The organism is Micromonospora sp. DT31 (genome assembly GCF_049841795.1).
Taxonomy (GTDB): Bacteria; Actinomycetota; Actinomycetes; order Mycobacteriales; family Micromonosporaceae; genus Micromonospora.
Genome location: NZ_JBNCKZ010000002.1, coordinates 449656 through 536128, shown reverse-complemented (window position 1 = coordinate 536128; position 86473 = coordinate 449656). Strand labels below are relative to the sequence as shown.

General features: G+C 72.3%; 88 protein-coding genes, 2 tRNA genes and 3 pseudogenes (1 of these 93 cut by a window edge). 53 read left to right on the top strand and 40 right to left on the bottom strand.

Translation table 11 applies throughout. From position 1 onward, the window contains the following. Positions 1-630: 630 nt before the first annotated feature. From ACLQ2X_RS06440 to ACLQ2X_RS06425, 4 genes are all read right to left on the bottom strand, one after another. Positions 631-1893, bottom strand: coding sequence for an ATP-binding protein (locus ACLQ2X_RS06440; protein WP_425680030.1), 1263 nt, complete (start codon positions 1891-1893; stop codon positions 631-633). Between the two features lie 140 nt (positions 1894-2033). Beyond that, the gene (locus tag ACLQ2X_RS06435) at positions 2034-2600 is read right to left on the bottom strand and encodes a hypothetical protein (RefSeq protein WP_425679995.1); all 567 of its coding nucleotides are present in this window, start codon (positions 2598-2600) and stop codon (positions 2034-2036) included. A gap of 63 nt (positions 2601-2663) precedes the next feature. Continuing rightward, on the bottom strand, positions 2664-3332 hold the full coding sequence (locus ACLQ2X_RS06430; protein WP_425679994.1) for a response regulator: 669 nt from the start codon (positions 3330-3332) through the stop codon (positions 2664-2666). Continuing rightward, positions 3329-4489, bottom strand: coding sequence for a sensor histidine kinase (locus ACLQ2X_RS06425; protein WP_425679993.1), 1161 nt, complete (start codon positions 4487-4489; stop codon positions 3329-3331). The genes ACLQ2X_RS06430 and ACLQ2X_RS06425 overlap by 4 nt, the downstream gene beginning before the upstream one ends. Before the next feature lie 169 nt (positions 4490-4658). Between ACLQ2X_RS06425 and ACLQ2X_RS06420 the strand changes: the two genes are divergently transcribed. The 5 genes and pseudogenes from ACLQ2X_RS06420 to ACLQ2X_RS06400 form a co-directional block, all read left to right on the top strand. Continuing rightward, positions 4659-5423 carry an ABC transporter ATP-binding protein gene (locus tag ACLQ2X_RS06420; RefSeq protein WP_425679992.1) on the top strand — a complete coding sequence of 255 codons (765 nt, stop codon included), beginning with the start codon at positions 4659-4661 and terminating at the stop codon, positions 5421-5423. Then, positions 5417-7846 (top strand): FtsX-like permease family protein, encoded by a 2430-nt coding sequence (locus tag ACLQ2X_RS06415; RefSeq protein WP_425679991.1) that lies wholly within the window; start codon positions 5417-5419, stop codon positions 7844-7846. Before ACLQ2X_RS06420 ends, ACLQ2X_RS06415 begins: the two co-directional genes overlap by 7 nt. A gap of 332 nt (positions 7847-8178) precedes the next feature. Next, a complete protein-coding gene (locus tag ACLQ2X_RS06410; protein WP_425679990.1) occupies positions 8179-9315 on the top strand; it encodes an IS110 family transposase in 1137 nt (378 codons plus the stop codon). A 194-nt stretch (positions 9316-9509) separates the two neighbouring features. After that, a tRNA-Arg gene (locus ACLQ2X_RS06405) sits at positions 9510-9585 on the top strand. A gap of 1072 nt (positions 9586-10657) precedes the next feature. Continuing rightward, positions 10658-10945: pseudogene (locus tag ACLQ2X_RS06400) on the top strand (transposase family protein); the annotation flags it as partial. Positions 10946-11143: 198 nt separating this feature from the next. On the opposite strand, the gene ACLQ2X_RS06395 reads toward ACLQ2X_RS06400, so the two are convergent. The 4 genes from ACLQ2X_RS06395 to ACLQ2X_RS06380 form a co-directional block, all read right to left on the bottom strand. Next, positions 11144-11488, bottom strand: a complete 345-nt coding sequence (locus tag ACLQ2X_RS06395) for an STAS domain-containing protein (RefSeq protein ID WP_425679989.1) — start codon at positions 11486-11488, stop codon at positions 11144-11146. Positions 11489-12084: 596 nt separating this feature from the next. Then, positions 12085-12420 (bottom strand): transcriptional regulator, encoded by a 336-nt coding sequence (locus ACLQ2X_RS06390; protein ID WP_425679988.1) that lies wholly within the window; start codon positions 12418-12420, stop codon positions 12085-12087. Further along, entirely contained in the window at positions 12417-12896 is a 480-nt protein-coding gene (locus ACLQ2X_RS06385) for a hypothetical protein (protein ID WP_425679987.1), read from the bottom strand. Before ACLQ2X_RS06385 ends, ACLQ2X_RS06390 begins: the two co-directional genes overlap by 4 nt. A 69-nt stretch (positions 12897-12965) precedes the next feature. Then, positions 12966-13652, bottom strand: coding sequence for a transposase (locus ACLQ2X_RS06380; RefSeq protein WP_425679986.1), 687 nt, complete (start codon positions 13650-13652; stop codon positions 12966-12968). A gap of 879 nt (positions 13653-14531) precedes the next feature. On the opposite strand from ACLQ2X_RS06380, the gene ACLQ2X_RS06375 reads away from it, so the two are divergent. The 4 genes from ACLQ2X_RS06375 (at position 14532) to ACLQ2X_RS06360 (ending at position 21390) form a co-directional block, all read left to right on the top strand. Further along, a complete protein-coding gene (locus ACLQ2X_RS06375) occupies positions 14532-16181 on the top strand; it encodes an AMP-binding protein (RefSeq protein ID WP_425679985.1) in 1650 nt (549 codons plus the stop codon). Further along, entirely contained in the window at positions 16178-17065 is an 888-nt protein-coding gene (locus ACLQ2X_RS06370) for a GNAT family N-acetyltransferase (protein WP_425679984.1), read from the top strand. Before ACLQ2X_RS06375 ends, ACLQ2X_RS06370 begins: the two co-directional genes overlap by 4 nt. A 46-nt stretch (positions 17066-17111) precedes the next feature. Then, complete coding sequence (locus ACLQ2X_RS06365; protein WP_425679983.1) at positions 17112-20069, top strand: AfsR/SARP family transcriptional regulator; 2958 nt, start codon at positions 17112-17114, stop codon at positions 20067-20069. Between the two features lie 133 nt (positions 20070-20202). Next, positions 20203-21390 carry a hypothetical protein gene (locus ACLQ2X_RS06360; RefSeq protein WP_425679982.1) on the top strand — a complete coding sequence of 396 codons (1188 nt, stop codon included), beginning with the start codon at positions 20203-20205 and terminating at the stop codon, positions 21388-21390. A 66-nt stretch (positions 21391-21456) separates the two neighbouring features. Here ACLQ2X_RS06360 and ACLQ2X_RS06355 read toward each other — a convergent pair. Then, positions 21457-21690, bottom strand: a pseudogene (locus ACLQ2X_RS06355) (transposase); the annotation flags it as partial. A gap of 11 nt (positions 21691-21701) precedes the next feature. Between ACLQ2X_RS06355 and ACLQ2X_RS06350 the strand changes: the two are divergent. Both ACLQ2X_RS06350 and ACLQ2X_RS06345 read left to right on the top strand, forming a co-directional pair. Further along, entirely contained in the window at positions 21702-21956 is a 255-nt protein-coding gene (locus tag ACLQ2X_RS06350; protein WP_425679981.1) for a histidine kinase, read from the top strand. Positions 21957-22168: 212 nt separating this feature from the next. Beyond that, positions 22169-22810 (top strand): hypothetical protein, encoded by a 642-nt coding sequence (locus ACLQ2X_RS06345; protein WP_425679980.1) that lies wholly within the window; start codon positions 22169-22171, stop codon positions 22808-22810. A 159-nt stretch (positions 22811-22969) separates the two neighbouring features. On the opposite strand, the gene ACLQ2X_RS06340 is transcribed toward ACLQ2X_RS06345, so the two are convergent. Then, positions 22970-23146, bottom strand: a complete 177-nt coding sequence (locus tag ACLQ2X_RS06340) for a hypothetical protein (protein ID WP_425679979.1) — start codon at positions 23144-23146, stop codon at positions 22970-22972. Between the two features lie 512 nt (positions 23147-23658). On the opposite strand from ACLQ2X_RS06340, the gene ACLQ2X_RS06335 reads away from it, so the two are divergent. Then, complete coding sequence (locus tag ACLQ2X_RS06335; protein WP_425679978.1) at positions 23659-24435, top strand: HAD-IIB family hydrolase; 777 nt, start codon at positions 23659-23661, stop codon at positions 24433-24435. A gap of 117 nt (positions 24436-24552) precedes the next feature. Continuing rightward, positions 24553-26355 carry an adenylyl cyclase gene (locus tag ACLQ2X_RS06330; protein WP_425679977.1) on the top strand — a complete coding sequence of 601 codons (1803 nt, stop codon included), beginning with the start codon at positions 24553-24555 and terminating at the stop codon, positions 26353-26355. A gap of 49 nt (positions 26356-26404) precedes the next feature. Here ACLQ2X_RS06330 and ACLQ2X_RS06325 read toward each other — a convergent pair whose 3' ends face one another. Both ACLQ2X_RS06325 and ACLQ2X_RS06320 read right to left on the bottom strand, forming a co-directional pair. Next, positions 26405-26995, bottom strand: coding sequence for a ClpP family protease (locus ACLQ2X_RS06325; RefSeq protein ID WP_425679976.1), 591 nt, complete (start codon positions 26993-26995; stop codon positions 26405-26407). 127 nt (positions 26996-27122) lie between these two features. Continuing rightward, positions 27123-27764 carry a helix-turn-helix domain-containing protein gene (locus tag ACLQ2X_RS06320; RefSeq protein WP_425680029.1) on the bottom strand — a complete coding sequence of 214 codons (642 nt, stop codon included), beginning with the start codon at positions 27762-27764 and terminating at the stop codon, positions 27123-27125. 162 nt (positions 27765-27926) lie between these two features. Between ACLQ2X_RS06320 and ACLQ2X_RS06315 the strand changes: the two genes are divergently transcribed. Next, positions 27927-28940, top strand: a complete 1014-nt coding sequence (locus tag ACLQ2X_RS06315) for a potassium channel family protein (RefSeq protein ID WP_425679975.1) — start codon at positions 27927-27929, stop codon at positions 28938-28940. Positions 28941-28972: 32 nt separating this feature from the next. On the opposite strand, the gene ACLQ2X_RS06310 is transcribed toward ACLQ2X_RS06315, so the two are convergent. Beyond that, complete coding sequence (locus tag ACLQ2X_RS06310; protein ID WP_425679974.1) at positions 28973-29452, bottom strand: MarR family winged helix-turn-helix transcriptional regulator; 480 nt, start codon at positions 29450-29452, stop codon at positions 28973-28975. Between the two features lie 87 nt (positions 29453-29539). Here ACLQ2X_RS06310 and ACLQ2X_RS06305 point away from each other — a divergent pair, with 87 nt between their 5' ends. Next, positions 29540-30187, top strand: coding sequence for an FMN-dependent NADH-azoreductase (locus tag ACLQ2X_RS06305; RefSeq protein WP_425679973.1), 648 nt, complete (start codon positions 29540-29542; stop codon positions 30185-30187). Between the two features lie 75 nt (positions 30188-30262). On the opposite strand, the gene ACLQ2X_RS06300 is transcribed toward ACLQ2X_RS06305, so the two are convergent. The 3 genes from ACLQ2X_RS06300 to ACLQ2X_RS06290 form a co-directional block, all read right to left on the bottom strand. Next, the gene (locus tag ACLQ2X_RS06300) at positions 30263-31297 is read right to left on the bottom strand and encodes a 2-oxoacid:ferredoxin oxidoreductase subunit beta (RefSeq protein ID WP_425679972.1); all 1035 of its coding nucleotides are present in this window, start codon (positions 31295-31297) and stop codon (positions 30263-30265) included. Then, the gene (locus ACLQ2X_RS06295; RefSeq protein ID WP_425679971.1) at positions 31290-33137 is read right to left on the bottom strand and encodes a 2-oxoacid:acceptor oxidoreductase subunit alpha; all 1848 of its coding nucleotides are present in this window, start codon (positions 33135-33137) and stop codon (positions 31290-31292) included. Before ACLQ2X_RS06295 ends, ACLQ2X_RS06300 begins: the two co-directional genes overlap by 8 nt. A 196-nt stretch (positions 33138-33333) precedes the next feature. After that, complete coding sequence (locus tag ACLQ2X_RS06290; RefSeq protein WP_425679970.1) at positions 33334-34734, bottom strand: hypothetical protein; 1401 nt, start codon at positions 34732-34734, stop codon at positions 33334-33336. Positions 34735-34860: 126 nt separating this feature from the next. Here ACLQ2X_RS06290 and ACLQ2X_RS06285 point away from each other — a divergent pair, with 126 nt between their 5' ends. Beyond that, entirely contained in the window at positions 34861-35238 is a 378-nt protein-coding gene (locus ACLQ2X_RS06285; protein WP_425679969.1) for an NADH-quinone oxidoreductase subunit A, read from the top strand. A gap of 74 nt (positions 35239-35312) precedes the next feature. Here ACLQ2X_RS06285 and folP read toward each other — a convergent pair whose 3' ends face one another. Further along, positions 35313-36182 carry a dihydropteroate synthase gene (folP, locus tag ACLQ2X_RS06280; protein WP_425679968.1) on the bottom strand — a complete coding sequence of 290 codons (870 nt, stop codon included), beginning with the start codon at positions 36180-36182 and terminating at the stop codon, positions 35313-35315. A 165-nt stretch (positions 36183-36347) separates the two neighbouring features. Between folP and ACLQ2X_RS06275 the strand changes: the two genes are divergently transcribed. The 4 genes from ACLQ2X_RS06275 to ACLQ2X_RS06260 are packed head-to-tail and all read left to right on the top strand — an operon-like array spanning position 36348 to position 38753. Continuing rightward, positions 36348-36971: a DivIVA domain-containing protein gene (locus ACLQ2X_RS06275; protein ID WP_425679967.1), complete on the top strand. Its 624-nt coding sequence runs from the start codon at positions 36348-36350 to the stop codon at positions 36969-36971. Further along, complete coding sequence (locus ACLQ2X_RS06270; RefSeq protein WP_425679966.1) at positions 36968-37465, top strand: SRPBCC family protein; 498 nt, start codon at positions 36968-36970, stop codon at positions 37463-37465. Before ACLQ2X_RS06275 ends, ACLQ2X_RS06270 begins: the two co-directional genes overlap by 4 nt. Before the next feature lie 44 nt (positions 37466-37509). Continuing rightward, positions 37510-38094 (top strand): DNA-3-methyladenine glycosylase I, encoded by a 585-nt coding sequence (locus ACLQ2X_RS06265; protein WP_425679965.1) that lies wholly within the window; start codon positions 37510-37512, stop codon positions 38092-38094. Between the two features lie 35 nt (positions 38095-38129). Further along, positions 38130-38753 carry a hypothetical protein gene (locus ACLQ2X_RS06260; protein ID WP_425679964.1) on the top strand — a complete coding sequence of 208 codons (624 nt, stop codon included), beginning with the start codon at positions 38130-38132 and terminating at the stop codon, positions 38751-38753. A gap of 18 nt (positions 38754-38771) precedes the next feature. On the opposite strand, the gene ACLQ2X_RS06255 is transcribed toward ACLQ2X_RS06260, so the two are convergent. Together ACLQ2X_RS06255 and ACLQ2X_RS06250 are read right to left on the bottom strand one after the other, a co-directional pair. Continuing rightward, positions 38772-39563 carry an enoyl-CoA hydratase-related protein gene (locus tag ACLQ2X_RS06255; protein WP_425679963.1) on the bottom strand — a complete coding sequence of 264 codons (792 nt, stop codon included), beginning with the start codon at positions 39561-39563 and terminating at the stop codon, positions 38772-38774. 3 nt (positions 39564-39566) lie between these two features. Next, the gene (locus ACLQ2X_RS06250; protein WP_425679962.1) at positions 39567-40385 is read right to left on the bottom strand and encodes a PaaX family transcriptional regulator C-terminal domain-containing protein; all 819 of its coding nucleotides are present in this window, start codon (positions 40383-40385) and stop codon (positions 39567-39569) included. Positions 40386-40572: 187 nt separating this feature from the next. On the opposite strand from ACLQ2X_RS06250, the gene ACLQ2X_RS06245 reads away from it, so the two are divergent. Continuing rightward, positions 40573-40740 carry a DUF3117 domain-containing protein gene (locus ACLQ2X_RS06245; protein WP_013283866.1) on the top strand — a complete coding sequence of 56 codons (168 nt, stop codon included), beginning with the start codon at positions 40573-40575 and terminating at the stop codon, positions 40738-40740. Positions 40741-40885: 145 nt separating this feature from the next. Continuing rightward, positions 40886-42346 carry a leucyl aminopeptidase family protein gene (locus ACLQ2X_RS06240; RefSeq protein ID WP_425679961.1) on the top strand — a complete coding sequence of 487 codons (1461 nt, stop codon included), beginning with the start codon at positions 40886-40888 and terminating at the stop codon, positions 42344-42346. 5 nt (positions 42347-42351) lie between these two features. Here the strand turns inward: ACLQ2X_RS06240 and ACLQ2X_RS06235 are convergent, their stop codons facing one another. Further along, on the bottom strand, positions 42352-42924 hold the full coding sequence (locus ACLQ2X_RS06235; protein WP_425679960.1) for an O-methyltransferase: 573 nt from the start codon (positions 42922-42924) through the stop codon (positions 42352-42354). 305 nt (positions 42925-43229) lie between these two features. Here ACLQ2X_RS06235 and ACLQ2X_RS06230 point away from each other — a divergent pair, with 305 nt between their 5' ends. Together ACLQ2X_RS06230 and ACLQ2X_RS06225 are read left to right on the top strand one after the other, a co-directional pair. Next, complete coding sequence (locus ACLQ2X_RS06230) at positions 43230-44522, top strand: S1C family serine protease (protein ID WP_425679959.1); 1293 nt, start codon at positions 43230-43232, stop codon at positions 44520-44522. 71 nt (positions 44523-44593) lie between these two features. Further along, positions 44594-45019 (top strand): preprotein translocase subunit TatB, encoded by a 426-nt coding sequence (locus tag ACLQ2X_RS06225; RefSeq protein ID WP_425679958.1) that lies wholly within the window; start codon positions 44594-44596, stop codon positions 45017-45019. Between the two features lie 145 nt (positions 45020-45164). Here ACLQ2X_RS06225 and ACLQ2X_RS06220 read toward each other — a convergent pair whose 3' ends face one another. The 3 genes from ACLQ2X_RS06220 to ACLQ2X_RS06210 all read right to left on the bottom strand — a co-directional run bounded on the left by ACLQ2X_RS06220 (position 45165) and on the right by ACLQ2X_RS06210 (position 48279). After that, entirely contained in the window at positions 45165-46310 is a 1146-nt protein-coding gene (locus ACLQ2X_RS06220) for an Mrp/NBP35 family ATP-binding protein (RefSeq protein WP_425679957.1), read from the bottom strand. A gap of 84 nt (positions 46311-46394) precedes the next feature. After that, positions 46395-47003, bottom strand: coding sequence for a DUF1003 domain-containing protein (locus tag ACLQ2X_RS06215; RefSeq protein ID WP_425679956.1), 609 nt, complete (start codon positions 47001-47003; stop codon positions 46395-46397). Then, a complete protein-coding gene (locus tag ACLQ2X_RS06210) occupies positions 46996-48279 on the bottom strand; it encodes a magnesium transporter MgtE N-terminal domain-containing protein (protein ID WP_425679955.1) in 1284 nt (427 codons plus the stop codon). The genes ACLQ2X_RS06215 and ACLQ2X_RS06210 overlap by 8 nt, the downstream gene beginning before the upstream one ends. A 33-nt stretch (positions 48280-48312) precedes the next feature. On the opposite strand from ACLQ2X_RS06210, the gene ACLQ2X_RS06205 reads away from it, so the two are divergent. The 4 genes from ACLQ2X_RS06205 to ACLQ2X_RS06190 all read left to right on the top strand — a co-directional run bounded on the left by ACLQ2X_RS06205 (position 48313) and on the right by ACLQ2X_RS06190 (position 53040). Continuing rightward, a complete protein-coding gene (locus ACLQ2X_RS06205) occupies positions 48313-49182 on the top strand; it encodes a PhzF family phenazine biosynthesis protein (protein ID WP_425679954.1) in 870 nt (289 codons plus the stop codon). 47 nt (positions 49183-49229) lie between these two features. After that, positions 49230-49763 (top strand): hypothetical protein, encoded by a 534-nt coding sequence (locus tag ACLQ2X_RS06200; RefSeq protein ID WP_425679953.1) that lies wholly within the window; start codon positions 49230-49232, stop codon positions 49761-49763. An 85-nt stretch (positions 49764-49848) separates the two neighbouring features. Then, positions 49849-50805 (top strand): DMT family transporter, encoded by a 957-nt coding sequence (locus tag ACLQ2X_RS06195; RefSeq protein ID WP_425679952.1) that lies wholly within the window; start codon positions 49849-49851, stop codon positions 50803-50805. 99 nt (positions 50806-50904) lie between these two features. Then, positions 50905-53040: an APC family permease gene (locus ACLQ2X_RS06190; protein WP_425679951.1), complete on the top strand. Its 2136-nt coding sequence runs from the start codon at positions 50905-50907 to the stop codon at positions 53038-53040. Between the two features lie 3 nt (positions 53041-53043). Here ACLQ2X_RS06190 and ACLQ2X_RS06185 read toward each other — a convergent pair whose 3' ends face one another. The 3 genes from ACLQ2X_RS06185 to ACLQ2X_RS06175 form a co-directional block, all read right to left on the bottom strand. Next, positions 53044-53688, bottom strand: coding sequence for a hypothetical protein (locus ACLQ2X_RS06185; protein WP_425679950.1), 645 nt, complete (start codon positions 53686-53688; stop codon positions 53044-53046). Between the two features lie 84 nt (positions 53689-53772). Further along, the gene (locus tag ACLQ2X_RS06180; RefSeq protein ID WP_425679949.1) at positions 53773-54060 is read right to left on the bottom strand and encodes a hypothetical protein; all 288 of its coding nucleotides are present in this window, start codon (positions 54058-54060) and stop codon (positions 53773-53775) included. 31 nt (positions 54061-54091) lie between these two features. Then, on the bottom strand, positions 54092-54916 hold the full coding sequence (locus ACLQ2X_RS06175) for an SDR family NAD(P)-dependent oxidoreductase (protein WP_425679948.1): 825 nt from the start codon (positions 54914-54916) through the stop codon (positions 54092-54094). A gap of 124 nt (positions 54917-55040) precedes the next feature. Between ACLQ2X_RS06175 and ACLQ2X_RS06170 the strand changes: the two genes are divergently transcribed. Next, positions 55041-55997 (top strand): HpcH/HpaI aldolase/citrate lyase family protein, encoded by a 957-nt coding sequence (locus tag ACLQ2X_RS06170; protein ID WP_425679947.1) that lies wholly within the window; start codon positions 55041-55043, stop codon positions 55995-55997. A gap of 54 nt (positions 55998-56051) precedes the next feature. Here the strand turns inward: ACLQ2X_RS06170 and ACLQ2X_RS06165 are convergent, their stop codons facing one another. Continuing rightward, positions 56052-56618, bottom strand: coding sequence for a DUF4190 domain-containing protein (locus ACLQ2X_RS06165; protein ID WP_425679946.1), 567 nt, complete (start codon positions 56616-56618; stop codon positions 56052-56054). A gap of 114 nt (positions 56619-56732) precedes the next feature. Here ACLQ2X_RS06165 and ACLQ2X_RS06160 point away from each other — a divergent pair, with 114 nt between their 5' ends. Beyond that, positions 56733-57626 carry an SDR family NAD(P)-dependent oxidoreductase gene (locus tag ACLQ2X_RS06160; RefSeq protein ID WP_425679945.1) on the top strand — a complete coding sequence of 298 codons (894 nt, stop codon included), beginning with the start codon at positions 56733-56735 and terminating at the stop codon, positions 57624-57626. On the opposite strand, the gene ACLQ2X_RS06155 is transcribed toward ACLQ2X_RS06160, so the two are convergent. Continuing rightward, positions 57620-58009 (bottom strand): DUF4190 domain-containing protein, encoded by a 390-nt coding sequence (locus tag ACLQ2X_RS06155; RefSeq protein ID WP_425679944.1) that lies wholly within the window; start codon positions 58007-58009, stop codon positions 57620-57622. The two genes, ACLQ2X_RS06160 and ACLQ2X_RS06155, sit on opposite strands and share 7 nt — an antisense overlap. 173 nt (positions 58010-58182) lie before the next feature. Here ACLQ2X_RS06155 and ACLQ2X_RS06150 point away from each other — a divergent pair, with 173 nt between their 5' ends. Then, complete coding sequence (locus ACLQ2X_RS06150) at positions 58183-59379, top strand: acyl-CoA dehydrogenase family protein (RefSeq protein ID WP_425679943.1); 1197 nt, start codon at positions 58183-58185, stop codon at positions 59377-59379. A 10-nt stretch (positions 59380-59389) separates the two neighbouring features. Here ACLQ2X_RS06150 and ACLQ2X_RS06145 read toward each other — a convergent pair whose 3' ends face one another. Genes ACLQ2X_RS06145 through ACLQ2X_RS06135 form a run of 3 tightly spaced genes read right to left on the bottom strand, consistent with a single transcriptional unit; the run spans position 59390 to position 62741 of the window. Then, a complete protein-coding gene (locus ACLQ2X_RS06145; protein WP_425679942.1) occupies positions 59390-59797 on the bottom strand; it encodes a CoA-binding protein in 408 nt (135 codons plus the stop codon). A 22-nt stretch (positions 59798-59819) separates the two neighbouring features. Beyond that, positions 59820-60554 carry a hypothetical protein gene (locus ACLQ2X_RS06140; protein ID WP_425679941.1) on the bottom strand — a complete coding sequence of 245 codons (735 nt, stop codon included), beginning with the start codon at positions 60552-60554 and terminating at the stop codon, positions 59820-59822. 24 nt (positions 60555-60578) lie between these two features. Continuing rightward, a complete protein-coding gene (locus tag ACLQ2X_RS06135; protein WP_425679940.1) occupies positions 60579-62741 on the bottom strand; it encodes an intein-containing Rv2578c family radical SAM protein in 2163 nt (720 codons plus the stop codon). 91 nt (positions 62742-62832) lie between these two features. On the opposite strand from ACLQ2X_RS06135, the gene ACLQ2X_RS06130 reads away from it, so the two are divergent. Next, a complete protein-coding gene (locus ACLQ2X_RS06130) occupies positions 62833-63252 on the top strand; it encodes a thiol-disulfide oxidoreductase DCC family protein (RefSeq protein WP_425679939.1) in 420 nt (139 codons plus the stop codon). A 68-nt stretch (positions 63253-63320) separates the two neighbouring features. Here the strand turns inward: ACLQ2X_RS06130 and ACLQ2X_RS06125 are convergent, their stop codons facing one another. From ACLQ2X_RS06125 to trxA, 3 genes are all read right to left on the bottom strand, one after another. Beyond that, a complete protein-coding gene (locus tag ACLQ2X_RS06125; RefSeq protein WP_425679938.1) occupies positions 63321-64304 on the bottom strand; it encodes an MFS transporter permease in 984 nt (327 codons plus the stop codon). Then, positions 64301-64741, bottom strand: a complete 441-nt coding sequence (locus ACLQ2X_RS06120; RefSeq protein ID WP_425679937.1) for a hypothetical protein — start codon at positions 64739-64741, stop codon at positions 64301-64303. The genes ACLQ2X_RS06125 and ACLQ2X_RS06120 overlap by 4 nt, the downstream gene beginning before the upstream one ends. A 151-nt stretch (positions 64742-64892) precedes the next feature. Next, positions 64893-65255 (bottom strand): thioredoxin, encoded by a 363-nt coding sequence (gene trxA, locus ACLQ2X_RS06115; RefSeq protein ID WP_425679936.1) that lies wholly within the window; start codon positions 65253-65255, stop codon positions 64893-64895. Between the two features lie 547 nt (positions 65256-65802). On the opposite strand from trxA, the gene ACLQ2X_RS06110 reads away from it, so the two are divergent. From ACLQ2X_RS06110 to ACLQ2X_RS06060, 11 genes are all read left to right on the top strand, one after another. Beyond that, complete coding sequence (locus tag ACLQ2X_RS06110; RefSeq protein WP_425679935.1) at positions 65803-66318, top strand: MaoC family dehydratase; 516 nt, start codon at positions 65803-65805, stop codon at positions 66316-66318. A 92-nt stretch (positions 66319-66410) separates the two neighbouring features. After that, entirely contained in the window at positions 66411-66902 is a 492-nt protein-coding gene (locus tag ACLQ2X_RS06105; protein ID WP_425679934.1) for a hypothetical protein, read from the top strand. A 35-nt stretch (positions 66903-66937) separates the two neighbouring features. Beyond that, positions 66938-67561 carry a TrmH family RNA methyltransferase gene (locus ACLQ2X_RS06100; protein WP_425679933.1) on the top strand — a complete coding sequence of 208 codons (624 nt, stop codon included), beginning with the start codon at positions 66938-66940 and terminating at the stop codon, positions 67559-67561. 25 nt (positions 67562-67586) lie between these two features. Beyond that, positions 67587-68342, top strand: coding sequence for a DUF6758 family protein (locus ACLQ2X_RS06095; RefSeq protein WP_425679932.1), 756 nt, complete (start codon positions 67587-67589; stop codon positions 68340-68342). Positions 68343-68459: 117 nt separating this feature from the next. Continuing rightward, on the top strand, positions 68460-68618 hold the full coding sequence (locus ACLQ2X_RS06090) for a hypothetical protein (RefSeq protein ID WP_007455302.1): 159 nt from the start codon (positions 68460-68462) through the stop codon (positions 68616-68618). A gap of 6 nt (positions 68619-68624) precedes the next feature. Continuing rightward, positions 68625-69464: a PH domain-containing protein gene (locus tag ACLQ2X_RS06085; protein WP_425679931.1), complete on the top strand. Its 840-nt coding sequence runs from the start codon at positions 68625-68627 to the stop codon at positions 69462-69464. 97 nt (positions 69465-69561) lie between these two features. Further along, positions 69562-70281 (top strand): SigE family RNA polymerase sigma factor, encoded by a 720-nt coding sequence (locus ACLQ2X_RS06080; RefSeq protein ID WP_425679930.1) that lies wholly within the window; start codon positions 69562-69564, stop codon positions 70279-70281. After that, positions 70278-71552, top strand: coding sequence for a hypothetical protein (locus ACLQ2X_RS06075; RefSeq protein WP_425679929.1), 1275 nt, complete (start codon positions 70278-70280; stop codon positions 71550-71552). Before ACLQ2X_RS06080 ends, ACLQ2X_RS06075 begins: the two co-directional genes overlap by 4 nt. A gap of 10 nt (positions 71553-71562) precedes the next feature. Further along, a complete protein-coding gene (locus ACLQ2X_RS06070) occupies positions 71563-72429 on the top strand; it encodes a PHP domain-containing protein (RefSeq protein WP_425679928.1) in 867 nt (288 codons plus the stop codon). Positions 72430-72460: 31 nt separating this feature from the next. Next, complete coding sequence (locus ACLQ2X_RS06065; protein ID WP_425679927.1) at positions 72461-73075, top strand: MarC family protein; 615 nt, start codon at positions 72461-72463, stop codon at positions 73073-73075. Positions 73076-73117: 42 nt separating this feature from the next. Next, complete coding sequence (locus tag ACLQ2X_RS06060; protein WP_425679926.1) at positions 73118-74050, top strand: RecB family exonuclease; 933 nt, start codon at positions 73118-73120, stop codon at positions 74048-74050. Between the two features lie 17 nt (positions 74051-74067). Here ACLQ2X_RS06060 and ACLQ2X_RS06055 read toward each other — a convergent pair whose 3' ends face one another. After that, positions 74068-74919 (bottom strand): oxygenase MpaB family protein, encoded by an 852-nt coding sequence (locus tag ACLQ2X_RS06055; RefSeq protein WP_425679925.1) that lies wholly within the window; start codon positions 74917-74919, stop codon positions 74068-74070. 163 nt (positions 74920-75082) lie between these two features. Here ACLQ2X_RS06055 and ACLQ2X_RS06050 point away from each other — a divergent pair, with 163 nt between their 5' ends. Next, positions 75083-75565 carry a DUF2231 domain-containing protein gene (locus ACLQ2X_RS06050; RefSeq protein ID WP_425679924.1) on the top strand — a complete coding sequence of 161 codons (483 nt, stop codon included), beginning with the start codon at positions 75083-75085 and terminating at the stop codon, positions 75563-75565. Between the two features lie 18 nt (positions 75566-75583). On the opposite strand, the gene ACLQ2X_RS06045 is transcribed toward ACLQ2X_RS06050, so the two are convergent. After that, entirely contained in the window at positions 75584-76210 is a 627-nt protein-coding gene (locus tag ACLQ2X_RS06045; protein WP_425679923.1) for a hypothetical protein, read from the bottom strand. 152 nt (positions 76211-76362) lie between these two features. Here ACLQ2X_RS06045 and ACLQ2X_RS06040 point away from each other — a divergent pair, with 152 nt between their 5' ends. After that, on the top strand, positions 76363-76539 hold the full coding sequence (locus tag ACLQ2X_RS06040; protein WP_425679922.1) for a hypothetical protein: 177 nt from the start codon (positions 76363-76365) through the stop codon (positions 76537-76539). Positions 76540-76547: 8 nt separating this feature from the next. Here ACLQ2X_RS06040 and ACLQ2X_RS06035 read toward each other — a convergent pair whose 3' ends face one another. The 3 genes from ACLQ2X_RS06035 to ACLQ2X_RS06025 form a co-directional block, all read right to left on the bottom strand. Continuing rightward, the gene (locus ACLQ2X_RS06035) at positions 76548-77027 is read right to left on the bottom strand and encodes a flagellar biosynthesis protein FlgA (protein WP_425679921.1); all 480 of its coding nucleotides are present in this window, start codon (positions 77025-77027) and stop codon (positions 76548-76550) included. Between the two features lie 102 nt (positions 77028-77129). Further along, positions 77130-77519, bottom strand: coding sequence for an FmdB family zinc ribbon protein (locus ACLQ2X_RS06030; RefSeq protein ID WP_425679920.1), 390 nt, complete (start codon positions 77517-77519; stop codon positions 77130-77132). A gap of 41 nt (positions 77520-77560) precedes the next feature. After that, positions 77561-78208 (bottom strand): 5-formyltetrahydrofolate cyclo-ligase, encoded by a 648-nt coding sequence (locus ACLQ2X_RS06025; RefSeq protein WP_425679919.1) that lies wholly within the window; start codon positions 78206-78208, stop codon positions 77561-77563. Positions 78209-78290: 82 nt separating this feature from the next. On the opposite strand from ACLQ2X_RS06025, the gene ACLQ2X_RS06020 reads away from it, so the two are divergent. The 7 genes from ACLQ2X_RS06020 to ACLQ2X_RS05990 all read left to right on the top strand — a co-directional run bounded on the left by ACLQ2X_RS06020 (position 78291) and on the right by ACLQ2X_RS05990 (position 85602). Beyond that, complete coding sequence (locus ACLQ2X_RS06020; RefSeq protein WP_425679918.1) at positions 78291-80483, top strand: diguanylate cyclase; 2193 nt, start codon at positions 78291-78293, stop codon at positions 80481-80483. A 9-nt stretch (positions 80484-80492) separates the two neighbouring features. Next, positions 80493-81482 (top strand): UTP--glucose-1-phosphate uridylyltransferase, encoded by a 990-nt coding sequence (locus ACLQ2X_RS06015; protein WP_425679917.1) that lies wholly within the window; start codon positions 80493-80495, stop codon positions 81480-81482. Beyond that, positions 81479-82792 (top strand): gephyrin-like molybdotransferase Glp, encoded by a 1314-nt coding sequence (gene glp / locus ACLQ2X_RS06010; protein WP_425679916.1) that lies wholly within the window; start codon positions 81479-81481, stop codon positions 82790-82792. Before ACLQ2X_RS06015 ends, glp begins: the two co-directional genes overlap by 4 nt. 111 nt (positions 82793-82903) lie before the next feature. After that, complete coding sequence (locus tag ACLQ2X_RS06005; protein WP_425680028.1) at positions 82904-83542, top strand: GNAT family N-acetyltransferase; 639 nt, start codon at positions 82904-82906, stop codon at positions 83540-83542. 168 nt (positions 83543-83710) lie between these two features. Continuing rightward, the gene (locus tag ACLQ2X_RS06000; RefSeq protein WP_425679915.1) at positions 83711-84493 is read left to right on the top strand and encodes a hypothetical protein; all 783 of its coding nucleotides are present in this window, start codon (positions 83711-83713) and stop codon (positions 84491-84493) included. A 131-nt stretch (positions 84494-84624) separates the two neighbouring features. After that, positions 84625-84698 (top strand) — tRNA-Ala (locus ACLQ2X_RS05995). 589 nt (positions 84699-85287) lie between these two features. Continuing rightward, on the top strand, positions 85288-85602 hold the full coding sequence (locus ACLQ2X_RS05990) for a hypothetical protein (RefSeq protein ID WP_425679914.1): 315 nt from the start codon (positions 85288-85290) through the stop codon (positions 85600-85602). 211 nt (positions 85603-85813) lie between these two features. Here ACLQ2X_RS05990 and ACLQ2X_RS05985 read toward each other — a convergent pair whose 3' ends face one another. Then, positions 85814-86182, bottom strand: a complete 369-nt coding sequence (locus ACLQ2X_RS05985) for a hypothetical protein (RefSeq protein ID WP_425679913.1) — start codon at positions 86180-86182, stop codon at positions 85814-85816. A gap of 216 nt (positions 86183-86398) precedes the next feature. On the opposite strand from ACLQ2X_RS05985, the pseudogene ACLQ2X_RS05980 reads away from it, so the two are divergent. Beyond that, positions 86399-86473: pseudogene (locus ACLQ2X_RS05980) on the top strand (DUF2625 family protein); it runs 731 nt beyond the window's last position.

Below are 86473 nucleotides of genomic sequence, written 5' to 3'. Positions count from 1 at the left end.
GGGGGGGGGGGGGGGGTGGGGGGGGGGGGGGGGGGGGGGGGGGGGGGGGGTGGGGGTGGGGGGGGGCGGCGACGCGCGGGGGGGTGCCCCCCCCCCCCCGTCGGTGTCGGCCGCAGCCGATGGTGGAGCCACTACGGCATAGCCGAATCGGGATCCCCCGTGGGAGGCGGTGCCCAGCCGGGGGAATCGATAGCCCCACATGATCTTCGATGGTGTGCGCGGTGTGTGGTCTCCAGCGGATGCCAACCGGGGTGAATCGGTGCCAACGCGGGTCACCGTGGCCGGCCGCCGGTCGCCAACCGGGGTTCGTGTGCCCGGTATGTGCTCCTGGGCTGCGACAACGGCGGTCCGGGGAACGCGGGTGGACGTGGGCCACTCCCTGCCACCCCAAGTGAACCCGCAGGTCGCTAGACTAGGCGCTCGCGCCCCCGTAGCTCAGGGGATAGAGCATCGGTTTCCTAACCGGACGCTCCGCCCGTATTCATAGGCCGACGACCTGCGGTTTTCCATTTTCTGTCTGCGCGTGCCGGTCGCTTCGCGGCCTTGCTGCGATCGCCTGCTGAAGATCAACACACCACCCCTTCGGCCCTCGGCGGCCCTGACCGGCTGGGGAGCGACCTGCGGGCGAGGTCAGTCTGCTGTTGGGGCGGGAGCCTGCCACAGGGTGCTGACCGGCATGGCGCGGAGTCTGTCGCCGAACGGCAGCGTGGAGGTTCCGGTATAGAGGACGATGCCGGCGACGAAGTCATTACCGAGGCGCTCGGCGAGCCGGCGTAGCCCGCGGAAGTCGTCGGGTCCGACGGTGGTGGCTGCTTTGACTTCGATCCCGACCACCTGACCGGTTCTGTTCTCCAGCACCGCGTCGACTTCGTACCTGCTCTGGTCGCGGTAGTGGGACAGGTCGACGAACTGCTCGGACCAGGTGAGTTGCCGGGACAGCTCGGACAGGACAAATGATTCGAGCAGCGGGCCGAACGGTGCGCCCGGCCGGAGCAGTGCCCGGGCGTCGGTCGCGATCTCGTTGGCGGCGATGCCCGAGTCGACGAAGATCAGTTTCGACGCGGCGGTGGTGCGGGTGCCCAGGTTGCGGGACCAGCCGGGGATCCGTTTGATCAGGAAGATCTCTTCCAGGGCTTGGAGGTAGCGGGCGATAGTCGGCCGGCTGAGCCCGAGTGCGGATTCGAGGGAGTTGGCGGCGATGATGGTCGCGGATCGGGCCGCGAGCAGGCGTACCAGTTTGCGTAGCTCGCCCTTGTGCTGGATGTCGGACAGTTGGCGGACGTCGCGGTCGATGAGCGCCTGGACGTAGGCGTCGAGGAATCGTTGGCGGCGGCGTGGGTCGGTGCGGGTGGTGGCCTCGGGTAGGCCGCCGCGTACGATTCGGGCCGCGTAGTCGGCGCGGGTCACGTCCGACTCGTGTCGCAGGTTCGGGCCGAGTGCGAAGACGGCGTCGATGAATCCGTCCGGCGCTGCGTCGAGTTCGCCTTGGGAGAACGGCCAGAGTTCGATGGTTTCCATCCGGCCTGGCAGCGCGTCCGGGGCAGCCACCATGCCGAAGAGGCGAGACGAGCCGGTGAGCAGGTACCGGCCGGGACGGGGATCCTCGTCGACGGCAGCCTTGATGGCCAGCAGAAGTTCCGGGGCGCGCTGGATCTCGTCGATGACCAGGAGTTGGGAGGAGTCCACGAACCCGACGGGATCGGTGACCGCCGCCGCCCGGTCCTGAGCCCGATCAAGATCGCGGCGTTCGGCTAGACGATCGCCGGCAACGAGGCGGACCAGGGTGCTCTTGCCTGATTGGCGTGCTCCGTTGATCAAGACGACGCGGGTGTCCGCCAGGGCAGCATTGACCTGCACGGCGGCGCGGCGGGGGATTAGGTGCGGTGTGGGCACGGCGTCATCATAACGGCCGCATTTTCGATCTGCGAGCACCTCGGCTTTCGATTTGCGGCCCAAGGTGCGTTCGGTACGCGGTCACTTGATGTTCGATCTGCGGGCCACGCGAGCGAGGCGTTCGTGGAAGGGGTCCACCGCTACGCCGCGTCGCTGCGGGTCGCGGCGAGTTCGGGAAAGGCCTCTTCCCAGCGTTGCCTGAGCTGGGGTGGCAGCCAGAGGGTGGGCCAGAGTCGCCGGAGGACATCGGCATCGAGCCAGGTGTGCAGATCCTCGACCGTGCTGGCTTCGGTGAGTACCACCTTGTACAGGCTGGCCAGGCGCGCAGGCCGGTCAAGGTCGTAGCCGGCGTGCCCGGACCAGTCGAGGTGACGCGGAAGCGTCACCCAACCTTCGGTCGGGCCCTGCAGTTGCGCAAGGGTTTCGGCCACCACGTAGGGCTTCCGGTCACCGTAGGGCCGGTAGTCAGCCGGCGGCTGGGGTGGTGTCCGGCGCCGGCTGAGGTTGGTCGCCCGCCGGACTTCCGGTCGTAGCGCCTGACGGATCGTCTCCCGGCTGTATCCGGTGACCCGCTGCAGATCCACCGGCCGCCACCCGGCGGCGTGGAACGCCCGCAGCTGCTCGTCCCGCTCGGTCAACGCCTGCGCCCGCGTCGCCTCGTACCGGGAGACAACCGCATGTAGCTCATCCTCGGAGAACCGGCCCATGCCAGCGAGCCTACTGCGCTAGGCCAAGCACGCTTGGTGTTTCCCCGTGGAGGGTCGATGCTCTCAGCGTGGGCCGCCCGGCCCGACCAAGCCCGTTTCGTAGGCGACGATGACAAGTTGTGCCCGATCACGTACAGCCAGCTTGGTCAGCAACCGCCCGACGTGCGTCTTCACGGTGGCCGGGCTGAGATGGAGATGCTCGGCCAACTCCGCGTTGGACAGGCCCCGGCCGATCAGTGTGAGTACTTCCCGTTCCCGTTCGGTGACCCCCGTCAGCCGTCGTGGCAGTGGCCGGGCCGGCTCGGGCCGACGCGCGAACTCGTCGATCAGCCGGCGGGTCACCGTCGGCGCGAGCAGGCCTTCGCCGGCGGCCACCACCCGGATGCCGGCCAGCAGTTCCGCGGGTGGGGTGTCCTTGAGTAGGAACCCGCTGGCTCCGGCGCGCAGTGCTCCGTAGACGTACTCGTCCAGGTCGAATGTGGTCAGGATGACGACGCGGGTGCCGGCGGTGGCGGGGTCTCCGCAGATGCGTCGGGTCGCCTCGATGCCGTCCATTTCTGGCATCCGCACGTCCATCAGCACCACGTCCGGGCGGTGCTCGGCGGCCAGCGTAACGGCTTCCACGCCGGTGCCCGCCTCACCGACTGTGGTGAAGTCCGGGGTCGAGTCGACCAGCAGCCGGAAGCTGCCGCGCAGCAGTGCCTGGTCGTCGACGATCAGCACCCGAATCACGTGGTCACCCGGTAGGGCAGGCTGGCGGTCACCGTGTAGCCGCCGCCGCCGGCGTGCGGCCCGGCGCGGAACTCGCCCCCGTGCAACGTCACCCGTTCCCGCATGCCGATCAGCCCGTGTCCCTCCCCGCCGATCAGGACCGGACGGCGGCCGTCGTCGGTCACCTCGATCCTGACCTCGCGATGCGTGACGGTCACCGTTGCTCTGCAGGTGGCGGGTGCCGCGTGCTTCACCACGTTGGTCACCGCCTCTTGCATGATCCGGTAGACCGCCAGGCCCACCGACTCCGGCACCGCTGCGGCTGGTTCCTCCTGCCGTACGTCGAGCCGTACGTCGACACCGGCGATCGCCGCCTGTTGGGCCAGCGCGGGCAGCTCGTCCAGCCCGGGCGTCGGGGCGTAGGGGGTGTCCTCGCGCAGTGCGCCGAGCACCCGGCGTACGTCGGTCAGTGCGTTGCGGCCGGTCTCCTCGATCACCCGCAGGGCGGCCTCCGCCTCGCCGGGATCGGTCCCGGCGACGTGATTGGCGACGGCCGCCTTCACGACGATGAGGCTCAGCGTGTGCGCGACGACATCGTGCAGCTCCCGGGCCACCCGTAACCGCTCCTCGGCGGCGGTCCGGCGGACCAGGTGCTCGCCCTCACGGGCGGCGACGGCACGCCGCTCGCGGACCAGCCAACCGATCAACCAGGCGGGCGCGATCATGACGGTGGCGTAGACGACCCCGCCGGTTCGCGACCAGAGGTCGCTCTCGGTCAGCACCAGGGCGACGCTCACCAGAGCGAGACAACCGGCGGCACATAGCAGTGACCGACGCGTTTGCGTCGACACGGCCACCGTGTAGAAGGACAGGCCGATGGCGAGCCCGGGCGCGGCGGCGGCATAGTTGGGAATCACGCCGGTGATCAGGGCGACGGTGGCCACGGAGCTGATCACGACGGCGACGATGATCGGCCAACGTCGCCGTACGGCCAACGGCAGCCCGAGGGCGAACCCGACGAGCACCGACACCCAGAGCGGTTCGCGCACACCACCGTGCAGCGGCGATTCCAGTGCTGCGTACGGGCCGAGCAGACCGCCGACCGCCACGGCGAGCACGGCGTCCACGGTGGCCAGTTCCGCCGGCCGCAGCTGCCGGGTCAGCAGGAGGGCGGTCACCTGGCGAAGCGTATCGGGGGGCTGGTCCGGCCGCGTCCACCTGCGGGTGGTCATCCTCGGGTACGACGTCCAGGCTCGTCCCGGACCCGGGCTCCGCCCGGGGGAGGGCCAGAAGGTGCCCGCGCCGGCACGACGCGCAGTACCTGCCGGAGCCGGCACCCTGACGGTCATGACCACACAGACGGTGACCATGACAGGGCTGCGCGCGGTGTACGGCACCGGAGCCCGCCGGGTGACGGCGCTCGACGGCGTGACGACCAGCTTCGCCAGCGGCACATTCACGGCGGTGATGGGCCCGTCGGGCTCGGGGAAGTCCACCCTGCTGCACTGCGCGGCCGGGTTGGACAGGCCGGCCGAGGGGACCGTCACGATCGACGGCAGGCGCCTCGACGACCTGGGCGAGGACGAGCTGACCCGGTTGCGCCGCGATCGGATCGGCTTCGTGTTCCAGGCGCTCAACCTGGTGTCCACGCTGACCGCGGCGCAGAACGTCGAGTTGCCGTTGCGCCTGGCCGGGCGCCGTCCCCCGGCCCGGGACGTCACTGCCGCGCTCGACGCCGTGGGACTGGCCGACCGGGCCGGGCACCGGCCGAGCGAACTGTCCGGTGGCGAACAGCAACGCGTCGCCGTGGCCCGAGCGTTGATCACCCGTCCCGCGGTCGTCTTCGCCGACGAACCGACCGGGGCACTGGACAGTGCGGCGTCCCAGCAGATCCTCCGGCTGCTGCGCGCACTCGTCGACGACCACCGACAGACCGTCGTGATGGTGACCCACGATCCCACCGCCGCCGCGTACGCCGATCGGGTCCTCCTGCTCGCCGACGGCCGCATCGTGGACGAGTTGGCCGGCGGGATCACTGCCGCGGTCGTCGCCGCGCGGATCGCCGAGCGGGAGACCGCCCCGGCGGAGAGCGCCGTGGAGTCGTCGTGGTGAGCATCCGGCGGTCGGCCGGTGCCTTCGTGGCCGTTGCCGTCGGCGTCACACTGGTCGCGGTGACCACCCTGCTGCTGGCCTCCGGCCGCCCACAGGTGCCCGACCGGCTGGCGTACGCGGCAGTCGTGGTGCAGAGCCCTGAGGCCGGCGCGCCGGCCGACGCGTTCGCGCCGACCCGGCCCTGGTCCGCCGCCAGGACGGCGGACCTCACCGGCCGGCTGGCCGAGGTGCCGGGCGTCACGGCGGCGGTGCCGGACCGGACCTTCTACGCCCAGGCGCTCGTCGACGGCCGGCCCCCGGCCACCGATGCGCAGCGGGAGGAGACTCACCAGGGCCACGGCTGGTCCAGCACCCGGCTGGGAGGACTCCGTCTCACGGCGGGCGCGCCGCCCCGGCGCACCGGTGAGGTAGTCGTCGACCGAACACTCGGGCTGCCTCCCGGCGGGCCGGTCACCCTGCTCACGGCGGCGGGCCCGCAGCCGTACACCGTCACCGGTCTGGTCGATGCGCCCGGCGTCTACGTCGCGGACGAGGTTGCCGCCGCGCTCGCGCCCGGCGTCCGGGCCATCGGCCTCCTGGTCGCTCCGGGTGCCGATCCCGGGGAGGTCGCCGAGGCGGCGCGGAGTGTCGTCGGCGGCGACGGACGGGCACTGACCGGCGACGGACGTAGTGCGTTGGAGCCTCGAAATGACGCCCGCACCCGCTGGATCGGCATGCAGGTGCTCACCGCCACGGCGGCTCTCGCGGGTTTCGTCACGGTCTTCGTGGTCGCCTCCACCTTCGCGTTCACCGTCGCGCAGCGCCGCCGTGAGCTGGGCCTTCTACGCGCCGTCGGGGCCACCCCCCGTCAGGTCCGCCGCATGGTCCACGCCGAGGCGCTCGTCGTCGGCGCCACGGCCGGACTCACCGGCCTCCTGGCCGGCGCCGCGCTCGCCCCGGTGTTGGGCGCGCTGCTCGTCGACGTCGGCTTCGAGCCGGCGACCTTCCAGCTCCGGTACGAACCCTGGCCGGTCGCGGTGTCGATCGTCGCCGGTCCGATGATCGCGCTGCTGGCCGTCTGGTCGGCGTCGCGCCGAGCGGCACGCGTACGCCCGCTGGAGGCGTTGCGCGAGGCGGCGGTGGAACAGCGGCCGATCGGGCGGCTGCGGATCGCCACCGGGGTGCTCCTCGTCGCGGCGGGGCTCGCCCTCAGCCTTGGCACGGCGACCGCCGACCAGGCCCGCGACGCTGCCACGTTCGCCCTCTACGCGGTGATGGCCCTGGTGGCCGGCGCCACCGTGCTGGCCCCGGCGGCCGTCGGCCCAGTGGTGCGGCTGCTGCGGTCGCCGGTGCGTCGACCGGGTGGTGCGATCGGGATGCTGGTCCGAGCCGGGGCGTTGACCGCGACCCGGCGGACGGCGTCGATCGCCGCCCCGGTGCTGCTCACGGTCGCGTTCGCGGTGCTGGTCTCCGGGATGGTGCGCACCACCACGGCCGCCTACGCGGCGAGCCGGGCCGACAACGTGAACGCCGGCTGGGTCGTCGTGCCCGACCGCGCACCGGGCCTGTCGGACCAGGTCGTCGCGGCGGTCGGGGGGACCGCCCTGCTGCCGACGACGGTCTTCGAGAGCGACCCGGACTTGTCGTCGGCGAACCAGCCGTTGACCGCGCTCGGCGTGGACCCTGCGGGCTTCGCCGCCGCGAACAGGGCGCTCGCCGTGGTTGCCGGCTCACTGGACGACCTGAGCGGGAGTGACACGGTGGTCCTTCCCGCCTCGGCGAACCGGCAGCCGTCCGAGCCGTACGCGTTGGCCTTCGCCGATGGGGAGGTGGTGTCGCTGCGCGTCGTCGCGGTCGTCACCGACGACTCGATCCCCGGCGACCTGCTACTGCCCCGGTCCGTGGTGCGGGCGCACGACCCCTCGGCGCTCACCTCCGCGGTGTACGTCCAGAACCGGGTCGACCCTCCGGCCGGAGCGCGGATCGTCGACGTGGCCGGGTGGGCGGCCGAGGCGGACCGCGCTGAGGACCGCCTCGTCTGGCTGTTCACGCTGCTGCTGATAGGTGTCTCGGCAGGCTACGGGGCGGTCGCGGTGGCAAACACGCTGCTGATGGCCGCCGCCGGCAGGGTGGCCGACCTGCGGCTGATCCGGCTGGCCGGAGCGACCCGCAGGCAGGTCATCTGGCTGGTCACGGCCGAGTCCGCCCTGGTGGTGCTGATCGGCGCTCTGCTCGGCGGGGCTGTCGCGATCGTCGGTCTGCTGAGCGTCCGTGCCGGCCTCGCCGCGCAGGCCGGCGTACCGGTCGACCTGGTGGTGCCGTGGTCGGTGGTCGGCTCGGTGGTGGGGCTCTGCCTGCTGCTGGCGGTGCTGGCGAGCGCGTTGCCGACCTGGCGGTCACTGCGTCACCGTCCCGCGCGGTCCCCCGTCGGCATCATGGGGTGAACCCGTGCCACCGCCCTCCCATCTGGGCGGTCGCGCCGCCACCGCTCACCGACGCGATCCATGCACCGAAATTCGCTCTCTCAGTCACCGTGCTCCTTCCCCCGCTCGACGGGGGTCTGATGCCCGCGGGCCGCACACCAAGTCCGAGATGCCGGCGGCAGGTGCGGCAGACTGGCGCCGCCGCGTCCGCAGGGCGAAGAGTGGGTATGGCTGCGTGTGTTTCGCCGTGATCGCTTGGCTCACGGTAGGAGATGCCACCCGCCGCTTCACCGTCTGCGAGATTCGGTAGACCGCTGATGGAGACCCGCGACCTGCGTTCGCATCGTTAGAAGATGCCGGCAAACCCGACCCCAGACGAGGCACATTCGAGCAAACCGACCGACGAGACCGCCCTCCTCACCGTCATGGCCGAGGTGTCGACACACGGCCGTCCGGTCTGCTGGGCGGTCGACGTCACCACCGGCCTGTCCGCCCTATTGCTGACCCTGCTGTGGCGGCGCCAGGTCCAGGTCCGCTACGTCTCCGGCACCGTCGCGTTCCACATGGCCGCTGCGTTCGCCGGGGAGAACAAGACCGACGCCCGCGACGCGGTCGTGATCGCACAGACCATCCGCATGCGCCCCGACATCCCCATCCTGGAACCCTCCGACCGGCTCATTGCCGAGCTGACCGTGCTGACCGGGTACCGCGCCGACCTCGTCGGGCAGCGTGTCGCCACCCTGTTCCGGTTGCAGGAACTACTCACCGGGATCAGCCCTGCCCTGGAGCGAGCGGTGGACCTCAACCGCAAAGCCCCGATGATGGTGCTGGCCTGCTGGCAGACCCCGGCCGCGATCCGCCACGCCGGCGTCGACCGGATCACCGCCCTACTCCGGCGCGGGCACGTCAAGAACGCCGTCCAGGTCGCCGAGGCGATGGTCGCTGCCGCCCGGCAGCAGACCGTCACCCTGCCCGGCCAGCGTGCCGCCGCCGTGGTCGTCGGGCAGATGGCCACCGAGATCCTCGCCCTCGAACAACGCATCGCCGCCGTCGACGACCTCATCGCCGACCACCTCGACCAGCACCCCCTCGCACCGATCATCGAAAGCATGCCCGGCATGGGGCCCCTGCTCACCGCGGAACTACTGGTGCACACCGCCGGCATGACCGAGTACGACAGCCCCGCCAAACTCGCCGCCCGCGCCGGCCTGGCACCTGTCTCTCGCGACTCCGGAACGGTTTCCGGCAACCATCGGCAGCCTCGCCGCTACCACCGCAGGTTGCGGCACATTCTGTGGATGGCCGCGTTCACCGCCGCCCGCGAATGCCCCACCTCCCGCGCCTACTACGAGAAGAAGCGCGCCGAAGGCAAGAACCACCGGCAAGCCATCCTCGCCCTCGCCCGGCGACGCGTCGACGTTCTCTGGGCACTCATCCGCGACCGTAAGGCATTCGCTCGACCGGCACCGGTGATCCGCGCGGCAGCTTGAAACAGACGGCTCCCCGCCGGCGCGAGCCCATCGCGCCGGCCGATCCACCCTGCCCGTCAAGATCAACCGGAGTCACATGGAGACTCCGGGTGTGCTCCTGGGCTGCGACAACAGCGGTCCGGGGATCATGGGTGAACGCGGGCCACTCCCTGCCACCCCAGGTGAACCCCCAGGTCGCTAGACTAGGCCCTCGCGCCCCCGTAGCTCAGGGGATAGAGCATCGGTTTCCTAAACCGTGTGTCGCAGGTTCGAATCCTGCCGGGGGCACCAGGTCAGAGCCTTGACCGGCAAGAAGTTGCCGCAACATGGATGTGCATCTATGTATATTTCCACTGTCCCCCGACCTCCCCCGGATAACACGTGTGGGCGATCGGGTTTCGGCGAACCCTGTTCGGGTGTCGGCGGGCGGCGCGGGTAATGGTGGCGAAACTCAGGCTCGCTTCGTTCAGCGGAGTCGCCGACAGCCGGCCGGCGGTTTGGGGCCTTCGGTCGGCGCGGGCAGTCGGCCGCGCATGCGCCTACCGCCTCGACCGAGCCGATGTGCGTGGTGATGGCGTGGATGGCCTCGTGGGTGACGGCGTCGACCGCTGACCGGTGTCGTGATCGGCTGGGACGGGATGCCGAGTAGGGGGTTCCGCCGTCACCCTACGAGGGCGCTGGGATTCGACCGATCGATGATGCGTCGACGAGCCGGATGGCCGCCCAACCTGCCTTGGTGCCCTTCGCCTTCGGGGCTCGGTAGGCTGTGCCTCTTTCCGAAGTGGTGCGTTGGAGGTGCGGTGCAACCCTCAAACGAGTCGGACCGTGCTCGCGCTCCCCACCTTCGGACCGGAGTGAAAGTTCGTCGCACGCGGGCTGGGATGCACTTTCTTGATGTGGCCAGTGGGTTCAACGGATGCCGGGCCAAACCCACAATGGACGAAAGCTACCGAACCTCCCTCTGACAGCAACGGCGCCAGACGGGTCGAGACCACGGAGGACCGGCGAGCACGTAGAACCAGGGCTACCAGTCGACGCCGGACCGCACTGGACAGCCTCGCCGAGGCTACGGATCAGAAGGTCGTCAACTCTAGTCAGTGTTGTGCAAGGCTTGTAGAGGGCTATGAGCTGGGCATCGGCTGGCCACGTCGGATTCGGTTGACTCGTAAGGTTGGCTTCGGCGGGGGCCATTTCCGGGTCGCGGTGACGTCGTTCGGTGGGCAGGGCCCCGGCAAAGTCGTGACGGTGTCCGACTTGAGAGGTCTGCAGTAGAAGCGCCGCGCTTCGTAGCAACAAGACGGGCATGACCGGTTCAGAAGATCATCAAGGTTCCTACGCCACGATGATCTATCCGAAGTGAGTCATGCCCGCACTGCCATCATCGCTGATCACGTCTCTGTCTCACGCACCGGCTCTGACCGTGCCCGAGACTGCCGGTGGGCTGCCCGCGGCGCTGGCCGGGCTGCCGGATCCTCGGGCCCGGCGAGGTGTTCGGCATCGACTACCGGTCGTGGTCGCCGCCGCGGTGTGTGCCGTGGTGGCCGGCTACCGCTCGTACGCCGCGATCGCGGAATGGGTTGCCGACGTCCCGGACGAGACGGCGCAGGCGTTGGGTATCGCTGCGGATCGGCGACCGTCCGAAGCGATGATCCGCCGACTGCTGCAGGCCCTGGATCCCCAGCTGTTGACCGCGGCCATCGGCGTCTGGCTCGAAGGGCGGGTCACGGCCGGCGTCCCGACCGGTCGGCGGGCAGGCACGGCCCGTCCACGGCATGTCGTGCAAGGACAGGGCCTGGCTGCCGGTGCAGCAGCCAGGGGGCGGCAACCCGACGTCCGCCGGTCCTGTCGATCATGCCGGAGGCCGCGGGTCGGTGAGCGTGGGAAGGACTCCGGTGATGTCCAGGACCTCGCGCACCATGTGCCGGGGGTTGACGATCCGGTAGGTGACGCCTCGCTGGGTGGCGGTGTTGTGTCCGGCCACCAGCGCGGCGATGCCGGTGGAGTCTAGGAACTGCACCGCGTCGAGGTAAACGATCAACTCCCGCAGACCTTCGGCGGCCAGGGCGTTGGCGATCAGTTCGCGGAGCCCGTCGCTGGTGGACATCTCCACCTCCCCGGTAACCGCCAGGCGGGTGATTCCGGGCCCTGCGGGTGGGTGGTGACCGTGAACGGTGTCCTCATGGCGGCCTCTCATCGGCCGCGTCGGCGGCTGCGGTCGCGGCAGTGCCGGGTGCGGTTGCCGAACTCCGGTGGTGGACGGGACGGGCCGAGCAGCGCGGTGAGCGTAACTAATACTGGATACCCCGGCATGCTTAAGCACTCAGTCGTGGCGTTACGGGCAGGGGCTCCGCGCACGGTCGAGAGCCAGTGCCACGGTTGCGGGTACTCGCCGTGCTCGCTGTACCGACCTTCTGATCTCGTGTGGCCTCTGCCGGTGGAACTGGCCGAGAAGTGGAGCTCCTCGACGCTGTCGTGCTTCGGGTTATGCGTGGAAGGCTGCAAGCCGAGCTTGAGGAGCGCTACGCGCTCCAGAACAACTACTGGTGGTGAGTTCCACCGGCGCCGGGGTGGTGCCAGGCCGCTGGGCGAGGAAGCCGTAGGCGAGGGTGGGCCGGTACTGCATACGCTTGAGCCGGTTCTTCGCGACGCGGAGTAGGTCTTTGACGACAGGTCAGAACCTCCCGCTCCGGCTCCAACCGACGAGACCAAGCACATTCAGCACGGCGAACGACGTCAGGTCCGGAGCGGCGAAGCCGACTCCGTCGGACGGCCCATCAGGCACCTCGCCCTCTACTGCGGTTCCACCGGCCGGACAGAGCCCGAGGCACGAGGTGCCACGTCTTCGGCGAGCATGGCGTAGAGGGCGGCACGGTGCGCCCGGTAGGCGCGACCACCCTGGCGGGTCATCGTGTACGTCGTGGCCGAGCCCGGCCCACGCCCGCGCTTGTGGGCCTTGACGTAGCCGGCCGACTCCAATACCGACATCTGCCTGGACAGGTCCGAGTCGGTCAGGCCGAGCTGCTCTTTGAGGAACTGGAACGTGGCGTACTCGGTGTTCGCCAGCACGGCCATCGCAATCAGCCGCTTGGGTGCGTGGATGACCGGGTCGAGGTCGCCCAGGTTCATGCCAACCGCTCCCGCACGACAGCCGCCGCGCGCTCGTAGCGGGCCTGGTACAGCGACAGCCCCGCAGTCACCAGCGCGAACGCGGCGGCAGAAGCTGCCATGAGCCCGGCCCACCACCACACGCACGCCACCAGGCCAGCGACCACCACGGCGCCGACGGCGTAGCGCTGGAACTCCCGTCGGATCTCCGGCGGAGGTGTGCCGCGACCGGGCATCGGCAGAGCGCCGTACCGCCGGGTCAGCCACCCCAGGAAGGCGCCCATGCCGGCAGAAAGCGCCATCATCGTGACGACGAAGGCGAGCCCGTTCTCGCGCCAGAACGCGAACGCCCCCACGTAAGCGGCGAACCACGCGCCGAAGAACGGCGGCACCCACCACGGCGACGGTGGCATCCCGATGTAGGGCGCGGCCTCGGCGCGCTGCATCTCGCGGATGCGCTCGGACAGGCCAAAAGAACTTTCCATGACGACAAGCATAGGAGTAGTTTCCACTTTCGCAAGTTTTAAGCCCAGGCCGTACGCCCGGAGGTCAGCTTTGGGGTGAGGTCAGGGTGGTGCCAGGCCGCTGGTGGCGAGGAAGCCGATGGCGAGGGTGGACCGGTACTGCATCCGCTTGAGTCGGTTCTTCGCGACCCGGAGCAGGTCGTCGATGTCGCCGAGGGCGAGGTTGGCCATGCTGCGCTTGAGGCTGGACCACATGTTCTCGACGGGGTTGAGCTCGGGCGCGTAGCCCGGGAGTTGGTAGACGTGCAGCCACGGCCGGCCGGCGATCAGGGCACGCATCTTGGCCGACTTGTGCGCGGGCAGGCCATCCCATACCAGCGCGATCGGCGCGCCGAGGTGCTGGTGGACGGCGTCGAGCAGGTCGGCGAAGTGGTCCTCGCCGAAGCCTTTCCGGCCGATCAGGGTCCGGACCCGAGCGAGGGTCCAGCGCTGGTCGTCGTCCCAGCCAGCAGCGGCCGGGCCTTGTTCCAGCCTGTCAATCAGTTTCTGCACCTGCGCCTCGGACAGCAGTGGGTCGGGTCCGGGCGCTCCACGAGAGGCCAGGGCCTGCTCACCACCGGCCTTCCAGGCCCGCCGCCAGGCGTACGCCGACTTCGGTGAAATCTCCAGTTCGGCGGCTACCTGCGGTACGCTCACTCCGGCGTCGAACATCCGGGCCGCGTGCAGGCGTACCAATTCGCGGCGGGCGCGTTGCTGCGGGCCGACCCCGCCGCCGTCCCCGTATCGCATGCCCAAACTAGACAGCACACCCGAACGCGCAGGAATCACCCAGAACGGCGATGGGGGCATCAGAGTGACCTCGACTCCAGAAGGTCAGTAGGCCTGGCGTTCGAGCCGACTGCGACGCCGGAGAGGACGGCCGCCGCTTGGACCGCTGAAGCGCCTACGTCGTGTGCGCCGGCGTGATGGCGAAGCCGGCTAGCCAGATCGGTGACCTCCCAGACGCGCAGCGTTGCGGGCGACTGGTGCCCGGAAGGGGCACCTGCTGGGGGCCGTAGGACATGCTGGCGGGGTCAAGGTGCCCCCGTTTACCCCCCGAAAACTCCTGCGGAGCGGTGACTATCGACGACAAACGTTGATCGCTGCGGGGCGGCGTTTGGGCAGCTCAGCGCCAAGATTTGCCAACCGATGACAAGCTACCGATCGTGACGGTCGGTAACAGAAGGTTAGGGGTTCGAGTCCCTTCGGGCACATGAAATCAAAAGGGATCTGAACTGCCAAAATGTCAGTCAGGCCCCCTCGCTTATCCGCCCTCTGTGGTCAGGTGGGCGCAGTCATGAAGGCCGCCTCGGGTTGGGGTCTCGCGTTCGGCTTCGCCCCCGAGCATGCGCAGGGCGATTACCTGGGGCTTCGACCTGCACGTGATCACCCAGAAACATCATCGGCCCGGCCGCGCTCTCCGGCCTGGTCATAGCCTTCGACTTCCGGGCTGGGCATCGCCGTCGCCGCGCTGGTCGCGTCGGCCCTCATCATCGCGGCCGCACACCGCAGTCAGGTCACCTCACCCGCGAGACGGCCCCGGCGACCACGCCGTAGGGGACCCGACCGTGGTTTCTGATGACCCGTCGGATGCCGTTCGGGTGACCTCTCCCTGCGACGCTGCCAGGCATGCGAACAGTCGTCGATGCGATTACGGATCAGGCCGACGGCAGCGGCACGTTGACCTTGCTGAACAGCGCCGCCGACGTGGTCGACGGGCTGCCCTGGCCGGCGGTACACGATCGGGCCCGCCGGATGTCGACGGTTCTGGCGGAGCGCGGCCTCGGACCCGGCTGCCGGGTGGGGTTGATCGGCGACACCAGCGTCGACCTGGTGGCCGCGTTGCAGGCCATCTGGCTGACCGGTGGCGCTGTCAACCTGATGCCGCCGTACGCGCGGGGCGGGCCGTCGGCGTACGCCGAATACCTGCTCGCGGTGCTCGCCGACGCTCAGCTCGACCTGGTCGTCGTCGACGGGCTCGTCACCGCGGCATCGGTGATGTCGGCTGTGACCGACGTGGTCACGTTGGCCGAGTTGGCGGACAGGGCGGGGAACTCGGCGCCGGCCACGCCGCACCGGCCGGAGCAATCGGACCTGGCGCTGCTGCAGTACACCAGCGGCTCGACCCGGATACCGCGCGGTGTGCCGGTGACCCACGGCCACCTCGTCGCGAACATCGAGGCGATCAAGGTCGCGATCGACCACGACGCCGGGCACCCGGACCCGATGTTCAGCTGGTTGCCGCTGTACCACGACATGGGGCTGATCGCGTTCCTGGCGATGCCGATGTCGTGCGGGTGCCCCCTCGTGCTGCAGCCGCCGACGGCGTTTGCGCAGAGGCCCGGCAGTTGGCTCGACGCGCTGTCCCGCTACCGGGTCACCATGTCCGGGGGGCCCAATTTCGCGTATGCGCTGATGACCCGGCTGTTGCGGGCGGGCGGCGGCGACCTGGATCTGAGCGGCGTGCGGTGCCTGGTCAGCGGTGGTGAACCGATCGACGCGGCGATGATGGTCCGTTTCGCCGCTGCGGCTGCACCGTTCGGCCTGGACCCGTCGGTGCTGACCCCCGCGTACGGGCTGGCAGAGGCGACGCTGGCCGCTACGGTCTCCCCGGTGCGGCGCGGCGTCCTGGTGGATCTGGTCGACCAGACGGTGCTGGAGACCGCGGGACGCGCGGAGCCGGGTAACCGGCCGCTGGTCCGGGTCGGGCGGCCGGTTCGGGACACGGCTGTGCGCGTCGTCGACCAGGCCACCGGCGACCTTGTCGCCGAACGGATCGTCGGCCAGGTCCAGGTACGCGGCCCGTCGGTCGTCGGGCACTACTGGGGCGAGACCCGGCCTCCGGCCGGCAGTTGGCTGCCGACCGGCGACCTGGGCTACCTCACCGGCGGCGAACTGGTGATCTGCGGCCGGGAGAAGGACGTGCTGTTCGCCGCCGGCCGCAATGTGTTCCCGCAGGACATAGAGGTGGTCGCGGCCGAGGTCGCCGGTGTGCGTCCAGGCGGCGCGGTCGCGTTCGGCCTACCGGACCCGCGCGGCGACCGGCTCGTCGTGGCGATCGAGGCACGTGCCGGTGACGCCGATCGGCTGCGCCGCGAGGTGGCCGCCGCCGTTCTTGACGAGGTGGGTCTCGCGCCCACCCACGTGGCCGTCGTCCCCTACGGGGGGCTGCCGAAAACCTCGTCCGGCAAGCTGCGCCGCGCCGAGGCGCGCCGCCGCTACGTGGCCGGTGACCTGACCCAGGAAGCCATTCGCACCCAGGAGATGGAGAACCAATGACCGTCGTCGACGAGCACACCCGTCCGCATGAGGCACCCGACGGGTCACGTCGCGAGCGCGGCCGTCGCGAGCTTGCGCAGGTGCTGGAGTACGAGCCCACCGACCTGCCCGACGCCGCGCATCTGCGCGACGACCTGAACCTGGACAGCCTGGCGATGATGACGTTGCTGACTTGGCTGGAGAGTCGCGGCGTGGTGGCTACCGGCCAACGCGCCCGGCCGGCGACGGTCGGCGACGTGCTCAACCTGCTCAACCGCAGCGCGCCGGACCTGTCGGTCCGGGTCACCGACGGTGTGTTCGGCTCGCTCCGCGCGACCGACATCAGTGTCGTGCCGGTCGCGGACGGTCCCGCAACCGAGGCCGCTTCGCCACTCGCGCCCGTCCTGGGCAACGCCGAGTTGCGGCTGACCCCGGTCGAGCCGGACGACACTCGTTTCCTGTACACCCTCGCGTCCCATCCGGACACCTGCTACCGGTGGCGGTACCGGGGTGCACCGCCGTCGATCGACCGTTTCATGGCGGACCTGTGGTCACAGGTGCTTGTCCAGTTCGTCGTCCGGCGGGCCGAGGATGGCGAGCCCGTCGGCCACCTCGTCGCGTACGGGGCGGACCTTGGGCAGGGCTACGCGTACCTCGGTGCGGTGTTCCGCCCGCCGTACTCGGGGACGGGACTCGGTGCGCAGGCCACCATGATGTTCGTCCGGTACATGTTCCACACCCATGCGCTGCGCAAGCTGTATGTGGAAGTGCCCGGTTTCAACTGGCCGCAGGTGTGCAGCGGCGAGGGCCGGCTGTTCGAGGTCGAGGGCATCATGCGTGACCATGAGTTCTACGCCGGTCGGCACTGGGACCGGTATCTCTGCGCCATCTACCCGAAGAACTGAGGTCGTCTTAACACTCGCCCAGTCCGGCGGGCGTAAGCTTTCGTCGATGAACGTGGATATCGACGGATGCACATTCCGGGTGCTCGGGCCGGTCCAGGTGACCGCGCCCGGGCACCCGGTGGTGTTTTCGCGTCGCCAACAGCTGGAGCTGCTCGCGTTCCTGCTGCTGCATGTCGAGCACGTGGTCACCGTCGCGCAACTCGTCGACGCGATGTGGGGCGAGGCTGTGCCCCGCACCGCGAACAGCCAGATCAAGAACATGCTCTCCGCGCTCCGCGGCGCACTGGCCGGCGGCACCGGGGACGGCAGGGCCGCCACACTGGCCGCAGTGGAGCGTCAACCGGCAGGGTACCGACTACGGATCACGTCCGGTCACCTGGATCTTGCCGTGTTCAACGCACTCGTCACCGAGGCGCGGGCGGCCCAGTCGCCCGAGGTGACGGCCGGGCTCCTGCGTCGGGCGATGGGCGTGTGGCAGGGCACGCACGCGCTGGCCGGCGTGCGCGCCGCATTCGCCGACGCCGCACGCGTGCGCCTGGAAGAGCAGCGCACCACCGCCCGTGAGGCCCTCTTCCATGCGGAACTGCGCGTGGGCAACCACGCGGCGATCATCGCCGAACTGACCCACGCGGTCGCCGACAACCCCGACCGGGAGAAGCTCGTCGCCCAGCTCATGCTGGCCCTGTACCGCAACGGCCGCGCTGGCGACGCACTGGCCGTGTACCGGCGCGCCCGACACACGCTCGTCGAGGAGCACGGGCTCGAACCGAGCGCCTCGTTGCGTGAGTTGGAACGGCTGATCCTGGTCAGCGACCCGACCCTCGATCCGCCAGCCGCTACTCCGATCGACGTGATTCGGGCACCAGAGGCACACCCCCGACCGCAGGACGAGCCGGTCGACGGCGGGACCTCAGATCCGACCGACGACGCGCAGACCGGGAGGGGCTGGCTGCCCGCCGGCAGGCCGCCACATCGACAAGGCCCGCCCGCACAGCTCCCGGTGCCGGCCCAGTTGCCGGTGGACGTGCGCGGGTTCGCCGGCCGCGACGTCCAACTGGCCCAGCTCAACCGCGCGCTGGAAGGCGTCGAGGGAAGGCCGACCACAGCGGTGATCTGCCTGTTGATGGGGTCGGCCGGGGTCGGCAAGACCGCGCTCGCTGTCCACTGGGCCCACCGGATCCGTGAGCGTTTCCCCGACGGCCAGCTGTATCTGAACCTGCGCGGTTTCGACCCGAGCCGACCGCCGATGCGGCCGGAGGAAGCGTTGCGCGGATTCCTCGACGCGTTCGGCGTGGCGCCGGAGCGCGTCCCGCCCGGTGTCGACGGGCAGGCGGCGCTGTACCGCAGCCTCGTGGCCGGCCGGCGGCTGCTCGTCGTTCTCGACAACGCGGTCGACGCCGATCAGGTTCGCCCTCTGCTGCCTGGCACGCTCGGTTGCCTGGCGATCGTGACAAGCCGCAACCGGCTGAGCGGTCTCGTCGCCACCGAGGGGGCCCACCCCGTGACCTTCGGCGTTCTCTCTGCCACCGAGGCGCGGGAACTGCTGGTCGGCCGGCTGGGGCCGGACCGGGTATCGGCGGAGGCCGCCGCGGCCGAACGAATCGGGCGTCAGTGCGCCCGCCTGCCGCTGGCGCTGGCACTGGTCGCCGCGCGAGCCGCTATCCACCCGACCTTCCCGCTGGCAACGCTGTCCGAAGAGCTGTCGGAGGCCCGCGGCGTCCTCGACGGGCGGCTCGACGTTGCCGGCGGCGAGGAGGTGCGCACGGCGTTCTCGTGGTCCTATCGGCGACTCAGCGCATCGGCCGCCCGCATGTTCCGGCTCCTCGGCCTGCATCCGGGGCCCGAGATCGCGCCACCATCGGCGGCCAGCCTCGCGGGCTGTCCCGTCACCGACGCCCGCGCCGCGCTGGCCGAACTCGCCGGTGCTCACCTGATCGACGAGGTGGCCCCGGTCCGGTACGGGCTGCACGACCTTCTCCGGGCGTACGCCGGGGAACTCGCCCACACGGTCGACTCCGACGACGAGCGGCGGGACGCCACCCGGCGCGTGCTCGACCACTACCTGCACTCCGGGTACGCAGCGGCGCTGCTGCTCTACCCGCACCGGTATCCGCTGTCGCTCGACCCGCCGGCACCGGCAGTGACCCTGGTCGCCCTGACCGGGCACCAGGCGGCCAGGTTGTGGTTCGAAACCGAACTGGCTGTGCTCGTCGCCGCGGTCCACCACGCCACCGACGCCGCGCTCGGCACGCACACGTGGCAGCTGGCGTCCACAATCGCGACATATCTCGATCGCTGCGGACAGTGGCACGAGTGGGTCGCCACCCAGCGCACCGCACTGACCGTCACCGAACGCTTCGCCGACCGGGTCGGGCAGGCGCACGCCCACGGCAGCCTCGGCCTAGCCCTCATCCGGCTCGGCCGCGTGGACGAGGCCGAGCATCACCTGCGACGGGCCTTCGCGCTCCTCGGCGAGCTGAACGACCGTACCGGCCAGGCGTACGCGCACCTGCGGATGGCGGTTCTGCGCGGTATGCAGAACCGCCCGGAGGACTCCGCGCACCACGCCGAGCAGGCGCTCGCGCTGTACCGCGAGGTGCACCACAAGGCGGGGCAGGCGCAGGCGTTGAACAGTCTCGGCTGGTACCAGTCGCAGCTCGGCCGCCACTGGGACGCGATCGCCACCTGCCAGCAGGCGGTGGCGCTGCACCGTGAACTCGGCGACCGGCAGGGCGTGGCGCACACGTTGGACAGCCTCGGGTACGCCCATCACCACGTGGGTCACTATCCCCAGGCCGTCGCCTATTACCGTCAGTCGATCGATGTGCTGCGTGAGGTCAACGACCGGTACTACGAGGCGACCGCGCTGATCCACCTCGGCGACGCCGAGCGCGCCGCCGGCGACGAGGACCGCGCCCGCGAGGCATGGGCGCAGGCGCTGGTGATCCTCGACGACCTCGACCACCCCGACGCCGCCGCCCTCCGGATGACGCTCGACACCTGACACCAGCTGTATGACATCGGCGTATATCACCGTTTTATGACACCCACGCGTGTTCGCCGCATGTCCTCGCGCGTGCGTTCTGGTTGTTCGTCGACGCCATCGTGATGGCAATTCCTTCGACGAAAGGACGACGATGAAACGTAGAACCACCACCGGGCGGCCGAAGAACCGGTCGCGGCTGCGGACCGCCGTCGCCGTAGCCGTCATCAGCGGCGTCGGCGGCGCTGCCGGTTTCGCTCCGTTGGCCGCCGCGGCGCCACCCACCCCGACTTTCGGACCTGGTATCGACGGCTATCAGCCGTACGTCGGTCAGGGCAGTTGCAACCCCACACCCAAGCCGGGCGTCGTGGAGTTCCACGACATGGTCCTCGCCGCGTACCCGGGCACGGGCGACTCCGGCATCAGCCGTGACTGCGGCACCGGCGGACAGAGCGAGCACAAGGAAGGGCGGGCCTGGGACTGGGGGGTGTCGGCGGCGACGCAGCGGCCCGTCGCCGACGACCTGTTGAACTGGCTCCTCGCCACGGACCGCCACGGCAACGCCCACGCGCTGGCTCGCCGGCTCGGGATCATGTACATCATCTGGGACGCCCGGATCTGGAAGGCGTACGAAGCGGGCGCCGGCTGGCAGCCGTACAGTTGCTCTGATGTGACCTCCTGCCACCAGGATCACGTCCACTTCAGCTTCGGCTGGCCGGGCGCCAACAAGCAGACGTCGTGGTGGACCGGCCAGCAGCCGCCGGCGCCGGTGTATGGGAGGTCGACGGTCGGTTGGTACCGGTCGTCGGATGCGTCGTTCCATCTGACGAACGCGCACAGCGGGGGAGCGTCGGCGTACGCGTATGTTCTGGGTTCGTCGGGCATGATTCCGTTGACCGGGGACTGGGACGGTAACGGCACCACCACCAGCGGCTGGTACCGGCCGTCCGATGGGTCGTTCCATCTCCGCAACAGCCATGGCAATGGCCCGTCGGACTACGCCTTCGTCTACGGTCCGCCCAACATGGTGCCGATCACCGGTGACTGGAACGGCGATGGAAAGACCACCGTGGGCTGGTATCGGGGTAGTGACGCTTCGTATCACCTCACCAACGGTTCGAACGGCGGGGAGACCCACTACGCCTTTGTCTTCGGTCCGCCCAACATGACCCCGATCACCGGTGACTGGAACGCCGATGGAAAGACCACCGTGGGCTGGTACCGCGGTAGTGACGCCTCGTATCACCTCACCAACGGTTCGAACGGCGGGGAGACCCACCACGCCTTCGTCTTCGGCCCGCCCAACATGACCCCCGTCACCGGCGACTGGAACAACGCGTAGAACACCCAGCGGCGCTTTGTGGTGCCATCGTGCAGCGCCACAAAGCGTCCGGGGTCTGTCTCGCTAATAGATCTCGTCCAGGGGCCGGTGCGACCAGTCGGTCATCTCCTCGATCACCGTGTCGGTGATCCGAGAGATCGTCTCCTTCGACACCGAAGCCCCATAGATCTCGGCGAAGTGCGCGCTGATCTCCCCGGTCGTCAAGCCCTTGGCATACAGCGACAACACGACCTCGTCGGCCCCCGACAACCGACGCTGCCGCTTACGGACGATCTGCGGGGCGAACGTGCCCGCCCGACGCCCGCACCGGAGTGCGGGAACGGCGTGCGGGGCGGCGGGAGCGGGCGCGGCTGCGCGTCGAGGCACGACGCCGGGAAACGGATCGGCGGTTGGCCGAGCAGCGCCTTCGGATAGCCCGGCACCTGCACGACAGTGTGGCTCACGCGATGGCGACGACAAACGTGCAGGCGGGGATGGCGGGCCAGGTGATCGACAGCCGGCCGGAGTTGGCGCGGGAGGCGTTGGAGGTGGTCCGGGCGTCAGCGCGACAGTGCTCGACGAGCTGAACGCGATGGTCGGGTGCTGCGTTCCGGCTACGAGGACGCGCCGTTCCGGCCGGCGCCGGGTCTGTCGGATCTGCCCGAGCTGGTGTGGTCCGCCCGGCAGTCCGGCACTGCGGTGCGGTTGGTTGGACCTCACCGTGCCACCCGGGCGGGTGTCAGGGCCGGCGCTGTTCCGCCGGGGAAGGAGGTGAGGGCACTGGTTAGGCTTACTGATCATGGTTGCACCTCCTGCCGCACCTGCCCCGAACGCGACGGTGATATCCACGGGCCGGCGCCGCGCCCGTACCGGGTTGCCCCTCGCCCTGCTTTCCGTCCTGGCCGGGATCGGCGGTCTCGTCGCGGCGGTGGCGACCGTGAACGGGAGCCACCGGCCGGGGTCATTCGCGGCGGGGCTCTTCGGGGCCGGCGTTCTTACCGCACTCGGCCTGCTGGGGGTCGTGCTCCTCGTGGTGTTCTGGCGGCAGCGCCGGACGACGGTCCTCATCGACGGCACGGGGGTGTGGGTGGACAACAGAGCCGGGCGGAATGTCGTCCCGTGGCGCACCCTCGCCGGTGTCGGACTGTTCCGCAGCCATGGAAACAAGATCGCTTTCTCCTCCCTGGAGCTGTACCCGACAGGCCCCATCGACCGGGACGACCCGGTGCTGTGGTCGCTGGTGCGCGAGGAGGAGCCGTTCCGCCCAGGGCTGCCCCATCTGCGTTACCGGCTCCGGATCGAGACCGCCGACGTGGCCGTGGCGGTGGGCGCGGTCCGCCACTACGCGCCGCACCTCTGGCTGGGGGAGGCCTGGCGTCCGGGCCGCCACATCGGACGGCCCGACCGCGTCGGGCACCGCGAGCGCACCCGGGGTCGGTAGCCGGCGTACGTGGAGCGTCACGGTGGCGGACGGTCGTCCGTGGGTGGGCCGGTCGGTGGGGGGGCGTGGAACATCTCCGGCTCGAGCCGCGCCGGGCCGCGCTACTGGTCGCCGGGGTGGTCCCGCGTCCGGTCGGAGTCCGGACGCGGGACCGTCGTGTCAGCGGATCAGTGCCCCTACCAGGGTTCCGACGCAGGCGACGATCGCGGCGATGATCGGACTGAGCGTCTTGATGTACGCCAGGATGATCTGGTGCCGCTCGGTCGGGTCGGCGTCGGCTCCGTGCTCGTCCTCTGGTGGTGTCTCGAAGTCTGACCCGTGAGGGATTACAGTCAACGTGACTCCTTCCGTTACGGCGGTCGAGTCGAATGCGGCGTCCGGTGGCAGCCGGGCGCCGCACCCTTGTGGGGCGACGCTGTGCCGTTCGACCGTTCGAGCATCCCCCCGGCGAGCTGGTAGCACAAGAGTCGGCTTTTCACTGTCGGGTAGCTGACAAGAAGATGCATCACATTAAGAAAATTTCGGCCGCACCTCTTGCTAAATGCAATTTTCCGTGAAGCAGCTCAACGGAAGGTAACTACCCCGCAACAGGCAGTAGGGGTAGCTCGGTCTTCAGTGGTGATGGCTCAGCGGCCGGTCGTCTACGAGACGCGGGAGCCGGTGGGGCGGTCACCATCATGGCGGTGAGCCCGCCACGCGTTCGAAAGTAATTGTCATCCGGCGGGCATCGACGGGCGGCGATCCTGTCAACGAACCCGCTCGGGTGGTGTTCGCGGCCTCTCGGGTCGGCGCCAGGGCGCGTCGGTACGCTGCTAGCTTTGGCCGGCCCGCGACGACATGAGGTATTCGTGAACGATCTTCGAGTGGTGGCGTTCGATCTCGACGACACCCTGGCGATTTCCAAGTCCCAGATCGATCGTCGGATGGCGGAGTTGCTCGGCCACCTGCTCACCGAGGTGGACGTGCTGATCATTTCCGGTGGCCGGTTCGAGCAGTTCCAGTCGCAGGTGCTCGCCCACCTGGAGTTGACCCAGGAGCAGCGCGAGCGGCTGCACCTGATGCCGACCTGCGGCACCCGCTACTACCGCTGGTCCGACGGCGACTGGCGGCAGGTCTACGCGGAGGACCTGAGCGAGGCCGACAAGGCTCGGGTCGTCGCGGCGCTCACCGAGTCGGCGCAGGCGCTGGGCCTGTGGGAGGCGAAGACCTGGGGCGACATCATCGAGGACCGGGGTAGCCAGATCACGTTCTCCGCGCTGGGGCAGTCGGCGCCGCCGGCCGAGAAGTACGGCTGGGACCCGGACGGCGACAAGAAGAAGCGGCTGCGTGACGCGGTCGCGGCGAAGGTGCCCGACCTGGAGGTGCGGGGCGGCGGCTCGACCTCCATCGACGTCACCCGCAAGGGTGTGGACAAGGCGTACGGCATGCGCAAGCTGCTGGAACACCTGGACCTGAAGATCGACAACGTGCTCTTCGTGGGTGACCGCCTCGACGTGGGCGGCAACGACTACCCGGTCAAGGCGATGGGCATCCGTTGCGTCGCGGTCACCCGGTGGGAGGAGACCGCCGACTACGTGCAGAACCTGGTCGACGACCTGGTGGAGCAGCGCGCCGAGCGCGCCTGACCGGGCAAGGCCCGCCGGTTGCGATGCCGGCGGGCTCTGGCGGGATCGACGGTGATGAGGTAGGAACAGCCGGGAGAGCGCTCTCCCGTCCCGCCCCACCACCGAACAGGCAGGCAGATGCGATCACCCGACCCCTCCCGCCGCCGTTTCCTCACCCTGACCGCCTCCGCGGCCTCGCTCACCGCCCTCGGCCTCCCCGCCGCCGCCGTCGCGTCGCCGGCCGCCACCGCGTCCCCGGCGAACCGACCCGACCGCGAGCCGGACTTCGGTCCGAACGTCTTCGTGTACGACCCGAGCACGCCGGTCGACGAGATCCAGTCCACGCTGGACCGCCTCTTCGCCGCCCAGGAACGCAACGAGATGGGCTTCGACAGGTACGCGGTGCTGTTCAAGCCCGGCCGCTACCAGGTCGACGCCCGGCTCGGCTACTACACGACGGTGGCCGGCCTCGGCGCGCACCCGGACGACGTGGAGATCCGCGGTGCGGTCCGGGTGATCGGGCAACCCGACCCGAACTCCCCGGCCGGCATCTCCGCGCTCACCAACTTCTGGCGTTCCGCCGAGAACCTGGCGATCACCCCGACCGACTGGTCGAACCAGTGGGCCGTCTCCCAGGCGTCCCCGATGCGCCGGGTGCACGTCAAGGGCGTGCTGTGGCTGGAGCCCGGCAACGGCGGCTACTCCAGCGGCGGCTACATCGCCGACTCCAGGGTGGACGGCATCACCATCAACGGCTCTCAGCAGCAGTGGCTCACCCGGGACAGCGAACTCGGTGGCGACTGGACCAACGGGGTGTGGAACCAGGTCTTCTCCGGTGTGGTCGGGGCACCCGCGCAGGGCTTCCCCGACCCGCCGTACACCACGCTGCCGACCAGCCCGGTGACCCGGGAGAAGCCGTACCTGTTCGTGGACGACCGGGGCGGCTGGCGGGTCGCCGTACCCCGTCTGCGCCGCGACACCGCCGGCACCACCTGGGCCACCGGCGGCGTGCCGGTGCCCTCCCTGCCGCTGTCCGCGTTCTTCCTGGCCCGGCCCACCGACTCGGCGAAGCGGATCAACGCCGAACTCGCCCGCGGCCGGCACCTGCTGCTCACCCCCGGCGTCTACCACCTGGACCGGGCCCTGCGGGTACGCCGCCCGGGCACCGTCGTGCTCGGCCTCGGCATGCCCAGCCTGGTGCCGGACCGCGGCGACGCGGCTCTGCGGATCGAGGACGTCGACGGGGTCCGGATCGCCGGGGTGTTGGTGGACGCCGGGCCGGTCGAGTCGCCGGTGCTCGTCGAGGTCGGCGCGCGGCACTGCCACCGCTCGCACGCGAGCAACCCGATCTCGCTCCAGGACGTCTTCTTCCGCATCGGCGGCCCGTACGCCGGGCGGGCGGCGACCAGCCTGGTGGTGAACAGCCGGCACACGCTCATCGACAACATCTGGGCCTGGCGGGGCGACCACGGCCGGCCGGGCACGATCGGCTGGACGGTGAACACCGCGGCCACCGGCGTGGTGGTCAACGGCGACGACGTGACCGCGTACGGGCTGTTCGTCGAGCACTACCAGCGCTGGCAGACGATCTGGAACGGCGAGCGGGGCCGGACCGTGTTCTACCAGAGCGAGTTGCCCTACGACCCGCCGAGTCAGGCGGCGTGGCGCAGCCCCACCGGCGACGGCTGGGCGTCCTACAAGGTCGCCGCGCACGTCCGCACGCACGAGGCGTGGGGGCTCGGCGTGTACTCGTACTTCAACCAGGGCGTGGACATCCGCTGCGACCGGGCGATCGAGGCGCCGCGCCGGGCCGGGGTGCGGTTCCACGACGCGATAACGGTGTTCCTGGACGGCAGTGGCGGGATCGAGCGCACCGTCAACGAGGTCGGCACCCCGGTCGTCGGCTCGTACGGCACCAGCCCGGTGGTCAGCTACCCGTGACCCCGGGGGCGGGCGGCCCGGCCGGCGCAGACCGGTCGGGCCGCGCCGCTCAGGCGGCGAGCTGATCGACCCGGGAGAGCACCTGGTCGATCAGGCCGTACTCGCGGGCCTCCTCGGCGGTGAACCACCGGTCCCGGTCCCAGTCGCGTTGGATCTCCTCCAGCGTGCGCCCGCTGTGCCGGGCGATCAGTTCCTGCATCGTCCGCTTCACGTGCAGCATGTTCTCGGCCTGGATGGTGATGTCGGCGGCCGTGCCGCCCATCCCGCCGGAGGGCTGGTGCATCAGGATCCGCGTGTGCGGCAGCGCGAACCGCTTGCCGGCCGCCCCGGCGCAGAGCAGGAACTGGCCCATCGAGCCGGCCATCCCGAGCGCCAGCGTCGCCACGTCGTTCTTGACGTAGCGCATGGTGTCGTAGACGGCCATGCCGGCGCTGACCGAGCCGCCCGGCGAGTTGATGTAGAGGAAGATGTCCCGCTCCGGGTCCTCGGCCGCGAGGAGCAGGATCTGCGCGCAGATCTGGTTCGCCGACGCCTCGGTGACCTCGGTGCCGAGGAAGACGATCCGTTCCCGGAGCAGCCGCTCGAAGACCCGGTCGTCGAAGGCCGGCTGCCTGTCGTCGAGCATCCAGATGGCACCCATCGCCGCCCACCTCCGTAATGCCGGTGGGCGGGGGGACCCGCCCGGTCGCCCGGCGATCTCCAGCGTCCGCCGGGCGCACGGTGCGGGCCAGGCTTTCTGCCCGGGGCAGATCCGCCCTGGGCAGAAGCTATGCGGCGACCGGGCGCCGCCGGCCGGCGCGGGCACGCCGCCGAGCCACCGTGACGGAGGTACGCGGGCGGGGGCGGACGGCCGGCGCGGGGGGAGTCAGCCAGATCCGGATGCCGCCACCGAACCCGACGGGCGTGGCGGCGTCGAGGGGCGGCCCCACCGGTGCCGGCCCGGGGCGCTCGGGGCGCAGCGCGCCGCCGAGCAGCGGCGTGCCGGTGCCCGGCCGGCGGGTGACGTGCCGCCGCAGCGGGCCGGCGGGGTGGCCGGACACCTGCGGCCGGAACGGGCCGGCCGGCCGGCGGGTGACGTGCAGCCGGGGCGGACCGAGGTGCAGGTGCGGGCCGGTGCGCGCGGCCGGGACCCGGTCGAGCCGGGCCAGCGACACCCCGGGGGCGACAGGCGTGGGCCGCTCCCGACGCAGCTCGTCGCGCGCCTCCTCGAGCAGGTCGGCGAGGTGGATGCCGAGGGCCCGGCAGATCGCGGCGAGCACCTCGGAGGACGCCTCCTTGCGGCCGCGTTCGACCTCGGAGAGGTAGGGCAGGGAGACGCCGGCCGCCAGGGCCACCTCACGCAGGGTGCGGCCCTGGCGCTGGCGGATCCGCCGGAGCACCCCGCCGATCACCCGTCGCAGCAACGACATGCCGGCCTCCTCGCGGTCGCCGTCGGGGAACCTCACCATCATGCCCCGTCCGGCCCCCGGAAGCGGCCCTCGAGCGGGTTCGATCGCCACCCGGCGGGCCGGCGCCCCGCGTACCGGCTATCTTGTGGGCGTGCAGGCGACGGCGGCGGAGCGGGACCGACGGTGATCCATTTTCCCGCGCAACGGCGAGGGCCGCTGAGCGCGCTGAGTCTGCGGCTGCTCGCCGCGCTCGGCCTGGTCCTGGCCACGGTCGCCGTGGTGTGGCTGGACCGCGACGGCTACCGGGACGTCAACGAGGACGGGCTCACCCTCCTCGACTGCTTCTACTACGTGGTGGTGTCGCTGTCCACCACCGGGTACGGCGACATCACCCCGGCCAGCCCCTCCGCCCGGCTGATCAACGTCCTGCTCATCACCCCCGCCCGGGTGATCTTCCTGATCATCCTGGTCGGCACCACCCTGGAAGTCCTGACCGAGCAGTACCGCACCGGCCGTCGCCTGTCGCGGTGGAGGAGAAGCGTGAAGGACCACGTCATCATCTGCGGCTACGGCACCAAGGGCCGCAGCGCGGTCTCCGCGCTGCTGGAGAACGGGACGGACAAGTCGAAGATCGTGGTGGTGGAGCGGAGCGGACCGGCGCTGCGCCAGGCCACCTCGAACGGCCTGGTGACGATCGAGGGTTCGGCGACCCGTTCCTCGGTGCTGGAGGAGGCGCACGTCCGTACCGCCAAGTCGGTGATCATCGCGACCGACAGCGACGACGCGTCGGTGCTTGTGGCGTTGACCGTCCGGCAGCTCACCGCCGGTCAGGTGCGGATCATCGCGGCGGTGCGGGAGGCGGAGAACGCGCCGCTGCTCAAGCAGAGCGGCGCGCACCACGTGATCGTCTCGTCGGCGACCGCCGGCCGGTTGCTCGGCCTCTCCACCTCGGCCCCGCCGCTGATCGACGTGGTCGAGGATCTGCTCACACCCGGTCAGGGCATGGCGCTGGCCATGCGGTCGGCCGAGCGCGCCGAGGTGGGCCGTTCGCCCCGCGAGCTGGAGTCGCTCGTCATCGCGCTGGTCCGCCGGGGCAAGGTGGTCACGTTGAACGACCGTGCCGCCGCGACGATCGAGACCGGTGACATGCTCGTGCACGTCCGCGACGACCGGCCGCAGGCCACCAGCGCGGTCTGAGCCTCGCGGGCCGGGCCGGGCCGCGGCGCAGGTCAGCAGGCGTCCGGCAGGTCCGTGGCGGCCTCGGTGCAGGTCGACGGCTGGCCCTGGCTGGCCCGGCGCAGCAGGTCGTAGAGCAGGTCCCGTTCGTCGGGCGCCAACGCGCCGAGCACCTCGTCCTCCGCCTCGGCGAGCGCGCACTCGGCCTCGCGCAGCCGGTTCGCGCCGGCGTCGGTGAGGCTGACCACGTGCCGGCGGCGGTCCCGCGGGGAGCGGCGGCGTTCCACCAGACCATCCGCCTCCAGGTCGTTGAGCAGTCCGACCACGTTGGTGCCGTCGAGCTGCAGCGTGCCGGCCAGCCCTTGCTGGCTGATGCCGTCCGCGTCGCGGAGCACGGTCAGCGCCACCAGGTGCCGGGGGCGAAGCCCCAGCGGGGCGAGCACCGTCTCCGAGCGCAGCCGCATAAGCCGGGCCAGGTGTTGCAGCAGTGGCCCGGAGCGACGCTCCGACTCCTCGACGGGGGTGGCGGACATGTGACCCAGTTTACGCGGACCGCCGGAGCATTAATCTGATATAAATAGTTGGTCCTACACGAATGATCTGCGAAGGAGTGATGGTCCATGGCTCATCTGCTGCATGTCGACTCCAGCATCACCGGGGAGCGGTCGATCAGCCGACGGCTCACCGCGCGCGCGGCCGCCGCCTGGCGGGCCGCCCACCCCGACGGCACCGTCACCTACCGCGACCTGGGGCAGAGCCCGCTGCCGCACCTGGACACCGCGACCGGGCTCGCGCGCGCCGTGCCGCCGGATCAGCACACCCCCGAGCAGCAGGCGTCCTGGCGACTGACCCAGGAGGTGGTGGCCGAGGTGAAGCGGGCCGACACGGTCCTGCTCGGCCTGCCGCTCTACAACTACGGTCCGCCCAGCAGCGTGAAGTCCTGGGTCGACCACCTGATCGCCCCCGGCATCGCGTACGACCCGGCGACCGGCGCCGGGCAGCTCGGCGGACGCCAGTTCGTCGTCCTGGTCAGCCGCGGCGGCGGGTACGGCGTGGGCACCCCGAAGCAGGGCTGGGACCACGCCGAGCCGTGGCTGCCGCACGGCCTGTCCCTGACCGGGCTCGAACCGCGGTTCATCTGCGCCGAGCTGACCCTGGCGCCGGTCAACCCGGCGATGGCCGAGCTGATCCCGCTGTTCGAGCAGAGCCTCGCCGCGGCCGAACGCGCCGTCGACGAGCTGTGGGTGCCGGCACCGGTGGCCGCCTGACCGGCGCATAGAACGAGGCGGGCCGCTCCGGTCAGGGAGCGGCCCGCCTCTCGCGTACGGCTGATCAGCGGCGGCTCAGAGGATCGTCCAGGTGTCGCCGCTGCCGAGCAGCGCGGCGAGCTGCTGGTCCGGGGTCTGGTCCACGCCGGCCCGGGCCGTGGCGACCTGCTCCTGCACCACGCTGTCGTAGGACGGGCGACCCACCGACCGGAACACCCCGATCGGCGTGTTGCGCAGATCCAGGCCGGGCAGCCGGGACAGCGCGAAGGCGTACGCCGGATCGGCCACCGTCGCGTCGTGCACCACGATGTCCCCGGCCGGGGTCGCCCCGGTCTCCCGCACCTCCAGCCCGAACCCGCCCGGCGGGTGGACGACGCAGAACTGCCCGTCCTTGCCGAACGTGATCGGCTGCCCGTGCTCCAACCGGATCAGGAAGTCGTCCCGGGTCGTCGGCTCCTTCAACGGTTCGAACGCGCCGTCGTTGAAGATGTTGCAGTTCTGGTAGATCTCCACGAACGCGGAGCCCTGGTGCTCGGCGGCGGCCCGCAGCACCGACTGCAGGTGCTTACGGTCCGAGTCGATGGTCCGGGCCACGAACGTGGCCTCCGCGCCGAGCGCCAGCGACAGCGGGTTGAACGGGGCGTCCGCCGAGCCGGCCGGGGTCGACTTGGTGATCTTGCCGACCTCCGAGGTCGGCGAGTACTGCCCCTTGGTCAGCCCGTAGATCCGGTTGTTGAACAGCAGGATCTTCAGGTTCACGTTGCGTCGCAGCGCGTGGATCAGGTGGTTGCCGCCGATGGAGAGCGCGTCGCCGTCACCGGTGACCACCCACACCGACAGGTCCGGCCGGGACACCGACAGGCCGGTGGCGATCGCCGGGGCGCGACCGTGGATCGAGTGCATCCCGTACGTGTTCATGTAGTACGGGAAGCGCGACGAGCAGCCGATGCCCGAGACGAAGACGATGTTCTCCCGGGGGATGTTCAGCTCCGGCATGAACCCCTGCACGGCGGCCAGGATGGCGTAGTCGCCGCAACCGGGGCACCAGCGCACCTCCTGGTCGGACTTGAAGTCCTTGGCGGTGAGCTTGAGGGTGACGGGCTCAGACATTCTTCAGGACCTCTTCCAGCATCGTCTCCAGCTCGGCGGCCGTGAACGGCAGGCCGCGGACCTGGTTGTAGCCGATCGCGTCGACCAGGTACCGCGCCCGGATCACGTGTGCGAGCTGACCGAGGTTCATCTCCGGTACGACCACCCGGTCGTAGCGGCCCAGCACCTCGCCGAGGTTGGCCGGCATCGGCGCCAGGTGCCGCAGGTGCGCCTGGGCCACCGCGAGCCCGCGCTGGCGCAGCCCACGGCAGGCGGCGCCGATCGGCCCGTACGTCGAGCCCCAACCCAGCACCAGCACCCGGGCGTCACCGCCCGGATCCTCCACCTCGACGTCCGGCACCGGGATCGTCTCGATCCGGGCCGCCCGCGTCCGCACCATGAAGTCGTGGTTGGCCGGGTCGTAGGAGATGTCGCCGGTCTTGTCGGCCTTCTCCAGGCCGCCGATCCGGTGCTCCAGGCCGGGCGTGCCCGGCACCGCCCACGGGCGGGCCAGCGTCTGCGGGTCACGCAGGTACGGCAGGAACGTGGTGCCGTCGTCCCCGTTGGGCCGGGTGGCGAACTCGACCCGCAGGTCGGGCAGCGACTCGACGTCCGGCAGCAGCCACGGCTCGGAGCCGTTGGCCACGTAGTTGTCGGAGAGCAGGATCACCGGGGTGCGGTAGGTCAGCGCGATCCGGGCCGCCTCCAGTGCGGCGTGGAAGCAGTCCGCCGGGGACTTCGGCGCGATCACCGCGACCGGGGCCTCGCCGTGCCGGCCGTACAGGGCCATGTTCAGGTCGGCCTGCTCGGTCTTGGTGGGCATGCCGGTGGACGGCCCGGCCCGCTGCACGTCGACGATGACCAGCGGCAGCTCCAGCGCCACCGCGAGGGAGATCGTCTCGCTCTTCAGCGCCACGCCCGGCCCACTCGTGGTGGTGACACCGAGCGAACCGCCGTACGAGGCGCCCAGCGCCGCGCCGACCGCGGCGATCTCGTCCTCGGCCTGCATGGTGACCACGCCGAACTTCTTGTGCTTGCTCAGCTCGTGCAGGATGTCCGACGCCGGGGTGATCGGGTATGCCCCCAGGAACACCGGCAGCCCGGAACGCACCCCGGCGGCCACCAGACCCAGCGACAGCGCCGCGTTGCCGGTGATGTTGCGGTAGGTGCCGGGCAGCATCCTGGCCGGCTTCACCTCGTAGCGCACCGAGAAGTCCTCGGTGGTCTCGCCGAAGTTCCAGCCCGCCCGGAACGCCGCCACGTTCGCCGCGACCAGCTCGGGGCGCTTGGCGAACTTGCGCTCCAGGAACCGCAGGGTCGACTCGTACGGGCGGGAGTACATCCAGCTCAGCAGCCCGAGCGCGAACATGTTCTTGGCCCGCTCGGCGTCCTTCTTGGACACGGCGTGCTCGGCCAGCGCGCCGACCGTCATCGAGGTGAGCGCCACCGGGTGCACCGCGTAGCCGGCCAGGGTGTCGTCGTCGAGCGGGCTCGTCGCGTAGCCGACCTTGGCCAGGTTGCGCCGGGTGAACTCGTCGGTGTTGACGATGATGTCCGCCCCGCGCGGCAGGTCGGCCAGGTTGGCCTTCAGCGCGGCCGGGTTCATCGCCACCAGCACGTTGGGCGCGTCACCCGGGGTGAGGATGTCGTAGTCGGCGAAGTGCACCTGGAAGCTCGACACGCCCGGCAGGGTGCCGGCAGGGGCGCGGATCTCGGCGGGAAAGTTGGGCAGCGTGGAGATGTCGTTGCCCAGTTGCGCCGTCTCCGAGGTGAACCGGTCGCCGGTGAGTTGCATGCCGTCGCCGGAGTCCCCGGCGAACCGGATGACCACCCGTTCCAGTTGACGGATCTGCTTGGTCACACCCGCACCTCGATTCGCTGAGCGCCGTCACCCCTCGCCGGTCCGGCCCGCTCCGTTTCTCACATCAGAGCCTACGTCGCCCGCTTAGGGCGACCTTGGTCGAGGTCCGCCGTGTGGGACCGGATCGAGCAGTCGTATGCCCCGATTTGCAGGGTTTAGTACCTCGACCGTAACCCAGATCACTATATATTCATGATCACCTGTCGGTGGCCGGACGGTCCGGCAGCGTGATGTCGCTGCGGCGGCGCAGCGAGCGGGTCGCCAACGCCAGCGCGAGCACGACCAGGAGCCCGGACACGGCGATCAGCGCGATCGCGAACCCCCGGGTCGAGGTGTCGTCCTTCGGCGTGCCGCCCGCGGCCAGCACCCCCTGCGAGCCGGTCGGCATCGGCGCCCCCTGCGGCGGCGTGGCGTCCGCCGCCGCCGCGCTGATCCGGAAACTCATCTGGACCTGCCGGTCCCGCCCGCTGCGCGGGTCCAGCCGGCCGATCACCGCGCCGGACAGTGGTGCCCGCCGCTGCGCCTCCGCCGAGGCGACAAGCGTCAGCCGCAGGGTGGCGACCCGGCCGGCCGGCAGGACACCCAGCTCGCACCGGGTCCGGTCGGGGGAGACGGCGGCGCAGCCGCCCGTGGGGCCGCCGGCGGTCACCCCGGCCGGCAGCAGCACCTCCACCCGGCCGGTGGCGTCCACCTCGCCGGTGTTGCCCAGCCGCACGGTAAGCGTGCTGGGCGCGCCGCTGATGTCGAAGAGCACCTCGTCGGCGCGCAGCGAGATGCCGGGCACCGGCGGTCCGGCGGGGAAGAGCACCGCGAACCCCTCGTCGTCGTACGCCTCACCGGGGATCCCGGGTGCGACCGCGCTGACCCGTACCGAACCGGCCAACGGCATGGTCCGCCACGCGTCCCCGGCGACCCGGAGCTGCAGGACCGCACTGAACCGAGCCCCCGGCGGGGCGTCCCACCCGGCGCAGCGGTGGTCCACCCCGCCGGCCGCGACGCAGCCCGGCGTGCCCGCGTCGGTCAGCCCGGGCGGCAACGTGTAGCCGAGGCTGATCCGCTCCGCCCGTTCGCCGGTGTTCGTCACGGTCACCCGCAGCGTGGTCACCGTGCTGTCCGCGTTCCAGTAGGACGGGGTGAGCACCACGTCGTCGGTCTGCACCCGTACCCCCAGCTGCCCGCTGCCCGGTGGCCGTGAGGGCTGGGCCGGCGGTGCGGCCGGCGGCGGAGGCGGCGGCGGGGCGGGCGCGGTGGTGGCCGGCGCGGTGGTGATCGGCGCGGGGTCGGCCGGCGCGGTGGTGGCCGGCGGTGGGGGCGGCGTGGTCGCCGCGGGTTCGGTCGGCGGGGGTGGGGCCTCGGTGGGCGGTGGGTCCGAGGGAGTGACCGTCGGCTCCTCGGTGGGCGGCGGCTCGGTCGGGTCGCCCTCGATGCCTCCGCCCGGGTCGACCGGCTCGACGGCCCGCACCACACCGTTCGGCGCGGCGCCGGCCCACGTCGGCGGCGTCACCGCACCCACCGCCGCGACCATCACCGCCGCGAACCCGACGAGGGTACGGCGGACCGTGGCGCGCCGGACGGGACGAACGCGAGGGCGAGGCATTTGTCCTCCGGGACGTTTCATGAGGGTCTCATTATTCGGTCTTGCTTGCCGCCCAGCACTAGTCCGGCCAGGAAACGAATCCGTAACGTGTTCGGGACGGCCGGGCGGGACCGGTACGCTCCGGGCGTGAGCGGATACCTGGGGTCGTACGCCACGCTCGGTCTGCTGCTGCTCGCCGCCGTGCTCTTCTTCGTGACGGCGTTCTCGGCCAATCGGGTGTTACGTCCCGCCCGGCCGGCCGAGCCCTGGGGCAAGCGGACCAGCTACGAGTGCGGTCTCGACCCGGTCGGCGGCGACTGGGCCCAGATGCAGATCCGCTACTACGTCTACGCCTACCTCTACGTGCTCTTCGCGGTCGAGGCGGTGTTCCTGTTCCCCTGGGCGCTGGTCTTCGACCGCCCCGGCTTCGGCGCCACCACGGTGGCCGAGATGGGGGTGTTCGTGGCGATCGTCGCGCTCGGCATCCTCTACGCCTGGCGGCGCGGCGTGCTGCGCTGGACCTGACCTGACCTGACCTGACCTGACCTGACCTGACCTGACCTGACCTGACCTGACCTGACCTGACCTGACCTGACCTGTCAGGCCAGGCCGCGCCGGCCCACCGCCGGCGGCCGGTCCCCCCGGATCGACGCGACCATGTCCAGCACCCGGCGGGTCTGACGGACCTGGTGGGCGCGGAACACCCGGGCGCCGAGCCACGCCGACACCGCGGTGGCGGCCAGCGTCCCCTCCAGCCGCTCGGGCACCGGCAGGTCGAGCGTCTCGCCGATGAAGTCCTTGTTCGACAGCGCCACCAGCAGCGGCCAACCGGTGCCGGTCAGCTCGGCCAACCGCCGGGTGATCTCCAGCGAGTGCCGGGTGTTCTTGCCGAAGTCGTGCGCTGGGTCGATCAGGATGCCGTCCCGGCGTACGCCCAGCCCGACCGCGCGTTCGGCGAGCCCGGTGACGGTGGTGAGCACGTCGGCCACCACGTCGTCGAAGGCCGCCCGGTGCGGGCGGGTACGCGGGGCGAGCCCGCCGGCGTGCGAGCACACCAGCCCGGCACCTGTGGTCGCGGCGACCCGGGCCAGTGCCGGGTCCGCCCCCGACCAGGTGTCGTTGAGCAGGTCGGCGCCGGCGCCGATGGCCTCCACCGCCACCTCGGCCCGCCAGGTGTCGATGGAGATGACCACGTCGGGAAACGCGGCCCGGACCGCGGCGATGGTGTCCACCGTGCGCCGGATCTCCTCGGCCACGTCCACCTCGTCGCCCGGGCCCGCCTTCACCCCGCCGATGTCGATGATCTCCGCGCCCTCGGTGACCGCGCGTTCCACCGCTCGCAGCGCGCTGTCCTGGGCGAAGGTGGAGCCGCGGTCGAAGAACGAGTCGGGGGTGCGGTTGACGATCGCCATCACCACCAGCTCACCGGGGGCGAAGGTCCGCCCGCCCAGCCGCAACGCCCCGGTCATGCCGCCTCCTCGTCGCCCGGCCCACGCCGGCCGGTTCGACGCTATCCGGTCATCCCCGTGCCGCCGCCCGGGGGCGGTGGCACACGGCCGGGGAGGATGCCGCGAATCCCGACCGGACCCGTCGGAGGGCTCGCCCGATCCGGGCGGGCATGCCACGATCTCTGCATGGGTGAGGTCTTGCTCCTCTTGGTCGTCGCGCTGACCGTCGCGGCTGTGGTGTTCGGGGTGACGGTGCTGGTTTCCGGAAAGGACCCGGGCCTCGCGCCGGTCGAGCCGGACGGGCAGGCCGTGCCTCTGCCGGGCGGCCGCCCGCTCGACGAGTCGGACGTGGCCCGCACCCGTTTCGACACGGCGCTGCGCGGCTACCGGATGGCCCAGGTCGACGCCGCGCTGCGCCGGGCGGCCTACGACATCGGCTACAAGTCGGAGCTGATCGGCGTGCTGGAGGCGGAGAACGCGGCCCTGCGCGAGGGGCGGATCGAGGACGCCGACGCGCTGCGCCAGGCCCGCGCGGAGGCCGCCGCCGCGGTGCGGCCGGAGACCGACACGCCGTCGGCGAACGAACCGGTCGTAATCGACCTGTCGGCGGAGACCGACCGGGTGGAGACCGACCGGGTGGAGGCGGACCGGGCGGAGGCGGACCGGGCGGAGGCGGGCGTGGCAGAGGCGGGCGTGGCAGAGGCCCCCGCGGCCGCCGCCACCGAGGACACCACCGCCCCGGCGAACGACCTCGCCGGCGGGGGTGACGACCGGGAGCGCGGGTCGGTGGTCCGCTCGGAGTCGGCGTGACCGGCCCGGACCGGCCCGGGGACTTCGCCGAGGCGGCGCGACGCGGTGCCGCCGAGGTCACCGCCACCGTGCTGGTGAACGCGCCGGCCGACCGGGTGTTCGCCGCGCTGACCGCGTGGGAGCGGCAGTCGGACTGGATCCCGTTGACGACGGTGCGGGTGGTCGAGGGCGACGGCGGCGAGGGCAGCCTCGTCGAGGCCGTCACCACGCTCGGGCCGGCGGTGCTCCGGGACGAGATGCGGGTGGTCCGGGTCGACGCCCCGTACGAGGTCGGGGTGGTGCACTGCGGCAAGCTGCTGCGCGGTCCCGGCGTGCTGCGCTGCACCCCGATGGGCCCCGACCGCACCCAGGTGGTCTGGCACGAGTGGTTCCACCTGCCGGGCGGGCCGGCCGGCCGGGTGGCCTGGCCGGTGCTCTGGCCCGGCTCGAAGTTCAGCCTGACCCAGGCGTTGAAGAAGTTCGCCCGACTGGTCGAGCAGGGCCGCCTGCCCTGAGCGGAGCGGTCCGGCTGTCGGTGGGCTGACCTACCGTGTACGTCGTGACTGACCTGGTGACCGGCGCCGACGGGCTGTCCCGTTGCGCCTGGGGGGCGAGCACCCCGGACTACGCCGTCTACCACGACCGCGAGTGGGGCCGGCCGCTGCGCGGCGACGACGCGCTCTACGAACGGCTCACCCTGGAGGCGTTCCAGTCCGGCCTGTCCTGGCTGACCATCCTGCGCAAGCGGCAGGCGTTCCGGCTGGCCTTCGACGGCTTCCGGATCGACGCGGTGGCCCGCTACGGCGAGGCCGACGTGGCCCGGCTGATGGCCGACGCCGGGATCGTCCGCAACCGGGCCAAGATCGAGGCGGCCGTCGCCAACGCCCGGGCCGCGCTGGACCTGCCCGACGGCCTCTCCGCGCTGCTCTGGTCCTACGCGCCCGCACCCCGGGCGGCGCGCCCCCGGTCCTTCGCCGAGGTGCCGGCGACCACCCCGGAGTCGACCGCGATGGCCAAGGCGCTCAAGAAGCGGGGTTTCCGGTTCGTCGGCCCCACCACCGCCTACGCCCTGATGCAGGCCACCGGCATGGTCGACGACCACCTCGCCGACTGCCACGTGAGCGGTGACCGGGCCGGGGTGTGACCGACCGCCCCGGCCCGGCGTGATGGGATTGGGACATGACCGACATCGAGCCGCGTACGAGCGGGACGACCGACGGTGACACCGCGACCGGCGCGTGGGCGGTGCTGCTGCCCGCCGAGCGTTTCGAGGCCGAGCGACTGGTGCACCACGACGTGCTGGAGCTGACCGGGCTGCCGCGGGCGTCCCGCCCCCAGCCGGGTGACCGGGTGGCGGTGCTTGTCGACGAGCCGCTGCGGCTGGTCGCCCTCGGGCGGGTCGCGTCGGCTGACGCCGGGGCCCGGGAGGACCCGGACGACCCGCTGTCCGACCCGGCCGTCGGGGCGCTCGTGGTGACGTACACCCGGCGGGTGCTCGACGAGCCGGTGCCGGTGGACGGCCCGGTCCTCGACGGGCCGGTCGTGGCGCTGGACGCCGCCCGCTGGCGGTCCCTGGCCGACCGGCTGGGCCCGCCGCCGACCCGCAGCACCTGGCTGGTCAGCCTGGATCTGCCGATCGAGGCGACCTCACGGGCCGAGGCGGTGCGGATCTTCTGGTCCTACGTGCAGGAGCTGGGGCCGCGGGAGTTGCCGGCGTTCGTCTCACCCTACGGCGACGAGCTGGCCATGCAGGCGTTCGTGCTCGGGGTCGAGGCCAACCAGGACCCGGAGGAGGACGACTGACGGCCGGGCAGCGCCCGGTCAGCGGCCCTCGAAGACCGGCTTCTGCTTGTTGACGAACGCCCGGGTGGCGGCCCGGTGGTCAGCGGTGGCCCCACAGATCGTCTGCGCCTGCGCCTCGGCGGCGAGCGCGTCGGCGAGCGTGCCGGCGTCGGCGATGGAGAGCTGCCGCTTGATCGCCCCGTACGCGACGGTCGGTCCGGCGGCGAGCCGGGCGGCCAGTTCCTGCGCCGCCGGGAGGACCTGCTCGTCGTCGTCCACCAGCCGGGTGAGCAGACCCAGCCGGCAGGCGTCGTCGGCGCCGACCGGCTCGGCGAGCATCAGCAGCTCGACCGCCTTGGCGTGGCCGACCAGGCGGGGCAGCGTCCAGGAGGCGCCGGTGTCGGCGGCGAGCCCCACCCCGGCGAACGCCATCAGGAACCGGGTCTTCGGGCCGCCGATGCGGAAGTCGGCCAGGAACGCCAGCGAGGCGCCGGCCCCGGCGGCCATCCCGCGTACGGCGGCGACCACCGGCTTGGGCAGGTTCGCCAGCCGGGCGGCGATCGGGTTGTAGTGGGCCCGGACAGTGCCCAGCGGGTCGGCGCCCACCGAGTCCAGCGTCTGCACGTGCTCACGCAGGTCCTGCCCGGCGCTGAACGCGCCACCGGCACCGGCCAGCACGACCGCCCGGCAGGACCGGTCGGTCTCCAGCTCGGCCAGGACGTCCCGGAGCGCCTCCTTGAGCGCCACGTCGAGCGCGTTCATCGCCGTCGGGCGGTTCAGGGTCAGGGTGACGACGGCGTCGGTGCGGTCGACGAGCAGCGGCTCGGTCACGTTCTAACGACCCTTCTGTCGGGCGAGGCGGTGGCTGGCGTCGAGGCACTGCTCGACGTACCGGTCGGCGGCCGGCCGGAGCCGGGTCGCGTGCCGGTCGAAGAAACTGGCCGCGCTGGTGCCCGGCCAGCGCTCGGGCAGCAGCGCCGGCGGCAACTGCGGGTCCCGGAACAGGAAGGTACGCCACGCGTGCACCAGCCGGAACCGGGCCGCGTACGCCTCCTCGTCGCTGCTGCGCACGGTGACCCCGGACAGCAGCGGCTTCTGCTCGGCGACGAAGCGCTCGTACGCCCGGCCGATCTCGGTCAGGTCCCAGGCCCGGCGTACCACGCCCATGGCGCCGGGTGTGCCGGCGGCGTGCGCGGCGGTGAACCGCTCGAAGCGCACGCCCGCCTCGTCGAGCAGCAGGTCGACGTCCTCGCCGGGGCGGGTCGCGACCCAGGTGCAGTCGTCGAGCGTGCCGTAGCCGAGGAAGCTGAGATTGGCGGCGAGCCGCTGCCGGTCCCGCCGGGAGGCGGGCGCGGTGAGCACCAGGAGATCGAACCTTCCGTCCCAACTGTGCCGTCCGGTCCGGTAGATCCGGGACGCTGCCTCGTCGAGTCGACGGCCCGCCTTCGGCGTGATCGAATATCCCGGCCCGGAGGAGAGACGCAGCGGTTCCAGCCAGCCCTGGCGGACCATGCGGGAGACCGCGGTGCGTACCGCCGGTGGCGCGATCCCGAGCGGGGCGAGCAGCTTGACCAGGGCGGCCACCGGTGCGCGGCCACCTCGGGCGCGGAGGTGGTCGCCGTACAGGTCGAAGAGTGCCGACCGTGCCTGCATGACCGCACATTGTGACAGGCCTACCCAAGATAAGCTAGATGCTGTTACATCAATGCTGCCTCGGTTTGGGTCCGGCGGTGTTCATCAGGGAAAATCGTTGCCGAGCCTCCGCGATAATTGCGGCAGGCGTGGCGAAGTGGCTGTGGGGCAACCCACCGACCCTGGCGTAGGTCTGAGGGGAGACAACATGGCGGCGATGAAGCCGCGGACGGGCGACGGTCCGCTGGAAGTCACCAAGGAGGGCCGGGGCATCGTCATGCGGGTCCCGCTGGAGGGTGGTGGCCGGCTCGTCGTCGAGATGACTCCCGACGAGGCCACCGCGCTTGGTGACGCGCTCAAGGCGGCCGCCGGCTGATTCGAGGAGTCCGCCCGCGCGACATCCGTCGTGCGGGCGGTTCGTCCTACCCTGAGCCACCGGCATGGCCGGTGGCTCAGGGCCTTTCTCGACCGCTGAGCGGCGAAAAGTCCCGCTCGATGCAGTTTCGGAGGTACTGTCCAGCGTGCTGGCCATTCGTCTGGTGCGTGGGTCCTCGGAGCCCGCGGCCCTTGTCCTGCCCGTTCGTCCCGGAGGGCCGGATGCCCCGGCCGAACTGGCCCCGACCGCGGTCGCGCCGGACGACGACGTCCGGGCCGAGGCGACCGCCGTGCTGGCCGCGTCCCGGCTCACCGGTACCGCTGGGGAACTGCGCGAACACCTCCGCCCCGGCGGCCGCCCGGCCCGGCTCTGGTTGCTCGGCGTCGGGGACGGCGGCGAGCGCGACTGGCGTACCGCAGGTGGGGCGCTGGCCCGTGCCGGGCGAGATGAGACACAGATCACAATCGCGTTGTCCGGGGAGGCGACCGCGGCGCTACGCGGACTGGCCGAAGGGCTGCTGCTCGGCGCGTACCGCTTCCGCCTCACCGAGGCCGGCGAACGACCCGCCCTGGCCGAGGCGCAGATCCTGACCGCCGACCCGGACGCGCTCGCCGGCACGCTCGCCACCGCCCGGACCACCGCCGAGATGACCATGCTGGCCCGGGACCTGACGAACATGCCGGCGTCGACCAAGAACCCGCGGTGGCTCGCCGACCAGGTGGCGCAGGCCGCGTCCGGCCGGGCCGACCTGCACCTGCGGGTCCGGGAGCCGCAGGAGCTGGCCGCCGAGGGCTTCGGCGGTCTCCTGGCCGTCGGCGGCGGCTCGGCCCAGGGGCCGCGCCTGGTCGAGCTGGACTGGCGGCCGGCCGGCGCGCGCACCCACGTGGTGCTGGTCGGCAAGGGCATCACCTTCGACACCGGCGGCATCTCGATCAAGCCGGTGCCGGCCATGAAGCTCATGCGCAAGGACATGGGTGGGGCCGCCGCCGTCCTCGCCGCTACGCTCGGCGCCGCCGAGTTGCGCCTGCCGGTACGGGTCACCACGCTGGCCCCGCTTGCCGAGAACGCGGTCAGCGGCTCGGCCTTCCGCCCCGGCGACATCATCCGGCACTACGGCGGGCTGACCAGCGAGAGCACCAACACCGACGCCGAGGGGCGGCTGGTGCTCGCCGACGCGCTGGCGTACGCCGTCCGCGAACTGAAGCCGGACCTGCTCGTCGACCTGGCGACCCTGACCGGCGCCAACGCGGTTGCCCTGGGCAAGCGGCACGCCGCGCTCTACAGCGAGAACGACACGCTGGCCGACGACCTGCTCGACGCGATCAGCGCGGCCGGTGAACGGGCCTGGCGGCTGCCGCTGGCCGACGACTACCTGGAATATCTGGGCAGCGACATCGCCGACCTGCACAGCTCCCCGGCTCGGGGCGCCGGGTCGGTGGTGGCCGCGCTGTTCCTGCGGGAGTTCACCGGCGACCTGCGGGACCGGTGGGCGCACCTGGACATGTCCGCCCCGTCCTGGTCCGACGACACGAACGGCGAACTGGTCAAGGGCGCCACCGGCTGGGGCGTACGCGGGTTGCTGCGGTGGCTGGCGACGCTCGGCTGAGCGGGTCAGCTCTTCACGGCGGCGAGCAGCCCGTGGCCGACCGGCAGCAGCGCGGGCACCCAGTTCTCCGACTCGCGGATCGCCTTTATCGTCTCCCGGACCGTGACCGTCTCGACGTCCCGTGCCGCCGGGTCACCGATCCGGCCGGCGGCCAGGGCGCCGTTGAGCGCGAGCACACCGCCGGGCCGCAGCAGCCGCAGCGCCGCGTCCACGTACGCGGCGTAGCCGGTCGCCGCCGCGTCCACGAAGACCAGGTCGTAGACGCCGTCCGCGAGCCGGGGCAGCACGTCGAGGGCCCGCCCGGTGATGATCCGGGTACGCCCCGACGGGAAACCCGCCTCCTGGAACAGGCGCCGGGCGATGCGCTGGTATTCGACCTCCACGTCGATCGTGGTAAGCACGCCGTCCGGGCGCATCCCGCGCAGCAGCCAGACGCCGCTGACCCCGGTGCCGGTGCCGATCTCCACCACCGCACGGGCGTTGCCGGCGGCGGCGAGCAGCCGCAGCGCGGAACCCGAGCCGGGCGTCACCGCTTCCACGCCCACCTCGTGGGCGAGGGCGCGGGCCGTGCGCAGCACGAGATCCTCGGTGACGTACGACTCGGCGAACTGCAGCGCCTGGGCCGTCGAGCTGCCGTGACCGGCGACCGTGGCGATGGGACACCTCCGGGGGGCGGGGTGGTGCGAGGGGCGGTGTGCACTGTGAGCGTAGATGCGGGCCGGTACCGGCGCAGCCGCGAGCCCGCCGTCGGGCGATCACGGACGACAACCCCTGACTCCATTCGCGGCATCCGTGTAATCCTGGATGTGTCCCGCGCGTCACCCTCGTCCGGCTCCGCCGGTCTTCGGCGCGGGGCCAGCGGCACGGAGTGGGAGGCACCGACGTGACGGACGGCTGGGACTGGCGCCGGCCCGGCGGCTCGCCGGCAGCGGCAGGCGGGCCAGGGCCCGAGGGGCCGCTGCGGGGCACCCCGGATCAGACGGCCTCGCCGTGGTGGTCCGACGCGCTCGCCGACCCGTGGCGGGACCCGTACGCCCCCACGGCGGTGGTGGTCCCGGCCGCCCCGCAGGCCGGGACGAGTGAGCCGGAACCGGTGACGGACCCGGATGCGCCGACCCGGCCGGGGATGCGACAGGTGGTGCTGATCTCACTGGTCACCGCGCTGTTGGCCGGCTCGCTGGGCAGCGCCCTGACGTACGCGCTGCTGCGTGGCGGGGACGTGCCGACGCTGGGTGCGCAGGCCGGGCAGGCCCCGGCGCTGACCCAGCGCAAGCCCGAGTCGCTTGCCGGGGTCGCCGAGCGGGTCCTGCCCAGCGTGGTCACCATCCGGGTGGCCAGCCTCGGCGGCACAAGCGAGGGCTCCGGGTTCGTGGTCAGTACCGAGGGGCACATCGTCACCAACGACCACGTGGTCGCCGACGGCCCCGGCAAGGCCACCGTCGTGTTCAACGACGGCAGCACCGCCGCGGCCACCGTCGTCGGGCAGGACCCGGAGTCGGACCTTGCGGTGATCAAGGTCTCCCGCACCGGACTGACCCCGGTGCAGTTCGGCGACTCCGACACACTGGCCGTCGGCGACCCGGTGCTCGCCGTCGGCTCGCCGTTGTCGCTGGCCAACACCGTGACCGCCGGCATCGTCAGCGCGCTGGACCGGACGATGCGGGCCGGTGAGCCGGGCGGCCCGATCCGCTACTACGCGGCGATCCAGACCGACGCGGCGGTCAACCACGGCAACTCCGGCGGCCCGCTCGTGGACGGGGCCGGTCGGGTGGTCGGGGTGAACTCGACGATCAAGTCGCTGGTGGCCGACGGGCAGGAGGCCGGCAACATCGGTCTGGCCTTCGCCATCCCGATCAACCAGGCGAAGCGGATCGCCGAGGAGATCATCGGCACCGGCAAGGCCCGGCGTACGGTGATCGGCGCCCAGGTGGGCGGCACGGGCGCGACCGGCGGCGGGGTCCGTCTCAACGCGGTCGAGCCGGCCGGTCCGGCGGCGGCCGCCGGGTTGCGCACCGGCGACGTGGTGCTGCGGCTGGACCGCCATCCGATGACCGACCCGACCGATCTGGTGGCCCTGGTGCGCAAGTACGCGCCCGGCTCGGTGGTGACGGTGGAGTATCGGCGTGGGTCGGCCCGGCAGAACGCGTCGGTGACACTGGCCGCGGATGCGAAGTGAGGGCCCCGTACCCCTCCCGGAGGGTCACCTCACGTGCGTAGTCTTGCCCTGTCACGGATGAGGAGGCCGCGGTGTTCGAGAACCTGAACTGGTGGGAGATCGGCGCCCTGCTGCTCCTCGCCCTGTTGATCTTCGGGGACCGGCTCCCCAACGTGATCAACGACGGCCTTCGGATGGTCCGCAACCTGCGCAACATGGCGCGGAACGCGACCGGCGACCTGAGCCGCGAGCTGGGCACCGACATCCAGCTGGAGGACCTGCACCCCAAGGCGTTCATCCGTAAGCACCTGCTCAGCGAGGAGGACGAGCAGGCGCTCCGCAAGCCGCTGCAGAGCATGTACGACAACCTGCGCTCGGACGTCACAGGCGTGCACGACGAGCTGAAGGACGTCGCCAAGGCCGCCGATCTGCGTACCCCCGCGTCCCGCCCCGCCGTGGCCACCCCCGCCGCCCCGACCGCGCCGTCCCCGCGCCCGTCCTACGACGACGCCACCTGACGCCCGCCGCGGGTCTCCGGGATCTCGCCGTCGATGCTGACTGAATCTGACGGCACGGCACGCCGTTTCCGGCGGCCGTCAACCTCATGATCGACCCTGGAACAGGGACCGCCCCCGCCCGCGGGGCGGGCAGGGGCGGTGGGGGTCAGCGGCCGGCGGGCTTCAGGCCGAGGGGCTTGCCGAGCAGGGACTCGCGGCGCACGGCGAGGCGGTCGGCGACCTGGAACAGCGCCTTCGCGGCCGGGGCGTCCGGGTCGGTCAGCACGATCGGCTGACCGGCGTCGCCGCCCTCGCGGACCCGGGTGTCGAGCGGGATCTGCCCCAGCACCGGCACCTGCGCGCCGATGGTGCGGGTCAACGACTCGGCCACCGCCGCGCCGCCGCCGGCCCCGAAGACCTCCATCCGGGAGCCGTCCGGCATCTCCAGCCAGGACATGTTCTCGATCACACCGACCACCCGCTGGTGGGTCTGCAGGGCGATGGCGCCGGCCCGCTCGGCCACCTCGGAGGCGGCCGCCTGCGGCGTGGTGACCACCAGGATCTCCGCGTTCGGCAGCAACTGGGCCACCGAGATCGCGATGTCCCCGGTGCCCGGCGGCAGGTCGAGCAGGAGGACGTCCAGGTCACCCCAGTAGACGTCGGCGAGGAACTGTTGCAGCGCCCGGTGCAGCATCGGGCCGCGCCACACCACCGCCGCGTTGCCGGGGGTGAACATGCCGATCGAGATCACCTTCACGCCGTGCGACTGCGGCGGCATGATCATGTCTTCGACGCGGGTCGGCGCGCCGTCCGCGCCGAGCATCCGGGGCACCGAGTGGCCGTAGATGTCGGCGTCGACCACACCGACGGACATGCCCCGGGCGGCCAGCGCGGCGGCCAGGTTGACCGTGACGCTGGACTTGCCGACGCCGCCCTTGCCGCTGGCGACCGCGTAGACGCGGGTCCGGGAGCCGGGCTGGGCGAACGGGATCACCGGCTCGGCGGTGCCGCCGCCGCGCAGCTTCGACTGCAACTCCTGGCGCTGCTCCGGGCTCATCACCCCGAAGATGATCTCGACTCGGCTCACCCCGGGCACCGCGCCGACGGCGGCGGTGATGTCGTTGCGCAGCTTGTCCTTCAGCGGGCAGCCGGCCACGGTGAGCAGCAGCTCCACCCGGACCACGCCGTCGTCGTCGCGCTCGGCGGAGCGGACCATGCCGAGTTCGGTGATCGGCCGGCGGATCTCCGGGTCGTTGACGGTGGCCAGGGCGGCCTGGATCGCGTCGGAGACGGTGCTGACGGGTGCTGACATGCCCGCAATGCTACGTCGCGGGTGATCGGCCACCGCCGTTGGCGGGGGCGGTGTGAGCGAATCGATGAGGTGGATCGCCGACGGTCACCTGTCGTGGTGGCCGTCGCGGGCGTAGTCCCCGTCGAGGTCGTCCCGCGGCTCGTCCAGCGGCTCACCGCGGGCCGGGTGCCGCGTAGCGCGCTCCTGGTGCCGCCGCTCGCGTCTGCGCCGCCGCTCGGCCGCCTCGTCCAGCTCCTCGCCCAGCCGGGTCAGTTCCGACCGGAGGAAGTCCCGGGTCGCCACCTCACCCATCGCGATCCGCAGCGCCGCGATCTCCCGGGCCAGGTATTCCGTGTCGGCCTTCTGCATGGTCGCCCGGCGCCGGTCCTCCTCCATCCCGATCCGGTCGCGGTCGGCCTGTCGGTTCTGCGCGAGCAGGATCAGCGGCGCCGCGTACGACGCCTGCAGGGAGAGGATCAGGGTCAGGAACGTGAACGTGTACGGGTCGAAGCGCATGGTCACCGGGGCGAGCGTGTTCCACAGGAACCAGGCGATCAGGAGCAGGGTCATGTAGACGAGGAATGCCGCCGTGCCCATGCCCCGGGCGATGCCCTCGGCCCAGCGGCCGAACGTCTCCGCGTCGATCTTGGGTAGGCGCAGTCCTCGGGGGGCGCGCGGCTGGTCCAGCCGGTCGCCGCGTCGCTGGTCACTCATCGTCGCCGTCCAGGGTCCCGTCGTCGGTGGCGGGCGGGGAGGCGGCGTCCCGGTCCCGCCAGTCCCGCGGCAGGGAATGATCAAGCACGTCGTCCACGGTCACCGCGCCGACAAGTCGGTTGTTCCGGTCCACCACCGGCATGCTGACCATGTCGTACGTGGCCATCCGGCGGGTGATCTCCGGCAGCGGGGTCGACGTGTGCAGCGGGTCGATGTCGTTGACCACGATGCCGCCGAGCAGGTCGGCCGGCGGTTCGCGGAGCAGCCGCTGGAAGTGGGCCATGCCCAGGTAGCGGCCGGTCGGCGTGGTCAGCGGCGCCCGGGCCACGAAGACCTGGGCGGCCACCGCGGGGGAGATCTGCTCCTCCCGGATGCGGGCCAGCGCCTCGGCCACCGTGGCGTCCGGTGGCAGGATCACCGGCTCCGAGGTCATCACGCTGCCGGCGGTTCCGGAGGCGTAGCGCAACAACTGGCGTACCGGGTCGGCCTCGTCCGGCTCCATCAGGTCGAGCAGCACGTCCTGCTCGGGCGGGGGCAACTCGTTGAGCAGGTCGGCGGCGTCGTCCGGCTCCATCTCCTCCAGCACGTCGGCGGCCCGCTGCCGGTCCAACGCGGCCAGGATCTCCACCTGGTCGCGCTCGGGCAGCTCGCTGAGCACGTCGGCCAGGCGTTCGTCGTCGAGCGCCGCGGCCATCTCGTTGCGTCGAGTGTCCGGCAGGTCCTGCAACGCGTTGGCCAGGTCGGCCGGGCGCATGTCCTCCAGCACGGCGAGCAGGTTCGCGGTCCCCCGGTTGTCGCCGACGACGCCGAGCCCGCGGACCCGGTCCCAGTCCACCTGGTGCAGGTGACCGCGGCGGGTGAGCCGGCCGGTCTGCTCGCGGACGGCGACCCGGGACAGCGACCACTCGCCGCTGCGGCTGGACTCCATGGCCACGTCCACCACCGAGCCGGACTGGCCGGTGTCGAGCTGGACCCGGCGGTCGAGCAGCTCCTGGAGCACCAGCAACTCGTTCGGCCGTTTCTCGAAGCGGCGCAGGTTGAGGGTGCCGCTTCCGAGGACGACGGCGTCCGGGTCGATGGAGGTGATCCGGTTGATGGACAGGAAGATGCGCCGGCGCATCGGCATCTCGGCGACCAGCCCCACGACCTCCGGCGGTCGCTGGGTCGGACGCATCCGGGCCACCGCGTCGCGGACCCGGCCGACCTGGTCGCCGTTCGGGTCGAAGACGGCGACTCCGGCGAGTCGAGCGATGTAGACCCGGTTCGACGTGCTCACGGGCACCAGCCTAAGGGCCTAGTCTCTAACAACATGTCGACCTTGGGCTACGAGATCGTGGACGTCTTCACGGACCGCCCGTTCGCCGGCAACCCGCTGGCCGTGGTGTTCGGCGCCGAAGGGCTCGCCACCGAGCAGATGCAGGCGCTCGCGCGGGAGTTCAACCTGTCCGAGACGGTCTTCGTGCTGCCGCCCACGCAGGTGGGGGCGACCTACCGGGCCCGGATCTTCACCCCGGTCGAGGAACTGCCGTTCGCCGGGCACCCGAGTGTCGGCGCCGCGGTGACGGCGAGCGGTCGTGGCGTCTTCGGCGTGGGCCGGGTCACCCAGGAGTGTGGCGTCGGGGTGCTGCCGATCGAGGTGAGCGCCACCGGCGCGACGCTCACCGGGGGCTCGCCGACGCTCGGGCCGGAACTGGATCCGGAGCCGCTGCTGGCGATGGTCGGCCTGACCGCGCCCGACCACGCCGGTCCGCCGCCGCGGGTCGCCGGCTGTGGTCTGGAGTTCCCATTCCTTCCGGTACGCCCGGACGCGGTGGCCCGGGCACGGTTGAACACGGCGGCGGCGCAGCGGTACGGCGTGGAGCACGTCAGCCTCTTCTCCTGGGAGCCCGACTCGCAAACCGCACACGCCCGGGTCTTCGTGCCGGGGCACGGTGTGCCGGAGGACCCGGCGACCGGGTCGGCCGCCCTCGGGCTGGGTGTCTGGTTGGTCGCCAGCGGCCTGCTGCCCGGCGAGGGATGCGCGGCGTACACGGTCCGGCAGGGCATCGAGATCAGCCGCCCCTCGACGCTGGCCTGCACGGTGACCGCCGGCGGTGGCCTGGCCGTCGGCGCGACCGTGTCCGGCCAGGTGATGCCGGTGGCCCGGGGCGAGATCGCCGTGCCGCCCTTCATCGGCTGACCCGCCCCGCCGCCCAACCCGGGCGGTGTGGTGGGCAGCCGGGCGCGATGGGGGAGGATGGCGGGGTGAGCGACGAGGTGGACGAACGGGTGACCCCGCCACTCGTGGACGAGGCGGTGAAGAAGGCCGCGGTCTGCTGGGTGCGCATCGGCGACGGCCCGGCGTACGCGCTGTGGTGCCTGCCGCTGGACGGCGCGCTGCTGGTGGTGACCGGCCCCGGCGAGCAGGCCGCGCCCGGGCTGGCCGACAGCGACACGGCCGAGGTGACGCTGCGCGGCGACCACGGCGGGCGGATCGTCACCTGGTCGGCGCGGGTGACCCGGTTGCGTCCGGGCACCGAGGAGTGGGACACCGTCGCGCCGCTGGTCGCGACGAAGCGGCTGAACGCCTCCGGCACCGCGGCCGATCTGGTGGCGCGCTGGGCGGCCGAGGGGTGCGTGCTCAGCCGGCTCGCCCCGGCGGGCGCAACGGTCACCGGCGCCGACCTGCCCGCCGACTCGTTGGCCGAGCAGCCCCGGCCGTCCCCGGCGGTCCGGGCCGTCCGCAGGCCGTTCCGGCTGCACCGGGTACGCCGCCGCTGATCCGGCTCACCATCGGGCTCAGCCGGCGCCGCCGGCTCACCATCGGGCTCAGCCGGCGCGGGTGATCGTGTGAGGATTGCTTCCCGTGCCGACCGCCGCGTACCGCCCGCCCCCCGACACGTTGACGCTCGGCGCGCTCGCCCTCGCCGTCGCCGCCGTGTCGTCCTCGGCGCCGCTGGTGGCGTTCGCCGCCGCCCCGGCACTGGCGATCGCGCTCTGGCGCAACGTGCTGTCGGTCGCGGTGCTCGGCCCGGTCGCGGTGACCCGTCGGCGGGCCGAACTGCGTGCGCTCACCGTCGGGTCGGGCCGGCGGGAAGGGCTGTACTGCGTACTGTCTGGGGTGGCCCTGGCCGCCCACTTCGCCACCTGGATGCCGAGCGCGCAGCTCACCTCGGTCGCGGCGGCGACCGCGCTGGGCGCGACGCAGCCGGTGTGGCAGGGGCTGATCGCCCGCGGACAGGGGCGGCGGCTGCCGGGGGTGATGTGGGCCGGCATCGCGGTGGCGGTGCTCGGCGCGGCGCTGGCCACCGGCGCCGACGTCGCGGTCTCCGGGCGCGCGTTCGCCGGTGACCTGCTGGCCGTGGTCGGCGGCATGTTCGCGGCCGTCTACACCGCGTTCGGCGAGCGGGCCCGGGCCAGCATCAGCACCACCACCTACACCACCGTCTGCTACGGCGTCTGCGCGGTGATCCTGCTGGCGGTCTGCCTGCTCGGCGGGGTGCGCCTGCACGGCTACGACGGCGGGACCTGGCTGGCCATCCTCGGCCTGGTGGCCGGGGCCCAACTGCTCGGTCACTCGATGTTCAACTACGCCCTGCACCGGATTTCCGCGACCACGGTCAGCGTGCTGATCCTGCTGGAGGCGCCCGGCGCGGCCCTGATCGGCTGGGTGTGGCTCGGTCAACTGCCCCGGCCACTGGCGCTGCCCGGCCTGGCACTGCTGCTTGTCGGTGTCGCCGTGGTGGTCCTCGGCGGCGCGCGGGCCGGTCGCCGCACCGCGCCGGCCGCCACGCCCGCCGACCCGACCCCGCTCGGTGACTGAGCCTCGGGTGGGCGCGCCCGGTCGGGCCGGCTGATCCGGTCGACCGAAGTCCCACCGTTCCGGCCACCGGGCGGTCCGGGTTGCGCGAAAGTGCTGAGGGTGGAGGCGGACGGGGACGACGCGGCGCCGCCCGGCGCCGCCGTCACACCCTCGGCCGAGTTCCCAACGCTCGGCGACGCGGACCGGGCGGCCCTCGGCCGCATCGGCGACCACTGGCGCGCCCCCCGCCACCCGGGGGACCTGCCGGTCGACCCGACGCTCGGGCGGCGCGACAACCAGCCGCGGCCCACCCAGCTCGGCCGGCTGGCGCCGATCGACATGTTCACCGTCGCCGAGGCGGACGAACTGGTCGCCGGTGGGGCGGCGGCCCAGCCGGACAGCCGGGCCGGCCGGGCGGTCGCCCGGGCCCGGCGGGCGCTTGTCGGCCCGCCCCTGACCAGCAGCTCCGTGGCCGACGAGCGGATGCGCAAGTTGGTCGCCCTGCCGGTGCTCTCCTCGGACCTGCTCAGTTCCGTGGCGTACGGGCCGGAGGCGATGCTCGCGGTGCTCGTGCTGGCCGGCAGTGCCGCGCTCGGCCTGGCGCTGCCCCTGGCCGCCCTGCTGGCGGTGCTGATGGTCGCGGTCGGGGTGTCCTACCGGCAGACCATCCCGGCCTACCCGCACGGCGCCGGCTCCTACATCGTCGCCGGGGACAACCTGGGGCGTACGGCGGGACTGGCCGCCGCGGCCGGACTGATCCTCGACTACGTGCTGACCGTGTCGGTGTCGGTGGCCGCCGGCGTGCACGCGGTCACCTCGGCGCTGCCCGCGCTCACCCGGTGGGCGGTACCGCTCGGCGTGCTGGTGATCGTCGTGCTGCTCGCCGGCAACCTGCGCGGCGTACGCGCCGCCGGAAACCTCTTCGTGCTGCCCACGTACGCGTTCCTGGTGGCGCTGTCCGTGGTGCTCGCGGTCGGTTACGCGAAGGCCGCGGCGCGGGGTTTCGCGCCGGTGCCGCCGCCGGCGGTGCCGGCCGCCGAAGGGCTGGGTCTGTTGCTCGTGCTGCGCGCGTTCTCCTCCGGCGCGGTGTCGATGACCGGCATCGAGGCGGTGTCCAACGCGGTGCCCGCGTTCCGTCCGACCGAGTGGCGCAACGCCCGGACCACGCTCGGCTGGATGGTCGCCATGCTCGTCACGCTCTTCGCCGGTCTGGTCGGGCTGATCCACCTCGACGGCCTGGCTCCCCGGGCGGACCAGACGTTGCTGTCGCAGCTCGGCCGGGTGACCTTCCCCACCGGGCCGGGGTACGCGATCCTGCAGGCCACCACCGCGCTGATCCTGCTGCTGGCCGCGAACACCGCGTTCAACGGCTTCCCCCGCCTGTTGTTCTTCATGGCCCGCGACGGCCACGCGCCGCGTCGCTTCCTGCACATGGGCGACCGGCTGGCGTTCAGCAACGGGCTGGTCGCGCTCGCGGTCGTCGCCGCGGTGGTCCTCGTCGCCTTCGGCGGGCACACCGAGAGCCTGATCCCGCTGTACGCGGTAGGCGTGTTCCTCGCGTTCACGCTGTCCCAGAGCGGGATGGTGGCGCACTGGTGGCGGCGGCGGGGAGGTGGTTGGCGTCGCCGGCTCGCGGTCAACGCGGTCGGTGCGACGCTGTCCGGGCTGGTGCTGGTGACCGCGGCGGTCGCCAAGTTCACCGAGGGGGCCTGGGTGGTGGTGCTCGCGGTGCCGCTGCTGGTGCTGCTGTTCCGCCGGATCCACCGGCACTACGCCACGCTTGCCCGCGCGCTCGCGCTGCACCCGCCGCCGCCCGCACCGCCCGTCGAGGGCGAGGAACTGCCCCAGCAGGTACGTCACCTGGTGGTGGTGCCGGTGGCCCGGCTGAACCGGGCCTCGCTGCGTGCCCTGGCGTACGCGACGTCACTCGGGCAGCCGACGCTGGCCGTGCACATCGCCCCGGAGGAGGCGGAGGCGGACCGGTTCCGGGACCAGTGGCGGGCGTGGGGCGACCACCTGCGACTGGAGACGATCGTGTCGCCGTACCGCGCGGTGATCGGGCCGCTCGCGCACTACCTGGCGGCGTTGCGCGCCGCGAGCCCGGACCTGACGCTCACCGTGATCGTGCCGGAGGTGGTGTTGCGCCGACGCCGGTACCGGCTGCTGCACAGCCGCGCCGAGCAGCGGCTGCGGGCCGCGTTGCGGGCCCTGCCCGGCGTCGTGGTCACAAGCGTCCCGGTGCACGTGCCACGGTGACGTTCACAGGTAGCCGGCGAAGTGGTCGGCGACGAGCGCGGCGGTCGCCTCGGCGTCCAGGCCGCCGTCCACCTCGATCACGCGTATCCCCAGTGCCCGCGCGGCGGTGACCGCGTCGGCGGCGACCAGTTCGTCGCGCGCGATGCGATTGCGCCAGGCCCGCTCCGGGTCGCTCACCCCGCGATGCCGGGCCGTCGCCCGAGGCAGGCGTGCCAGCTGGTACGCGCGGAACTGCGGCGTCGGCACCAGCACCACCATCTGCCGGGTCGACTCGACGACCGGGGCGACGAGTTCGGGACGCAGCCCCCAGCCTTCGGCGATCACCCGACGGCCGCTGACCAGGGCGCTCAGGTCGTCCAGCACCCATTCGAAGCGGCGCGCGAACCCGGCGAGGGTCTCGGCCGCCATCCCGCCCGGGTCGGTCCTGACCCAGGTCGCCTCCGCATCGGGGCCCTCGGGTGGGTCACCCCGGCGGACCCGGTCGGCGATCCGCCGGTCGTCGTGTCCGCGTGCGTCGTGGCGGTCGTAGAGATAGGCGGTCAGCTCGTACCGCAGCGCCAACGTGACCGCGAGCGTGGTCTTGCCGGCCCACTGCGCGCCGCCGATCCAGAGGGCCCGGCGGGCGGTTGCCAGGGCATCGAAGTCCATGCCCCGACCCTGCGCCCCGCCACCTCCAAGATCAAGTCTTGTTCTTCGTAGCCCCTCGTGATGAAGTGAGGGAGGAGGGACGCATCACACGTCGTGGACCTCCAGCACCCGGGTGGTGGGGGCGGTGTCGCCCAGCCCGGTCCGCAGCGCGGCCCGCTCCGGGTCGGCCAGGAACGCGTCGAGCCCGGCGCGGGCGGCGAAGCGGATGACGTGCACCTCGGTCTCGCCGTCCCCGGTGCGCAGCCGCCGTTCCAGCCGCCCGCCGTGCCGGTCGAGCAGCGCCAGCACGGCATCCTCGTAGCGCCGCCCGGCCGGCGCGTCGGCGCTCAGATCGACAAGCGCGACCAGCAGAACCTCGTTACCCGTCGTCATGGTGACGAGTATCCAGGCCCGGACCGACGACTCAGGCGTCCAGCCCGACCGCCTTCGCGCTCGCCGTCCAGAGGTGGGCGGCGAGCCCCGGGTGGGCCGCCTTGGGGCGGGGCCGGTGCGGCTTGCGGTCGGCGTAGTAACCACCGTTCGTCAGCCGGGACGGGTCCTGGCAGGCGAGCCAGACAAGCGTCTCGGCGCCCTTCTCCGGGCTGCGGAACGGCAGCAGCCGCATGCCGAGGGCCACGATGCGGCTCTCGTTGCCGAACCGGGTGCGCACCACACCCGGGTGGAACGCGTGCGCGGGCATCTCCGGCCAGCGCCGGGCCGCCTCGGCGGTGAACAGGATGTTCGCCTGTTTGCTGGTGCCGTACGCCTGGAACGGCCGATAGCGGCGCAGCGTCGCGTTGAGATCGTCCGGGTCCAGCACGCCGCTGCGGTGGGCGTCGGAGCCGGTGACCACCATCCGGCCGACCCGGTCCCGCAGCAGGTTGCTGAGCAGGAACGGGGACAGGTGGTTGGCCTGCATGCTCAGCTCGAAGCCGTCGACCGTGGTGATCGGTTCGAGCACGATCGCGCCGGCGTTGTTGGCCAGCACGTCGATCCGGTCGTAGCGTTCGCGCAGCCGTTCGGCGAGCCCGCGTACGTCGTCGAGCACCGCGAAGTCGGCCCGGAACAACTCCGGCTGTTCGCCGCAGGTCTCCCGGACCCGCTCGCCGGCGGCGCGCAGGCGGGCCGGGTCGCGGCCGACCAGCACCACCTGGTCGCCGCGGCGCGCCAACTCCTCGGCAGCGGCCAGGCCGATGCCGGAGCTCGCCCCGGTCAGCACCACGATCCGACGCTCAGTGAGATCTTCCACAGGTCCATTCACCCCGGTCACGGCACGAGGTTACCGTGGCGTCACCACGCCCTTGGGATCGTTAAGTTCTCGACATTCACCGCTGCGCCGGCACCCGCGCCGGACGCATGGAAGGAGCGCATCCATGACCGCTGTCGGTCGCCCCCGTCGGTCCTGCCTGGCGGTGCCCGGCTCCAGCGTCAAGATGCTCGGCAAGGCCCAGGGCCTCCCGGCGGACCAGGTCTTCCTCGACCTGGAGGACGCGGTCGCCCCGCTGGCCAAGCCGGACGCGCGCAAGAACATCGTGGCCACCCTCAACGAGGGGGACTGGACCGGCAAGACCCGGGTGGTCCGGGTGAACGACCTGACCACGCCGTGGACCTACCGGGACGTCATCGAGGTGGTCGAGGGCGCCGGGGCGAACCTGGACTGCATCATGCTGCCGAAGGTGCAGAACGCCGAGCAGGTGCACTGGCTGGACCTGCTGCTCACCCAGATCGAGAAGACGCTCGGCCTGGAGGTGGGCCGGATCGGCATCGAGGCGCAGATCGAGAACGCGGCCGGCCTGGTGAACGTGGACGCCATCGCGGGCGCGTCACCCCGGGTGGAGACGATCATCTTCGGCCCGGCCGACTTCATGGCCTCGATCAACATGAAGTCGTTGGTGGTCGGCGCGCTGATCCCGGACTACCCGGGCGACCCCTACCACTACATCCTGATGCGCATCCTGATGGCCGCCCGGATGCACGACAAGCAGGCCATCGACGGCCCGTTCCTGCAGATCCGCGACGTCGACGGGTTCCGCGACGTGGCGAAGCGCTCGGCGGCGCTGGGCTTCGACGGCAAGTGGGTGCTGCACCCGGGTCAGATCGACGCGGCCAACGAGGTCTACTCGCCGGCGCAGGCTGACTACGACCACGCCGAGTTGATCCTCGACGCGTACGACTACTACACCTCGGAGGCGGGCGGGAAGCTCGGCGCGGTGATGCTCGGCGACGAGATGATCGACGAGGCGTCCCGCAAGATGGCGCTGGTGATCGCCGCGAAGGGACGGGCCGCCGGCATGTCGCGTACGTCCTCGTTCACCCCGCCGCAGCGGTGACCGCCGCACGCTGACGGCACCGGGTCGCCCCTGGACAGGGGCGGCCCGGTCGCGTCAGTAGGTGCTGCTGTCGCCGGAGTTGAGCGCGATGATGATGACCACGGCGTAGAGGATGATCCCGGCGACCATCAGGGCGGTCAGGATCCAGCCCACGACGATGGCGGCCGTCGTCATCCCCTCACCCTGCTCGCCGCTCTCCCGAATCTGCTTGCGGGCGACGTGGCCCATGATCGCGCCGATCGGCGCGGTGATGCAGGAGACGATCCCCATCAGCGACAGCACCAGCGCCACGATGGCGAGGGTGTTGGTGCGGTTCGCCGGCGGCGCGTAGCCCGGATAGCCCGAGTAGCCGGCCGGGCCCGGGTATCCGCCGGGGGCCGGGTATCCGCCCGGAGCCGGGTAGCCCGACGTCGCGTACGGGTCGCCGTCCGGCGAGGCGTACGGCGACTTCAGCCCCGCGCCCGTGTCGACCGGCTGATAGGGGTCGGCCGGCCGGTAGGGGTCGACCGGCCCCGGCTGGGCCGGCACGGGAGGGCTGCTCATCGGTGTCGTGGGGTCCGCCGGCGGGAGTCCGGCCACGGAGGGGTCCTGCCAGCCACCGGATGGTGGGGGATAGGTCATCTGATCATCTCCAGGTACGTGTTCCGGTCAGGGTAGCCATCCGTGGGCAAGAAGGGGGGTCCCGTACCGGGTGCCGCGTTGCCCGGGAGGTCCACAACCGGCAGGATCCTCGGCATGGCACTTGACGCGCGTGGGAGTCGGTCGCGACGGGACACCAGCCGGCCGGGGGCGGTGCGCCGCCCGCGCGGCGTCGACCCGACCGGCGACGCCGACCAGGAACGTGCGGCCGCGCTGCCGGAGCCGGCCACCATGCGGCTGGACGGCCGGGTCGCGTTGGTCACCGGCGCGGGCAGCGCCGACGGCATCGGGTACGCGACCGCGCGCCGGCTGTCCGACCTGGGCGCCCGGGTGGCGATCGTGTCGACCACCCGGCGGATCCACGACCGGGCGGGGGAGCTGGGAGTCACCGGATTCGTCGCGGACCTCACCGACGAGTCCGAGGTCGGTGCGCTCGCGGACGCGGTGTCCGAGCAACTCGGCGACGTCGAGGTGCTTGTCAACAATGCCGGCCTGGCGAGCCGGGCCAGCCCGGAGGTGCTGCGGCCGGTGGCGCAGCTGACCTACGACGAGTGGCGTGGCGAGATCGACCGCAACCTGAACACCGCGTTCCTGTGCAGCCGCGCGTTCATCGGCGGCATGGCCGAGCGGGGTTGGGGGCGGATCGTCAACCTGGCCGCCACGGCCGGGCCGGTCAACGCGCTGCCCACCGAGGCCGGTTACGCGGCGGCCAAGGCCGGTGTGGTCGGGCTGACCCGGGCGCTGGCCATGGAGATGATCGCCGACGGGGTGACGGTGAACGCGGTGGCGCCGGGCATCATCCACACCGCGGCCTCCACCCTGGCCGAGATCAAGCAGGGGCTGGGCACCCCCGTCGGGCGACCCGGCATGCCGGACGAGGTGGCCGCGGCGATCGCGTTCCTCTGCTCGCCGGCCGCCTCGTACATCACCGGGCAGATGCTTGTGGTCGACGGTGGCAACAGCGTGCGGGAGTCGCAGTTCCGTCAGTAGGTGCCGTTGTCCGAGTTCGCCCAGATGGACAGCCCGATCCAGCCGCAGCAGACGAGCAGGCCCAGCGCGGTGAAGACGTAGCTGAGCACCAGCCCCCAGGTGGCGAGCTGGGTACCCTCCTCGCCGGTCTGCCGGATCTGCCGCTTCGCCAGGTGGCCGCAGACGATGCCGGCGGGCGAGAAGACGAACGCGAACACCAGCGACAGGACGGCGAGCACGTTGGTGCCGCCTCGGGGCTGGGGACCCCCACCGGGCGGGCCGTACTGGCCGTAGGGCGGCTGCGGGGCGTACGGGGGCTGCTGGCCCCACTGTGGCTGTGGCTGTCCGTACGGCTGGCCGTAGGGTGGCGGCTCGTACGGCGACGGTGGTTGCTCGTCGGTCACGTCGGGCCTCCCGTTCCAGGTCAACGGCCCTTTCTCTTGCGGACGCTACCCGCAGCGGTGAACCTTTTCACAGCGGTTGTGTGGACCGGTCACCTTGGCGGGGCCGGCCCGGGGGCCGATACTGACCGAACGTTCAGTTACCCATGAGTAATGCGCCGACCCCGGAGGCTGAGATGGCTCGACTCGCCCAGACGCCCGGCCTGACCGACGTGCAGCGGTCGATCCTGGAAACCGTCCGGGAGTTCGCCGACAAGGAGATCATCCCGCACGCCCAGCGGCTGGAACACGCCGACGAGTACCCGACCCACATCCTCGACGGCATGCGCGAGATGGGGCTGTTCGGCCTCACCATCGACGAGGAGTTCGGCGGTCTCGGGGAGTCGCTGCTGACCTACGCGCTGGTGGTCGAGGAACTGTCCCGGGGCTGGATGTCGATCTCCGGCATCGTCAACACGCACTTCATCGTGGCGTACCTGATCTCCCAGCACGGCTCGGCCGACCAGAAGGCCCGCCTGCTGCCCCGGATGGCCACCGGCGAGGTGCGCGGCGCGTTCTCGATGTCGGAACCGGAGTGCGGCTCGGACGTCTCGGCGATCAAGTCGAAGGCGGTCCGCGACGGCGACAACTACGTGCTCAACGGCCAGAAGATGTGGCTGACCAACGGCGCGTACTCGTCGGTGGTGGCGACCCTGGTCAAGACCGACACCGGGGCCGACTCGGTCTACGGCAACATGAGCACCTTCCTGCTGGAGAAGGAGCCCGGCTTCGGCGAGACCGCGCCCGGCCTCACCATCCCCGGCAAGATCGACAAGATGGGTTACAAGGGCGTCGAGACCACCGAGATGGTGCTCGACGGCGTCACCGTGCCCGCCTCCGCCGTACTCGGCGGCGAGGAGAAGGTCGGCCGTGGCTTCTACCAGATGATGGACGGCATCGAGGTCGGCCGGGTCAACGTGGCCGCCCGCGCATGCGGCATCTCGATCCGCGCGTTCGAACTGGCCGTCGCCTACGCCCAGCAGCGTCACACCTTCGGTCAGCCGCTGGCCCGGCACCAGGCCATCGCGTTCAAGCTCGCCGAGATGGGCACCAAGATCGAGGCCGCGCACGCGCTCATGGTCAACGCCGCCCGGCTCAAGGACGCCGGCCAGCGCAACGACGTCGAGGCCGGCATGGCCAAGCTGCTCGCGTCCGAGTACTGCGCCGAGGTGGTCCAGGAGGCGTTCCGCATCCACGGCGGCTACGGCTACTCCAAGGAGTACGAGATCGAGCGCCTGATGCGCGAGGCGCCGTTCCTGCTGATCGGCGAGGGCACCTCGGAGATCCAGAAGACGATCATCTCCCGCGGCCTGCTCAAGGAGTACAAGCAGTAGGCGGGGACGGTCAGGCGCGCCGGGTCAGGCCGGCGGCGGCCCGCTCGACGATGAGGCACCGGTCCTCGACGTAGTCGATGCCGGCCTCCTCGGCGATCCGGCGCGCCTCGTCCGAGAAGATCCCGAGTTGCAACCACACCGCCGGGGCGCCGATCGCCACCGCCTGCCGCACCACGTCGACCGCGTCGGCCGCCGGGCGGAACACGTCGACCAGGTCGACCGGGTGTGGGATGTCGGCGAGCGTCGGGTATGCCTTCTCACCGAACAACTCGTCCACGGTCGGGTTGACCGGGATGATCCGCCAGCCGTGGCGCTGCATCTCCAGCGGCACCCGGTGGGCGGCCTTGCCCGGGTCGCGGGAGGCGCCCACGACGGCGATCACGGCGGAGTCGGCGAGGATCTGCTGGGCGGAGCGCATCGGCCGACTCTAGCGCCGCCGCTCAGTCCTCGCCGGTGAGCACGCCACGCAGCCGGGCATACTCCTCCCGGGTGCCGATCGCCGCCCGGTGTTCGGGGTGGGTCAGATAGTGCCGGATCGCCCCGACGATCACCCCGGGCGCGGCGTCCACCTCGCGTACCGCCACGGTCGTGCTGCCACGCCCCACGCCGCGACCGGCGCGGACCAGATCCGGTCGGGCGACGGGCAGTGAGATCGTCCGGTTGCCTGACCGCCAGCCGACCGGCCGTTGCGGGTCGAGGGCCGCCCAGGGGACGAACCACCGCTGTTCATGGCGGCCATGGGTGATCCCCTCCGAGGTCAGCGCGACCACCGGCACGCGGAACCAGCCGAGGGCGGTGAAGACGACCGCGAACGCGAGGAAGAACGCGGCGAGTCCCCAGTCCCAGCCGTTCCTCCCCGAGCCGGCGACGGTGACGATCGCGCGGTAGAGCACGAAGCCCGTCAGGATCGTCAGGAAGTTGACCGTCGCCCGTGGCGGGGCGAAGAAGGCCCGCTCGTGCTCGTCCACCCGCAGTTCGGCCGTGCTGGGCCGGCGGCGGAGGTCCCGCACCGCCGCCACCAGGAGGACGGCGAGCGGCACCAGGGTGACCAGCACCAGTGGCCCACCGGCCTCCTCCGCGCGCATGTCGACCACGGCGGCCAACCACCCGACGACGATCGCGACCGCCACCCCGATCCGCTGCCGATCCAGCGTTGCGCCGAGGGTCTCCCGCATGGCGGGCACGTTAGTCGATGCGCGCTACAGGAGCGAAAGTTGCTCGCTCGCCGGCGGGGCCGGGTGAGCGGCCGGCCGATGGTTGTCCCCCGCCTCGCCCCGGTGCAGCCCGTGTCGGCGCGCCGCCATCCGCACCCGCGCGGTGACCTCCCGCTGGTAGGCCTGCGGCGCGTACGCCCCGGCCTGGTAGAGCTGCCGGTAGCGGGGCACCAGGTGCGGGAACTCACGGCCCAGCCAGCGGGCATACCACTCCCGTGCGCCGGGCCGCAGGTGCAGCGGCAGCGGGGTGACGCTGGCCGCGCCGGAGGCGGCGATGGCCGCGACTGTGGCGTCGATCGACTCCTCGTCGTCGCTCAACCCGGGCAGGACCGGCGCCATCAGCACCCCCACCTCGAAGCCTGCGTCGGTGAGCCGGCGCACCGCGTCGAGGCGGCGGTGCGGGCTCGGCGTACCCGGTTCGGCCGTCCGCCAGAGCGCCTCGTCGACGAACCCCACCGAGTACGACAGGGCGACCCGGGTCACCTCGGCGGCCTGGCGGAGCAGCGGCAGGTCACGCAGCAACAGCGTGCCCTTGGTCAGGATGGAGAACGGGTTGGCGAAGTCGCGCAGTGCCTCGATGATCGGCGGCATCAGCCGGTAGCGCCCCTCGGCCCGCTGGTAGCAGTCCACGTTGGTGCCCATGGCGACGGGCTGGCCGCGCCAGCGCGGTGCGGCCAACTCCCGGCGTACCAGCTCGCCGGCATTGACCTTGACGACCACCTGGCGGTCGAAGTCGGCCCCCGCATCCAGGTCGAGGTAGGTGTGGGTGTTGCGGGCGAAGCAGTTGTGGCTGACCACGCCGTTGGCGATGAAGTCGCCGGTGCCGGTGGTGATGTCCCACAGCGGCAGTTCCAGGCCCAGATCCTCGATGCCTGTCACCTGGAGTCGAGCGCCGCACTTGAGCGCCATGCCCTCGATCGAGCGCCGGTCGGTGACGGCCGGGTCGGTGAGGTGGAAGAAGCGCAGACGCTCCGGCAGCCCGCCGGTCAGCCGGAGCTGCCGTGCCGGGCCGCCGGTGGCCGGGACGTCGAGCGCCCACCGGAAGTCGAAGCGGTCCAGGGCGGCCGACGCGCGGGCCCGGCCCTCGTCGTCCTGGACACTGATCCGGAACACGCCTCGATGGCAGGTGCCGGCGGCGTCGAACAACCCGGCGAGGTAGCCGAGCCGCCAGTCGTCCGTCGGCTCGTCCGGCAGCCGGGTCAACCCGACGACGGTCTCGGCGAGATCGTCCGGTGCGGCGGCGCTCTCCGCCCGTGTCGACCGGCCGGCGACGCCGACCGGCAGCGACCGGCCTCGGGCGGGGGACGATGTGGTCGCGCACAACGCGATCGGCGTCGACCGGCGCCCGGTCCGGCCGCCCGGCATCCGCTCGACGCCGACACCGGCGTCGGCCAGGAAGCGTTCGGCCCGGTCCAGGGACTGCGTCTCGGTGGTGGCCAGCCGGAACCGGACACCGGGTTGGTCGTCGGCGCGCTGGTCGCGGCGCCGGCCCGTGGCGTCCCGCCCGGCGGCGTCGTCGCGGACCACGGCGTGGAGGTAGCCCCGGCGGTAGTCGGCCGAGCGCTTCGGGGCGACCGCGAACCGCCCGGTGCCCAGCAGCCGGTTACGGGTGGTCAGGTGGGGACGCCGGCCACCGCCGCGCATGCCGCCGGTGACGTGCTTCCACCCGCGCTCGGTCAGGAGCCGGTGATCCGCGCTGGCGACCAGCGTGGTGCCGTCGGCCAGGGTGACCCGGTAGGCCCGCTTCACCGTGGACCACTTGTCGAGCACAGTGGTGACCACGTAGTGCCGGTAGGCACCGCGCCGGCGGGTGCCGTAGATCCGGTCGCCCGGCGCCAGCTCGCTGATCGGCCTGGTCCGGCCGTCCGCCATCAGGATCGGCGTGTCGCCGCCCAGGCAGTACACACACGCGTGGGAACAACCGCGGTAGGGGTTGACGGTCCACTCGAACGGCACCCGGGACTGGCCGGGCACCCGGTTGATGATCGACTTGGCCTGCACCTCGTAGAACGTCATGCCGGCGAAGTCGGGAGTGTCGAACGTGCGGGCGACGGCGCCGGGCAGCGCCAGCGGCAGGGGTGGAGCCGCCGGCGCCGCCCGATCGGGAGTCCCCTCGTCCGGGGGAGCGGAGAGGTTGTCCCAGCGCATGGGAGTTATTCGAACATGCGTACGAAAGAAGCGCAAGTGACGCGCCGGACACCGGTGACCACCGCACCCATCGGCGGGGCAGGATGAGGGCATGGATACGTCCACCTTCGTCTACGACGGCGACTGCGCCTTCTGCACCAGCTGCGCGCGGTTCGTCGAACGTCGTGTCCCCACCGGCGCCCGGGTGGTCCCGTGGCAGTTCGCCGACCTGGCGGCGCTGGGGCTGACCGAGGCCGAGTGCGAGGAGGCGGTCCAGTGGGTGGACGCCGACGGCTCCCGCGCCGCCGGACCGGACGCCGTCGCCCGCCTGCTGGGCGACAGCGGGCCGCTCTGGCGGCTCACGGGGGCCGGGCTGCGGCTGGCGCCGGTGCGCGCGGCCGCGTGGCCGGCGTACCGCTGGGTGGCCCGTAACCGGCACCGGATGCCCGGCGGCACGGCCGCGTGCGCGCTGCCCCAGGAGGCCCGGGATCGGCTGTACGGCTCGCCCGGTCGCACCGATCCGACCGCCTGACCCGTCCGCCGTCCCCGCGCCCTCGTCGCTCCCCGCGCCCGGCACCCGGTAGCGGCGACGTCAGGCGATCAGGCGTCGGCCGTCGGGGCGACCCTGGCGACCGGCCCGGCCGTGGCGGTCGATGCGCCCGGCTCTGGCGCCGCAGTGGCCGTCGCCACGGTGGACGCCACCGACGGCAGGGCTGGTGACGGGGAGGCGGGTGCCGGGGACGTCGGCGCCACCGCCCGGGACCGGCCGACCAGCCGCCGGACCAGCACCACCGGGCGGACCTTCTCCAGCGCCAGGAAGCTCGTCATCGCCACCAGGTGCGGTGCGAACGAGATGGTGATGGTCGCGATGGTCACCAGGTGGAACGAGTAGAAGAAGCCGACGGTGGCCGTACGCCAGCGCGCGGGCAGCACGAACACCAGCGGACTGAGCAACTCGAACGCCAGGATGCCGAACTGCGCCACGATCAGCAGGTGGGGCACCTGGGCGATCAGGTCGGCGAGGTCGGTCCCGCGTCGGATGATCGCCCGGGCCAGCACGGAGCCGGTCGCCCAGTCCAGGCCGCCGAAGCGGAACTTGGCCCAGGCGGCGAGGAAGTAGGTGCAGATGACCGCGATCTGGGTGACCCGCAGCGCCCAACCGCCCGCCTCGGTGCGGGTCGGGTCCCCGTGCCGGGCCCGCCCGGCGGTGGGCAGCACGGCCAGCGCGACCAGGAGCCCGAAGCGGTCGTGGTCGACCTTGCCGTAGCTCATCGCCACGACCATCCACTCGAAGTAGAGCGCGAAGACCGTCCAGCCCAGCAGGCGGGGCGCCCGGCCGGTCGCGGCGAGCAGCGCGGCGACCAGCAGCACCCAGAACACCGCCCCGACCAGGGCGGGGGTGGGGGTGGGCAGCGGCAGCAGCCGGCCGGCGAGCAGCGGCTGGTAGAGGTCGCCGGGCACGTCCACCCGGGTGCGCACCCAGGGCGTGACGACGACCAGGTCGGCGGCGACGAAGAGGTAGACGAGGGTGCGGAAGGCGGCGATCCGCCCGCGCGGGACCGCCTCGGTCAGCCAGCGCGTCATCCGGTGGTCTCCCAGCGGACGGCGGTCTCGTCGGTCCACTCCCCGGTCGGGCGTCCGCCCTCGATGCCGAACCAGCGGACCACGATGCGGATCTCCACGAGTGCCGGGGCGCCGGGGTGACGCTCGGCGTACGCCTCGGCCACGGTCCGCAGCAGGCTCGGGTCGGCGGCGTACCGGTGCTGCTGGCCCTCGATCTCGGCGCGGCGGATGCCGGTGGCGTCCTGGCCGAGCGGCACCACCGCGCCGGTGCGGTCGACGCCCTCGACGCGCGTGTCGGGGGCGGGCGCGTCCGGCGGGTCGGAGGTGGAGTACATCCGGAACGGCCCGAACGGGAAGTCGTCGTCGGTGCCGCGCGCGGTGCCCAGGAGAAGCAGCGCCAGGCCGAGCAGCGTGGCGCCCACTCGGACCGCGCGCCCGCGGGCGGTCAAGGTCTCCATCGTGTGGCGACGATAGCGGAGTGAAGCGGCCGAAAGTGTCCCTCAGTCGGCCATATCTGGCTGGCCGTCCCGGTGGTCGGCAGGCACGTCGACGCCGCCGGCCGGGACCCGTGCGGGCCCCGGCCGGCGGCGTCGGGAAGGGTGGGGTGACTCAGTGCTTGTGGCCGGCGAGCTTCTGGCGGACGTCGTCCATGTCCAGGGCCTCGACCTGCTCGATCAGGTTCTCGAGCGCCGACTCGGGAAGCGCGCCCGGCTGGGCGAAGACGATGACGCCGTCGCGGATCGCCATGATGGTCGGGATGGAGCTGATGTTGAACTTCGCGGCCAGTTCCTGCTGCGCCTCGGTGTCGACCTTGCCGAAGACGATCTCCGGGTGCGTCTGCGAGGACCGCTCGTAGACCGGGGCGAAGCGCTTGCACGGGCCGCACCAGTCCGCCCAGAAGTCCAGCAGGACGATGCCGTCGCGCCCGGTCACCTCGTCAAAGTTGGCCGTGGTCAGCTCAACCGTTGCCATTGCTCTCTCCGATCACCGCGGATTGTCGTACGTCCGGTGGAACCAGGATCAGTCCATCCGAATTCCCGGGCCGATGCGGACGAAACGCTGCGCGGCGGGACCGTGACCGTGAGCACATCGAAGTATGTCGGTGGGCAGGGGCGGTGCGGATCGCACATGCATGTCGCATTTGCGTGACGGGATGTGATGGGAGCGTTTCCAAGGAGATCGCGATCCAGTTGTCGCGTGAGTCAACTAATTCCGCCCTGACAAGCGGCTATCCGGCCTGCGGAGATCGCCTAGGAAGCTCACTCCAGTGACAGAGGGTAGTGTTACGAAAAGATAAATGTGACCTCGGTCTCTGTTCGTGAGGCGTTGTCGTACGGCAGAATTCCTCACATCAGAGCGTGGGCGGCGGGTGCCGGGGAGGGCCCCGCCGCTCATTGCGTCCGCCCCCGGGTGTGACGTCGGTGTGACATTTCCGCCGCGTGACCGCCCCGGCCCCGGCCTTAACAAGCGGTAAGGCATGCTGTGCCGAACTCCATCGCCGCCCGTCGGAGGGGACAAGATGCAGTTCGGCCGCTACTACGAGGAGTTCGAGGTCGGCGCGGTCTACCGGCACTGGCCGGGCAAGACGGTCACCGAGTACGACGACCACCTCTTCTGCCTGCTCACCATGAACCACCACCCGCTGCACATGGACGCGCACTACGCCGAGTCCGCCTCGCAGTTCAAGCGCAACGTGGTGGTCGGCAACTACATCTACTCGCTGCTGCTCGGCATGTCGGTGCCGGACGTCAGCGGCAAGGCGATCGCCAACCTGGAGGTCGAGTCACTGCGGCACGTCGCCCCGACGTTCCACGGCGACACCATCTACGGCGAGACGACGGTGCTGGACAAGCGGGAGTCGTCCTCCAAGCCCGACCGCGGGGTGGTGGCCGTCGAGACGCGGGGCTACAACCAGGACGGCACGCTGGTCTGCGTGTTCCGCCGCAAGGTCATGGTCCCGAAGAAGGAGTACGCGGCCGCGGCCGTGCCGGACGGCGTCGACCCGGAGCGTCCGAGCTTCCCCGAGCCGCGCTGACCCGCGCGTGCGCCCGGCCGGGCCCCGTGCCCGTTCCGCGGGGACGGGGCCCGGATCCCGTCCGGGGGCCTATGCTCGGGCTGGAGGTTCCCATGAGCCACTCCGTCGCCGGAGAGCCGCCCTCTGCCGGTCGCCGTGCCGCACCGCTGACCACCGCCGCCTACTCCGCGCCCGAGTGGGACCTGCTGATCGACCTGCCCGGTCGGGTCCTCGTCGCCGCCGCCTCCGCCGGCCCCGGACGTCCACCGCGCGGCGTCACCGCCGGCCTGGCCGGCTTGGACGCGGTGGCCGCCGGGCGGGTCTTCGACAGCGATCTGGTCCGGGCCGTCGTCGCCGCCATCTACGCCCGGCACGACGGGGTCGCCGAACGGGACGAGCGCCTCACCGACCTGGTCGACTTGCTGGCCGCCTGCCGGGCGGCGGTACGGGTGCTGGGCCGCCGCGCCGACCCGGCCGACTCGGCGGCGTACCGGCAGTGGGTGGAGTCGGTCGCCGCCCGGGTGTGCCGGGCCGGCGCGGTCACGCCGAGCCCCGCCGACCGACGCTTCCTCGAACGGCTGGGCGGCGCGCTCGACCTGCGCTGACGGGGCTGCCGGCCGGGCCGTACCCTCTGCAGACCGTGACCGACGACCAGCTCGACGTGGGTGTGGGGCCGTGGCCCGGCGACCCGCCGGACGACCCGCGTTACGACCCCGAGCTGCTTGCCGCCGGCGACCGGCGCAACGTGGTGGACCGTTACCGCTACTGGCGGCGGGAGGCGGTGGTGGCCGACCTGGACCGGCGTCGGCACGACTTCCACGTGGCGATCGAGAACTGGCAGCACGACTTCAACATCGGCACGGTGGTCCGCAACGCGAACGCCTTCCTGGCCGCGCAGGTGCACATCGTCGGGCGGCGCCGCTGGAACCGCCGGGGCGCCATGGTGACGGACCGCTACCAGCACGTCCGGCACCATCCGACGATCGAGGAGTTCGTCGCGTGGGCGGCCGGCGAGCGGCTGCCGGTGTTCGGGATCGACAACCTGCCCGGTTCCCTGCCGCTGGAGACCGGCGTCCTGCCGCGCCGCTGCGTGCTGCTGTTCGGCCAGGAGGGGCCAGGGCTGTCCCCGGTGGCCCGCGCGGCGTGCGACGCGCTCTTCTCGATCGCCCAGTACGGCTCGACCCGGTCCATCAACGCCGGTGTGGCCAGCGGCATCGCCATGCACGCCTGGATCCGCGCGCACGCCGGTCCGCCCCCGGGCTGAGCTCGTCCCGGGGGATGGAATTCCCGTGTTTGTTTCGCCCGGGTTGCTTGACGCCCCGCCGGTCGGCCGCGACGGTGAAGGCGTGACTGTCGCGGTGAGTTGCCCCAGATGCGCGGGGTCGGTGCGCGAGCCGGACCTGATGCACGGCGAACACCGGTGCCCGCGATGCGGGCCGGTGGCGCCCCTGCACGTGCCGGAGCACATCGGTGCCGAGATCATGGCGAGCGTGGTGGAGCGGGTGGCCGCCGACGCCGGCGCCCCGGGTCGCCCCGCGATGCCACTGTGGTGTCCGTGGCCGCTCCCACCCGGGTGGACGCTCACCGGCGTGGCCTGGGCGGGCGACGACAGGTCCGGCGTCCGGGCCACGCTCGTGGCGTGCGCCGGCCCGGCCCCGCTCGACGGTGGACCCGCCGACCTGATCTTTGTGGCCGAGGACCCCGGCGTCGGCCTCGGTTCCCGCTTCGCGGGACTGCCCGGCCCCGATCCCGGCCCTCAGGTCGAGGAGGCGCTCGCCGATCCCGGCCCTGGTCATCCCGAGCGGGTGCCGCACGCGAAGATCCGGGTGGGGGGTCATCCGACTCCACTGTGGCTCGTGCGGTCCGAAACGGATCGAAGCGCGTACGCCGGCGAGGCTCGGGGAATGTGGCTCCATGCGATAGCCTGGCCGGCGAGTGCGGGTCACCTCCTCGCGGAGGAGGTCGTGTTGCACGACCTCACCGAGTGGACACCACCCGAACTCGTGTACGGCGCACCATCTCCGTACCTGCACGGGCGGGCCTGACCGGGCCGCGTCGACAGGCACAGAGGGCGGACGCAGATATTCACGGTTAGAAACCATGCTGATACTCTGGGTGCCGCTGCGGTAAACGGACCCGGCTCCGCGAGAGGATGGCCCGCTATGGTCAAGAAGGTCCTCACCTGGGCCGGTATAGCATTCTTGATCTTCTTCGTCGCCTACCGACCCAACTCCGCCGCCGACGTCTTCAAGTCTCTCGGTGGCGGCATCATGGACATCGCTCAGGGGTTCGGCGACTTCTTCACCAGCCTGGTCGCCTAACCGCCCATGGGTAACCCAGCCGGTCCCCCCTTCGACCCGGACGACCCGGACCGGGCTCGCCGGGAGCACGACACCGAGCCGATCCCACGCATCGATCCAGATGACGGCGCGGGCGCCGGCTACGGCCCCGGTCCCGACGACGGGGCGTTCAACGGCACCGGCTACCCGGGCGAGGGTCGTGCCTGGACGCGCGCCCCCGAGGGCTACCCGGAGCAGTCGATCTCCGAGGAGGAGCTGGCCGGGCTGCGGGCCGACGCCAGCGGCATGACCCCGCGCCGGGTCCTGCCGTTGGAGGACGAGCCCAGTTCGATGGTCGCGCGCTATCTCTTCCCCACCGAGCGCTACCGGGGCGAGTGGAAGCGCCACTGGATCCACCTCACCACGCCGATCATCGTCGGCGTGGTGGCCACGTTCGTGCTCGGCTACCTCTCCGGATTCCTGGCCGGGCAGGACGTCGGCGCGCTGACCACGGTCGCGGTGCTGCTCTGGTTCGGCGTGATGGGCTGGGTAACCTGGCGGGTCGCCGACTGGTGGTACGACCGGTTCATCCTGACCAACAAGCGGGTGATGGTGGTCAACGGCATCATCACGCGGCAGGTCGCGATGATGCCGCTCACCCGGGTCACCGACATGAAGTACGAACAGAGCCCGAGCGGCCGGGCGTTCAACTACGGCACGTTCGTCCTGGAGTCGGCCGGTCAGGAACAGGCGCTCCGCGTGATCAAGAACCTTCCCAACCCGAACGAGCTCTACCTGCGCGTGGTCGAGGAGATGTACGAGCCGCAGGCCGTCGAGGCGCGGTTGGGCAAGGAGGCCGACGAGGCCAAGGCCGACGACGGCGCCTGAAAGTTTTCGTCCGAACATCGGATGAACCGCACACCTTTTGCCGTCGCCCCGGCGGGCCCGACCGTGACACGCTGCCATGCAGAACGGGGAGGTCGGCGTGGCGAGCAGGGATCCGCTGGAGGAGGAGTTCCGCGACTTCGTCGCGGCCCGGTCCGGTGCCCTGCTGCGGACCGCCTACCTGCTGGCCGGGGACTGGGCCACCGCCGAGGACCTGCTCCAGACCGCGCTGACCAAGACCTACCTGGCCTGGAAGCGGCTCGGCGGGATCGAGGCCGTCGAGCCGTACACCCGGCGGGTCCTGGTGAACACGTCCACCAGTTGGTGGCGGCGCCGCTGGCACGGCGAGCGCCCCACCGAGGTGCTGCCCGAACGCGCCGGCGCCGACGAGATCGAACAGCAGCTCGACCGCGACGCGCTCTGGCGGCACCTGCGGGAACTGCCGGCCCGACAGCGCGCGGTGCTGGTGCTCCGCTTCTACGAGGACATGTCGGAGGCGCAGACCGCGGCGCTGCTGGAGATCTCCCCGGGCACCGTCAAGAGCCAGACCTCCCGCGCGCTGAACACACTGCGTCGCCGGCTCGGCTCCGCGGCCGCCCTCGACCTGCCCACCGGCGACGCCGAGACGCCCCGCCCGGTGCGGTCGCGTACCCCCTCGACCCCGACCGGCCCGTCCGCGACGCCGGGGCGTGCCGGGCAGCGGGCCGCGCCGGGGGCGGGCATCCCCGCCGCGGGCCCGGCGGCGCGGATACCGAAGCCGGCCGTGCCGTCCACCGCACCGCCGCGCCCGGCCGTCCCGCTCACTGTGGAAACCCGATGAGCGGCATTCGGCCCGGCGCCGACAACCGGACCGGCGGCCCGGAGCGTCAAGTCCCTGTGGGCGAGGACGAGTTGGAGCGGGCGCTGCGGGAGACGATGACCCGCCAGGTCGCCACGTCCCGGCTCTTCGACTCCCGCCGGGCCGAAGCGGTGATGCGGCGGTCGCGGCGCGTGGGCCGGCGGCGTACGCTCACCGGCCTGGCCCTGGCCGGAGTCGCGACCGTGCTGGTCAGCACCGGAGTGGCCCAGATCAACATGGCAGACGGTGGCGTGGGCCCCCCGACGGTCGTGCTCGGCGACCCGCCCGGGCCCTCCGCGCCTGCCACCTCCAGCCCACCGGGGCCCTCGTTCGGGCCGATCCGGGCCGGACTCGACCTGATCATCGACGGCTGGCTGGCCGGCAGCGGGGGCGAGATGCGGGAACTGGCCGGCGTGAGTGGCATCGAACGGGCGCAACGCATCCACGACCGGGGCGGTTGGCTGCTCACCTCGGTGGACAGCACCGCCGGTCGTACCCTCTGGTGGGCGCCGGCCGGCGACGGCAAGCCGCAGGTCGTGCTCGCCGCCGCCGAGGCGGTCGCGATCTCCGCGGACGGTCGGCAGATCGCCTGGCGGGACGGGCCGCACGTGGTCGCCGCCGGGGTGGTGGCCGGGCAGGTCATCGCCCTCACCCGCACCCCCGCCCCGACCGGCGCCGTGCCGGTCGGCTTCGCCGGGGACGAGGTGCTGATCCAGCAACCCGACGACGGTGGGATGAGCGTCTGGAACCGCGCCCTCGACGGCGTACCGGGGCCGGTGAACCCGGACGTGCGTGCCGTCTACGGCATGCGGCCCGACGGCCGGCTGGTCGGCCTGGTCAGCTCCGGGCCGACCCGGCGATCCTGCGTGGCGCTCCTCGACCCGGCCGACGACCTCGCCGCGGTGCGCACCGGCTGCGGCCCGGAGCCGGCCGCCGACGGCCTGGGCGCGGTCTCGCCGGACGGCCGGTGGCTGCTGGTGAACGGCACGGCCGGGACCGCCCTGCTGGTGGACCTGGCCACCCTGGCCACCACCGCCATGTCCCACCCCGCCGGCCCGGTGCTGGCCGGCCCGGCGGCCTGGACCCGCGCCGGTACGGCACTGCACATCGACCCCGCCGGGAAGCTGCTCCGGGTCACACCCGAGCGGGTGCTGGCCGGTGAGCGGCCCACGCCGTGGTCGATCGAGGGGGCACCGCCGGGACGTCGGCCGGTGGTGGTGGCCGACGTCCCCGCCCCACCCGACGGGGCGTAGCGTCGGGCCGGTGAGCGCAGCCGCCCGCATCGACCTGCACACCCACTCCACCGCCAGTGACGGCACGTTGAGCCCGACCGACCTGGTCCGGGCCGCCGCCGACGCCGGACTTGACGTGGTGGCGCTCACCGACCACGACACCACAGCCGGCTGGGCGCCCGCGACGGCCGCCCTGCCACCCGGCCTCACCCTGATTCGGGGCGCCGAGATCTCCTGCCGCTGGTTCGGCGTCGAGCCGGCGATCCCGCTGCACCTGCTCGCGTACCTGTTCGACCCGGCCGAGCCGGAACTGGCCGCGGAACTGGCCCGGGTCCGGCAGGCCCGAACCGAGCGCGGCGAGCGGATCGTCCGACTGCTCCAGGCCGACGGCATCCCGGTGAGCTGGGCGGAGATCCTGACCGGCGCGGCTGGCGGCACCGTCGGTCGCCCGCACATCGCGCAGGCGCTGATCCGAGCCGGTCTGGTCGCCACCACCGCCGAGGCGTTCGGGCCGGACTGGCTGGGCGAGCGCTACCGGCTGCCCAAGGACGACATCGACGTGTTCCGCGCGGTGGCCCTGGTACGCGCCGCCGGCGGGGTGCCCGTGTTCGCCCACCCGAGGGCCAGCCGGCGCGGCCGGATCGTGCCCGACACGCTCGTCGCCGAGCTGGCGGCGGCCGGTCTGGCCGGCCTGGAAGCCGACCACGAGGACCACGACCCGGCCGAACGGGAGCATGTGCGGCGGCTCGCCGCCGAGCTGGGACTGCTGGTCACCGGCTCGTCCGACTTCCACGGCACGCACAAGACCGTGCGGCTCGGCGCGTTCACCACCGGACCCGAGGCGTACGAGCGGATCGTCGCGCAGGCCCGGGGGGTGACCCCGGTCGCTTCGGGCTGAAGCGCGCTGGCCGCACCGCTACCGTGTCCGCGTGGATCTCAAGCTCTTCGGCGAGGTCTTCGTGACCCTGCTGGTGATCGTCGACCCGCCCGGGATGATGCCCATCTTCCTCGCGCTCACCGGGCCGCTGCCCGCGCGCGACCGGAATCGGGCCGCCTGGCAGGCGGTGGCGCTGGCGCTCGGGGTCATCGTGATCTTCGCGGTGGCGGGGCAGACGATCCTGGCCTATCTGCACGTCGACCTGCCGGCGTTGCAGGCCGCCGGCGGTCTGCTGCTGATCCTGGTCGCGCTGGAGTTGCTGACCGGCAAGGCGGACGACCCGAGCCAGCAGGTCACCTCCAACATCGCGTTGGTGCCGCTGGGCACGCCGCTGCTGGCCGGACCGGGCGCGATCGTGGCCACCATGCTGTTCGTGCAGCAGGCCGGCAGCGCCGTGGACTACCTCGCCATCGCACTGGCCATCGTCGCGGTGATGGTCACCGTCTGGGTGGTGCTGCGCTTCTCCGGCGGCATCGTCAAGATCCTGCGGCCCGGCGGCATCGAGGTGCTGACCCGGATCGCCGGCCTGCTGCTGGCCGCCATCGCCGTGCAGCTCATCGCCGACGCGATCGCCGCGTTCGTGACCCAGTACCTCAACAACGCCTGAGTCGTCCGCCCGATGTCTCACCCAGGTGGCAGGATCTCAGGTGTGCGACGACCCCCCGCGGCCCGCCCCACCGGCGGCCGTGCTCCCCGACCCCGCGCCGAGCAGGCCGAGCAGCTCGGCTTCGAGGGCATGCCGGAACGCCTCTTCGTCTGCACCCCCAGCAAACTCGGCGCCTACGCCGACTGTCCCCGCCGCTACCGCTACGCCTACGTGGACCGGCCCGCGCCGCCGAAGGGTCCGCCGTGGGCGCACAACTCGCTCGGCGCCAGCGTGCACACCGCGCTGAAGAACTGGTATGCGTCGGCTCCCGACCGCCGCCGCCCGGAGGTGCTCGGCACCCTGCTCAAGGGCACCTGGGTCCGTGAGGGCTACCGCGACGACCAGCAGGAACGCGACGCCTTCCGGCGGGCGCTGACCTGGCTGGAGTCCTACGTCGCGGGGCTCGACCCGACCGACGAGCCGGTCGGCGTGGAACGGGTGGTGGCGGTGAAGACCGCCGTGCTCGCGTTCAACGGGCGCACCGACCGGATCGACTCCCGACCCGGCCCGGACGGGCGGCCCGAGCTGGTCATCGTCGACTACAAGACCGGCCGCACCGGGCTCGACGCCGACGACGCGCGCGGGTCGCAGGCGCTCGCGCTCTACGCGTACGCGGCCGAGCGGGTGTTCCGGCGGCCCTGCCGTCGGGTCGAACTGCACCACCTGCCCACCGGCACGATCGCCGCGCACGAGCACACCCCCGAGTCCCTGCAACGGCAGCTCACCCGCGCGGAGGACACCGCCCGCGACATCATGGCCGCCGAGCGGGCGGTGGCCGACGGCGGTGACCCCGACGACGCGTTCCCCGCCGAGCCGGGGCCGCGCTGCGGCTGGTGCGACTACCGACGCACCTGCCCCGCCGGTGCGCAGACACCTGGCAAGGAGCCCTGGTCGGCCGTCGAGCGTTTCGCCGAGCCGGCCACCGACACGAACTGATCCGCCGCGGCCAGGGGTCAGGCCGCCGTCAGGCGGGCGGCCCGCTCCTTCGCGGCCTGCTGAATCGGCCCCTCCCGATAACGGCGGGGCACCGCCGCCAGGGCCAGCCGTAGCGCCCGGACGCTCAGGTCCGCCGACAGGGCCGTGGTGGGCAACCCCAGCCCGCCGTAGAGCCGCAGCGCCCACGGCGGCATCAGGCCCAGGGCGGTGCCGGCGATCCCCAGGTACGCCCAGCGGGGCGGACCGAAGTTCAGCCCCACCTTCACCGGCAGGCTGAGCTTCCACGGAATCGGCGGGGCGGTCAGGAACAACGCGGTCTCGGCCGCCTCCCGGGTCATCCGCAACTGCGGGCGTACGTCCCGGTAGTAGGCCTCGATCTCGGCGGCGGTGCCCGGCACGTCGGCCGGGTCCAGCCCCACCAGGGCCGCCGAGCGGCGTTGCTCGGCGTAGTAGCCGTCCACCTCGTCGTCGGTCAGTGCCAACCCGGCCCGCCGTGCCGTGCTCACGAAGGACTCGACCTCGGCGACGTGCACCCAGCGCAGCAAATCCGGATCGTCGACCCGGAACTCCTCCCCGGTGGCCGGGTCGGTGGCCCGCATCCGGGCGTGCAGCCGGCGCAGCCGGTGACCGGCCGCCTCCGCCTCGGCGGTGGTGCCGTAGACCGTCGTCGTCACGTAGGTCGCCGTCCGCATCAGGCGGCCCCAGGCGTCCGTACGGTAGTTGCTGTTCTGCGCGACGCCGGCCATCGCGCGCGGGTGCAACGCCTGCAGGTAGAGCGAACGCAGGCCGGCGACGATCAGGATCGGCTCCTCGTGCACCTTCCACGTGACCGATCCCGGGCCGAACAGGCCGACATCCTCGGTGTCCATCGATCAAGAGTGCCACGTCGCAGGCCGTGCGCGTCCGGCCAGGGGCGCACTTCACAGGCGATCGGGGCCGTGGCGTGAACCGTGCCGCCGGGATCTGCGTGAGTCGAGGTACAGGGTCGCCTCGTAGGCTGGGCGACCTACCACCCACTCGCCGGAGGTGTCGGTGTTCAGGGAAATCAACGGTCTCCCAGGCCATGTGCTGGTCATTCACGCGGTGGTGGTGCTGGTGCCGCTGCTGGCGTTGTTCACCGTCGCGTACGGGGCCGTGCCCCGCTGGCGGCCCCGGCTGGACTGGGCGGTCGTGGCCCTCGCCGTGGTCACCCCGGTCGTCGCCTGGGTGGCGACGGAGTCCGGTGAGGAACTGGAGGAGGTGTTGCGTGGGCGGGGCTACCCGCCCGAGGGTCTCCAGAAGATCCGTGAGCACGCCGAGTACGGCGACATGCTGTTCTGGTACACCCTCGGGCTGGGCGTCGCCGCCCTCCTGCTGGTGCTGGCGACCAGCCGCCTCGCCCGCGCCCGCAATCTGCCCCGCTGGCTGTCGGTGGTGCTCACCGTCGTGGTTGCCGCGCTCGCGGTGGTCGCCCTCTGGTACGTCTACCTGACCGGCGACAGCGGCGCGAAGATGGTGTGGGACGGGGTCGTCTGACCGCTCGTCCGACACGGCTCAGAACAGCAGCCGCGAGCAGAGCAGGCAGGTGAGCAGCACCAGCACCACGCCGACGATCCCGCCGACGCCGTAGGTGAGCCGCTGGGCGCGCTGCTCCGCCTGGTCCATGGCGGCCATGTCCTGCGACGGAAGTTGCCGGGGCGGTGGCGGCTGCACGTGCACCGGCGGCCGCCAGCCCGGCGGGGGAGGGGTGCTCGGCGGAGGCCCCGGGTAGCCGCCCGCGGCCCGCCCGGGCGCGGCGGTCGTACCGGGCCATTCGCCGCCGACGGGGGCCAAGCCGCCGGCCGGCGCGTTCGGGTCCGGTCTGGCCCAGGGGCTCTCCGCGGCCCCGCCGCGCGACCACGCGCTGGTGGGCTCGGACGTGTTCTCCTCGGGCGTGCCGGTTCCGCTGCCGCGGCGGTCCGGCCCCTGCGGGGGTCGGCCGACCGCGGGGTCGGGGTCGGACCCCGGGTCGGGGCTGTCCGGACGTGTATCGCCGCCGGGCTGGTGCGGCGGGGACGGGTGGCCTGTCCTCGCCGCCTCGCTCGCGGGCGGGTCGGGCGCTCGGGGGTCGTCCGTGGTGGCCGGCTGTTCCGGGCGTTGCCAGGTCTGGTCGTCGGGGTTGCCACCGCTCGGCGTCGTCACGCCGTCCGACGCTACCAACGCGCCGGGCCGTCGGCCGCCCGACGCGGCGAGGCCGATGTCACCGGCGACGGTCGGGCCGTCCCGCCCGGCGGGTTTTCCGACCCGCCGCGGCGGGTCGAGCGGGTGGCTGTTCAGCGGTATCGTTGCTGCTCGTGACCGACACCGGCATCCGGGTCCCGCGCGGCGACGACGACCGCGTGGTCGATCTCAGCGAAGACTTCGTGGTGCTGCCCGAGCAGACCACCGACGACACCGACCGTGGCTGGGGTGAGCGCCCCGGCGGCAACGACGACTGGCTGCTCGCCGAGCGCCCGCCGCACTGGGACTGACAGGCGCCTCACCCGCGCACCACCACGGCGAAGCGGCTGCCCTCGGGCAGGCCGACCGCGCGTCGGGCCTGCTCCGGCGGCAGCGCCAGATAGAGCGCGGAGGAACCGTCGACCGCCCCGGCCGAGCCCACCACGTCGAGCACCAGCGCGCGCGTGGCGACCAGGGTCGGACCGTCGGACCCGCCGGCCGGCACGACCAGCAGATCCACCCGGGCGCCCGGACGCAACACGGCGAGGGCGGCCGGTTCGGCCAGCCGGACCGGGACACCGACCGAGCCGGCGGGCAACGCCACGGCTGTCGCGGACGGGCCGGCGGACGGGCCGGGGGCGGAGACCCGCGCCGGCCCGGGCGCGCAGTCGGACGGGCTCCGGAGCACCGCGGCGGCCGTGCCGAGCAGCACCGCGACAAGCGTCACCCGCAGCAGCGTCCGCCTCCGGGGCAGCCCACGCCAGCGGACCGGACGTAACGTCCCTTCACCATCGGCCACCGTCGCCCTCCCGCCCACCGGTTCGACCGTTCGACCAGCAGGCTAGGGCCGGCGTACCGCCCGCCGCCGCCCCACGACCCGGCCCTGTGGATAACCCGCGGATCAGGAAGGGCCGGACGCCGCCGGAGCCTTGCTCGCCGTCGACCCCGACGACGAGGACGACGAGGAACCGGACGACGAGGAACCGGACGACGACGAGGACGAACCGGACGACGGGGACGAGGAGTCCGACGACGGGGAGGACTCGGGCTTGGCGGGCTTGCCCGCCGCGCCGGCGCCGTTGTCGGCGCCCGACGAACGGGAGTCCGTGCGATAGAAGCCGGAGCCCTTGAACACGATGCCGACCGAGTTGAAGAGCTTGCGCAGCCGCCCCTCACACGCCGGGCACTCGGTCAGCGGGTCGTCCGAGAAGGACTGCACCGCCTCGAGTTGGTGACCGCACGCGGTGCAGGCGTACTGGTAGGTGGGCACGTTCTCCTCCGGATCTGGCACGGCCTGTCTGGCACTCGTGGTATTCGAGTGCCAATGGTGCGTCATGGCACCCGGGTTCGTCCAGCGGAAGCGCCCGGACCCACACCCGGCACCGCGACGAGCCCGCCGCCGGGGGTGATCACGCTGTGCACCGGGCGGTCGTGCGCCTGGGCGGGGACCACCTCGACCAGCTCGCCGTCGTGCAGCAGCGCCACGGTGGGCGCGGTGGCGGGGACCCGGGCAAGCGCCCGGTCGTACGAGCCGCCGCCACGGCCGAGCCGCACGCCCCGGCGGTCCACCGCCACCGCCGGCACCACGACCAGCGCCGCCCCGGCCACGGCGGCGCGACCCCGGGGCGGGGCGGTCGGCTCGCGCAGCCCCCGGCCGGCAGCGCGCAGCGACCCGCGGCCGGTGTAGGGGGCCCAGTCCAGGTCCAGGTCGTCGCGGAGCACCGGAAGCAGCAACTCGCCCTCGGGCGGCAACGCCGAGCGCAGCACCTCCGGCAGATCGTCCCCGCCGGGCTCCGAGGCGACCGGGACGTAGGCGGTGATCCGGGCCGGGCGCAGCCGGCGTACCAGCGTCACCAGCTCGGCCTGAACGGACGCCGCGGCTTCGGCGCGGCGCGGCGCGGACAGCGAGCGGCGGGCGGCGAGCAGCGCGACACGCAGATCCCGCTTCGCCCGGGTCGCTTCATCCGAAAATTCCGGCACGCAACACTCCTGACGCAACGCTTGTCCACCGGTCGCTCTGTGTCAGCATCGCACCAAGGGCGCGGAACTTCCGGGGGGAAGCTTGACGCTACGCGGGCGGTTGACGGCGGCCTTCCTCGCGGTGGTCCTCGGCCCCGTCCTGCTCAGCGCGTTCTTCGTCGGGGCCACCCTCAGCGCGGTCGAGCGCAGCCGGGCCACCGAACGGCTCGGCCTGGCGGCGGCCGGCGTGCGTACCTCCGTCGACGCCCTCTGCCAGCAACTGCGCGCGGCGGCCGACGCGGTGGCGCTGGTCGCCGACCCGACGGCCCGGCCCCGCGCGGCCGACCAGGTCGTCGACCGGGGGTTGGCCGCCGCGGTGCTGATCGCCGACGCCGGGGGCGCAACCCGCTACGCCACCGGCGGCGGGCCGGCCGGGCACTGGCAGGACTGCGCCGGCACCCCCGCCGGGCCGGTCGGTGCGCTCGCCGCCCAGGTCCGGCTGCGCGACGCGGCCGGCGTCGACCTGGGCGCGGTGGCCGCCGCGCAGCCCGTCGACCGGGCCTTCGTGGCGCGGCTCGCCGCGGTGACCGGCGTCGGGGTCACCCTCCTCGACGACCCCGGGCGGATCAGCCACACGACCGAGGACCAGGGGGTACGCGCAGCGGTGCTGGCGGCCGCCGGCAAGGCGGACGGGACGGGGGTGGCCGGGACCGGCGACGGCCGGTACGTGCGGCGGGTCGGGCCGTCCCCGGGCCAGCCGCTGCCGCTCGTGCTCTCGGTGCCCGGGGAACGCACACCGGGCCTGTACGGTGCGCTTGCCGCCGCGGTGGCGCTGGCCGCGCTGCTGGCCGTGCTGGTCGCCTGGCGGCTGGCCTGGGTGACCACCCGGCCGCTCGGTGAGCTGGCCGGCGCGGTGGACCGGGTGGCCCGGGGCGACCTGAGCGCCCGGGTGCCGGTGCGCAGCCGCGACGAGATCGGCCGGCTGGCCGGCGCCTTCAACCGGATGACCCGGGAGACCGACAGCTACGTGGCGGCGCTGACCAGCAGCCGGGACCAGCTCCGCAACCACCTCGCCGTGCTCGGCGACACCCTGGCCAGCACGCACGACCTGCAACGCATCCTGCGGGTGATCCTGGACAGCGCGATCGCCGCGACCGGCGCGCGGGCCGGCGCGGTGCTGCTGCTCGACGGCGACGACGTACTGGTCGGCCGGTGCGTCGAAGGGCTCGCCGGTCGGTGGCCGACAGGTGACCCGGCCGACCCGGCGACGCTGCGGGTGCCGCTCGGCGCCGGGGTGCTCGGCGCGGTGGCCGCCACCGGGGAGCCGCAGCGCGGCCGGTGGGCGCCACCCGACACACCGACCGGGGAGCCGCCCTGCGAGACGTACGTGGCGGTGCCGTTCGCCACCCCCGGCACGGTCGAGGCGCGCGGCCCGGACCGGCCCGGGCACCCGCCGCCCGACGACGATCCGCCCGGCCCGACGAGCGCGGCGCTGGGCGTACTGGTGCTCTACGACAGGTTGGGCGGGCACGAGTTCCACGACGACGACCTGGTCACACTGCGCACGTTCGCCGGCCACGCGGCGGTCGCCGTGGAGAACGTCCGGGTGCACGAGGAGGCACAGCGGCTCTCCCTGACCGACCCGTTGACCGGGCTGTGGAACTACCGCTACCTGCGTGAGTCGATCCGGCGGGAGGTGGAGCGGGCGAACCGGTTCGGCCGGATGCTCAGTGTCCTCGCGCTCGACCTGGACCGGTTCAAGAACGTCAACGACACGTGGGGGCACGCGGCCGGGGACGCGGTGCTCGTCGAGTTCGCCCGCCGGGTACGCGGGGTGATCCGCGAGGTGGACCTGGCGTTCCGGCAGGGTGGCGAGGAGTTCGTGGTGCTGCTGCCGGAGACCGACGCGCGGGGCGCCACGGTCGTCGCCGAGCGGCTCGGCGCGGTGGTGCGGGACCAGCCGGTGGCGGTCGACGGGCACGGCGGCGGGCCGATCCAGGTGCCGGTGACCGTCTCCATCGGCATCGCCGTCTACCCGGACCACGCGGCCGGCGGTCAGCAGGTGCTCGACGCGGCCGACGACGCGCTGTACGCGGCGAAGGCCGCCGGACGCGACGGCCACCGGCTGGCCCCGGCGCCCGATCCGGTTCCCGCCGAGGAGGTCCCGGTGGCGGCGGCCTCGGTCGGCCCACCCGACGGGCCGCCCCGGCCGGCCGGTCCCGTCGACCCGGCGGGTGCAGCCCAGGGCGGCGCGTCTTCCGGTCCTCACCCGCCGCGGCAGAGCCGTGGCCGATAGTCTCGCGGCATGTCGGAGCACTCAGCGAACCCCTCAGCGACCTCCGGTCGCTCCCGCGCGGTCAAGGCCGTCATCCCGGCCGCCGGCCTGGCCACCCGGTTCCTGCCGGCCACCAAAGCGGTTCCGAAGGAACTGCTGCCGGTCGTCGACCGGCCGGTGCTGCAGTACATCGTCGAGGAGGCCGCCCAGGCCGGCGTCAACGACGTGCTGCTGATCACCGGTCGGGGTAAGACCTCGATGGTGGACCACTTCGACCGCCGCCCGGACCTGGAGGAACGGCTCGCCAAGAAGCCGGAGCTGCTGGCCGAGGTCAAGCGCACCGAGGAACTGGCCGCGATCTACACGGTCCGCCAGCCGGAACAGCTCGGCCTCGGTCACGCCGTCGGGTACGCCGAGTCGCACGTCGGCGACGCGCCCTTCGCGGTGCTCCTCGGCGACGAGTTCGTCAAGCCGTCGGAGCCGCTGCTGCCGGCCATGCTGGAACTCCAGGCCCGCACCGGCGGCGTGGTGCTCGCGTTCTTCGAGGTCGACCCGGCCGAGACCAGCCGCTACGGCATCGCCTCGGTCGAGCCGGCCGGGCCGGAGTACACCGACATCGCCGAGGTCGTCACCGTCACCGGGATGGTGGAGAAGCCCAGCCCGGAGGACGCCCCCAGCAACCTCGCCGTGCTCGGCCGGTACGTCCTGCCCGGGAAGATCTTCGACGCGATCCGGCGCACCCGGCCGGGCAGCGGCGGGGAGATCCAGCTGACCGACGCGATGGAGCTGCTGCGGACCGAGGGGGTGCCGGTGCACGCCATCGTCTACCGGGGCACCCGCTACGACACCGGCATGCCGCTGGGCTACCTGCAGACCGTGGTGCAGATCGCCGCCGAGCGGGACGACGTGGGCGCCGAGTTCCGCAAGTGGCTGACCGAGTTCGTCAACAACGGCGACGAGACGGTCACCGCGGCGATCCTCAACGGCGTGCGTGACGCGTCCGGCGGTGCCGATACATGACCGCGACGGCCGACGCCGAGGCGGCCGCGAACGAGTTGACGCCGCTCGCCGACTACCTGGGCAGTGTGCTGCGCAGGTTACGCGCGCTGCCGCCACTCGACCTCGACCTGACCCAGGCGTACGGCAACGTGCTCGCCGAGGACGTGGTCGCCCCGCACTCGTACCCCGCCTTCGACCAGGCGGCGGTGGACGGGTACGCCGCGCGCTGGGAGGACATCTCCGGTGGGAGCCGGGGGCCGGGCTACGTCCCGGCCCCCTCCGGCATGCCCGGCGGGCGCACCATCCGGCTCAACGTGGTCGGTGACATGGGCGCGGCGAGCTGGCGGCCGGTGCGGCTCACCCCCGGCTCGTGTTTCTCGGTGGCGGCCGGCGCGCCGCTGCCGATCGGCGCCGACGTGGTCGTCCCGGTGGAGTGGACCGATCAGGGCATGGCCGCCGTGGAGATCTTCCGCGCCCCCAAACGCGGGTACGGCCTGCGCCGGGCCGGGGAGGAACTGGCCGCCGGCACGCTGCTCGCCCGCGCCGGCGCCTACGTGTCACCGGCCCTGGTCGCGGTGTTCGCCGCCACCGGCATCGGCCACGTGGTGGTGCGGCCCAGCCCGCGTGTGGTCATCGTGGCCACCGGCGACGAACTGGTCGACGTGGGCCGGGGCAGCCAGCCCGGCCAGGTGGTGGACGCCAACTCGCACGCGTTGACCGCGGCGGCGGCCGAGGCGGGCGCGCTCGCGTACCGGGTGGGGATCTGCGACGACGACCCGGAGGCGCTGCGCGGCCTGCTGGAGGACCAGACCCTGCGGGCCGACCTGATCCTCACCACCGGTGGCACCGGCACCGGCCCCGGCGACATGGTCCGCCGGATCCTGTCCCGCCGTGACGGCGGGCCGGCCGGTCCGGTCACCTTCACCGAGGTGGCCCTCTATCCGGGGACGTCCCTCGGATTCGGTACGGTCGGCGCCGAGGAGGTGCCGGTGGTGTGTCTTCCCGGCGAGCCCGGCTCGGCGCTGATCGGCTTCGAGGTGCTGGCCCGGCCCGCCATCCAACTGCTCGCCGGGGCCGAGCCGGTGTTCCGGCCGAGCGTCCGCGCGCACCTGTTGGAAACGGTGTCGTCGCCGGTGGGGCTGCGCGAGTTCCGGCCGGCGCACGTGGCCGAGCGGCGCGGCGGCGGGTACACGGTGCAGCCGCTGAACGGTGGCCCGTACACGCTGTCCGGTCTGTCCGACGCGAACGGCCTGCTGGTGCTCGGCGAGCGGGTGACCACCGCGGCGGCGGGGTCCACGGTGGATGTGCTCCTGCTGGACCGGCGCCGGTGAGCGCGAGGAGTGAGCTTGCGAGCCCCGCAGTCGCGATCGGAAGGCTGGCCCGGTGAGCGCGAGGAGTGAGCTTGCGAGCCCCGCAGTCGCGATCGGAGGGTCGGCTCGGTGATGTTCCGGCGGGCGCCGGGGTGGCCGGTGGTGCTGGTGGACGGTCCGGTGGTGCTGCGTCCCTACCGGCGTTCCGACGCGTCCGCCTGGTCGGAGATCCGCCGCGCGAACCGGCAGTGGCTCGCCCCGTGGGAGTCCCACATCCCGGGTGGTTGGCACGAGTCCAACTCGCCGGCCGCGTTCCGCCTGGTCCACGCCGACCAGCGCCGGTCCGCGCGTACCGGTGAGGGCATGCCGTTCGCGGTGTGCCTGCGGGAGCACGGCCAGGAACGGCTGGTCGGCCACCTCAACGTGGGCAGCATCGTGCGGCGGGCGTTCTGCTCCGCGTACGTGGGGTACTGGGTGGACTCCCGGGTGGCGGGTCGGGGTGTGATCCCGACCGCGGTGGCGCTCGCCGTGGACCACGCGTTCGGCCCCGGCGGTCTGCATCGGATCGAGGTGAACATCCGCCCGGAGAACACGCCGTCCCGGCGGGTGGTGGAGAAGCTCGGCTTCCGCGAGGAGGCCTACCACGTGCGCTACATGCACATCGACGGGGCGTGGCGCGACCACATCGGATATGCGATGACCGGCGAGGAAGTGGCCGCCGAGGGCGGGCTGCTGGCCAGGTGGCACCGCGTGCGTGACAACCGTCGCTGACGTCACCCTCCGGCGCGGCGCACGGTGAACAGGGTCGGCGGCCCGTAACCTCAAGTAACTGCAAGCTGCGGCAAGCGCTGCCCGCCCGCACGATGTGCGCCGTAAACGACGGTCGATAGAAGAAGTTGCGGCGGTGCGGCGCTCGCCTCGAACTTGGTGACGGGAGGGGTGAGGGTGCCCACGTCGGTGCTCCTCGCCGTCCTCGCCGCCGCCGGTCTGCTCGCCCTCGCTCCGGCGCTGGTCCGCCGGTACGACGCCACCGAGCGGCTGGTGGCGGAGCGGGCGCAGTCGACGGCGCGGGTGATTCAGCGCGAGCGTCGGCGTCGCACCGTGCCCGGCCGGCGCCCACTGTACCCGCCGCGCTCCCTCGTCGTTACCCTCAGTGAGAACGCCGATACGGGTGGTCTTGACCGGCCGGTGTCCGCGCCGCCCGTGCGGCGTCGTTCCGGGCGGCTCCGCCCGGTTTCCGCCATCCCGGCGCAGTCCCGCCGGCGGCACCCGCCCCATCGGCGCCACACCCCGGCGGTCTACCGCCGGCGTCGGGTGCTTGCCGCGTTGCTGCTGCTCAACCTGGTCGAGTTGGGCGGCGTGGTGCTCGTCGGCCCCGGGTTCTGGATCAGCGTGTCGGTGACCGGGGCGCTGCTGGTGGCGTACGTCGTGCACCTGCGGCAGCGGGCCCTGGCCGAGCGTCGGCGGCGGCGCGCGGACGCCCGCGAGGCGGCCTGGCTGGCCGCCCGACAGGCTGAGGTGCGCCGCGAGCAGGCCCGGCGCGCGGCGGCCCGGCGGGAGGTGCAGCGCCGGCTGGCCGCCCAGCGGGAGGCGGTTCGGCGTACCGCGATGGGCCTGGACCGCCCGGCGGACCTGCCGCCCGCGGCGAGCGGCGGCTCGGTCTCCTACCGGCGGTCGGGCGGCCTGCGCGGACGCCCCTACCAGTCCGGCCGGGGCGCCTGACCGCCGGCGCCGCCGTGCGGCGCTGCTCCGCAGCGGTGGGGCGGTTCGCGTCGTGAGGGCGCGACCTGTTAGCCTTGTCGCCGGCCCACCCGGTGAAAGCTGGGTGGGACCGACGCTGGTTCGCCAGCGGAGGGGCTGTGGCGCAGACCGGTAGCGCACCTCGTTCGCATCGAGGGGGTCAGGGGTTCAAATCCCCTCAGCTCCACCCAGTTGAAAGGCCGTTTCCCGTGGGGGGGAGACGGCCTTTTTCGATCCTTGTAGCAGCGGCGTACCGCAGCCGGTCCCGCCCCCTCCATGGCACGGTGGAGGCCCCGCCGGGCCGCCACCATGCCGATCACCCGCCGGCGTCAGTCGAACAGCCGGTCGAGCGCTTCCTGTTCGAGGTCGCGCCAACGCTGGGCGTCCTTCAGTGCCTTGGCGATCTCCTTCTCGTCGAGGTGGTGGGATCACCACCCCGTCGCTGCTGCCCACACCCGTCAGGTGTCGGCCAGGCCAGCCAGGCGCCCACCTGATCGATGACCTCGTTCCGCGCCGGGTCCTAGTCACCGGCCCGGTGGGCGGTGCCGCGAGGCTCCGCTTGGTCGCGGCGTAGCCCTCCCGGTCTTGTGGAATGCGAGCGCAGCCAGTCGCGGAAGAGCTTGTCCTGATCGGTTCGTGCTCCCGGCTCCCTGACCGCGCGCAGCCTACGCGGCACAGACGGGTGCACCGTTGGTACACGTAGTTGGGTATCGTGCTCGTCATGCCGCAGGACCGTCGGCCTGCACCGGCTCGCACTGGCCCGTTGGATCGACAACGTGATCTTGCGGGGGCTGCTGACGCCGCTGGCCACACTCGTCGTCGCTCCGGTGGTCGCCGGCGTCGTGGGGGTTGTCGCGCTGGTCGGGGGCGCCTTCGATCGGCCCCCGGCGTTCTGCGAGTCGGCCCTCGGCGACAACCGCTGCGAGGAGGTCACCCTCGGCATGGTGGGCGAGCATGTGCTCCTCGCCGCTGCGGTGTGGCTGTTGTTCTGGTTGGTGCCGTGGTGGCGCGGCCTACGCAATCTGCGGATCCTGTTGGCTGTCATCGTCTGCGCCGTGCTGGCGTCCGCGCCGATCCGCATGGCCAGCTGACCGCCGGGAACGGGCCGAGGCCGTCGCCGGACAGATGCGGGCTGGATGAGCAGAGCTCCATCAGCGCGCCGATGGCACCGGCCACGCCGAGCAGCGTTGGACGCCGCGCAGGCCGATTTATTCCGCGAGGCATTGCGATGAATGGCGGCCCCAGTCGCGCAACTGGGACCGCCAATCACTGGGAATAATTGTTCATGGAATCAAGGTGGCGTTAGCAGAGTTTCGTCGGGGAGAATTCCAGCTTGTTGATCCTGACCGGCAACGGGAGCCAGTTGTTCTCCCCGTTGCAGAACTTCTCCCGCCTGCCGTCGTAAGTGATGTAGCCCGACCAGGTGCCGGTCCAGAAGAAGCTCGCTTTCTTGTTCGGCGGATAGTAGGTGCCGGTGCAGTTGAACCTCGACACGGTGCCGTCGGTGTAGGTCAGCCTCGCTGCATGCTGAGGATCCTGGCAGCTCTGAATGGTCACCGCCTGAGCGGGGCTTGCGGCCACCACGACGCCGGCGGCGACAGTCGCGGCGACAAGCAACGTCGACTGCACCATTTCCCGCACGCGGGCAGACTTGCGCACATTCGCTCTCATTGTTGTCCTTCCCCCATTGGGCCGTCATTCGGCTTGCGACGAATATAGATCACTGGTTCCGCACACGCAACAGGCGGTGGCGTTAGAGGCGTTCGGCGACGGAGCAAAAGGCGTACGTGCCTCCATCGGCTACTTGTTCCGCCGGGCCGCGAATAGTCGAGGGCCTTCGATGCGACGTCCCTTGTTGGATGGAATGGTGCAACCAAACGGCCGTTAATGTGGCTTTCGCCGTCTTGGGAAGGGTGCACCCGCCTCGATGCATTCGCCGGAGTCGCCACCGCCCGGCTACGC

Bases quoted from the DNA above. Each gene is read 5' to 3' on its own strand.
- ACLQ2X_RS06435 (WP_425679995.1), bottom strand. From the start codon at position 2,600: ATGGGCCGGTTCTCCGAGGATGAGCTACATGCGGTTGTCTCCCGGTAC.
- ACLQ2X_RS06420 (WP_425679992.1), top strand. From the start codon at position 4,659: ATGACCACACAGACGGTGACCATGACAGGGCTGCGCGCGGTGTACGGC.
- ACLQ2X_RS06410 (WP_425679990.1), top strand. From the start codon at position 8,179: ATGCCGGCAAACCCGACCCCAGACGAGGCACATTCGAGCAAACCGACC.
- ACLQ2X_RS06395 (WP_425679989.1), bottom strand. From the start codon at position 11,488: ATGAGAGGCCGCCATGAGGACACCGTTCACGGTCACCACCCACCCGCA.
- ACLQ2X_RS06390 (WP_425679988.1), bottom strand. From the start codon at position 12,420: ATGAACCTGGGCGACCTCGACCCGGTCATCCACGCACCCAAGCGGCTG.
- ACLQ2X_RS06385 (WP_425679987.1), bottom strand. From the start codon at position 12,896: ATGCTTGTCGTCATGGAAAGTTCTTTTGGCCTGTCCGAGCGCATCCGC.
- ACLQ2X_RS06380 (WP_425679986.1), bottom strand. From the start codon at position 13,652: ATGCGATACGGGGACGGCGGCGGGGTCGGCCCGCAGCAACGCGCCCGC.
- ACLQ2X_RS06375 (WP_425679985.1), top strand. From the start codon at position 14,532: ATGCGAACAGTCGTCGATGCGATTACGGATCAGGCCGACGGCAGCGGC.
- ACLQ2X_RS06370 (WP_425679984.1), top strand. From the start codon at position 16,178: ATGACCGTCGTCGACGAGCACACCCGTCCGCATGAGGCACCCGACGGG.
- ACLQ2X_RS06365 (WP_425679983.1), top strand. From the start codon at position 17,112: ATGAACGTGGATATCGACGGATGCACATTCCGGGTGCTCGGGCCGGTC.
- ACLQ2X_RS06360 (WP_425679982.1), top strand. From the start codon at position 20,203: ATGAAACGTAGAACCACCACCGGGCGGCCGAAGAACCGGTCGCGGCTG.
- ACLQ2X_RS06345 (WP_425679980.1), top strand. From the start codon at position 22,169: ATGGTTGCACCTCCTGCCGCACCTGCCCCGAACGCGACGGTGATATCC.
- ACLQ2X_RS06330 (WP_425679977.1), top strand. From the start codon at position 24,553: ATGCGATCACCCGACCCCTCCCGCCGCCGTTTCCTCACCCTGACCGCC.
- ACLQ2X_RS06325 (WP_425679976.1), bottom strand. From the start codon at position 26,995: ATGGGTGCCATCTGGATGCTCGACGACAGGCAGCCGGCCTTCGACGAC.
- ACLQ2X_RS06320 (WP_425680029.1), bottom strand. From the start codon at position 27,764: ATGTCGTTGCTGCGACGGGTGATCGGCGGGGTGCTCCGGCGGATCCGC.
- ACLQ2X_RS06310 (WP_425679974.1), bottom strand. From the start codon at position 29,452: ATGTCCGCCACCCCCGTCGAGGAGTCGGAGCGTCGCTCCGGGCCACTG.
- ACLQ2X_RS06305 (WP_425679973.1), top strand. From the start codon at position 29,540: ATGGCTCATCTGCTGCATGTCGACTCCAGCATCACCGGGGAGCGGTCG.
- ACLQ2X_RS06300 (WP_425679972.1), bottom strand. From the start codon at position 31,297: ATGTCTGAGCCCGTCACCCTCAAGCTCACCGCCAAGGACTTCAAGTCC.
- ACLQ2X_RS06290 (WP_425679970.1), bottom strand. From the start codon at position 34,734: ATGCCTCGCCCTCGCGTTCGTCCCGTCCGGCGCGCCACGGTCCGCCGT.
- folP (WP_425679968.1), bottom strand. From the start codon at position 36,182: ATGACCGGGGCGTTGCGGCTGGGCGGGCGGACCTTCGCCCCCGGTGAG.
- ACLQ2X_RS06275 (WP_425679967.1), top strand. From the start codon at position 36,348: ATGGGTGAGGTCTTGCTCCTCTTGGTCGTCGCGCTGACCGTCGCGGCT.
- ACLQ2X_RS06260 (WP_425679964.1), top strand. From the start codon at position 38,130: ATGACCGACATCGAGCCGCGTACGAGCGGGACGACCGACGGTGACACC.
- ACLQ2X_RS06250 (WP_425679962.1), bottom strand. From the start codon at position 40,385: ATGCAGGCACGGTCGGCACTCTTCGACCTGTACGGCGACCACCTCCGC.
- ACLQ2X_RS06245 (WP_013283866.1), top strand. From the start codon at position 40,573: ATGGCGGCGATGAAGCCGCGGACGGGCGACGGTCCGCTGGAAGTCACC.
- ACLQ2X_RS06220 (WP_425679957.1), bottom strand. From the start codon at position 46,310: ATGTCAGCACCCGTCAGCACCGTCTCCGACGCGATCCAGGCCGCCCTG.
- ACLQ2X_RS06215 (WP_425679956.1), bottom strand. From the start codon at position 47,003: ATGAGTGACCAGCGACGCGGCGACCGGCTGGACCAGCCGCGCGCCCCC.
- ACLQ2X_RS06205 (WP_425679954.1), top strand. From the start codon at position 48,313: ATGTCGACCTTGGGCTACGAGATCGTGGACGTCTTCACGGACCGCCCG.
- ACLQ2X_RS06200 (WP_425679953.1), top strand. From the start codon at position 49,230: ATGGGGGAGGATGGCGGGGTGAGCGACGAGGTGGACGAACGGGTGACC.
- ACLQ2X_RS06185 (WP_425679950.1), bottom strand. From the start codon at position 53,688: ATGGACTTCGATGCCCTGGCAACCGCCCGCCGGGCCCTCTGGATCGGC.
- ACLQ2X_RS06180 (WP_425679949.1), bottom strand. From the start codon at position 54,060: ATGACGACGGGTAACGAGGTTCTGCTGGTCGCGCTTGTCGATCTGAGC.
- ACLQ2X_RS06170 (WP_425679947.1), top strand. From the start codon at position 55,041: ATGACCGCTGTCGGTCGCCCCCGTCGGTCCTGCCTGGCGGTGCCCGGC.
- ACLQ2X_RS06165 (WP_425679946.1), bottom strand. From the start codon at position 56,618: ATGACCTATCCCCCACCATCCGGTGGCTGGCAGGACCCCTCCGTGGCC.
- ACLQ2X_RS06160 (WP_425679945.1), top strand. From the start codon at position 56,733: ATGGCACTTGACGCGCGTGGGAGTCGGTCGCGACGGGACACCAGCCGG.
- ACLQ2X_RS06150 (WP_425679943.1), top strand. From the start codon at position 58,183: ATGGCTCGACTCGCCCAGACGCCCGGCCTGACCGACGTGCAGCGGTCG.
- ACLQ2X_RS06145 (WP_425679942.1), bottom strand. From the start codon at position 59,797: ATGCGCTCCGCCCAGCAGATCCTCGCCGACTCCGCCGTGATCGCCGTC.
- ACLQ2X_RS06140 (WP_425679941.1), bottom strand. From the start codon at position 60,554: ATGCGGGAGACCCTCGGCGCAACGCTGGATCGGCAGCGGATCGGGGTG.
- ACLQ2X_RS06135 (WP_425679940.1), bottom strand. From the start codon at position 62,741: ATGCGCTGGGACAACCTCTCCGCTCCCCCGGACGAGGGGACTCCCGAT.
- ACLQ2X_RS06130 (WP_425679939.1), top strand. From the start codon at position 62,833: ATGGATACGTCCACCTTCGTCTACGACGGCGACTGCGCCTTCTGCACC.
- ACLQ2X_RS06125 (WP_425679938.1), bottom strand. From the start codon at position 64,304: ATGACGCGCTGGCTGACCGAGGCGGTCCCGCGCGGGCGGATCGCCGCC.
- ACLQ2X_RS06120 (WP_425679937.1), bottom strand. From the start codon at position 64,741: ATGGAGACCTTGACCGCCCGCGGGCGCGCGGTCCGAGTGGGCGCCACG.
- trxA (WP_425679936.1), bottom strand. From the start codon at position 65,255: ATGGCAACGGTTGAGCTGACCACGGCCAACTTTGACGAGGTGACCGGG.
- ACLQ2X_RS06110 (WP_425679935.1), top strand. From the start codon at position 65,803: ATGCAGTTCGGCCGCTACTACGAGGAGTTCGAGGTCGGCGCGGTCTAC.
- ACLQ2X_RS06105 (WP_425679934.1), top strand. From the start codon at position 66,411: ATGAGCCACTCCGTCGCCGGAGAGCCGCCCTCTGCCGGTCGCCGTGCC.
- ACLQ2X_RS06090 (WP_007455302.1), top strand. From the start codon at position 68,460: ATGGTCAAGAAGGTCCTCACCTGGGCCGGTATAGCATTCTTGATCTTC.
- ACLQ2X_RS06085 (WP_425679931.1), top strand. From the start codon at position 68,625: ATGGGTAACCCAGCCGGTCCCCCCTTCGACCCGGACGACCCGGACCGG.
- ACLQ2X_RS06075 (WP_425679929.1), top strand. From the start codon at position 70,278: ATGAGCGGCATTCGGCCCGGCGCCGACAACCGGACCGGCGGCCCGGAG.
- ACLQ2X_RS06055 (WP_425679925.1), bottom strand. From the start codon at position 74,919: ATGGACACCGAGGATGTCGGCCTGTTCGGCCCGGGATCGGTCACGTGG.
- ACLQ2X_RS06015 (WP_425679917.1), top strand. From the start codon at position 80,493: ATGTCGGAGCACTCAGCGAACCCCTCAGCGACCTCCGGTCGCTCCCGC.
- glp (WP_425679916.1), top strand. From the start codon at position 81,479: ATGACCGCGACGGCCGACGCCGAGGCGGCCGCGAACGAGTTGACGCCG.
- ACLQ2X_RS06005 (WP_425680028.1), top strand. From the start codon at position 82,904: ATGTTCCGGCGGGCGCCGGGGTGGCCGGTGGTGCTGGTGGACGGTCCG.
- ACLQ2X_RS05985 (WP_425679913.1), bottom strand. From the start codon at position 86,182: ATGAGAGCGAATGTGCGCAAGTCTGCCCGCGTGCGGGAAATGGTGCAG.